The sequence below is a fragment of the Sorangium sp. So ce296 genome (assembly GCF_051529605.1).
In the GTDB taxonomy this organism is placed as follows: Bacteria; Myxococcota_A; Polyangia; order Polyangiales; family Polyangiaceae; genus Sorangium; species Sorangium cellulosum_D.
The window spans coordinates 14,305,297-14,420,639 of the sequence record NZ_CP150325.1; the positions used below are offsets into that span (position 1 = coordinate 14,305,297).

Sequence of the window (115,343 nt, forward strand, 5' to 3'; positions counted from 1 at the left end):
GCCGTCGCCGATCCGGAGCGCGTCGACGAAGAGCGGGGCGTCGTCGGCCTGGAAGTAGCACCAGTCGTAGCCGTTCGAGAGGATCGGACGGCCGTCGTCCGGGTGCCGCGCGATCCACGCCCTGAGCCCGCGCTCGAGCGCGGGGTGGTCGACGCGGGCGCCGTCGTGCCAGAAGCGGCCCTCGCGGTCGAGCCGGATCGAGCTCTCGCGGGACGTCCCTGGGGGCGGCGCGAACCGGAAGAAATCAGGATGGTCGCCGGGCTTCATGGGTCACCTCGCAGGAGAGATGCGGCCCGGCGCGGCGCCGCGCAAGCCGCGCGCGCCGGGGAGTACTATAGCGAGCCCATGCGATCCCAGACGGACGAGGCCACGGCCGACGAGCACCTGCGCGCGACGCGGGCGTACTACGACGAGTTCTCCGCGCGCTACGAGGACCGGCGCGGGGGCCGCGACGTCGGGGGCTACCACGATCTCGTCGACGCGCTCGAGGTCGACTTCGTGCGGCGCTTCGGCGAGGGCCGCGACGTGCTCGAGGTCGGGTGCGGCACCGGGCTCCTGCTCGCGCGGATCGGCGCGTTCGCGCGCTCCGCGCGCGGGGTCGACCTCTCGCCCGGCATGCTCGAGCGCGCCCGCGAGCGCGGCCTCGACGTCGTCGAGGGGAGCGCGACCGCCCTGCCCTTCGCCGACGAGAGCTTCGACGTCGCCTGCTCGTTCAAGGTGCTCGCCCACGTCGAGGACGTGCGCCGCGCGCTGTCGGAGATGGCGCGCGTGGTGCGGCCCGGCGGGCACGTGATCGCGGAGTTCTACAACCCTTACAGCCTGCGCGGGCTCGTGAAGAAGCTCGGCCCGGCGGGCGCCATCAGCGACCAGACCCGCGAGAGCGCCGTCTACACGCGCTTCGACGCGCCGCGCGCCGCCGCCGCCCTGATGCCGGAGGGCGTGCGCGTCGTCGCCTCGCGGGGCGTGCGCATCGTGACCCCGTTCGCGGCCGCGATGCGCGTGCCGGGCCTCGGCCGGCTCCTGCGCCGGGCGGAGTGGGCGCTGTGCGACACGAGGCTCGCGGAGCTCGGCGGGTTCTGGATCGCCGCCGCGCAGAAGGCGTGAGCCGCGCCGCCGGCCCCGGTCAGAACCGGCCGAGGAGCCCCGCGTAGAGGCCGCCGGGGAGCGCGGAGATCGTCGGCGCCGCGGAGAAGCCCGGGGGCGGGGGCGGCACGCGGCGCGTGCGGAAGGAGACCCGCTCCGGGATGAACGTGATCTGCGCGTGGGCGATCCCCGCCGCGATGAGCGTCGCGAACGTCCCGAAGGCCACGCGGTTGACCGCGGCCGCGGTCTCGATCCGGCTGTTCAGCGCGTCGATGTCGACGGCCTGCGCGGGGGTGCCCGGCGCCCTGGGCCGCGGCGTGACGTCGACGTTCGTGTAGCTCGACAGCGCCAGGGCCGACACGATCGACGTGCCGCCGGCGACCGCCTGGCCGACCAGGAAGAACCAGCCGAGCCCCTCGTCGCCGTTCTGGAACTGCCCCACCCCGAACGGCAGCATCGCGATCCAGCGGGAGTTCCGCTCCACGACCCGCTCGCTCCCGGCGAGCCGGTGGAGCTCGGCGATCCAGCGGCGCTCGTCGTCGCGGCCCCGCTCGATCCGCAGCCGCTCCGCGCGCTGCGCCTCCGCCTTCTGCCGGGTCATCTCCTCGATGCGCGCCCGGCTGCGCGCCCGGACCGCCGTGAACCGGTCGATGACCTCGGGCTGGAACACCGCCGGGTTCGGCGAGTACACCGGGTTGTCGAGGAGGATCTGCTCGATGTAGGCGTCGGCCTCGCTCGTGCGCCGCAGCGCCACGAGCGCCGCGGCGGCGAGGCCGCGCGCCCGCTCGACCAGCGCGGGATCCGAGATCCGGCACGGCTTGCCTTCGACGTCGGTCGCGCCGCGCTCGCAGGGCGGGCTCGCGGGGTCGAGCATCGCCGCGAAGCGGCTCACGGCCTCCTCGTAGTGCCCGGCGTCGAAGCGCGTCTTGGCGAGCTCGAACTGCTGCATGTCGTCGGCGGCCGCCGGGCCCGCGCAGAGGAGCGCGAGGGCGCCCGCCGCGGCCGCGGCGAGGCGCCGCGGCGCGAGCAGAACACGGCCGCTCCCGACCGATGGGAAGCGAGCGCCGGGAGATTTCCCGCCTGGAGTTCGCGCAGCCATGCGGAGGGGTGCGCCGTGATGTAGCGGAGTTTGGGCGGGGATGCTGAGATTTCCGGCGCCGACGCCGCAATGAAGGCGTCGCCGTCAGCCGGACGGCCAGGAAACGGTGTTCGACTCGCCGGCCACGAGCGTGACGTTGCCGACGAGCGGCGCCGCCTCGGGCGTCGGGGGCGTGAAGATGCAGCGCCCGCTCCAGAACACGTCGTTCAGGGTCACGGTCTGCGGGGCGCCCGCGAAGCCGATCAGGCCGATCTGCGGGCACTGGTACTGCGCGCTCGGCGGCGCGCCGCTCAGGACGACCGTGCTGGGCAGGATCTCCAGCTTGTGGACGATCCGCTGCGGCGCGGTGACCCCGGGCTTGGGCGCGACGACCGAGATGACGCCCGAGTACGGCTTGCAGCACCGCGAGTTGGGCACGCTGATGTCGACGCTGTGCGCGCCGATCTTGAGCGGCGTGACCTTGTTCGCGCCGAACCAGTTGATCTCGACCCCGTCGAGCACCAGCTTGGCGCCGCTCGGGACGATCTGGAAGACGACGTCGCGGACCGCCGGCGCCTCGGCCGGGGATGCGGCCGCCGACGCGACGGGCGGCGGGTGAAACCGCGGGCGGGGCCGCGGCGCGATCGCGCCCTCCGCGGCGCCCGGCGAGACCTCCGCGGCGCGCGGCGCGCCCTCCGTGGCGCGCGCCGCGACCGCGCGCAGGTTCGGCGGCGGGACCAGGGCCTCGATCGGCCCCGGCCGCGGCGGATCGCCCGCGAGGGGCGCGTCCCCCGCCGGAGGTGCCCCCTCCGGCGATGGAGCATCGCGCAGCGCGCGCGCCACGCCGAACGCGGCGACGCCGAGCCCCACCGACGCGAGCGCCACGAGCAGCGCGCGCCGCGCGAGCTGCCTCCGGCTGCGGCTCGCGTTCAGCTTCGCGATCCGCTTGAGGATGGTGAGGTCGTTCGGCGCGAGGGCGAGGGCCCGGTTGTAATCGGCGGCCGCGCCCGGCACGTCGCCGCGCTTGCGGCCGGCCTCCGCACGCGCCACGAGGCGCGGGACGAGCCGCGCGGCGTGCCGCTCGGCGTAGCCCGCGGGGTCGGCGAAGTAGGCGGCGAGCTCGGCGCGCGGCTCCGCGACGCCGAGCTCGCCGAGCTCGGCCCGGATCAGCTCGGCGAGCGCGCGGGGGCTCGCCGTGCGGCCCGCGATGTCATGCGAGAGGGCGCCCGCGATGATCCGGCTCCAGCGCGCGCCCACGGCGGGCCGCTCGCGCTCGGCCTCCGGGTAGACCCCCTCGATCACCCTGCGGAGCACCTGCGCCGGGTTCTTGCCCTCGAACGGCAGGTGCCCGACGAGGCACTCGTAGAAGAGCACGCCGAGCGCGAAGACGTCGGTGCGCGCGTCGACCTCGCCCCCCTCGATCTGCTCCGGCGCCATGTGCGCCGGCGAGCCGAGCACCTGCCCGGTCGACGTGACGCCCTGGGCGTCGAGGATCTTGGCGATGCCGAAGTCGGTCAGCTTGATGACCACGCTCGCGCCGTCCCAGCTGCCGCCCAGGCGGTCGGACGGCAGCTCGACGAGCACGTTCTCCGGCTTCACGTCGCGGTGGATGATCCCCGACGCGTGCGCGTGCTCCAGGGCGTCGCACAGCTCGAGCACCACGGCGGCGCCGATCTCGGCCGGCATGTCGCGGTGGGCGTTCAGGATCTTGCGCAGCGTGGAGCCGCGGAGCAGCTCGACCACGAGGTAGCGCTCGCGATCCTGCTCGCTGGAGACGTCGTACACCTCGACGATGCCGGGGTGGCGCAGCTTCGCCGCCGCGCGCGCCTCGGCGACGAAGCGGGCGCCGACCTCGGCGTTCTCGCGGAGGTGCTTGTGGATGATCTTGACGGCGACCTCGCGGCGGAGCCGCGGGTCGCGGGCGCGGTAGACCGTGGCCATCCCGCCGTGGCCGAGCTCCTCGATCAGCTCGTATTTCTCGAGCTTCGGGAGGCCTTCTGCGCCCGCGTGTCTGGAGAGGGATTCCTGCTCGCCCGTCGAGCCCCTATCGCGGGCGAGCAGGCTCATTCAACGACCTTCACCCGAATCGCGTTGGTCGACCCCGAGACGCCGACCGGAGCGCCGTAGATGGTGACGAGCTTGTCGCCGGGCGAGACGAGGCCGTTCGCGAGCAGCTGCCCGGTGGCGCGCTCGATCATCTCGTCCGAGTTGCGGAGCGCGTCGACGGGGAACGGCACCACGCCCCAGAGCAGCGCGAGCCGCCGGCGCGTCGTGTCGTTCGGCGAGAAGGCGACGATCGGCACCACGGGGCGCGCCTTCGACGCGTACCGCGCGGTGAGGCCGCTCTCGGTGAACGCGATGATGAGCTTCGCGCCGATGTCCTTCGCGATGTCGCACGCCGCGCGCGCGGTCGCCTCCGCGACGTTCGCGCGCTGGCCGGGCTGCTCGCTCGAGAGGTAGCGGTAGAACGAGCTCTGCTCGGCCTCGGTGACGATGCGGGCCATCATCCGCACGACGAGCGGCGGGTGCGCGCCGGTCGCGGTCTCCTGCGAGAGCATGACCGCGTCGGTGCCGTCGAAGACGGCGGTCGCCACGTCGCTCGCCTCGGCGCGCGTCGGGCGCGTCGCGGTCACCATCGACTGGAGCATCTCGGTCGCGACGATGACCGGCTTCTGGTGCACGCGGGCGAGGCCGAGGATCTCGCGCTGGATGATCGGCACCCGCTCCGGGTTGAACTCCACGCCGAGATCGCCGCGCGCGACCATGACCCCGTCCGAGGCGAGGATGATCGACTCGAGGTTGTCGATGGCGCCTGGCGTCTCGATCTTGGAGACGATCGGCGTCGGGCGGCCCCAGGCCTCGCAGATGTCGCGGACGTGCCGGACCTCGTCCGCGTTGCGCACGAACGAGAGGGCGACGTAGTCGACCCCCTGCGCGAGGCCGAAGCTCAGGTCCGCCTTGTCCTTCTCGGTGAGGGCGGAGATGCGCACACGCCTGGCCGGCAGGTGCACGCCCACGCGATCGCGCAGGCGTCCGCCCTGCGTCACGCCGGCGTGGACGCGATCGCCCTCGACCTTGGTGACGGTGACCACCACGCGGCCGTCGTCGATGAGGACGACGTCGCCCGGCTGCAGGTCGGAGGCGAGGCCCTCGTAGAGGATCGGGATCTCGCCGGGCGTGGCGACGGGGCTGTCCCGGTTCGCCTCGACCAAGGTAACGGAAGCCCCGTCAGCGACCTCGAAGGTGTTGCCGGGGAAGCGACCGGCTCGGATCTTCGGGCCGCAGAGATCCTGCAGGATCGCCACAGGCTTTCCGCAGGCCTCCGCAGCCGCGCGGACCGTGGCAATTGCCTTGCCATGATCCTCATGCGAGCCGTGAGAGAAGTTGAGTCGAGCGACATCCATACCGGCGCGGATGAGCTGCTCCAGCGTCGTTTGAGAGTCACACGAAGGGCCAATGGTACAGACGATTTTCGCTCTGCGTACGAGCACGGGCGGAGCATGCCACGAGCAGGGGTCGCGACACTACCCTGATTGTGAAGGAGCCATGCGGACTTCACCGGATTCCAACAAAGCCGCTGGGTGGACGAGCCCGGACGCGGCGCGCGCGTCGGCGCAGCGGCCGAGCGCGCAGGCCCGCCGCGGCAGCGCGCTCCACGCCGCGGACGCCACGCGAGGCCGCGGAACGCTGAAAATCAGGCGATCTCTGTGAGGGGCGTGAGCGACGGGGAGGTCGGCGCGCGCCGCAGCGCGGCATGACCTCCCCCCGGGATCTCGTGGCTAGGAGCGGCGCTCGCGGCGCTCGCGCGGCGGCGGCCCGCCGCGATCGCGCTCCATGCCGGGCCGCGGGCCGCGGTCGCGGTCGCCGCCACGCCCGCCGCCCGGGCCGTCGCGCCGCGGCGGCGGGCCGGCGTCGCGCGCCTGCGCCATCCGCTCGCGCGCCCGATCGCCCTCCTCGCCCTCCGGCAGCGGGAGCAGCTCGCGCCGGCTCAGCCGGATCTTCCCGTCGCGATCGACGCTCAGCACCTTCACGTCGACCGAGTCGCCCTCCTTGAGGACGTCCTCGACGCGCTCGACGCGCGTGTGGGCCATCTCCGAGATGTGCAGCAGGCCGTCGGTGTTCGGGAGGATCTCGATGAACGCGCCGAAGTCGGTGATGCGCTTGACCGTCCCCTTGTAGGTCGCGCCGACCTCGGGCTCGGCGGTGAGCCCCTTGATGATGTCGAGCGCCCGCTTCACCGCGTCGGAGTCCGACGACGCGACGTTCACCGTGCCGTCGTCCTCGACGTCGATCGCGACGCCGGTCTGGTCGACGATGCCCTTGATGGTCTTGCCGCCGGGGCCGATGATGAGCCGGATCTGGTCGGGCTTCACGCGCACCGTGGTGATCCGCGGCGCGTACTGGCTGAGCTCGGGCCGCGTGGTCGGCAGCGTCTCCAGCATCTTGTTCAGGATGTGGAGCCGCCCCTCGCGCGCCTGATCCAGCGCCTGCATCAGGATCTGCCGGCTCAGGCCGGCGATCTTGATGTCCATCTGGATCGCGGTCACGCCGCGCGCCGTGCCGCAGACCTTGAAGTCCATGTCGCCGAGGTGATCCTCGTCGCCGAGGATGTCCGAGAGCACCGCGTAGCGCTGGCCCTCCATGATGAGCCCCATCGCGATGCCGGCGACGGGCGACTTGATCGGCACGCCCGCGTCCATGAGCGAGAGGCACCCGCCGCAGACCGCCGCCATCGACGACGAGCCGTTCGACTCGAGCGTCTCCGACACGATCCGGATCGTGTAGGGGAACTGATCCGGCGGCGGGATCATCCGGGAGAGCGCGCGCTCGGCGAGCGCGCCGTGGCCGATCTCGCGACGGCCGGGGCCGCGCAGCGGCTTCGTCTCGCCGGTCGAGAAGGGCGGGAAGTTGTAGTGGAGGTAGAAGCGCTTCCACGTCTCGCCCATCAGGCCGTCGATCTTCTGCTCGTCGGTCGAGGTGCCGAGCGTCGTCGTGACGATCGCCTGCGTCTCGCCGCGCTGGAACAGGGCGCTGCCGTGCACGCGCGGGAGCAGGCCCACCTCGCACATGATCGGCCGGATGCTCTTGCCGTCGCGGCCGTCGATGCGCCGGCCCTCCTCGATGACGTACGTGCGGACGACGTGCGCCTTGCGCTCCTCGAACTCGGCCTTCACGAGCCCCTGGAGGGGCAGGAACTTCTCGGCGCCGAGCTCGGCCCCGAGGGTCTCGGTCAGCTTCTTCTTGAGCGTGCTGTAGCCGTCGTAGCGCGCCTTCTTGTCGGTCACCCGCGTCGCCGCCTTGAGGTCCCCGTCGACGATCTGGGCGACGCGCTGCTTGACGTCGTCCGGCAGCGCCGGCGCGACGAACTCGCGCTTCGGCTTGCCCACCGCGGCGCGCATCTTCTCGATGAGGTCGATGACCGGCTGCGCCGTCTCGTGCGCGAACATCAGCGCGTCGATGATCTCGGCCTCGGTCGCCTCCGCGGCGCCGCCCTCGACCATCACGATCGCGTCGCGCGAGCAGGCGACGACGAGGTCGATGTCGCACCGCTCGATGTCGGCGACCGTCGGGTACGCGACGAACTCGCCCTCGAGGCGGCCCACGCGCACGCCGACGACCGGCCCGTGCCAGGGGATGTCCGAGATGTGCAGCGCGGCGCTCGCGCCCGTCAGCGCGAGGACGTCGGCCTTGTTCTGCTTGTCGCTGGAGAGGACCGTCGCGATGATCTGCGTGTCCCGCTTGAAGCCCTCGGGGAAGAGCGGGCGGAGCGGGCGGTCCATGAGGCGGCTCGAGAGGATCTCCTCCTCGCGCTGGCGCGCCTCGCGTTTGAAGAACCCGCCGGGGATCTTGCCGGCGGCGTACGTCTTCTCGACGAACTCGCAGGTGAGGGGGAAGAAGTCGAGGCCCGGCCGCTCGTCCTGCGAGACGGCGGTCACGAGCACCATGGTATCGCCGTAGGTGACGAGCACGGCCCCGTGGGCCTGCTTCGCCAGGCGGCCGGTCTCGAGGGTGAGGGCGCGGCCGCCCACCATGACGGATTCACGAACGAACATCAGGATTTCAGCTCTCTCTCGCGCGATCGCGAGGGCCGCTGCGTGCGGCGCTACGCCGAGCGCGAGGGGCTGCTCTTCTTCCTCGATTCCTGCGCAGGAGCCGCGCTGCTGCGCACGAAGCGAAGACGAAGACGCGCGGAGCCCGCGCTCGGGAACGGTGAGGCCGAGCGGCCCGCCGTCCCGTGGTCAATGAATGTGCTCCTTAAAGCGTTCGCTCCGCCCTCGCCAGCGCAAAACGCATGCGTTCAGGGGTGCGTGCCGCAAAACCCCCCGAACGGAAGGGTCGGAACGCCGGCCGGTGCCGGGTGGAACGCGCGGGTGGAGGATGGGACGGCAGCGAGCTGCGGCCGGCAAGCGGAGGGGCCCGACCGGTCGAGGCCGGCGGCAAGCGGGCAGACCAGACCGGCCGAGGCCGGCGCTCGCACCTGCCCCGACACCGCGGGCCGAGGGCAGACGGACGCCGCGCGGGCGCGCGGCGCCTCGGGAGCGCGCCGGCGAGACCGGCGCAATCTGCCCTGAAATCCGCTACTTGCGGAGGTTGAGGCGGCCGATGAGGCTGCGGTAGCGCTCGATGTCGATGCGCTTCAGGTAGTCGAGCTGACGGCGGCGCTGGCTCACCAGCTTCAGGAGGCCCCGGCGGGAGTGGTGGTCCTTCTGGTGGGTGCGGAAGTGCTCCTGCAGCTGGTTGATCCGCTCGCTGAGGAGCGCGATCTGGACCTCGGGCGACCCGGTGTCGCCCTCGTGGATCGCGTACTTCTGGATGATGTCCGTCTTCTGAATCGAGTGCAGCATGGCTGGCTCTCCATGGCCTCTCCGGTGCGCTGCCGAGCGCCCGGGCCGGCGCGTCTTCACGACGCCGGCGACTGGCCAAGCGACGCCTGAAGGCGAGCCCCGCGCCCGGAGCGGCGGGAGCCCGCGAAATTCAGGCCAGTGAGCAGAGGAGCGCGCGAGTATACGCAGGCGCGCCGGTCCGTCAACGCGCCCGTCAACGCGGTCGACGTGGCCCGCGCGATTTGTCACCCCCAGAACGGCCGATTGGCTACCCTCGGTCAGCGATGCCCGGCACCCTCCGGCCCCCCGAAGACGCTCCCCGACTGCAGTCGGACCCTTCCCGACCGCAGTCGGACCCGCGCGGCTCCCGACCGCAGTCGGACGCACGCGGCTCGCAATCGGACCTGCATATCGCGCACGCGATGACGAGCCTCTCGACCTCCGCCAACGCGCCCCCGAGCTCCGGGAGCGACAACGCGACGCCCAAGGTTTGCCCCACCTGCGGGGTGCGGTACCCGGCCGAGTTCAGGGTGTGCCCGCGCGACGCCGCGACGCTCGACGACTCCGTGGATGACGCGCTCCGCGACGATCTCGTCGGCAAGACGCTCAACGAGACGTACACGGTCATGCGCGTCGTCGGCGAGGGCGGCATGGGGCGCGTCTACGAGGCGCGCCACACCCGGATCTCGAGCAAGCGCTTCGCCATCAAGATGCTGCACCCGGAGTACGCCCGGCAGCCGCAGGTGATCTCGCGCTTCCAGCGCGAGGCCGAGGCCGCGGCCGCGGTGCAGAGCCCGTACGTCGTCACCGTCTTCGACGTCCACCGCACCGCCGAGGGGCGGCCGTTCCTCGTCAACGAGTTCCTCGAAGGCAAGGAGCTCGCCGACTACCTCACGGAGGTCGGCAAGATGAAGATCGGCCCCGCCGTGCGCATCGTCCGGCAGATCTGCAAGGCGCTCGCCGCCGCGCACGCGAAGGGCGTGGTGCACCGCGACATGAAGCCGGAGAACGTGTTCCTCACCGGCGACCTCGCCATGCCCACGGCCAAGGTGATCGACTTCGGCATCTCCAAGGTCGACGACGCGCCCGGCGCCGCGCTCACGCAGACCGGCATGATCATGGGCACGCCGTCGTACATGGCCCCGGAGCAGGCCCGCGGCGAGCGCGTCGATCACCGGGCGGACATCTACGCCGTCGGCGCCATCCTCTACTGCGCCCTCACCGGCAGCCGCCCGTTCGACCGCAACGACCCGACCGCGACCCTGACCGCGGTGCTCACCGAGGACCCGCCGCGCCCGCGCTCGCTCGAGCCGAGCATCCCCGAGCCGCTGGAGATGATCATCCAGCGGGCGATGGCGAAGGAGCCCAGCCACCGCTACCAGACGATGGAAGAGCTCGACGCGGAGCTCGCGCTCTACGACACGAGCGAGCCCGAGCCGCGGGAGCTGAGCTCCCCCGTCGTGCAGCCCGGGCCGCGCACGTCGCTGCCGTCGGCGCCGCGCGCCGCGACGATGCAGCTCCGCCAGGCGCAGCAGGTGAGCATGGCGAGGCCGCTCATCCTGCTGCTCTCGGTGCTCGGCCTCTTCTGGGTCGCCGGCGGCCTGATCACGCTGGTCACCGCGATCATCCGCCTCTCGCGCGGCGGCACCGTGACCGACAACCTGACCGGCCTCGAGGCGGTCCTGCTCGCGTCCGGGATCGGCTTCGCGCTGATCACCCCCGCGCTGATCGGCGCGCGCCACGTGCGCCGCAACGTGTGGAACAACAGCATGAAGTCGGTCGACCTGGCCGACAACATCCGCCGGCCGATCGTCGTCGGGCTGTGCGCCTACGGCTTCGCGTCGCTGCTCGTGCGGGTCGTCGAGGCCGTCGTCCTCCGGCGCGCGGCCGGCGTCGCCTGGCCCATGTGGGACGTCGTGCTGTTCGCGATCGGCGCGGTCGGGGCCGCCGGGGCGTACCTCCTGCTCCGCAGCGAGAGCCGGTAGCCCGGCCGGCGAGCGGCCCGCGCCTAGCCGCGCCGGCCGTCGAGCCAGGCCTGGAGGAGCAGCGCCGCCGCCGCCCCGTCGACCCGCTCCTTGCTCTTCCGCCCCGAGACGCCCCCGTCGCGCAGCCGCCGTGCCGCCTCGACCGTCGTCAGCCGCTCGTCGATGAGCTCCACCTCGACGCCGGTGGCGTCGGCCACCGCCTGCGCGAAGGCCGCGGCCCGCCGCGCGGCGGGCCCCTCGTCCCCGTTCATCTCCAGCGGCAGCCCTACCAGAAACCGCGTGATCCCTTCGTCCCGGGCGAGCGCCGCGAGGGCCTCGAGGAGCGCCTTCCGGTTCCGCCCGTCGAGCAGCGGCCGCGGGTGCGCGTAGAGCCCGAGCTCGTCGGTCACCGCCACGCCCACGCGGGCCTTCCCAAGATCGATCGCCGCAGCGCGGGTCTTTGCCTTCGCCATGCCTCTCGGAGACAGCACATAGCCCCAAGACGGTGAGCCGGCGAGACCCGAGCGCACCGGGAAGCCTCCGACTGGCTTGACCCGCTCGCCAGCTCCGACCATAAGCGCCGCGCGATGGAACTGCGCGCGGTACGGGGGATGAACGACATCCTCCCCGAAGAGGTGGAGCGCTGGCACAAGCTCGAGGGGGCCTTCCGCCTCCACGCGGAGCTCCACGGCTATGCCGAGGTGCGCACGCCGCTGCTCGAGCCGACGGAGCTCTTCCAGCACCAGATGGGCGAGACGACGGACGTGGTCGAGAAGGAGATGTACTCCTTCGAGCGCCACGGCGATCGGCTCACGGTGCGGCCGGAGGGCACGGCCGGCGCCGCGCGCGCGTACGTCGAGCACGCGGTCCACGCCAAGGAGCCGGTCACCCGCTGGTACTACCTCGGGCCGATGTTCCGCGGCGAGCGGCCGGCGAAGGGGCGCTACCGCCAGTTCTACCAGGCCGGCTGCGAGCTCTTCGGCGATCCCGGGCCGCTCTGCGACGCCGAGACGATCGACCTCGTCGCGACGTTCCTGCAGCGCATCGGCATCGGCGACTTCGTCGTCCACGTGAACTCGCTCGGCAGCGCGGGCACGCGCGAGCGCTACCGCGAGGCGCTGCTCGCCCACTTCACGCCGCGCAAGGGCGAGCTCAGCGAGGACTCGCAGCGCCGCCTCGAGAAGAACCCGCTGCGCATCCTCGACTCGAAGGACCCGCGCGACCACGAGGTGTCGCGCGACGCGCCGTCGACGCTCGACCTGCTCGACGACGCCGACCGGGCCCACTGGCAGGGCGTGCTGCGCTGCCTCGACGTGCTCGGCGTGCGCTACGTCGTCGACCGGTCGCTCGTGCGCGGGCTCGACTACTACACGCGCACGCTCTTCGAGGTGAAGGCGACCTCGAGCGATCTCGGCGCCCAGAGCACGCTCGCGGGCGGCGGTCGCTACGACAACATGGTCGCGGGGCTCGGCGGGCCGAGCGTGCCGGCGATCGGCTTCGCGATGGGGATGGAGCGGCTGCTCACGATGATGCCCGACGCCCCCGCGCGCCGGGGGCCCGGCTGCTTCCTCGCCCCGCTCGGCCAGAGCGGCGCGGACCGCGCGCTCCTCCTCGCGAAGGAGCTGCGCGCGCTCGGCGTCTCGGTCGAGCTCGACGGGCGCGGCGGCCGGCTCAAAGCGATGCTCCGGCGCGCGGACGCGCTCGGCGCGCGGCTCTGCGTGATCCTCGGCGACTCGGAGGTCGAGCGCGGCGTCATCCAGATCAAGGATCTCGTGGCGCACCTGCAGGAGGAGATCCCGCTGGAGGGCGCGGCGCGCGTGCTCGCGGATCGGGCCCTCGAGGCGTCGCCCGGCGGCCAGCGGGGAGCGCGTTGACCTCCGAGGCGATGGGAGCGCAGGGCTGCTCGCGGGGGGCGCGCGGCGCTCCGGCGGACGAGATGCGGGGCCGGGCGCGGCGCGCGGGCGCGGCGCTCTCGCTCGCCGCGGCGCTGGCGGCGCTGGCGGCGCCGTCGGTCGCGGCGGCGCAGGTCAGCTTCGGCCAGCCCGGCATGGGGCCGCCCCCCTCGAGCGCGCCGCAGAAGCCGCCGCCCGGCACGCCGGAGACGCACGCGGCGCCGACCTCGGAGGAGAGCCCGATCCAGACCCAGGAGCCGACCCTGCCGGAGGACCCGCTGGCGATCCCGCCGCAGGTCAAGAAGCAGATCGGCACGAACGACCCCGGCGAGTGGGAGGTCGGGCGCGCCGCGGAGATCCAGCGGGACTGGTACGGGCTCTACTACGGCGAGAAGAGCGGCAGCTACCAGTTCCGGACGCTCTTCCCCCTGTGGGCGGAGCGCAAGATGCCCGGCGACCGCGCCACGATGGTGACGCCGCTCTACTACAACCGCCGGAGCAAGGACGTCGACGCCGACGTGCTCTTCCCGTTCTTCTGGAAGCTGCGGGACCAGAACACGTACACGACCATCGTCGGCCCGTTCATGCACCGCGAGCGCGAGGGGCGCCCCGCGGGCCCCGGGCGCAAGGCGGAGCCGGGCCGGCACGACAACTGGCTCGCGCCCCTCTTCTTCGAGGGCAAGAGCGACGACGGGAGCGGCTACTTCCACATCCCTCCCCTGCTCACCTTCACGCACCACACGGCGCGGAGCGGCTTCAACCTGGTCGGCCCCCTCTTCTGCAGCTGGAAGGGCGGCCCCGCGTGCGACGCGCGCTCGGCCGACAAGATCGATCTCGGCCTGGCCCCGCTCTACTTCTACGGTCGCGACGAGAGCAGCGAATACGAGGTCATCCCGCCGCTCTTGCACTACTACCATTACAGCGACATCGGAGACCGCTCGACGAACGTCTGGGGTCCTCTGATGTGGCAGCACTCGCGCAAGGGCGACGTGTTCAACGTCATGCCCTTCTACTGGCACAGCTGGGGCAAGAACTACGATCGCACCACGCTGTTCCCGTTCTTCCATTACGGGTACGAGGGCAACTCGAACCTGCTCGTCACACCGCTCTTCGTGAAGGCGCGCGGCGAGGAGGGAGAGAGCACCTTCGCGACCTGGGGCTACGCCCGCTATCGAGGGCGGACGGAGCTCGACATGATCACGCCGCTCTTCTGGCAATACCGGGATCCGGACATCGATCTGGAGCGGACGTTCCTGCTCCCGTTCTATTACCGGAACACCTCGCCGCGCAGCGACGATCTCGTCCTCTTCCCGTTCTATGGCCGCTTCAAGCGCCACGGGTTGAGCGACACGACGTGGCTCACGCCGCTGGTCCGTCACACGCGGGATCTCACGGGCTGGGAGACGGACATCTACCCGTTCTTCTATTCGGGTCGAAACCGCAGCTCCACGCACCTCGTGGTCGCGCCGTTCCTCTGGGACTTCGCGTCGCCGACGTCGCGCACCACGATCGCCCTGCCGGTCTATTTCCGGTTCGCGGACCAGAACTCGGTGACGCAGGTCGCGCTCAACACCTTCTACCGGGAGCGGCGGGTGCGGACGGGCATGGAGTGGGAGTTCCATTTCTTCCCCGTGTTCTCGTACGGCGAGACGCCGGGCGGGCACTGGTGGAACCTGCTGTACGGGCTCGCCGGGTACACGCGCGAGGGCACGATGTCGAAGATGCGGGCGCTCTACGTCCCGATCCAGCTGAGCGAGTGATCCGGCCGAGCGCCGCGGTCCTGGCGGCCTCGGCCCGCCCGCGCGGTCTCGGCCCGCCCGCGCGGCGGCGGCCGCGCGGCGGTGGACATCGCCGCGGAGGTCGGCAATCGTTGGCGAGGTCGCGATGAGCACCCCCGCCCGCGAAGCGCCCTCCCCCCGCCCCGAGCTCGCGAGCCTCGGCGGCGCGCCGCCGCCCCCGGAGCTCGCCGCCGACCTGCGCCGGCTCCTGGACCTGCCCGAGGGCGCGCGGCAGCGCCTCTGGGAGGCGCTCGGGCCGAGCCTCGGCGAGCCGGTGCCCGCCGCCGTCGAGCGGCTCCTCGACGGGTTCTGCCGCCGGCACGAGGTCGGCTCCGAGGCGCTCGCGCGCGTGCTCAAGGCGTGCCGCTTCCTCGTGCGCGAGGCGAGCAAGCGCGACCTCGACCGCGCCGCGCTCGCGGCCGACCTCGCGGCGCTCGCGCCCGGCGACGGCGCCGAGGAGATCCAGGCGATCCTGCTCGCCGGCTACGACCAGGCCCGGGCGGTCGTGCGGCGGGAGATCGTGCGCGGCGCGCTGCTCGACCACGGCAAGCTGCTCACCGGCGTCGACTGGCGCATCGACTCGATCGCGGCCGCGAGCCGCGGGGCGAGGATCGCGGCGCCCGTCGTCCTGCTCACGCTGAGCTACCAGGAGGGCGACCAGCGCTCCCGGATCACCCTGCAGGCCACCCCCGACCTGCTGCGGGAGCTGCAGCAGGTCTGCGCGCAGATCCTTGGTTGATGCGCCCCGGCCTTCGTCGCCGGCGTCTTCGACCCCCTGGCCCACAGATAGCGAGTCGTCAGGCGCTCGATGAACGCGGCGACCGAGGCGTTCGAAACGGCGATGACGAAGCCGCAGAGGTCATAAGCCACCTCTGCCGCGTGAAGTCGGGCGGGGAACCGAGCCCGGAGGCGCGGGATAGCCAATGATGGCTATGATGCCAATGACGCCAATGACGCCAATCATGCCAGACAGCGAGCCTCGCGCGCGTGACAGTCCCGTCACTTGACTTCCGACACTCGGCGTGAGATCTCGGCGCATGCGTCTTCGATCCGCGATAGGGCTCCTGTCCCTCCTCGTCGCCTGTGCGGATAACGGTTCGACGCCGCGCGATCCGTCCGGCGCGGCGGCCGGCGGCGCTGGGGGCGATGGCGCCGGGAGCGGCGCTTCCGGCGGCGGAGGGGTCGAGAGTGGACCCACGGAGCGGTGGTGGGGGAAGCTCGCGCTGGGAGACAGAGCCGACGGCTGGTTCGTGCTGGCGGCCGAGGGGAGCCTCGACGGCTCCGCGCAGCGGTTCGACGCCACGCTGTGGTGGGGCCTCACGCGGCAGGACGTGGAGATGGAGCGGTTGGAAGACGGATGGCTGCTCCTCGGGCAAGGCATGGTCGATGGGTGTCGGCTGTGGCTGCACCTCGTCCGGACCGGCGATGCGTTCGACGTGCGCGACGGCGGGACGTGCCCCACGCGCCCGGACGGCTCCCTCGGCGTGCTGCGCCGCTCCAGGGCGCGCCGCGTCCACGCCGACATCGATCACGTCGATCCGCTCGGCTTCGACCTGACGGGGCGCCGCTTCGCGTACGCCGCGGAGGGCGGGATCCACCTGTGGGACAGCGAGGCGGGGCGCCTCCTCGAGCTCGGGCCGGGCATGGCGGCCGCGGAGACGCAGGCCCCGCCGCGCCGCACGGGGGTCGTGTTCTCGCCGGACGGGCGGCGGGCCGCGTTCCTGCGCGGGCAGGACGGGTGCGCGTCCACGGAGCTCGTCGCGGTCGACGTGCTGACGGGGGAGGCGGAGGCGATCGCGTCCAGGGTGCCATGCCACGCCGCCTTCGTGCGCTTCTCGCCCGACGGGAGCCGCGCGGCGTACTTCGCGGACGCGGGCGGCGAGCTGCGCCAGCTGCACGTCTTCAGCTTCGCCGAGGGCAGCGCGGCCGTGCTCGGCGAGGACCTCGCCCTGGACTCGCTGGACATGCGCGTGTTCTGGGGCCCCGACGGGCGGTATCTCCTCCACGCGCTGAGGACGAGCGAGATCCTCCTCGGACCACCGGACGATCCCGTCGAGCTCACGCCGATCGCCCTGTTCGACGCGGCCGCAGGCGAGACCCGGGGGCTCGGCGAGGGCCGCGAGCTCAGGGCGTCTCCGGACGGGCGTCACGCCGCGTTCATCGATGCCGACGACCGCGTCGTCCTCGTCGACCTCGCCGCGGGGACCGACGAGGAGCTCGACACCGCGTACAATGACCCTGCGCTCGACGCCGATCGCGCCGGAATCACGTTCAGCGGCGACGGGACGAAGCTCGGGTTCGTCGACGGCGAGGGTGCGCTCCGCCTGCACGATCTCGAGCGCGGAGAGGCCGAGACGCTGGCGGCGGGCGTGGGGTGCTTTCGTCACGAGCTGCCCGGCGCCCCGTCGGCCGTGCGCGCGCTGCACTTCTCCAGCGACGGCTCCGCGGTGCTGTTCGTACCGCGCGGCATCACGACGTGCACGGAGCGGCCGCAGCTGACCGGCGTCCGCTGGCGCGAGCTCGCGACCGCTCGCGAGCTCGACCTCGAGGATGAGGTCGACGAGATCTTCCGCTTCGGACCGCGCGGAGAGATCGCCTATGAGAACTGGCCGGCAGGGCTCAAGGCGTGGTCGCCCGAGCACGGCGGCAGCCTCGTGGCCGCGCAGGAGGACATCCCCTCGAACACGACCGCGGAGTTCACCAGCGATGGGAAGTTCCTGGTGTTCACCCCGGTCGACTTCGACGATCTGCTCGGCGTCTACGCCTGGAACCTCACCGACGACACGCTCGCCGCGTTGAAGCTCGGCCGGCCAGCGGCCGATGCGTTCGTGCTGGAGCCCGAGCAAGGGATCGTGATCGTGCCCGGGGCGCCGTGGGTGCGATACCACCTCGGCGCCGGCGGGGAGGGCGAACCCCTCCTCGACGGGAGCGACTCCCTCCTGCGCAGCGAGAGCAGCGCGACGCTCGCGATCGCGGGCCGGCGCGGCGGCGAGGAGGGCATCTTCGCGCTTCGTGTGGGCGACGGCGACGCCCTCCCGGCGCTCATCGAGGCGGGGCGCATCGTCTCGGTGTCCGACAGCCACGTCTACTTCGTGGCCCCGGACGGCCTGTGCGTGGCCCCCCTGTAGAACGCCGCCGGTATCCAGATCGCTGTTGGGAGCGCACGGTCATGGTCATGGCGAGCTGCGGCGTACGGAGCGCCCCGGGCGCGCCCGGACGGCGTCTGGAGCAGGGCGCGCCGCCCCCCCTCACCCGCCCCGCGTCTTCTCCGCCTTCTGCCGCCGCACCATCTCCGCGATCCAGATCGGCGCGAACGGCGGCGTGCAACCCGGCGACGCCGGGTAGTCCTTGAGCACCTCGAGCCGCTCGCCGATGGCCACCGCGCGGGCGCGCAACCCGGGGTTGTGGATGCCGATCTCGGCGAGGCAGTGGTTCATCGACCACTGCTTCGGGCCCGGCGCCGTCTTCATCTCCGCCTCGATCTGGTCGAGCAGCGCGGGGAGATCGAGCCCGGCAGGGCTCTTCACGACGCGGTCCGTCGTCAGGCTCCAGCCGGCGCGCCCGACCAGCGCGCTCGCGGAGTCCTTCCAGCGGACGCGCAGCGCCTCGGCGTGGCGCGACGCCTTCACCACGTTGACGATGAACCAGTCGAGCAGCTTGGGGTAGCCGATCTCCCGGACCATCGCGTCCAGCTCGTCCGCCGAGAGGGCCTTCGGCTTGAACACGAGCGTCGCCAGCAGGCGGGCGTCGGGATCGCCCGTGCGCCACAGCTCGCCGGCCAGGGCGTTGTCCGCCTTCAGCCGCTTCGCGAGCGCGCGGAGCTGGGTGAGGTTCACGCCGTGGGCGTCTCCGGCGCGGGCGTTGACCTCGCGCATCTTCTCGTTGCCCAGCGCGGCGAGGTCCCGCATGACGTCGGCGAGCTTCATGGATTCGACCGCGACCTCGTGCTCTCCCGCTCCTCGGCCCGGTTCGCCGTGACGACCTCGGCGATCGCGCTCAGCGCGTCCTCGGCGGAGAACGGCTTCTCCAGGAGCGGCCGGCCCGACGAGGCGAGGAACCGCTCCACGTCGGCGCCGAAGCCCACGCCGGTCATGAAGATGAACCCCTGCGCGAGCGCCGGATCGCTCTCGCGGATCCGCGTGTAGAAGACGTCGCCCGACATGCCGGGCATCCGCAGATCGCAGAGCACCACGTCGAACCGCTGGCCGCCGGCGAGCATCCCCATCGCCGCGTCCGCGCTCGGCGCGAGCGCCACCTGGTGCACCCGGCCGAGCTGCTCGGACAGCGCGCGCGCCAGCGACGCCTCGTCCTCGACCACCAGCACCCGCGCCCGCTTCGACACGAGCCGCGGCACCGGCGCGACGCTCGGCGTCGCCTCCTCCGCGCGCCCCGCCGCCGGCAGCGAGATGACGAAGCGCGCCCCACCCGCCGGGTCGCTCCCGGGCACCGGGCTCTCCGCCGTGATCTGCCCGCCGGCGCGCTCGATGATCTCGCGGCTGATCGACAGGCCGAGCCCCGTGCCGACCTCGGGCCCCTTGGTCGTGAAGAACGGCGTCCAGATGCGCGGCAGGTTCTCCTCCGCGATGCCGCCGCCGGTGTCGGTCACCACGATCTCGACCGTGTCCCCGTCGCTCCGCGTCTCGACCGTCACCGTCTGATCGCGCGCCTCGGTCTTCGAGCTCGGCTTCGGGATCGCCTGGGCCGCGTTGACGAGCAGGTTCACGATGACCTGCCCGAGCCGGCCGTCCTCCATCAGGATCGGCGGCACCTCCGACAGGTTCTTCACGATCTGCGCCCGCTCGATGATCTGGCCGCGCGTCAGGCTCAGCGCCGACTCCACGGTCCGGTTCGCGTCCGTCAGCGTGCGCCGCGACCCCTCCGGCTGCGGCGGGCTCGCGAACAGCTTGAGGTCGCGGACGATGTCGACGATGCGCTTGATCGAGTCGCGCAGCTCCCGCAAGAGCTCCGACGCGCTCGAGGCGGCCGCGCCCTCCATGCGCACGTTCGGGCCGCGCAGCAGGCGGTCGAGCATGTCCAGGCCGAGCAGGATGAACGCCGCGGGGTTGTTGATCTCGTGCGCCACGCCGGCCGCCAGCGTGCCGAGCGTCGACAGCCGGTCGACCTGGATGAGCCGCGTGCGCGCCGCGTGCTCGGTGCTGACGTCCGCGAGCACGCCCTCGATCGCCACCACGCGGCCGCGATCCGAGACCAGCGGGTACACCGTGCCGCGCGCGGTGATCGCGTCGCCGCCCCGCCGCCTGAGGCGCGCCTCGTACGACGCCGAGGGGGCGCCGAGCTTGGCCCGCGCCACCGCGTCCTCGAAGCACATCACGCCCTCCGGGTCGGCGTGGGCCTCGCCGAGGAAGCCCGGCGTCCTCAGCGCCTCGGCCACCGGCACCCCGAGGAGCCGCTCGGCGTGGCGGTTCAGGAACGAGAGCTCGCCGGTCTCGGGATCGAGCCGGAAGATGATGAGCGGCGCGTTGTCGAGGAGGTTCCGGTGCTGCTCCTCGAGCTCGCGGATCCTGAGCAGCCGCTCGGCGGCCTCGCGCTCGCCGGCGACGACGCGCAGCGAGCGATCCAGGCCGGCGCCGAGCGCGCCGGCGAGCTCTTCCAGGAGCTCCACCGGCGCGGCGGCCGCCGCCGCGGCGTCCGCGTAGCCGAGCACGAGCGCCGCCACCACGGGGCCGCCGCCGCCGGAGCTGCTGGCGCGCGGCGCGCCCTCGGCGCCGGGCGGCGCGGCCCGCACCGGGAAGGCGACGTACGCGAGGCACCCCTCGGTCGGCCCCAGCCCGTCGAGCGCGTCCCCCGCGCGGGTGTCGTCGCAGGAGAACGCCTTGCCCTCGCCGAACACCCGCCGGAAGAGCGCCGCCGGCGCGGGGAGCAGCGCGCCGAACGGCGCGGCGGCGAGCGTATCGGCGCGGATGACCGCGTGCGCGCGGAGCGCGCCCTCGGGCTCCGGGAACAGCACCGCGAAGAGCTGGAACGCGGCGAACCGGCCGACGGCGTCGGCGAGCTCCTCGAACGGCCTCGGCAGGAGGAGGTTCGAGTGGCGGGCCACGACGGTGAGGACAGCGTTCAGCGCGACGAGGCGGCGGTACCTCTCGCTCGCAGGCGCATCGTGCATCGCCACGACATCTCACCACGTCGGCGCGCGGGGACGAGAGGCATTCTTCACTTTTGTCCGTCCGGCCTGTCGGATGGGGTCGCCGGGGCCGCGGGCCGGGGCGCGGCGCGGTCGCACCGCTCGAGCAGCCGGAGGGCGGCGTCCCGGCGCTCCTGGCTCACGGCGGGCCCGGCGCCGGCCGCCCCCTCGTGGGCGGCGTACTGGGCGAACATCCGGCGCGCGGTCTCGGCGTCGCCGACGCCGCACGCCGCCACGAGGCGCAGCCGCTCGGCCTCGATCCAGACCCGCTGGAGGGGCAGGTGGGCCCCGAGCGCCCGGTCCAGGCGATCGGCCGCCTCGTCGAAGCGGCCGTCGTTCAGGTACTGGCGGCCGAGGAGGTAGCTCGGCAGGCCGTCGCCGGGCGCCTGCGCGGCCCAGGCGCCGAGCAGCTCGGCCGCCCGGAACCGGTCCGGCGCGCCGCCGCGGGTCCCGACCAGGAGCTCGACCACGGCCGCGCGGGCCCGCTCGTCGTGGGCGGCGGCGATCTTGACGTCGAGCGTCCGCAGCCGGTCCTCGTCGACGAGGCGGCCGGCGACCTCCTGGTACCACGCGACCGCGCGCTCGCGGTCGCCGGCCGAGAGCGCCACGTCGCCGAGCCGCTCCGCCGCGCGGTCGCGCAGGTGGCGCGGCACCGACGCGTCCCCGGCGATGACCTCCAGCTCGCGCACCCCCTCGGCCCGGCTGCCGGGCGCGTCGCTCGCGAGCCGCGTCTCGGCGACGGCGACGCGCGTCGCGGGGCTCTGGTCGAGCGCGAGGACGCGCCGGTACTCGGCGATGGCGCCCTCGTTGTCGCCGCGCGCGCGCAGCTGCTCCGCCTTCTGCGCGCACGCGTCGACCACGTGCGGGCAGCGCCGCTCGAACACGGCGGGCCGATCGAAGCGGGCCTTCGCCTGCGCCCTGGCCGCGTCCGGGAGCGACAGCGCGTCGAGCTCGGCGTGCCACGCGCGCTCCATCTCGGCCCACGAGGCGCCGGTGAGCTCGGGCAGCGGCTTGCCGCCGTACCAGGCGCGGACCGCGGCGGGCCCGTACGTCGCGCGCACGTGGCCGACGAAGGCGCCGCTCACGGTGTAGGCGGTCGACGAGTTCTCGGCGAGGAACCCGAGCGCGAAGAGGCGCGCCAGCGGCGGCAGGATCCCGAGATCTTTCATGGCCTTGGCCCACTCGCGCGGGCTCAGGTCCTCGCCCTCCCTGGGCGAGCCGGCGACGGCGATCCCCTCGATGAGGCCCGGGTCGGGGAGCCAGCCGCCGAGCCGCCCGGCGATCTCGAACGGGCCGCGGGCGAAGGCGCCGGCGAGCACGTGCATGATCTCGTGCCCGAGGGTCGGGTGCGGGTAGCCGGCGGCCTGCAGGTACACCTCGCGGCGCCACGGCTTCGCCACGTAGGTGCGCGACGCGCCCATGAGCGCGCCCTTCTGCGCCGCGCTCTCGAACAGGTAGGCGCGGACGCGGAGCGGCGCGCCGCCGTGCTCTGCGGGCGCGCCGAGCCAGCGCTCGCCGGCCGCGATGTGGGCGTCGCACTCGCGCACGAAGCGCTGGACGTCGGCCTCGCGCATGCCGCGCGGGTAGACGACCTCGCAGCGCTCGCCTTGCGAGAGCGCGCCGAGCTCGGCCGCGATGGTCTCGGAGGTCTGGAAGTGGCCGAGGCGTGCGCCTTCGAGGAGGTTCGCGGCGCTGAGGGCGGCGCACGCCGCGCCGAGCAGGAGCAGCCCGGGGCGGCCTCGCAGCTGGAACGACAGCCGGCCGCCCGCGTCGTGGACGAGGTGGTGGGCGAGCGCGGACGCGGCGACGAGGGTGGCGAGCGTCCCGGCGCGGTAGGTGAGCAGCCCGGAGGCGTCGACGACGGTATCGTAGAGGGTGCCGCTGAAGAAGCCGACGAAGGGGTCGTAGGCGAAGACGATCGGGCTCGTGTAGAAGCGGACGGCGCTCACGCCGATCGAGGCGAGCGGGGCGGCGAGCGCGGCGAGGACGGCGATGAGCCGGCGCCGCCACGCGGGGGGCGCGGGCGGCAGGGGCGCGGCGTCGTCGCGCCGGATGCCGGCGGCGAGCTCGCCCGCGACCGCGCCCCAGGCGCCGCCGAGGGCCGCGCCGAGGCCGGGCCCGAGGGCGAAGTGCGCGGAGCCGCCGAGCACGTCGCAGAAGCCCGCGCGGAGGCCGTGCGCCAGGGTGGTGGCGTACGCGACGACCGCGAGCAGGGCGCCGTTCGCGACGCCGCGGCGGAAGGCGTCGAGCGGCAGGGGCCGGTGGGCGGCGACGTCGAGGGCGGTCGCGATCGCGGCGGCGCTCGGCACGAGCACGCCTGCGGCGAGCGCGCTCTCGTAGCCGGGGCCGTCGAAGAGGGGCAGGAGGCCGACGAGCGCCATCGCGATCGCGACGAGCGCTGCGGCGAGCCTGGTAGCTGGTGAACGCAGCAGCGAGGGCATGGGCGCGGGTGGCTCCAGGGCTGCTTTCGTAGTCGCGCCTGCCCGCAGAGGCGACCCTCATTTCGCGCTGCGGAGAGCGTCCAGGGCCGCGCGCAGCACCGCGGCGTCGGCGCGGTCCTTGTCGCGCATGCCTTCTTTGGTCTTCAGCAACCCTTCGAGCCCGAGGACCCGTAGCCGGACACCGTCGATGAAGCGCTCCTCGACGTAAGGCTCCAGCTCGGCCCATCCGTGGCCGCAGGCCGAAGGCATCACGTCGATGGTGAACTCATCGTTGACCCGGATGGCGTACGGACCTTCGCGTTCGAAGACATCCTCCTCGCCGACGAGCTCGCGCGTCGCGCCGTCGGGCAGCCGGGCAAGCGCCGCGATCCAGCGCTTCGCGTTCTCGGTGGACGGGTCGACGAGGATGTCGACGTCTTCGGAGAACCTGACGAACCCGTGCGCGGCGATCGCATAGCCACCGATCAGCGCCCAGCGTACGCCTGCTTCATCGAGGTAGCGGGCAAGCAGCTTGACGTCGTCCCACGTGGCCGGGCGCGTATATTCAGCCACGGCGCGCGCGCTCGATCATGGCATCGACGGTCCAGCGCAGCCTGTCGGCCTCCATCTCGGCGTGGCTGCGGTAGACGAAGATCCCCTTGGGGGCCCGTGTTCGATAGCGCGCCATGGTGGCGAGGGCGTCGCGCGATTCGAGCGGCGGGGGCTCGCCGAGCGGCGGCGCGGTGCGCCGACCCACGACGCGGAGAAAGATTTCACCAGTACGCTCGTCGCGGTCCATCGCCCTCGTGTAGCACGCCTCTCGGGCCAGCCGGATGGTCCCAGGCCGTCGCGGCGCTCCGTCCTTCCTTCTTTTCTGCTCTACTCGCGCTCCCGCGCCATGTCCCCTCCCCCCGCCGGCCTCTCTCGCCACCCCGATTTCCTGCGCCTCTGGGCCGCGCAGGCGGTGAGCGCGCTGGGCAGCCGCGTCAGCCGGACGGCGCTGCCGGTGATCGCGATCGTGAGCCTCGGCGCCGACGCGGCCGGCGTCGCGGCGCTCTCGGCGATGTCGACCGCCCCGGGCGTGCTCGTGGGGCTCTTCGCGGGCGGGCTCGTCGACCGCTCGCGCAAGCGGCCGCTGCTCATCGGCGCGGATCTCGCGCGCGCCGCGCTGATCCTCTCGGTGCCGATCGCGGCCTGGGCCGGCGCGCTGACCCTCGTCCATCTCTCCGCGGTGGCCGCGCTGGTCGGCGTGGCCACCTCCCTGTTCCAGATCGCCGACAACGCGTACTTGCCGGCGCTGGTCGGGCAGGATCGCCTGGTCGAGGCGAACGCCCGGCTGGAGGGGACCGAGGCCGCCGCGGAGATCGCCGGCCCCGGCGCCGCGGGCATCCTGATCCAGGTGCTCACCGCGCCGGTGACGATGGTGGCGGACGCGCTCTCGTATCTCGGGTCGGCGGCGCTGCTCTGGCGCATCCGGGCGGTCGAGGCGCCGGCCGCCCCCGGGGGCGACGCGGCCGAGGGGGGCGCCTCGCTGTTCGAGGATCTCCGGGTGGGGCTGCGCCACGGCCTCGGCCACCCCGTGGTTGGCGCGACGTTCCTGGCCATGGGCGCGCAGGCGCTCTTCAGCGGCGGGGTCTTCTCCGCGCTGTACATGCTCTATCTCCTGGAGGGCCTGCGGCTGGATCCCGCCGCGGTCGGGCTGATCATCAGCGCGGGCGGCGTCGGCGCGCTGGGCGGCAGCGTCGTCGCGGGGTGGCTGGGCCGCCGCCTCGGCCCCGGGCCGGCGATGATCCTCAGCCTCGCGGTGGGTCAGGCCGGCGCCGTGCTCATCCCGCTCGCCGCGCACCTCGGGCGGCTCGCGGTCCCTGCCCTCGTGCTGCACCAGCTCCTCGGGGACGCTTTCCTCGTGGCGTTCATGATCCACGCGGTGAGCGCCCGGCAATCGATGCTGCCGCTCCACGTGCTCGGCCGGGTCAACGCCACGCTCCACGTGCTCACCGGCGCGCTCTTGCCGGCGGGCACGCTCGCGGCCGGCTGGCTCGCGGGTCGGATCGGCGTCGAGTCGGCGGTGTGGTGCGGCGTCGTCGCGGGCCTCGCCGCGCCGCTGCTGCTGCTGCGGCCCGCGGTGTGGCGGCTGCGGGCGGCCTGAGGGCGCAGCCGCGTCGCACGGATGGAGAATTCAACGCAAAGGCGCAAAGGCGCAAAGGCGCAAAAAAAGCAAGATAGAGGCAGGTCATTCTTCATTCTCGCAATCCCCTGACCACGCGATGGATGCCCTGCCTCACCTCCCCGAAGTCCCTCGCGACTCAGGCGAAGGCAAGCGCCTCTCCGTCACCTGTTTCGAGTAGCCCGACGCCTCCAAGGGTGCGATGCACCTCGATCGCCGCAACGACGACCTTGGCTCTCTCACCCTCGATTCCTCTCTCTGCCTTTTTGCGCCTTTGCGCCTTTGCGCCTTTGCGCCTTTGCGCCTTTGCGCCTTTGCGCCTTTGCGCCTTTGCGCCTTTGCGCCTTTGCGCCTTTGCGCCTTTGCGCCTTTGCGCCTTTGCGCCTTTGCGCCTTTGCGCCTTTGCGCCTTTGCGCCTTTGCGCCTTTGCGCCTTTGCGCCTTTGCGTTAAAATCCGAGATTCTCGACGACGTCAGCTGGAGGCAGGACGTCAAAGAAGAGAGAGAGAGGAGCGTTCTCTCCCTCTTGGTGTCCTCAGCGCCTTGGCGGCTCAAACCCTCGTCGTAGGCCCCCGTCACACCGCATCTTCCGCTCGGGCGCGGGGCCCCGTGCTGGCGAGGCCGAGGTGGATCCTTCTCGCGATGCGACCCATGGCGCGGCGCTGCGCCCGTGCCGTCGGGACGTGCGGCCGGGATCCCGGGACCGCGAACCCTTGTTCAATCACGCAAACCATTGCGGAAGGGAGCAACCGGTTGCGGAGCCCCTCTGCAACTGACGCCGCGAGGGGTCCCATGGTCCGCAGAGTATCTGTGCACCCGATCAGGGGATCCTGCGCTGCCGGAGCGGTATCCCGAGCCACCTCGCAAGGGCTCGTGTCCACGTGGACCGACCGCCTCGGGTAGAGCGGACGGCTCGGTCGCGCCCGGAGGAGGCGAGCGATCGCACCCTGGACAGCGAGCGCCTCCGGGATGGGCTTGAAGAGCGTCGGTGCCGGTCTGGAGACCGGGGCGGCGGGGTCTGGACACCGCCGCAGCCGGTCCGGAGAGCGCGGAGCGAGGTCTGCGCACATCTCGAGACCCCCTCGGCCGTTCTCGAGACCCCCCTCGGCCGTTCCCGAGACCCCCTCGGCCGCTCTCGAGACCCCCTCCTCCGGCTCCCCGGACCGGCTTTCCGCTGGCGCCGCGCCTTCCCGCCGCCCTCCCCGGCGCCTGGCGGGCACGGCGGCGCCCGGCGCCGCGTCAGCCGAGCAGCGGCTCCGCGCCCGCGACCTCGCCCTCCGCGCCGTCGTCGTCCCCGTCGAGCGGCGGCTCCTCCTCGACCACCTCCCCGGCGGCGGCCGCCGCGCGCTTCATCACCGTGAGGCCGAGCTGGATCTGCGCCTTGACCGAGAAGACCTGCCGGAGCGTCGTCGCCCAGTCGTTGAACCAGTCGCGCAGGCCCTCGAGCGCCTCCCGCTGCTCCTTCCGGGCCCGCTCCAGCTCCGCCGCCGGCACCCGGGGCGGCTGCCCCTGCGCGCCGGCGCCGGCCTCCAGCCGCGCGAGCTGGTCGCGCACCTGCTGCATCCTCGCCTCCGTCAGCCCGCGCGCCGTGAGCGTCTTGTGGACCTTCTTCGCGTCGCCGTCGCTGTTCCTGGCGAGCCCCTCCACCCGGCGCAGGAACGTCCCGACCGACATGATCACCGCCGGCCCGAGCGGCTGCTGCTCCAGGTTCTTGAAGAACGCGGCCTCGAACCCGGCGCGCCGCTCGCGCGGCACCACGCGGCGGATGATCGCCCGCGCGCGCGGAAACCACGTGTTCTCGAAGGTGTCGACCTCCTGGAGCAGCCGCATCCGCTCCGCCCCCTCCACCACCCCGCCGCTCGAGGCCTCCACGAACAGGTGCTCCAGCGGGCGCTGCTCGCCCGAGGCGAGCTTGAACAGCCGCCACCCCTCGCGGTGCTCCTCGGCCGTGTAGCCCTCGCGACGGGCCCGCTCCACGAACGGCGCGGCCTGGACATTGACCAGGAGCTTGAGGGCGCGACCCAGGAGATCCTGCTCGGCCGCGGTGAGCACCAGCGGCAAGGACGCCTCGGACGGCTCCGAGGCCGCGCCCCGCGCCCCCGGCTGCTTGGGGGCGCTGGCGGACTTCGCTTTCGGCATGTCGTTCTCCTCTCGCTGGCGCAACCGGGGAAGGACCGAAGCGCTCAGCGGCCGGCGCGGACTGCAAGCCGCGCGCCAGCGGGCGTGGACTGTCGCCGCGCGTCCGCTAAGTTACGCCGCGCCCGACCCTCCCACGATACCCTCTTTCCGCCCACCCGCGGGCGAGGAGCCCGATGAAACCGACGTTCGGCACCGATCTGACGACCGGCAGCATCCCCAGACACATCGTGACGTTCTCGCTCCCGATGCTCCTCGGGGGCTTCCTCCAGACGACCTACAGCTTCATCAACGCCATCTGGGTCGGCCAGTACCTGGGCACCGTCGCCCTCGCGGCCGTCACCGTGAGCTTCCCGGTCGTGTTCACGATCTTCGGCGTCGGGATGGGGATGACCCTGGCGACGAACATCCTCGTCTCGCAGAGCTTCGGCGCCAGGCGGTTCGACGAGCTGAAGCGCGTGGTGGACGGCTCCACCGTGCTCATCTACGGCCTCGGCGTCCTCTTGACCGTCATCGGCGAGATCTTTACGCCCGCGATCCTCCGCGCGATGGACACGCCGGCCGAGGTGCTCGAGCCGGCCGCGCACTACCTCCGCGTCTACCTGCTCTCGCTGCCGTTCAGCTTCGGCATGTTCGCGCTGCGGAGCATGCTGCAGGGGACGGGGGACTCGAAGACTCCCCTCTATTTTCAGCTCGGCTCCGTCCTGCTCACGACGGTGCTCGATCCTCTCCTCATCTTCGGGAAGCTGGGGCTGCCGGCGCTCGGCCTGAACGGGACGGCCTGGGCCACGATCGTCTCTCAGGTCCTCGCGCTCGTCGCGCTCAACGCATATCTCCACGTGAAGAGGTCGCCGATCTCGCCGAGGTGGCCCCGCTTCGGCCAGCTCGGCCCGACGATCCGGCGGACGCTCCGCATCGGCGTGCCGGCGGCCGTGCAGCAGTCGGTGGTGTCGCTCGGCATGGTGGTGGTGACGGGGATCGTGAACGGGTTCGGAGAGGTCGCGACCGCGGCGTTCGGCGCGGCCTCGCGCATCGACCAGATCGCGTTCCTGCCCGCGATCAACATGGGAATGGCGATATCGACGCTCGCCGGGCAGAACCTCGGCGCGGGGCACCACGGGCGCGTGCGCGAGATCTTCCTGTGGGGCTGCGCCTTCAGCGCCGCGATCACGCTCGCGTGCTCGGCGGCGGCCATCGTCTTCCCCGAGGCGCTCCTCCGCGTGTTCATCGCCGATCCGGTCGTCATCGATCTCGGCGTCTCGTACCTGCACATCGTGGGCGCGTCGTACGTGCTCTTCGGCCTCTCCTTCGTGAGCAACGGCATCATCAACGGCGCCGGCGCCACCCTGGTCACGACCGCGATCTCGCTGCTCGGCCTCTGGGTGGTCCGCGCCCCGCTCGCGTACTTCCTCTCCCGCGAGATGCGCAGCGTGAAGGGGGTCTGGTACGCCATCGCGGTGAGCTTCGTCGTGTCGCTCGCCGCCAGCCTGGCCTACTACGCCTCGGGGCGCTGGAAGCGGGTCGTCGTCCACCCCGCCCCCCCGGCGGACGCGGCGAGGCAAGCCGACCCCGCGAAGGCGTTCGCGAACGAGGCCGGCGAGGCGTGAGCCGCCGGCTGCGCAGCCCGTTCGCCCGGTGACGCGCAGGGCCCGCCGCCGGCGCAGGCCGGCGGCGCGCGGTGATCGGGAACCGGAGGCGCGCTCGTTCCGACCCATGCCGGAGGACCGCTCCGGTCCGCGAGGAGAACCGATGCAGCGCTCGTACGACACTTCCCTCGAGGGCCCGGCCTCGCGACGGCGACGGCGCATCCCCGCCACGCTGGATCCCGGCCGCACGCTGCTGGTCTCGTGCTTCGACGCGGCGCTCCCCCTCGAGCGGATGGGGCTCTCGGCTCGCGGAGTGTCGTGCGCGCAGGTGCGGTCGCCGGCGCACCTCGTGGCGCCCTGGAGCGACAAGGTCGCGAGCGAGAACGCGCCGCTCCTGCTCTCGCTCTCCATGCGGGAGACGCACGACGTCGTGATCTGCGGCCACGTCCAGTGCGCGGCGCTCGAGGTGCTCCTCGACGAGGAGCGCGATCGAGGGGCCTTCGGGCTCATGGCGCAGGTGCCCGCGGCGCGGGCGACGATGGACCTCGTGCGGCACAACTACGGCGGGCTCGACAGGGAGTCGCTCCGCGAGGTGATGGCGCAGGAGAACGTGCTGACACAGCTGGATCACCTGCTCACCTATCCGCCCCTGTCGCGGGGCGACGGGCCGCGCGTGCACGCGTGGCTCTACGACGAGCGCGACGCGTCCCTCTGGGGCTACTCGTTCGAAGAGTCGCAGTTCGCGCACCAGATCTCGCTCCGGTGAGGTGACGAGGCGCGGGGGGACGCGCGCCCTCCGCGTCCGTTCGCAAGGACCGGCGCTCCGGCGAGGCGGTGCCCCGTCGGGCGCTGCTTGCCTGAGCGTGCGCCCGCAGGCAGGCTGGGGCCATGGGCCAGCCCGCCGAGAAGCCCCGCCGCGCCACGTACGCCGACCTGGAGGCCGCGCCGCCGAACAAGGTGGCAGAGCTGATCCGCGGCGTGCTGCACGTCTTCCCGCGGCCGGCACCGCGGCATGCGCGCGCCGCGTCGAGCCTGGGCATCGAGATCGGCGGTCCCTTCGACCACGGCAGGAACGGCCCAGGCGGATGGTGGATCCTGGACGAGCCCGAGCTGCACTTCCCCGATCCGGAATCGCCGGGCGACGTGGACGCGGTCGTGCCGGACATCGCCGGCTGGCGCCGGGAGCGCATGCCCGAGCTCCCCGATACACCCTACTTCTCGCTCGCTCCGGACTGGATCTGCGAGGTCCTGAGCCCCTCGACAGAGCAGCACGATCGCAAGGAGAAGATGCCCCTCTACGCGCACGAGGGCGTGCAGCACGCGTGGCTGGTCGATCCCATCCAGCGGACCCAGGAGGTCTTCTCGCTCGGCCCGGGCCGCGGCTGGGTCCCGATCGCCACCCACCGCGACGCCGCGCGCGTCCGCGCCGCGCCGTTCGAGGCGATCGAGCTGGAGCTCGCCGTGCTCTGGGCGACGTAGCGCTCCTCAGGCGGGCGCGGGCGCGGGCGCCCCGGCGCCGGGATCCCCGTCGAGCGCGACGGCGCCCTCCCCCTCGCCGCCCTCGCCGCCGTCCAGCCCCGGGAGCCGCGCCGAGAGCAGCCTCAGGAGCTCCTGCGTCGAGAGCTTGCCCGCGGCGTCCTTGCCGCCGAGGACCTGGGCCGCGAGCGAGCGCTTCTGCTCGTGCAGCGACAGCATCTGCTCCTCGATCGTCCCGAGCGCCACCAGGCGGTAGATGGTGACCGGCCGGCGCTGGCCCAGCCGGTGCGCGCGATCCGAGGCCTGATCCTCGACCGCGGGGTTCCACCAGGGGTCGAGGTGGATCACGTTGGTGGCCGCCGTGAGGTTGATGCCGAACCCGCCCGCCTTGAGCGAGATCAGGAAGAGCGGCGCCGCCCCCTCCTGGAACTCGCGCACCCGCTCGCCCCGCGCCCGCCGCGGCGTCTCGCCGTCGAGGTAGACGTACGCGACGCCGCGCGCGTCGAGCGCCTCGCGCACCAGCGCGAGGTGCGAGGTGAACTGGCTGAAGACGAGGGCGCGCTGCCCCTCCGCCCGCAGCTCCTCGACGAGCTCGAGGAAGCGCGCGAGCTTGGACGAGGCGAGCGCCGAGCGCTCGTCGTAGAGCCGCGGGTGCGAGGCGAGCAGCCGCAGCCGCGTGAGCGCCGCGAGCACCTCGACGCGCCGCTGCTGCTCCCGACGGACCGACCGGCGCGTCTCGAGATCGGACAGCGCCGCGAGCCGCGCGTCCTCGTACAGCTGCCACTCGGCGCCCGAGAGGACGACCGGCACGCGCACCTCGGTGCGCGCCGGGAGCTCGGCCTCCACCTGCGCCTTGGTCCGCCGCAGGAGGAAGGGGGCGAGCACGCGCGCGAGCGCGGGCGCCGCAGCAGGATCGCCGTGCCGCTCGATCGGCGCGGCGTAACGATCGCGGAACGAGTCCCAGCTGCCCAGGAGGCCGGGAAAGACGATCGTGAACAGGCTCCAGAGCTCGCCGAGGTGGTTCTCGAGCGGCGTGCCGGAGAGCGCGATCGTGAAGTCCGCCTGGAGCGCCCGCGCGGCGCGCGCGCGCAGGGTGGTCGCGTTCTTCAGGCTCTGGGCCTCGTCGAAGACGACCGTGGCGAAGCGCCGGGCCGAGAGGCGCGCGGCGTCGCGCACGAGCAGGCCGTAGCTGAGCACCAGCACGTCGCCCGGGCCGAGCCACGCGAGCGCGCCGTCACGATCGGCCTCGTCCGCGTAGAGCGTGAGGCGCAGCGAGGGCGCGAAGCGCTGCGCCTCGTCCCGCCAGTTGAAGGCCACCGACGTCGGGGCGAGGACGAGGGCCGGCCCGCGCTCGGCGCGCTCGAGCAGGACGGCCAGCGCCTGCACGGTCTTGCCGAGGCCCATGTCGTCGGCGAGCACGCCCCCGGCCCCCCAGGCCGCGAGCCGCACGAGCCAGCGGTACCCGTCGACCTGGTACGGGCGGAGCTCGGTCCCGAGCGCCGGGGGGACGGCCGGGCGAAGCTCGCCGGCGGCCGCGACGCGCTCGGCGAGCCGCCGGTAGGCGCCGTCCCCATCGAGCTCGGCGCCGGCCCGCTCGATCTCCCACAGCACCCCGGCGGCCGAGGGGCCCACCGCGAGGCCGTACCGGGTCTCGTGGACGTGGTCCGACAGGCGCTCGAGGTGGGCGCGCAGCGCCTCGCCCAGCTCCACGTAGGTCTGCGCCTCGACCTGCACGTAACGCTCGCCGCGCCGCGCCGCATCGAGCAGCCGCGCGAGCTCCACGCGCTCGCCCCCGACGCTCAGGCCGCCGAGGACGCCGAACCACTCGCGCCGCCGCTCGAGGACGATCTTGAGCGCCTGGGGGCCGCGGCTCGCCACGGCGCGGAGCGGCGCGCCCACCCACTCGAGCTCCGGCGGCGGGTCGCGCGCCGCGCAGGCCGCGAGCAGGTCGAGCGCGCCGTGCGCGCTGGCAAAGCGGTAGTGGAAGCGGCGATCCTCGATCGGCTCGGCCCCGGCGAGCGGGAGCTCGGCCGCGAGCGCGGCGGCGAAGCCCTCTTCCTGGGCGAGGTCGCGCACCGCGTGCAGCGCCTTCTCCCCGCGCCGCACGTGCACGTCGCGGGCGCCCGCGCCCGGCGCGAGGGCCGGGCCATCGGCGAGCGGCCGGATGCGCAGCTCCACCTCGACCGCGCCGCGGGGCTGGGCCGTGAGGCGCAGCACCGGGAGCAGCGCGGGCGGGACCGACTCGCCCATCACGCTGCGCGGCATGGCGACGGGCACGCGCTGCGCCCACCGCGCGAGCGCGGCGAGCAGGGCGGCGTGGCTCTCGGGCGGGAAGACGTTGCCCTCGCGCAGGAGCACGTCGAGGAGCGACCGGACCTCGGCCTTGACGTCGAGCAGCGTGAGCCGGCGCGCGCCCTGGTCCCAGTCCCAGAGGAACAGCACCTCCTCGGGCCGGGCGCGGCGGACGCGATCGAGCAGCGGAGGGGGCAGCGCGGTGCCCTCGACGCCGGCGCTCACCCGCACGGCGCCGTGGCGCTCCTCGGCCACGAGGCCCACCGGCGTGCGCTCGATGCGCACCGCGACGTCGGGCGCCTCGCCGAGGACGAGGCGCGGGTGGCCGATGAGCGCGTCGAGCAGCGCCCGCGAGGCGAACGCGTCGCCGTCGGGCAGGAGCGCCGCGACGCGGGCGTCGTCGGCGGAGAGCTTGGCGCCGTGCTCGAGGAGGAGGCGCTTCTTGCCGATCCGCGCGCCGGCGCCGCGCTGGCCCTTCTTGCCCACGCGGTGGATCCAGGGGGCGACCGCGACGCCGGCGCCCTCGACGACGTCGAGCCGGAAGATGAGCTCGACGCCGGCGCGCGCGCCGGGGCCCTCGTCGAACGCGCGGTCGAGCGCCAGCAAGGTGCGCTCCCAGGGGGGGCGCCCGAGCTCGTCGAGCGCCTGGAAGAAGGCCTCGCCCGGGGGCTGGCGGAGCCAGAGCAGCGCCGCGTCGATGGCCGCGAGCACGTGCACGCAGTCGGCCGCGCCGCAGCCGCACTCGGCGCGGGGCGCGCCGGGGGCGAGGGTCAGCCGCGCCTCGGGGCGGACGAAGCCGGCGCCCACGCGCTGCGATTCGTAGGGCAGCGGGTCGTCGAGCCGGAAGCCGGGCAGCGCCGCGTCGAAGCGCAGCAGGGCGGCCCGGAGCGCCCGCTCGGGGCGCGGGGCGACGGCGTCGGGGATGCGGGCGCGCAGGGCGCAGAGGAGGGCGTGCGCCGGCTGGGCCCGCGGCTCGTCGGGCGCCCGGAGCAGCGCGGGGACGGCGGCGCGCGCGGCAGCGGCGGCGGCGCGCTCGTCCTCGAGGAAGCCGAGGACGGCGGGCGGCAGCGCGTCGCGGAGGCGCGAGGGCGGCAGCCACTCGAGCGAGCGCGCGAGCTCGTCGTCGCTCGCGAGGTCGATGAGGCGCCGCCGCGCGCCGAGGATCCGCAGCTCGGGCCAGAGGGCGGGATCGACGCGCGGGGCCACCGCCTCGAGGTTCAGCCGGGCGACGTGCGCGATGGCGTGGCGCGCGAGCCAGGACAGGAGCGCCGCCCGCGTCGCGAACGGCGCCTCCGGCGCTCCGGGGGTGACGGGCTGGGGGTCGCCTGGCATGGTCGGGCCGCGCAACGTGATGGGTGCGCGGGCCCGGTTCAAGGGGTTATGGCGCGCCGGCCGGCGCCCTCAGCGCTTGAGCCAGTGGCCGTACGGCGGCGGGAGGACGCGGCTCGGCTGCTCCACGCCCAGCTTCTTCGCTGCGTGGTAGGCCCAGTGCGGGTCGTCGAGCAGGGCGTGGGCCAGCACGATGAGGTCCGCCTGGCCCTCCTTCAGGGCCGCCTCGGCCTGCTCCGGCTCGTTGATGAACCACCCCGCCGCGACCGGCAGGCCCGCCTCCTTGCGGAGGCGTCCGGCGTACGGGAGCAGGAAGCCGGGGCCCCAGGGGATCTTGGAGACATCGGGGACCACGAACCCGTGGCTCGCGTCGAGCAGATCGAGACCGGACGCCTTGAGCCGCTTCGTCAGCTCGATCGACTCCTCGATCGTGACCCCGCCGTCCACCCAGTCGGTGATCGAGAGCCGGACGGTGAGCGGCAGGCGCTCCGGCCAGGCGCTCCGCACCGCCTCGAACGTCTCGGTCAGGAAGCGGATCCGGTTCTCGAACGTCCCGCCGTACTCGTCGGTGCGCGCGTTCGAGAGCGGCGAGTAGAAGCTGTGCGCCAGGTAGCCGTGCGCGAAGTGCAGCTCGAGCCACTCGTAGCCTGCCTCGAGGGCCCGACGCGCGGCGGCGACGAAGGCGCCCTTCACGCGGTCGATGTCTGCCTTCGACATCTCCCTGGGCACCTGGGGGAGGTACGCGCCGAACGGCTTCGCCGAGGGCGCCAGCGTCTCCCAGGCGCCTTCTTCTTTCGTGAGGTGGTCGTCGCCCTCCCACGGCCGGTTGGCGCTCGCCTTCCTCCCCGCGTGCGCGAGCTGGATGCCCGGCACCGCGCCCTGCTCCTTGACGAACGCGACGATCCGCCTGAGCGGCTCGATCTGACCGTCTTCCCACAGCCCGGCGTCTCGCGGGCTGATACGGCCCTCCGGGGACACCGCCGTGGCTTCGGCGATGGCGAGGCCGACTCCACCTCTCGCCATCGAGCCCAGATGCACAAGGTGCCAGTCGGTCGCATGGCCGTTCACGGAGGAATACTGGCACATGGGGGAGACGACGACGCGGTTGCGCAGCGTGACGTCCTTCAAGCGAAAGGGCTCGAACAAGCTCACCACAGAGGACCTCCTTGCAAGAGGCGCGCAGCGTTGCAGCCAGGACGCTCGCGCGCAAGCGGAGGCGTCCTCCGGCCGTGGCGCCGTCGCCTCCGTGCGCGGCGCGCGAGCCGACTGTCTCACCGTTGGCACACGTGAGACACTTCGAGACACCCGTGAGACAGAGCGGCCGCGAGTCCCCCCCGGCGGCAGGCCGCGATTTGCGCGTTCGCTGTGCCAGATCTCGCTGGCACGGAGGCTGCTCAAGGCGGAGACAGGCGGAGACAGGCGCGACGATGGAGCGCCGCTCCCCGAAGGACGCGCCTCGGGGAGCAGAGACAGAAGCCCTGAAGGTGGCCTGGGCGGCGGCGTCAGGGGTGTCCTCCCCTGGCGGCGCCTGCGCGCCAGGCTGCCGCGCGACCGCCGATCCGGCGGTCGCATGAGGGATCGAACAAGCACGACGCGGAGGTTCTGATGCGCCACACAGGATTGGCTTTCTTGCTCATGGTGATTGGACTCGTCGGCTGCAAGGCGGAGGGCGACGGCGACGTCGGGGAGTCGCAGGATCCGCAAACGAAGCAGGAGTGCGGCGGCTTCCTCGGGACCAGCTGTCCCGATGGGCTCGAGTGCGTCGACGACCCGACCGACGACTGCGACCCCGAGCACGGCGGCGCCGACTGCATCGGTGTCTGCGTCGAGCCGAAGCCCGTGATGTGCGGCGGCTTCGCGGGCTTCCCCTGCCCCGACGGGCTCGAGTGCGTCGACGACCCGACCGACGACTGCGACCCCGAGCACGGCGGCGCCGACTGCGCCGGCGTCTGCGTCGAGCCGAAGCCCGCCATGTGCGGCGGCTTCGCGGGCCTCCCCTGCCCCGACGGGCTCGAGTGCGTCGACGACCCGAGCGACGACTGCGACCCGGAGCACGGCGGCGCCGACTGCGCCGGCGTCTGCGTCGAGCCGAAGCCCGCCATGTGCGGCGGCTTCGCGGGCCTCCCCTGCCCCGACGGGCTCGAGTGCGTCGACGACCCGACCGACGACTGCGACCCCGAGCGCGGCGGCGCCGACTGCGCCGGCGTCTGCGTCGAGCCGAAGCCCATCATGTGCGGCGGCATCGCGGGCTTCCCCTGCCCCGACGGGCTCGAGTGCGTCGACGACCCGAGCGACGACTGCGATACGGCCACCGGCAGCGCCGACTGCGCCGGCATCTGCGTGGCGCGTTGATCCGACGCGCGCCCGCGGTCGCGCCGCTGCCGCCCTGACACGGCACGAAGGTCGAGGGCCTCGCCGCGCTGCCCGTGTACAGATGTCCTCGCCGACGCCCTCGGCGCCTGCCTGAGCGGCGGTGGCCGGATTTGAACATGAAGGCGGGAAGGCGGGAAGAACAGATCAATGATCTTCCCGCCTTCATGTGAATCGCTCCGGGGCCAATTGGGCCACCACCGCCTGAGCGGCGGAGCGAGCTAGACCCGCTCCTCCCAGTCGATCCGGTACGCGTACGCGCGCTGCTGAGCGGCCGCGCCGATCCGCAGGAACAGCGGCAGCGCCCGGTCGCGGAGCCACTCCGCCACCGGCCCGGAGACGGCCTTGCGGCTGCCGTTCCGGCGCGCCTGCCGGACGATCGCCTCGACGCGCGGCCGCCGGAGGCGCTCGAACGCCGCGAACGCCTGCTCCGGGTCGGGCTCGTCCCGGAGACACCTCGCGAGGAGCATCCCGTCCTCCATGGCGAGCGAGGCGCCCTGGCCGGCGTGCGGGGTCGCCGCGTGCGCCGCGTCCCCGATCAGGCAAACCCGGCCGGCGTGCCAGCGCGGCATCGTCAGGATGTCGTGCAGCGACCACGGCCCGAGGACCTCCGGGGTCGCGCGCACCACGTCCGCGATCCAGCCCGGATCGCCCTGGTGCAGCGCGAGGATGCGCTCGCGGAGCGACTCCGGCGGCGCGGCGTCGCCATGCGCCGGAGCGGGCTCCCCGCTGTTGTGGAACCACCACACCTCGCCGCCGGGCGCCGCGAACGCGCCGAAGAACGCGCGCCGGCCGAACACCATCACATTCCATCCAGGCTCGATCGGCGCGTCGGCGCAACGCGCGAAGCCGCCGAAGTCGATGAGCCCGGTGTAGCGCGGCTCGGGCGCGCCGGGCAGCGCCCGCGCCCGCGTGCGCGAGCGGAACCCGTCGCACCCGAGGAGCACGTCGCCGCGCGCCTCGCCGCCGCCGCTGAAGCGCGCGACGACCTCGCGCGGATCCGAGGCGTCCACGTCCTCGAGCCGCGCGCCGTACCGGATCGCGACGCCGCGCCTGGCCGCCTCCTCCGCGAGCGCGCCGTGCAGCGCCCCGCGCCGGATCATGACGAGCGCCGCGCCGAAGCGGCGCGGCGCCTCCCGCTGATCGATCACCCCGACGCGCCGGCCGCGCGCGTTCTCGAACCGGAGGCCCGCGCACGGCGCGCCGAGCGCCTCCACCGCGCCCGCGAGGCCGAGCTCCGAGAGCACGTTCATCCCGTTCGGAGCGATGCCCAGGAAGGCGCCCTCCTGCTCCGCAGGCGCCTCGCGCGCCTCGAAGATCGCCACCTCCACGCCGATGCGCCGCAGGAACATCCCGAGCACCGGGCCCGCGATGCCTCCGCCGATCACGATCGCCCGCCGCACGCCTCGCTTGGTCATCTCGGTCATCTCGCCACCTCCACCTGCCCGCCGGTCGCGCCGCGCGGGCTCGATGTCCGGGCCAGCATGCGTGTGACAGGCATTCATTGCCAGTGATGGTTCGTGATGCTAATCGTCACGATTGGTGAACTTACCGGCGCTCGATCTCAACCTCCTGCTCGTCCTCCACGCGGTGCTCGAGGAGCGGAGCGCGGCGCGCGCGGCGCGGCGGCTCCACGTCACACCGTCGGCCGTGAGCAACTCGCTCGCGCGGCTGCGCGCGCAGCTCGGCGACCCGCTCGTCGTTCGGAGCGGCCGCGGTCTGGTCGCGACGCCCCGCGCGCAGCAGATGATTCCGCGGCTCCGGGCGGCGTTCGGCGAGCTCGCCGGCGCGATCGAGGGCGAGCGCGCGTTCGACCCGAAGACGACCTCGCGCGCGTTCGCGATCGCGTGCTCCGACCTGGATCAGATATGCAGCCTGCCGGCCATCGCGCGGGCGTTCGCGGCGGAGATGCCGCGCGCGGTCCTCCGCGTCGCGAGCGTCGACCACCTCGAGGCGGCCGGGGGGCTCGCCGGCGGCGACATCGACGCGGCGATCGCGCCTGCTCACCCGCTCCCGCCCGGCCACCACGCCGCGGACCTCTACGAGCAGGACAGCGTCTTCGTGGTCCGCCGCGGCCACCCGTGCGCCCGCGGCCCGATGACGCGCGAGGTGTTCAATGCGATGCGCCACATCGACATCCACGTCGCGCTCGGGCGAGGCGGCATCGGCAACCGGGCCGCCCGAGAGCAGCTCGCGGCGCACGGGCTCCACCGCGAGATCGCCATGACGGTCCCGAGCTTCTCCGCCGCCGCGGTCGCCGCCGCGAATACCGATCTCATCGCCGGGATGCCTCGCCGCCTGGCCGAGGCGCTCGCCCGCCTCGCCCCGCTCGCGATCGTCGAGCCGCCGATGCCGGGGTTCTCGTTGAGGCTCCAGCTCGTCTGGCACGAGAGGACCCACGAGGACGCGGGCGCGCGCTGCTTCCGAGAGCTCGTCATCTCCGCCTTGCGCGAAGCCACGCCTCCCTACGCGCGCCCGCGCACCCAGGCCGGGCGCTCGCACAAGGGGGGAGCCTCCCGCGCCAGGCGCGAGCAGGAACGTGCGAAGACGGGGAGGCGGGTCAACCCCGCTTCCTGACTTCACACCTTCTGCGATCCGTTCGACTGACGGCAGGCACCGAGGGGGCCGGGCTGCTCGTCGGAGCGCAGACACCGACGTCGAGCGCCATCGTAGGCCTCTGTGAGCGCAAGTCGGCAATTAGCGCTCCGTGGGAGGCGCGCTGTCCGGCATTCCCTGAGTCCCAACTTCGCGGTACGCTCCGGGCATGCCCCGGTCCCTGGCCCCAGCGCGTCGCCCGAGAGGAGCACCGACGTGTCTGAGACACAGAGGCGGCACGGAGGTGCTCGATCGTGTTCCAGCCATCCTCGTTCGATCCCCAGCCCGATTCCCAGAGAAGAGACGGCGCGCGCGCCGCGGCAGCGCTCGCTGATCGACCCGCAGACTCCCGCCCTGCCTCCTCGCGCCGCGCCGGGCGGCTGCGAGGCCGCCTCGTCGGCGGGCGTTACCGGCTCGAGCACCCGCTCGGGCGCGGCGCCATGGGCGAGGTCTGGCGCGCGCACGACAGCGTCCGGCGCGCCGATGTCGCGCTGAAGTTCCTCGTGGTCGCGCGGAGCGGCCGGAACCTCGACGCGATCGAGCGGTTCCGCCTGGAGGCGCGGGTCGCGGCGCGGCTCGGCCAGAAGACCGGCGGCGTCGTCGCCGTGCACGACGCCGGGGAAGACCCGGCGGCAGGCCCGTACCTCGTCATGGACTACGTGCGCGGCAGGTCGCTGCGGCAGCTGCTGGACGAGCGGGGAAAGGTGCCGGCCGTCGAGCTCGCGGCGCTCTTGCGGCAGCTCGGAGAGGCGCTGTCGGTGGCGCACGGGCTCGGCATCGTGCACCGGGACATCAAGCCGTCGAACATCCTGCTCGTCGAGGGGAGCGACGGACACCTCCGCACCAAGATCACCGATTTCGGGATCGCCAAGTGGGTCGGCCAGGATCGGCCGACCGACTTCCGCCGCCGGACCGCGGACGGGGTGGTGCTCGGCACGCCCGCGTACCTGAGCCCGGAGCACACGTGCGACGGACAGGCGGGCCCGCAGCTCGACCTGTGGTCGCTCGCGGTCGTCGCGCACGAGGCGCTGACCGGCCAGCAGCCGTTCCCGGGCCGCAACCTGGCCGCCGTGCTCGCCGCCATCCTCGTCGGCGCGCGCCCCCCGGTGACCACGCTGTGCCCGGAGGCGCCGCCCGCGCTGGAGGCGTGGTTCGCGCGGGCGTTCGCGATCGCCCCGTCGGAGCGGTTCCCCAGCGTCGAGGCGATGATCGCCGCCTTCGCGGCCGCGGCCGGCGCGCCCGCGACGTCGCGGGCGCGGCCGAGGCGCGGGCGCCTCGCGGCGGCCGGAGCGGCCGCGGCGGTCGGGGCGGCGCTCGCCGGGGCGCTCCTGTGGGAAGGGACGGGGGTCGCCGGAGCGCGCGGCAGCGTGGAGGAGGCGCTCCGCGCCGCCGGGCGGGCGGTCCACGCGGCGCAAGCCGCGACGGCGCGCCTCCTGGAACGGCGGGGGGCGGATCCCTGACGGCGCGCGCCGCTGCCTCGTCGACCCGCCGCCGGCTCAACCGAGGAGCGGCCGAAACTCGTCCGGCAGGACGCCTCTGTCGGCGGCGCGCCGGAGCGCGTCGCGGCAGACCGCGCACGCCGGGGCGTGCTCGCGGTAGCTGTCGGTGAGGCCGTCGATGCGGAAGATGCCGGCGGCCGCGGCCTCCGTGTCCGGATGCACGTGGAACTGCACGGGCACGCCGAGCGCGTAGAGCGGATCGCCGTCGCGCCGCAGCGCGTACAGCGAGAACGCCGTGTCGTCGCGCGGCCGCCACCCGTCGATGGAGTAGAGACAGGGCGCCTCCCCCGCGGCATCCGCGTGCCGGCGAAGAAAGCACACGTCGCCCGCGTACGAGACGAGCGCGTCGAGGTCGGTCGCCACCGCGACGGGGATCGGGCGCTCGAGCCACCGCTCGAAGGCGAGCCACACGGCCGCGAGGACCTTCGGGTCGGAAGCGGCGTGCTCGTCCACCACGAACGCGACGTCGGGGTCGCTCGCCTCCGAGGGCCCGCGCACGCCGTAGATCGACGCCAGGGCCGAGAGCGCGATCTCGGCGTCGAGCGGTGCGCCGGCGCGCTCCCCGTCGCACGCGGACGCGAAGGCCGCGGCGTCGACCTGGGTCGCGAGCCCGGCGCGGCGCAGGCTCGCGAGCGCGTCCTCGGGGCGCAGGGGGGTCGTCATGGGCTCACGTCGTCCGGCCAGGTCATCCGCCGATGCCGCCGCGGGATCTCGGCTCACGCCCCCTGGGCACCTCGCGCCATGGTGCACGATCCCGGCGCGGAAAGACAGCGCCGGCCGGTCCGGCGCCCGCCGGAGGCCGAAGCCCCCGGCAGGCGCGCCGGCCGCCGGCCTCTCACCAGATCAGCTCTCGGCAGTGGACATCCAGCCTCCGAATCTGCCCCGAGCCCGTGTCGTACCCGACATCCACCCCGGTCACCACCTCCTGGGGCGGGCAGCTCAGGGTCTGGAGCGCCCCGGCGTACCCGATCGCCCAGGGGGAGTAGGAAGGCGCGGCGACGTCGAGGGCCATCCCGGTCGCGTCCTTGTGAGCGTAGATGAAGCGCACGTCCTTCACGTGGGAGATGGGGTTCACCCTGAGCTGCAGTCCGATGGGATAGGAGTCGTTCGCCGGGACCCGGGTCCAGAGCATGCCGGGGCGGTAGCTCGGCGCGGAGAAGATGTTGGTGTTCACGTACGTGCCGGTCCACGGAAGGGCTGGATCCAGGAGATTGAACTCGCGGCACCAGCCAACCATGTTGGCGATGAAGTCGGCGGGATCGGCGATGACCTCCTGGTTCACGCCAAAGTCGGCCAACATGAATCTATCGCCATAAAGGAGGTTGCAGTGAAGGGACGCGACCGAGAGGTTGGCGACGATGCCCGAGCTCCAGCTCGTCGTCGACGCGGAGCTGCTGACTGTCCAGGTCTCCGAGAGCGGCGGGGCGTCGAGCGCGAGCTCGGGGCCTGCCGCGTCGACGGCGCATCCGGCAGCGGACAGGGCAAAAAGCGCGAATGCAAAGCGGACCATACGCATGGCGATGTCTCCTCAGCGTTCGTGTTGTCGAGGCAGAGGCGGCCGGCCGCCCGGCGGGCCAGGATGGCCCGGTCGCGGCGGCGCCTCGCGGCGGCCCGCCATCGCAAGCGCCTTGCCAGCGCGCGGGGACGCGACGCCGCGGTATCCGCCGAAGGCCATCAGGCAGCCGCCGCGAGCCCCGTGGATGGCCCTGAATGCCGAAAACCTGCAAGACGACGCGCGCACGAGACCCGCGCGCCCCTCGCCGCGCTGCGGAACGACAGCGCCGCGCAGGCGCCCCGCCTGCCGCACGCCGGCTGTCCCCTGTCACATCGCCGCTGTCACATCGTCCCCTGTCACACCCCCTGTGGCAGGGGACGATGTGACAGGGGGACGATGTGACAGCCAGCTCCCGCGCGAGGCCGCGGCGCGCTGGACGACACCGCGCTGCGCGACGCCGCTCCGGGCGACGGCGACGCCGATCAGAGCGACACCCGGCGCAGCCCGCCGCCCGCGGCCGGAAGGGGCGGGCGCTCGCGCGCCTCGGCGAGCCCCCCGGCGAACGCGTCGGTCACGAACACGCCCGCCCCGGTCGGCCCCGGCGCCCAGCGGCGCAGCCCCTCCGGCGCGGCCGCGTGCAGCAGGAGGCGCGGGAGGACCTCGGGGCTCGCGCCGGCCCGCGCGCCGAGCGCCGCCCAGAGCTCGAGGACCCAACCGAGCGCCCGATCCGGCGCGCGCTCGTACGGCGCGGGCAGCGTCGCGAGCAGCGCATCCGCGCTCTCGACCACGAGCGTCGCCCCGATCCGCAAGAGCGCCGCCCGCGCGGCCTGGAGCAGGCGCTCCACGTCGGCGAGCGCGTCGTCGCCGGCGTCGTCCGGCGCGGCCAGCCGGGCCTCGACGAGCAGCGCGGCGCTCGGGCCGTCGACGCCGCCGGACGCGGCCGCGGAGCCCCCGAGGCCCGGCGCGGCGACCGCCCCGCGCAGGGCCGCGAGCAGCTCGGAGACGCTCGCGTACCGGTCCGCCGGCTCCTTCGCGAGGCAGCGGCGCACCACGGCGTCGAACGCGGCCGACACCGGCGCGCGCTCGCTCGGGCGGGGCGGCGGCGCGCGCAGGTGCATCTCCTCGGTCTCGACCGCATCGGCGCCCTGGAACGGCAGCTCGGCCGTCACGAGCTGGTACGCGAGCAGGCCGACGGCATAGATGTCCGTGCGCGCGTCCACCGCGCCGCCGAGGATCTGCTCCGGCGCCATCGTGAGCGGCGTGCCGAGGATCACGCTGCTGCTCCGCTCGCCCCGCGCGCCGGGCGCCGGGTGGAGGAGCTTGGCGATGCCGAAATCGACGAGCTTGACGCCGCGCGCGCCGCCCCCGCCGACGGCAGGGCGGATCATGACGTTCTGGGCCTTCACGTCGCGGTGCACGACGCCGATCGCGTGCGCGGCCACGAGCGCGCCGCAGACCTCCTCGAGCAGCGCGACCGCCTCGGCCGGGGAGAGGGCGCCCCGCGCGCGCAGCTCGGCCGCGAGGGTCCGGCCGTCGACCCACTCCATCGCGATGTACGGCCGGCCGTCGTCGAGCGCGCCGACGCCGCGGACCTCGACGATCGACGGGTGCCTGAGCCGCGCGAGCACCTCGGCCTCCTGCTGGAAGCGCCGGAGCATCGCCGGCAAGAGCGACAGCTCCCGGTGGAGCACCTTCAGCGCGACCGCCGCGCCGCCCCCGATCGGCCAGGCGCGGTGCACGACGCCGAAGCCGCCCGCGAGGCGCACCTCGTCGAGCAGGTAGCCCCCGACCACCGCGCCCGCGGGGAGCGCGCCGCCGGCGACGGTCGTCTGCAGCTCCTCCGGACGGCCGGAGATGACGGCGGTCGCTTCGGGTTCAAGGGCGAGCTCGGCAGGCGTCAGCACGGCAACCTACCCCAGTATACTCGCGCCCCATGCGCTGCCCCGAGTGCCATCGCCGCCTCCCCGCGCGGGCCGGTGCCGCGTGCCCGGGGCATCCGCTGGCGAGGCCGCCGACGCGCGCCGCCGCCGAGGCGGTCGATCCGGAGCCGCCCCCGCAGGTCCCCGGGTTCCGCGTCGAACAGATGCTCGGGCAGGGCGGGTTCGCGCGCGTCTACGCGGCGACGCGCGAGGGCGACGGCCGCGCGGTGGCGCTCAAGGTGGCGCGGCTGCAGGACGACGGCCGGATCGCGCGCGAGGCCGCGGCGCTCGCCCGCCTCGCGCCGCCGGCGGCGCCCGCGCTGCTCGGCCGCGGCCGCGCCGCCGACCTGCGCCCGTTCCTCGCGCTGGAGCGGCTCGCGGGCAGCTCGCTCGCGTCGCGCCTCGCGGACCTGCCGGGCGCGGGCGCGATGCCGCCCGACGAGGCGGCCGGGCTCGCGCGCGCGATCGCGGCGGCCCTCGACGCGGTGCACGACGCGGGCCTCGTGCACCGCGATCTCAAGCCCGAGAACGTGTGGCTGCGGCCCGGGGGCGAGGTCGCGCTGATCGACTTCGGCCTCGCGGCGCCGGCGCGCGGCGCGGACGACGCCGAGGGCGCGGAGGGCGCGCTCGGCCCGGACCTGACGCGCACCGGCGCGATCCTCGGGACGGCGACGTACATGGCGCCGGAGCAGTGCCTCGGCGCAGGCGGCGTGGGCCCGCGGGCGGACGTCTATGCCCTCGGCGCGGTGATCTTCGAGCTGCTCACCGGCCGGCCGCCGTTCGTGGGCGAGGCGGCGGAGGTGCGGCAGGCCCACGTGGCGCGCCGGCCGGCTCCGCCCTCGTCGTTCGCGCGGCTCCCGCCGGCCGCCGACGAGGCCGTCCTCCGCTGCCTTGTGAAAGACCCCGAGGCCCGCCCGGCCCGCGCGGGCGACGTTGCCCGCGCGCTCGCGGCGGCGCTGGAGGCGCGCGCGGCGCCGCACGGCGGGCGCGCGGCGCCGTCCGGCGCGCTGGCCGAGAGCGCCGGCGCGCCGGACGAGAGCGCCGGCGCGCAAGCGCGCTCCCCCGGCCAGCGCCGGCCCGTGGCGCTGCTCGCCCTGCGCACGCGCGAGCGCGCCGGCGCGCTCGCCGCCGACGTCGCGCGCGCGGAAGGCGGCCTCCTGGCGCGCTTTCGCGGGGAGCACACGGTGCTCGCCTTCCCCGCCGCCGCGGACCCCGGCGAGGGGGTGCGCGCGGCGGTGCGCGCGGCCGCGCGCCTCGCCGCCGCCGGCCTGGCGACGCCGCCCCTCGTCGTCCACCTGGCGCCGCTCCGGGTGCGCGAAGGCACGCACGGCACCACGCTCGCGGGCGCCGCGCTGGAGGCCGCCGAGGCGTGGAGCGCCGAGGCGCATCGGGCCCGCCCGGAGGGCGCGGGCGCCGCGGCGCCGGCGCTGCTCACGGCCGAAGCGCAGGGCGCGCTCGCGGAGGGCCCGCGCGACGCGCCCGCCGACGGTCACGACCCACCCGCAGGCCCGAGCGACGCGCCCCCCGGCGAGCCCGCCGAGACCGCCCTGCGCGGCCGCGACGCCGCGCTCGCCGCGGCCCTCGCCGCCGCGACCGAGGCGCTCGCCGGCGGCGGGCCGGCGCTCGTCACCGTGCTCGGCGCGGAGGGACACGGCAAGACCCGCTTCCTCGGCGCGCTCGCGGCCGCGCTCCGCCAGGGCGGCGCGATCGTGCACGCCGCCGCCGCGCCGGGGCCGGAGGCGGCCGAGCGCGGCGCGACCCTCGCCGCGCTCCTCCGGGCGGCCCTCGGCCTCCCGGAGGGCGGCGCGCTCGACGCGACCGTCGGCGCGGCGCTCGCCCGCCGCCTGGGCGCGCCGGAGGCCGCCCGCGCGTGGCCGGCCGTTGGGCTCGCCTTCGGGCGGCTCGACGGCCGGGATCCCGCGGCCGCGCCCCTGCTGGAGGCGGCGGGCGCGCGCCGCCACGCCGAGGCCCGGGCGCTCGCGGCCGCCCTCGCCGCCGCCGCGCCGCTCGCGCTGCTGCTCGACGACGCCGACCGCGCGGACGCGGCCGCGCTCGACGCGCTCGAGCTGGCCACCGCGGAGGGCAGCCCGGCGCGCCTCGCGATCGTGCTCGCGGCCCGGCCCACGATCGCGTCGCTCCGCCCGGGGCTGGGCGAGCGCGCCGCCCGCCGCCTCGCGCTCGAGCTCGGGCCCCTCGACGCCGAGGCCGCGGGCGCGGTGCTCCAGGATCGCCTGCGGCCGGTGGAGTTCGTCCCGCGCGCCGTGCTCGATCACCTGCGCGCGCTCTCGCGCGGCGTCCCGCGCGATCTCGTGGAGGTCGCCTGCGCCCTGCGCGTCGGCGGCGCGATCCGGCGCGCCCGGGGCGGCGAGGGCTGGACCCTCGCGCCGGACGAGCTGCTCTCGCTCTCCGCCGCGCCGCTCGGCGAGCTCCTGGCCGCGCGCGCGATCGCGGCGCTGCCGCCGCCGCTCGTGGACCTGCTCGAGCGCGCGGCGGTCCTCGGCGACGACCTCTCCCCGGCCGAGCTCGAGGCCGCCCTCGACGCCCCGGGCGCGCCCCCGCCGGCCGGCGCGCTGGACCCGGGCGTCGGCCTCGCGCGCCTCGCGCGGGCCGGCGTGCTCGTCGCGCTGCCGACGTCGCCGCCGCGGTACGCCTTCCGGCACCCGCTCCTGCGCGAGGCCGTCGAGGCGCGCATCCCGCCCGCCCGCCGCCGCGCGCTGCACGCCGCCGTCCTCCGGCGCCTCGCCGGCGCGCCGCCCGCCGCGGGGTCGCGCGCCCGGATCGCCCGCCACGCCGCGGCCGCCGGCGAGGCGGCCGCCGCGGCGGCGGCGCACGCCGCGCTCGCGGCGGAGGCGCTCGCCCGGCACGACGTCGTCGAGGCCGAGCAGCGCTTCACCGCGGCCCTGCGCCTCTTCGACGGCGGCGACGCCGCGGCCCGCGGCCGGGCGCTCGCGGGCCGCGGCCGGGCGCGCTACCGCCTGCAGCGCTTCGGCGAGTCGCTCGCCGATCTGCGCGCCGCGCGGGCGCTCGCCGAGGCCGCCGGCGACCGCGGCCGCGCGGCCGAGCTCCTGCTCGAGGAGGCGACCGCGCTCGACTGGCTCGAGGACTTCCCCGCCTCGGCGGCGGCGGCGGCGCGCGCGGCGCAGCTCTGCGCGGGCCTCGGGGACGCGCGCCTCGACGCGCGCTGCCTGCTCGCGAGCGGCCGCTCGGACTGCCGCGGCCAGCGCGTCGACGACGGGATCCCCAAGCTGGAGCGGGCCGCCCGCGGCGCGCTCGCCCTCGGCGACCACGAGGCGCACGTCATCGCGCGGCTCTTGCTCGTCGGCGCGCTCTCGGTGGCCGGCCGCCTCGACGAGGCCGAGCGCCACGGCGAGGCCGTCACCCGGGCCTGCCTGCGCGCCGGCGACGTCTTCCACCTCTGCACGGCGTACATCAACCGGCTCTTCATGTCGGTGAAGCGGCGCGACGAAGGCCGCGCGCTCGAGGACCAGCGGGAGGCGGTCCGCCTCGCGCGCGAGCTCGGCCACGCCCAGCTCGAGCGCATGGCCACGCTGAACCTGTCCGAGCTGCGCTACTGGATGGGCGCGCTGGACGAGGCCCTCCCCCTCGCGCGCCGGTGCCTCGACCTCCAGCGGCGCTACGTCAACCAGCGCCCTTCGCCGGACGACGCCCTGCTCCTCGCCCGCATCCAGCTCGCCCGCGGCGAGCACGAGGAGGCGGCCCGGCACCTGGCCGAGGCCCGCGCGAGCCTCCCCGAAGCCGAGCTCACCCCCTGTGCCCGGACGCTGGCATGCCTGGTGCAACAGACCCTGGACGACCGGGCAGCCGGTCGGTTCGACGCAGCGGCGTGGCGCGCGCTCGTGGAGGAGGCGCGGCGCACCGCGATCCTTCATGAGCACGCCGAGGCGTTGCACGGCGCGGTCCTCTCGGCCCTCCGGGCGGGCGCCGCCGGCGAGGCGCGCGTGTTCCTGGAGGAGGCGAGGTCGATCTCGGCGGGGTTCTGGGAGCGGCGGTTCGACGAGCTCGAGCGCGCGCTCCTCGCGCTGAGGGCGAACGTCGGCGCGTGAACCGGTCAGCCGGCTTGCCCGAGCGCAGAAAGGAACCTGACCGCGTGAAGATCTACCGGACTCCTGGGTTGTTCGTGTTCTGTCTCGGGCTCTCGATCGCCGGCGCCGGCGCGGGCTGCGTCGTCGGCGACGGCGCAGCCTCCTTCGACGCGCCGCCGGTCTCGGTGCGGGCGGCCGGCACCGGGTCGTCCACCACCGGGCCGGCCACCACCGGGCCGGCCGGCGATCTGTTGGGGACGTGGGTGGACGCGGTGCAGGGCGTGTACGGCAACGGCCTCTCCGCCGCGGCGCTCACCCGCAACGCGCTGATCACGAACATCCGGGCCAACCCGGTCATGGTGAGCGTCCCGCTCGCGACCGAGAGCTACGCCGACGAGGGCGGCGAGCCCGAGCTCCGCTTCCAGCTGCGCCACGAGCCCACGCGCGAGGTGATGCGCTATCTCGTCTCCTGCGCCCTGGAGGAGGGACAGAGCGTCTCGTACACCGACACGTCGACGGGCGAGGAATACACGTTTCCCGGCGAGATCGGGATATGCCCCCAGTGGGCCGAGGGCGGGATCGGGGCGAAGTGCCGGCAGCTCCTCACGGCGTGCATGCTGTCGCGGGTGAACGCCCTGGGCCGCCATGTGACCCTCTCGATGCGAGGCCAGGCGTTTCAGGAGGATCGGCCAAAGCTCCTCACGCCGGCGCCGTCCGTGCGCGTGGTGACCGTCACGGAGGACGGCGACCCCATCCCGAGCTTCGCGCGGTGCACGACAGAGACATCCGGCGCGTCGCGCGATTGCGGCTGGACGCCCGGGCACATCGGGACCTGCACCCCGGGCTCGTACGTGTACATCGGCGTCGGCGGCGAGCCCCTGGGCGACTGCGAGGCCGACCCGTCGAGCGCCGCGGGGCTGCCCCAGGGCGACACGGTGGTCCGCGTCTGCAGCGGCATCCGCGGCTGCGACAACGGCTCACCCGATCATATCGAGCCGAGCGAGGTGCGCTGCAGCGGCCGCAGCGAGCCGGCGCTCCATTTCCGCTGCCCTGTCAGCGGCCATTTCAGCGTCATGAACGGCCCGCGGACGAGCGGCGGCGGCGGCGCCCCGGGGCTGGGGAAGGTCCTGGGCCCGGCGCTCCAGAATCACAAGCGCTTCAGCGTCACGAGCCACGTGCAGCCGCTCCCACCGCCGCCGCCCGGCGCCGTCTCCATCATCGAGGCGTCGTTCAAGCCCGCGGAGTACCCCGCGCCGGAGGCGCGCGTCTTCCGCTGGCGCGAGGGCGCGTTCTACGGGAGCTTCTGGGGGAACAAACCGCTCCACCACCGGCTCGAGGAGGGGATGAACGAGGTGACGGAAGACGGCGAGTTCCATGGCGCTCCTGGCTCCGGGGAGTCCATCTTTCGACACGCCTTCGCCTGCACGGGCGAATACTGGACCGAGCAAGCTGCCTACGTGGAGGCCCGCCTCTGCGCCGGCGCCGGGGAGGACAAGGACTGCGTCGCGACCTCGGTCGGCGCCTGCGGCGATGCGCATTCCTTCACCGACTGTCCGCCGCTCGACCAGTGCTCCGTCGCCGACGGGGGGCGCGTGGAGGGCGACGGCGATTTCCAGCAGTGCAAGGGCCTCCTCGGGGCCATCTGGCGCCATCCGATCACGGTCTATCTCAACCACCCGTCGGACGTCATCCGGGCATCCCCGTTTGCGCGGATGGTCTCCGGCGCGCTGTACGTCGACGCGCCGCTCTGTCCTGATCCGGAGGACGCCCCGTGACGCGCTCAGCCGTCCCGGTAGTCCGCGGGCTCGATGCCGTAGCGCGCGATCCAGCGGTGGATCTGCGTCCGCCCCTTGCCCATCGCCCTCGCCACCGCGCTGATGTTGCCCCGGTGCTCGCGGAGGAGGCGGATCAGCGCCTCGCGCCGCGCCCCGTCCTCCGCGGCGGGCCGCGGCCGCTCGCTCGGCGGGGCCTCGGGCCTCGAGGCCTCGGGCGGGAGGCTGCTGCGCGAGACGACGACGGGCGGCGGCAGGTGATCGAGCTCCACCCTGCCGCTGCCCGCGAGCACGATCGCGGTCGCCAGGCACTTCTCCAGCTCCCGGACGTTGAGCCGCCACTCGCGCAGGAGGAGCACGCGCGCCGCCTCGCAGCTCAGGGAGATCTCCCCGGCCCGGTCCGGGGCGGCGCGGCGGAGCAGGGCGGCGATCAGCAGGCCGAGGTCCTCCCGGCGCTTTCGCAGGGGCGGCAGCTCGAGCACGAAGCCCGACAGGCGCGCGAAGAGATCGCCGCGGAAATCGCCGCGCTCCACCATCACCGGGAGGTCGCGGTGCGTGGCCACGACCACGCGCAGGTCGACCTTCACCGGGCGCGTCGCGCCGACGGCGACGACCTCCGACTCCTGGAGCACGCGCAGGAACGCGGTCTGCGACGCCGCGGGCAGGTCGCCGATCTCGTCGAGGAAGAGCGTGCCCCTGTCGGCGGCGCGGATGAGGCCCGGCCGGTCCTCGGCGGCGCCCGAGAAGGCGCCCTTCTTGTGGCCGAACAGCTCGGACTCGATGAGGCTCGCGGGCAGCGCGCCGCAGTTGATGGCGACGAACGGGCCGGGCCGGCCCGAGAGCGCGTGGACGGCGCGCGAGACGACCTCCTTGCCGGTGCCGCTCTCGCCCTGCAGGACGACCGGGATGTTCGCCGGCGCGACGGCCCGGAGCGCGGCGAAGCGCTCGGCCAGCGCGGGCGCGAAGGTGGCGAGCCCGAACGGCTGATCCGGCGCCGACGCCGCCTCGCAGAGCGCCTCGCCGGGCGCGGCGACCTCGCGGAACAGAAAGAACGTATGCCCGAGCTCGATCAGGTCCCCTTCGGAGAGGAGCGCGCTCCGCTGCGGCACGCCGTTCACGAAGGTGCCGTTCGTCGAGCCGAGATCCTCCAGGCGCAGCCGGCCGCCCTCGCGCGTGATCCGCGCGTGCCGCGACGACACCCAGCCGTCCTCGAGGCGCACGTCGAGCAGCGCCCGCTCCCCCTCGGTCCGCCGGTCGATCGAGCGCACCGGGCCCCGCCCGAACCGCACCTCGTCGACCCCGTCGACCGGGAGCCGCGCGGGCGCGTCCAGCGGCCGCTGGCACTGCAGGACGAGGAACAGGAACGGCCGCGGCTCGGCGCCCGAGCCGGCGCGCCGCTGGGTGCGGACCAGCGTGGTCGGCTCGTCGCGCGCCGCGCTCATGCGGCCTGCCCCGGGGAGGGCGCGGCCGGAGGAGGCGCCGGGAGTTCGACGTGAGCCTGCATGCTGCAGGCCCACGATCTACCACGCCCCGGCCGGCGGCGGCCGACGACGTGATCGCCGCCGCCGCGCGCCGTCATGCCGGCCTCGCGGCGACACGGCGGCTCGGCGCGATCAGCGGTAGGGCCCATGCGGGCCGGGCGCCGCGAGCGCGGCGACGATGGCGATGGCGCGCTCGATCCGGTCGCGCCCCGTCTCGAGCTCGCCGAACACCACCGTGACGGCGGCCTCGTCGCCCAGGATCGCCGCCGGGCGCAGCGCGACGATCTCGCGCTGCAGCTCGTCGCCGAGGCGCCGCGCCAGCCGGTCCGGCGCGTCGGCCTGCACCTCGTAAGCGATGGGAAAGGGCTCGTCGCCGCGCGGGCGTGGCGCCCCCTTCGCCGCGGCGCGCCTGGCCCGGCGCCTCGCGGCGAACCGCTCCGAGGGGGACGCGGCGCGGGCGGCGCGCACCTGGGTGCCGAACGGGCCCTTCTTCCCGTCCCGCCCGAACTCGACGGTCACGCGCCGGCCGCGGTGCTCGAGCTCGATGGTCACCTCGCCCTCGGACGAGATGGAGCCGGCGCCGGGCGAGAGGCGCCCGCCGAGCTCGTGCGCCAGCGCCCGCAGCTCCTTCGTCAGCGCCCGCCCGCGGCCGGCGAGGAGCGCGGCGGCGCGGATGGCGCTCGCGAGCTTCTCGGCGTCGTCCTCCAGCCCGGCGCGGACGGCGGTGAGCCGGTGCGACTCGAGCGTGACCTGGTAGTCCGTGGCCGCGCGGAGCGCCGCGCGCAGCTCCGGGGTGAGCCACCAGCGCGCGAGCGTCGCGCTGCTCGCCTTCACGACGAAGGCGCCGTCCTCTGCCCGATCGCCCACGTCCACGCGCCTCGCCCGGAAGGCCCCGCCGCTTGCGCCGCCGAGCCGCTGCTCGTTGACGCGGAGCCTGAGGCCCGACGGGTTCCGCGCGGTGCTCGTGATGCGCGTGCGGTAGCGCACGGCGAGCACGTCGTCGTGATCGATGTCGTGGTCGACGAGCAGCGCGACGTTCTCGAGCACGACGGAGATCTGCATCCGCGGGTCGCCCAACTGGCTCGGGCCCGACCTGAACTGCCCCCCGACGAGGGCCGCGGCGCGCTGCCAGATGGGCCGGGCGAGCCGCCAGCGGACCTCGGCTGCCCGCCTCGCCTCCCCTCGCGCCCCCGCGAAGCACCTCGCGAGCCCCGCGATTCCCGAGATGATCATCAGGAAGAAGACGGGCTCCATCCCCGGACATCCTATCCTCCCGGGCGGGCGCGCGCCCCTGCGTGCGCGTCGCTCAGCCGCGCGAGCGCCCCCGCGGCATCAGGAGGCCGCTGGGGTCCCCCTCGCCGACCACCCCCGCCTCGTGCATCGAGCGCAGCGTGGCGACGATCTCCGGCGGGACGACCGGTCCGCCCGGCCCGTAGTACGGCGGCAGCGGCCGCAGCGGCTCCGGGAGGATCTCGGCGACCTGCGCGCCGATGGCCGCGCGCGACGCCGCGTGCCCCTCGCGCTCGGCCGCCTCGCGCAGCGCCCGCGCGAAATCCGCCGCGGTCGGCCAGCGCGCGTCGCGATCGCGCTCGACCGCCCGCGCCACGGCGGCCGTGACCGCCGGCCCCACGCCCTCGCGCTCGCTCGAGAGCGGCGGCACCTCGCGCTCCAGCACGGCGTGCAGGATCGACAGCATGCTGCTGCCGATGAACAGCCGCCTGCCCGCCAGCACCTCCCACGCCACGACCCCGAGGGAGAACACGTCCGAGCGCCGATCCAGCGGCCGCGCGTGCGCCTGCTCGGGCGAGAGGTAGCTCAGCTTCCCCTTCACCGTCCCGGTCTTCGTCCGCGTCGTGCGGCGCAGGGCGTACGCGAGCCCGAGATCGCAGATGGACGCCCGCCCGTCCACGCCGACGAGGACGTTCGACGGCGAGATGTCCCGGTGGATCACCTGGAGCAGCTCCCCCGAGCTGTCGCGCGCCTCGTGCGCCGCGTGCAGCCCTTCGGCCGCCTGCGCGATGAGCTCGAGCGCGTCGCCGATCTCGATCATCTCCGGCGGCCGCGTGAGGTGCTTCAGGGTCACCCCCACCACGAGCTCCATCACGAGGTAGGGCGCGCCCCCCTCGTCGAGACCGCAATCGAGGATCGGCACGAAATTCGGGCTCGCGATGCGCGACGCGATGCCCGCCTCGTCGAAGAGCATCGCCGCGTACCCCGATTCGGACCGCAGATCGGCGCGGATTCGCTTCACCGCGACGAGCGGCTCGCGCGGGGCAGCCGCGCCGCCCGGTCCCTCGCCGCCCGGTCCCTCGCCGCCCGGGCCCGCCGCGCGGGCGCGACGGGCGATGAAGACCTCGGCCATGCCGCCCACGGCCAGCTGCAGCAGCAGCTCGTAGGGACCGACAGTGCCCAGACCAGACGACTCCATGCTCGATACTCTGGACGGCCAGGTATCACGTCAATGGAAATCCATCAACCCGGCCATTTTACGTTACGCGCCGCCGTCGCGTGACGCGTTGTCGAGCGTTGCGCGTTTTTCTCTGCTTCTCTGCGTCCCTGGTTCCCTGGTTCCCTGCTTCCCTGCCGCCCTCACGCCGGGCCGCGGGCGAGCGCCTCGCCGGCTTCGCGCTCGGGCTCGCCGCCCAGCTCGACGTGCTCGGCAAGGACCCGCTCGTCGGTCTCGCCCACCGAGCGCAGCCACCGCGCGGCCGCGCGGTGGCCGGCGGCGCGATCGCCGTCGGTGAGCATCCCGTAGGCGGCGTCGCGCACGAGGGCGTGGCGGAACGTGAGCTCCTCGTGCCCCGGGTAGCGCGACACGCCCCGCCGGGCGACGAGTTCCTCCGAGAGCAGGCCCTTCAACCAGCGATCGAGCGCCTCGGCCGACGTGCCGGCGCCGAGCAGCTGCCGCACCCCGTCGGGCCAGAAGCTCCCGCCGAACAGGCTCGCCGCGCGCAGCGTGCGCCTCGCCTCGGCCGGCAGCGCCTCGATCCGCGTGTGCATCAGCGCCACCACCGTGGGCGGCAGGTCGCTCCGGCCCTCGGCCCGCGCGCGCATCAGCTCCTCGAGGAAGAACGGGTGGCCGTCCGCGTGCTCGACCAGCCGCGCCACCTCGGACGGCGCGAGCTCGTCGCCGAACACGCTGCGGACGAGCCGCTCGGCCGCCCGCGGGCTCAGCGCGCCGAGCTTGATGTGCTGCACGCCGCGCGCCGCCCACAGCCCGGGGAACGTCTCCATCACGCTGTGGCGCGCGAAGCCGAGCACGAGCAGCGGGCGATCCGCGAGCGAGAGGAGCGCCTCGTCCAGCACCGACACCGAGGCGTGATCGCTCCAGTGCATGTCCTCGAGCACCGCCACCACCGGCCCCTCGGCGCACCGCGCGGCGAGCCAGTCGAGCACGGCGCGGCGCGCCTGCTCGCCCAGGAAGACCGCGTCCCCCCGCGCGCCGTCGAGCTCGGGATCCGGATCGTCGAACGGCGTGCCCGCGATCTCGCCGAGGAAGAACGCGATGCGCCGCGCCTCCGCGGCCGGCACGGCGCGCGCCACGTGCTCGCGGATCTTGCCGCGCCGCGCCTCGATCGCCTCGCCGGGCAGGCAGCCCGCGGCCGCGAGGACGATCTCGCCCAGCATGCCGAACGGCGCCCCCGCGCCGATCGGGTCGCCGCGGGCCACGTAGACCGACGCGCGCGCGTCGGCCTCGCGCACCGCGCGGACGAGCTCGCAGCGCAGGCGCGTCTTGCCGATGCCCGCCTCGCCGAGCACCAGCGCGGCGCGCGCCACGGGCTCGTCGGCGCTCTGCTCGTAGAGGCCGCGCAGCATCGCGAGCTCGCGGTCGCGCCCGACGAACGCGGTGACGCGCCCGAGGAGCGTGCGCTCCGGCTCCGTGCCGTCGCGCTCGCCCTTCAGCAGGAACGAGGGGCCGTCGCCGATCACCTCGAAGCGCGGGGCCGCGAGCCCCGCCGTGACCTCGTCGATGCGCACGTCGGCCCCGGCCTCGCGCAGCCGGGCGACCGCGCGGTCGATCACGTCGCCCGCGGGCAGGCGCTCGCCCACCTGCGCCCGGCCGGTGGCGAGCGCGACCGGGCGCCCGGGCAGGCGCGCCTTCATCGCGAGGGCGCACTGCGCGGCGCGCGCCGCGAGGTCGAAGGCGACCATCGTGCCCGAGCCGCCGCGGCCGGTGAACGCCTCGTCGGTCTGCGAGGACAGGAGCACCATCCGCGTGCCGCCCGCGAGCCGCACCCGATCGCCGCCGAACGCCTCGGCGACGTCCGCGACGACGCGCTCGACGCCGCGATCGCTCGCCGGCTCGGGGTCCGCAGCGCCCAGGTCGACGAGGACGACGCTGATGAGCCGCCGCTCGTCGCCCGTGACCGACGCCGGCGCGCCGTCCCCGCCCTCGCCGGGCGCGTGCGCGAGGAGGGTGCGCGTCTCCGCGAGCGCGGCCGCGGCCGCGCGGCCGTCCGCGGGGCGGGCGGACGGGTCCTTCGCCAGGAGGCGCGCGACGAGCTCGTCGATGGCCGGCGGCACGTCGGGGCGCCGTTCGGCGAGGCGCGGCGCCTCCTCGAGGAGGATGCGGCACATCTCGGCGAGCGGGTCGTCGGCCGCGAAGGGGCGCTGCCCGGCGAGGCTCTCGAAGAGCAGCACCCCGAGCGCGAAGACGTCGGCGCGCGCGTCGACCTCGGCGTCGCCGCGCGCCTGCTCGGGCGCGACGTAGCCGAGCGAGCCGACGAGCGAGCTGGCCTCCGTGACGAGGGTGGTCGACGCCGCCGCCCGCGCGACGCCGAAGTCGAGCAGGACGACGCCGTCGACCCTGCCGTCGCGGAGGAGCACGTTGCTCGGCTTGAGGTCGCGGTGGGTGATCCCGAGCGCGTGCACGGCGGCGAGCGCGTCGGCGATCTGGTGCGCGACGAGCAGCGCGTCGGCGACGGGGAGCGGCCCCTCGCCGAGGCGCGCGTCGAGCGTGACGCCGTCGAGCCACTCCATCGCGAGCCACAGGGCGCCGTCGTCGCTCGTGCCGTGGGCGATGTGCTGGACGATGAGCGGGTGCTGCACGGCCTCGAGCAGGCGCGCCTCGCGCCGGAAGCGGGCCGCGAGCTCCGGGGGCGCGACCTTGAGCGCCACGGCCCGGCCGGTGAGCTGGTCGGTCGCCCGGTAGACCGTGCCCATCCCGCCGGCGCCGGCAAGGCGGTGCACCTCGAACCGGCCTGCGACCAGCGTGCCCTCGCGCATATGGCGAGAGCTTATCCGAGAGCACCTGCCACGTCCGCGGCCTACGCGCTCGGTGGTGACGGTTCGGGGTGTTTGTTGTACGCTGTGCGCGTAGACGCCCGGAGGACCGCGCTTCGCGCACAGGACGCCTTCTCGGGTCGGCGGCTCGGCGGATTGGAGAGGCACCCCCCGATGAACCCCGGACAGCAGGTGACGAGCACGCTCAGGCTGGCGCGGGAGCTCGGCAAGGGGGCGATGGGGAGCGTGTGGGTGGCCGATCACCTCGCGCTCGGGACGCAGGTGGCGGTGAAGTTCATGTCGCCGGCCTACGCGGACCAGAGCGGCTTCGTCGAGCGCTTCCGGCGGGAGGCGATGGCGGCCGCGCAGATCAAGAGCCCGCACGTCGCGCAGGTCTTCGATCACGGGGTCACGCCGGACGGCGTGCCGTACATCGTGATGGAGCTGCTCGAGGGAGAGGACCTGAAGAGCCGCATGCAGCGGCTGGGCGCGCTGCCGCCGGTCGAGGTCGCGGCGATCGTGGCGCAGACGGCGAAGGCGCTCGGGCGGGCGCACCAGCTCGGGATCGTCCACCGCGACGTCAAGCCGGACAACATCTTCCTGCTCGACGTCGAGGGCGAGCTGTTCGTGAAGGTGGTCGATTTCGGGGTGGCGAAGCGGGTCCAGGGCGCGCCGCAGGGCGATCTCGGCATGACGTCGACCGGGAGCATGCTCGGCACGCCGCTCTACATGAGCCCCGAGCAGCTGCTCAGCGCGAAGCACGTCGACTTCCGCGCGGATCTCTGGGGTCTCGCGGTGGTCGCCTACCACGCGCTCACCGGGCAGGTGCCGTTCCGGGGCGAGACGCTGGGCGCGCTGTCGGTCGTGCTCCACACCGGGATCTTCGCGCCGCCGAGCGCGATCCGGCCGGAGCTCTCGCCGGCGATCGACGCCTGGATGAAGCGGGCGCTGGCGCTCGATCCGGCGGCGCGCTTCGCGTCGGCGCGGCAGATGGCGGAGGCGCTGGAGCACGCGGTCCTCGGCCTCGCGCGCACGCCGTTCACGAGCGAGCCGTCGTCCAGCGGGGACCGGGCGAGCCACGGGGGCGCGCCCGGGAGCGGGTCGCAGCCGGTGCTGTTCGGGGCGCCGGCGCCGGTGCCGCCTCCGCCGGGCGCGCGGCTCTCGACGACCGGCACGCCGTCGTCGGCGCCGGGCGCGCGGCTGTCGAGCACGGGCACGCCGGGGCGGACGCTCGCCGGCATGGCGACCTCGGGGATGGACGGGCCCCGCAAATGGGCGCCGGCCATCCTGGCGGGGGCGCTCGCCGCGGGGGCGGCCCTGTCGGTGGTCGTGTTCCTGGTGGCGAGGCCGTCGTCCAGCGTGGAGGAGTCTTCGCCCTCGGCCGACCCGGCGCCCCGGCAGGCGGCGTCGGGCGCAGCGCAGCCGGCTGGGCCCGCTGCGCAGGGGGGCGCCGTGGCGCCGGGGCAGATCGCGCCGGCGGACCCCGCGGCGGAGGCCGCGGTCGAGCCCGCGAAGGCGGACACGGCCGAGGCCGCGGCGGGCGCTCAGGCGGCCCAGCCGGCCGCGGCGGGCGCTCGGCCGGCCGCGGCGGGCGCCGAGTCGTCCCAGCCGGGCGCGGCAGGACCCCGGACCGGCGCGACCGCGGCCGGGAAGCCGGGCGCGACCGCAGCGCCGCGCGGCGCCGCGGACGGCCGCGGCCGGGCCGCGACCGCGGGCCGCCCGGCGGCGACGAAGCCGCCACCCGCGCCGCTCGAGGACACGATCGGCTTCTGAGGCGACCTCCGCGCTGCCGCGCTCCAGCCGCCCCAGGCGTTCCACGAACGCCGGCGCGTGCGGCCGGACCGGCCGGACGAGACCTCCTGTCACGGCCTTCTCGCGCCGTTCGCTTTCAAAGTTGGAATACCGCGCAATGCAGGCGAAAGTTGCCATCAGAAGGCGAGGCACGGCGGGCCCAGTGCGACATCCCGCCTCGCTCGGCCAGGGTCCAGGGGCGGCAAATATCGAAGCAATCGCACGGCTGCGTGAGAATTCCGAATTGGCATGGTCCGTGCGGTATCCGTCGCGGGGGCCCGGAGCGGGGACGCGCTCACGCGAAGGAGGTCTCTCATGGCGAAGCTCGTAATTGGCCTGGTGCAGACGCGCGACGAGGCGGAAGCCGCGGCGGAACGCATCATCGACTGCGGCTACACGCGACAGGACGTCAGCCTGCTGATGACCGACGCCACGCGCCACAGGTGCTTCAGGGTTCCGGACGGAACCCCGCCGGCGCACACGTTCGGCGCCGCCATCGCCATGAGCGCCGTGGTTCCCGACCTCGGATTTGTGGTGGCGGGCCCGCTCGCCGCCGTGGTGGCGACCGCGGTCGGCGCCGGGATCACCGGCGGACTGCGCGAGATCCTCATCTCCGCAGGCGTCCCGAAGCAATGGGCGGAACGCTACGAAAAGGGCGTCAAGCAGGGCGGGATCCTCGTGAGCGTATTCGCCCACGGCGAACGCGACGTGGGCGTGCTCCACATGGTCCTTGACGACCCCAGCATGTACCCGGTCCGCCCCGCCATCACCGGGCGCCAGGCGTACGACACCTATCTCTGATCGGCGCGAGCACACGCACCGAGGCGCCCCACGCCGCAGGCGCGGGGCGCGGCGACCCTCACCATCGTTTCAATAGAAATTCGCGTGGCAAAGCGCCCCACCCCAGGGAAGCGGGCTCAGGCGCACGACCTATCCATCGAATGGAAACGCGCGTCGCGAAGCGCCTCAGCGGAGGTGGTGAGTCGGCGACGACATCGTTCTCCCACCGTCCTGTTCGACCGTTCAATGCCGGACGCCCGGCCGCCCACGCGTCGGCTCAGCCCCCGAGCGACCTGAGGCGCGCGCGCAGCATCAGCGCCCCGATGAGGTCTTCCTCCGCGTCGCTCCGGCGCGACCAGCCCAGCGCGAGGTAACGCAGGAGCTCGCCGAACGTCGGACCGGCGGGCGCCGCGCTCGTGCCGCCGCGGACGACCCAGAGCGCCTCGCCGTCGGCGCCGAGCGCGAGGATCGCCCGCTGGGCCGCGCCGCCGCCGAGCGCCGAGCCCGAGAGCCGCGCGATCGGGTAGAGCTGCCGCGCCGCCGCCGCGCCCCAGCCGGCCTCGCGCTCGTGGCCGCGGAGCTCGTCCTCGTGCAGGAAGCGCAGCGTGCCCTCGACGGCGCCGATCGCGAGCTCCCGGTAGAGATCCTCCGGATCCGCCGGATCGGCCCAGTCGTAGGCGCGCGCGAACGCCGCGTACGTCGCCGGCGGGGCGACGCCGCGGACGGGCGGCGGGGGCTCCGCCTTCGCGCCGCGGCCGTCCTCGCGCCGGAGCACCCGGTTGAGCCGCTTCACCTCCGCGGCGATCGACCCCGGCCCCGGCTCGACGAGGTGCACGGCGACCCGGCGCTCGGGCGCGAAGAGGCCGCCCATGAGCGCGCCGAGCACCGGCGCCCCCAGCTCGGCCGCGAGGAACGTGGAGCCGCGGTGCGGCCGGATCGCGCGATCCGTCGCGTCGCGCTCCTCCTGGGCGGTCGCGGTCTCCGGCAGGTCGACATCGACGGCGACGAGGTCGCTCCGGTCGGGCGTCTCCACGCCGGCCTCGAGGCCGTCCTCCCCTTCCCGCACGAAGTGGCGGACGAACCCGCTCGCCTCGAAGCGCCAGCCGTCGTCGTGGACGACCTCCTCCGAGAACACGAGCGCGAAGATCGTCGCGCCCGCGTGGCCGAGCCCTTCGGCCGCGTCGAGCACGGCGACGGGCGGGGAGAGCTCGTCCTCGAAGAGCTCGGCGAGGTGGTCGAGCTCGTCGCCGCCGCCCGCGGGCTCGCCGCTCGCGTAGAACGCGGCGGCGTAGCCGGGCACGCCCGGGAGCGGCGCGACGAACAGGCGCGGCGAGGCGACGTCCCAGCCGCCGAGCGCCACGGCAAAGCCCTGGGACAGCGCGCGGTCCGGGATCTCGGCGGGTCGAAAGAGGAGCGCAGCGAACGTGGTGGCCATGGGGCGCCCAGGGTAGCCCATCGGCCGCCCGTGGCCGGTGTCCGGCGCGCGCTGCGCGCCTTCGGGGCCGCCGCCCGCTCGAGCGCTCCGGGGCGCGGGCCGGCGCGGGCACGGTCCCCGGGGAGACGCCGAGTCCCCCCGATCGGGCGCCTGCCGGGAGATCACGAAGAAGCTCCGGAGCGAGGAGCCGCCGCCGCGCGCGCCCGCCGGCGGGTCTCCCGCGCGGCCTCGCGGCCTTGGACGCGGCGCGGCGCATCGGGTAGAGGACCGCCATGCTCGGCTCCGCCACCCTGTCCGTCGGTGCGATCGCCCCTGACTTCACCCTGCAGTCGCAGAAGCGAGAGGCGGTGAAGCTCTCGGATTTCCGGGGCAAGAAGGCCGTCGTCCTCTTTTTCTACCCCAAGGACGACACCCCGATATGCACCGCGGAGTCGTGCGCTTTCCGCGATCGTTACGACGCGTTCGCGGAGGCCGGCGCCGAGGTCATCGGGGTGAGCGCCGACTCGGAGGGATCCCACGAGCAGTTCGCGCAGAAGCACCGCCTGCCCATGACGCTGCTCAGCGACCCCGGCGGGCAGATCGCGGCGCGCTATGGCGTCAAGCCGCTCTTGGGGCTCCTCCCGGGCCGCGTGACGTTCGTCATCGATCGCGAGGGGGTCGTTCGACATGTCTTTTCTTCCCAGCTCCGCGCGGCGAGGCACGTCGAGGAGGCGCTCGCCGTCGTGAAGCGGATCGAGGCCTCCGGCCGCGGTTGATGGGCGCCGGGGGCGGCGCGCGAACTCCCCCCTTCGTCCGTCGTTGACGCCCTGGAGAGGGGCGTTATGGACCTCCACGGCGGGGCCATCGCACGCCTCGGCCGGGGGAGGCGACGATGGATCATCACTCGTGGACGACAGCGACGCTGGCGGCCGACGCGACCGGTGTCGCCCGGCCGGGGACCGCGGCGGGCGCGCTCTCGCTGCGCCGGGTCGTGCTCTCGACCGGCGGCGTCGGCTATTTCGAGTACGAGGCGCGCGTGCGCGGCGACGCCGAGCTCCGGCTCGAGGTGCGGCTCGATCAGGTCGACGATGTCCTGAAGAGCATCGTCGTCTATGACGATCGCGGCGTGACCGGGAACATCACGCTTCCCGGGAGGGAGCCGCTGCGCGACCTGTTCCGCGAGCTCCCGTTCGACGAGGGAGCGCTGGAGTCCGAGGCCGCCCTGCTGAACGCCCTGCGCGGCGCCGAGGTGCGGACCCGCGGGCCCGAGGGGATCGTCTCCGGGCGGATCGTCGCGGTCACGGCGGCGCAGGTGGCGCTGCCGGGCGGCGGCTCGGAGAACCGGCACTGGCTCGCGCTGATGTCACGCGGCGCGCTGAGGCAGGTCGTCCTGGAGGAGCTCGAGAGCGTGGAGCTCGCCGAGGAGCGGCTGCGGCAGCAGGTCAGCGCGGCGCTGCTCGGGCTCTCGAGCCGGCGCCAGCGCAACCGCCGCGAGCTCGTCGTGCGCACGGCCGGAGAGGGCGAGCGGGTGGTCCGGGTGGCCTACGTCATCGAGGTGCCGCTCTGGAAGACCTCGTATCGGCTCACCGTGCCAGAGGACGCGCAGGCCAAGACCGGCGCGCTCTCCGGGTGGGCCATCGTGGAGAACCAGAGCGGCGGCGACTGGGAGAACGTGGATTTCACCCTGGTGTCGGGCAACCCGGTGACGTTCCGCCAGGCGCTCTACGAGATCTACTACGTGTCCCGCCCGGAGGTGCCCGTCGACGTCGCCGAGCGCGTGTTGCCGCGGCTCGACGATGGCGCCGCGGCGCTCGCGGCCAGGGCGGCGCGGCACGCGGGCTATCAAGGCCTCGCGGGCCCCGCCGGGGCCCCCGCGCCCGCCGAGAAGGGCGTGGTCGAGGAGAAGGCCCAGGATCGCGCGCCGGAGCGCAAGGAGGCGGCGACGCAGGTCGTGTTCCACTTCCCGGCGCCCCTCACGATCGCGAGCGGGCAGACGGCGCTCCTCCCGATCGTCGATCGCGAGATCCCGGCGGAGCGCGTGGGGCTCTACCAGCGGGAGGCGAGCGCGCATCGGCCGCTCGCCTCGGTGCGGCTGCGGAACGACGGCGACACGAGCCTGCCGCCCGGCGCGATGACGGTCTACGAGCGCTCCGCCGGGGGGGTCGTCACCTACGTGGGCGACGCCCGGCTCGCGGCGCTGCCGCCGGGCGAGTCGCGGCTCGTGAGCTTCGCCGTGGACCTGAAGGTGCGCATCGACCGCGAGGAGCGGGCCGAGGAGGCGATCTCCCGCGCGAGGATCCAGGGCGGCGTGCTGGAGCTCGTCCGGACCGCCCGCAAGGTGACGGTCTACACGATCGTGGGCGCCGCGCGCGAGCCGCGCGTCGTGCTCATCGAGCACCCGCGCCTCGCCGGCTGGGAGCTCGCCGAGCCCAAGGAGGGCGTCGAGACGACGCGCGACCGTTACCGCATCCGGCGGGAGGTGGCCGCGGGCGAGACGGCGCGGCTCACGGTCGCGCTGGAGCACCCGGTCTCGCACACGATCGCGCTCACGAGCCTCACCAGCGAGCAGATCGAGGTGTACCTGTCCTCGCGCGAGATCCCCGAGGCGCTGCGCGCCGTGTTCGCGCGGATCGCGGAGCTCAGGGCGGCGGTCGAAGCCCAGCGGCGCGCGCTCTCGGCGCTGGAGGCCGAGCTCGCGGCGCTGCGCGGCGAGCAGGAGCGCGTGCGCGAGAACCTCAAGGTCGTGCCCGCGGGGAGCGCGCTCCAGGAGCGCTACCTCAGGGCGCTGAGCGAGCAGGAAGACCGGATCGCCGCGGTATCGGCGAAGCTCCCGGGCGCGCGGGAGGCGGTGGCCAGCGCGGAGCGGGCGCTCGCCGACTACGTGCGCGGCCTGTCGCTCGCGCCCTAGGGCTGCCCGGCCGCGGGCCCGACGAAGCGCGGCCCGCGCTGCTCCCGGGCGCGATGACGATCTCCCTCCCGTCGCGCAGCGACATGACGAGCTCGCCCTCGAGGACGAGCTGCTCGTCACAGGCACCGCACAAATTTCGGCCCACCCCCAACGAGCGGTGAGTAACTGCACGATGACGGGCGCGATGACCGGCGCGATGACCGGCGCGATGACGGGCGCAGACGACGGCATGACGCCATCCAATCGCGCGATGTTCCGTCTCCACGACAGATGTACTGCACAGCAGCACGGAGAGCACGAGCTCCATCTTGATTCCCGTATAGCCGCCGCGCGCGCTTCAGGATAGAACAGAGGGTCTTAAGGAGTCATCGACATGAAGAGAAGCGTGAATGCAATGCTCTCCCTGTCCGCTGCCGCCGCTCTGCTCTGCCTCGGCGCGCCCGCCGACGCGACGACGGCCGTCCTGCTCTCGCGCGAGGAGCTCGTGCGCAAGTCAGCGACCGTCGCGCGCGTGACCGTCGGCAAGTCCTACACGACGGAGTCCGACGACGGGAGATCGATCGTGACCCGCACCGAGCTCACGGTCATTCAGCCGCTCAAGGGCGGCGCGAACAACGGCGGTCCGAAGGTGATCGTGCTGGAGCAGATCGGCGGCACCTACAAAGGCAAGACGCAGCGCGTGCTCGGCGACGCCAGCCTCTCGCAGGGCGAGGACGCGGTGGTCTTCCTGCGCCCCGGCGACAAGGGGCGATGGCACTTCACGGCGCTCGCGATGTCCGTCTATCACGTGGACATGAAGGGCCTGGCGCGGCGCAGCCTCGAGGGGCTGCACCTCGTCCGGCGGAACGGCGGCGCGCTGGTGCCCACGCAGGCGCCCGCCGAGGAGGTCGAGCCCGTCGAGAGCCTCATGACGGACGTGGTCCGCCTCGCGGGAGTGAAGTGAGGTGAGGCGCCGCGTCGCCCTCGCCGCCGCCTTCGGCGCCCTCTCGTCCCTCGCCGCCGCTGGCGAGGCCGCCGCGTGGACGCCGCTCGACCCCAGCACCCCCCGCTGGGGCCAGCTGCCCGTCGGCTACTACATCAACCAGTCGACGATCCCGGGCCCGATCGCCGGCATCGCCGTCTCCCGGATCCAGGCCGGGTTCGAGGCGTGGTCGAGCGTGGGGTGTACGGAGTGGGGGGTCACCCTCCTCGGCGACACCAACGATCGTTACGACCACAGAGACGGCAAGAGCGTGTTCCACTGGATCAGCGACTCCTGGCCGGCATCGCTCGGCGACGTCAACTCGGTCATCGGCGTCACGACGCCGGCCTGGGGTTTCGGCAACGCCATCGTGGACGCCGACATGGTCTTCAACAACGTCGGGTTCTGCTGGAACGACACCGGCAACGACGGATGTGTCGACACGCAGTCGATCGCCACGCACGAAGAGGGACACTTCCTCGGCCTCGGCCACTCCGACGCGCGGGGCGCGACGATGACCGCGTACTACGTCGCAGGCGCGTCGATCCGCTCCCTCGAGGACGACGACATCGATGGCGTGTGCGCCCTGTACCCCATCGGCGGGACCGCGGCCGCGAGCTCCGCGAGCGCCACGAGCGGCGGCGGCAGCGAGTGCAACAGCTGCTCCAACGACTCGCTCACGGGCGTGTGCAGGGCGCGGTACGACGCGTGCGGCGCGTCGCGCCCGTGCCGGGAATTCGCCGGCTGTTACTCCGAGTGCGTGGACGACGCGTGCGCGCAGCGCTGCGTGGACGACCATGCGGAGGGCGCCAGCATCTACGTCCGTATCATCGAGTGCATCTGCGGCGAGTGCTCGGCGGAGTGCTCCACCGAGTGCGCCGGCGTCGACGGGGGCGACGGCGGTGGCGGCGGCGAAGGCGGCGGCGACGGCGGCGCGAGCGCGAGCAGCACGTCGACCTCCTCGGCCGGCGGCGCATCGACCACGAGCGCGACGGCGAGCTCGTCGGTCGCCTCGAGCAGCGCCTCGGGCAGCGGCGTGGGCGGCGGAGGCTCGTCGCCCGACGACACGCCGACGGGCGACGACGGGGAGTCCGGCGGCGACTCCGGGTGCTCGTGCTCGACGAACGGCCGCTCGGCCGATCTCGGGGGGGTCATGCTCCTCGGCGTGCTCGGCGCGCTGGCCTCGCGACGGCGCCGGCGCTGAGCGCTCGCCCGCGGGCATTCCGGGGGACCGCCGGCCGCCGCCCCGGCGCGGGCACCGGCCGCCCGGCGGGCCCCGGCCCGGCGCGCGGCGCGCGTCGATGATCGTCCCGACGCGACGCCGCCGCTCGCGCCGCCCGAGGACCGCAGACCGACCGTGGACGCGGCGACACGGCCGCGGCCACCCAACCCCGCAAAACTGACGTAGGGCGCGCACGTCGCGCGCAAGACGGTGTGCCGAGATGGCCGCGCGCTGGCCGGCCATCCCGGCCGTCCGGGCGGCCATCCGGGCCGTCCTGGCGGCCACACCGCGGGTCGACGACGGGCCGCGCAGCCGCGTGGCCCGCGATACGCCGGGCACGGCAGTAGGCCGGGATTTTGCAATCTCTCCACCCGGCTCCCGAGGCTCGCGGGACGAACAAGGCGAGCTCGGTACAAGTCTTGGCCCACGCATGTGCGCCGATGTAGGCAAACGTGGGAAGAGGTCATTGTGCGAACCCAGGGCATCACGGTACTACTGACACTGCTTGGCGTTGCGGCCTCTGGCTGCAGCAGTCACCCGGACACCGAGGGAAGGGACGCTCGAAACGGCGAGATTCGCGAGCTTTCCGGGGCCGGGGGGATGTCCGAACCCCCGCAGTCCGAGCTTCCACTGTCCGAACCCCCGCAGTCCGAACCCCCGCTGGTCGCGTCCCCGGAGATGGAGAGCGACGGGCCGCTCGACGGGCCCACGACGGACGAGATCCCGGCGATCGAGGCGCCGGTCACCCTGCCCGGAAGGACCGAGGGCTGCCCCGGCGGTATGGTGCGGGTGGAAGGCGAGTATTGCCCCGCGGTGGTGCAAGAATGCCTCGAATACCACCCCGAGTGGACGAAGCGCCACGGCGAGCCGGGCGTGGCCGCCCGGTGCCTGCGTTTCCGCGAGCCGTCGCGGTGCGTCGCGAAGAAGAACGAGAGCCTCTCGTTCTGCATGGACCGGTACGAGTACCCGAACGTCCCGGGCGAGCTGCCGCGCACCCTGACCTCGTGGGAGCAGGCCGCCGATCTCTGCGAGGCGCAGGGCAAGCGGCTGTGCACCGAGGCCGAGTTCAACTTCGCCTGCGAGGGCCCCGAGGCGCTGCCTTACGTCTACGGCTACGAGCGGAACGCCGAGACGTGCAATCAGGACCGGGAGTACCGCTTTCCGGACCACTCGCAGCGGCTGCTCCACCACGAGGCCTGCATGCAGAACGAGCGATGCGCCGCCGAGCTGGCGCGCCTGGACGGCCGCGAGCCGGCCGGCTCGCGCGCGGAGTGCGCCTCGTGGGCAGGCGTCTTCGATCTGAACGGCAACGTCAACGAGTGGGTGGTGCGCACCGACCAGAAGGCCCCCTACCGCAGCGGCCTCAAGGGCGGGTGGTGGGGTCCGATCCGGAGCCAGTGCCGCCCGATGACGACCTTTCACAAGGAAGACGACTACGGCTACGAGGTCGGCTTCCGCTGCTGCGCCGACGTGGAGTCGCAGGCGACGTAGGGCCCAGCGGGTCCGTGGCGCCGATCTCGGCATCCTGACCGCAGACGCGAGCGACCGTGCGCGGGCCCGGCAGGACCTGCGGGCGCCGGCGCGCGAGGAGGGCGCGCCGGCGCCTAGAGGCGCGGGCGCTCGCCGGCCCTGCGGCCCGCTGAGGTGTGCAGGCCGCAGGGCTGATGCTCGAAGATCTCTGCCGCCCCTCTCGCGGACCGGCCTCGTGGCGTGATAGAGCTGCCCGCCGGGGGAAGCTCTATCACGGCGAGGCGCGCACGCGCCTTGCACAGGGCGCCCCGCGAGCGGCGCGCACGTCGCCAGGAGGCTTGAGATGGACGAGAGAGTTCAGCGATACATGGACATGGGGGTCGCGCTCGGGGTGAGCGTCGGCACGAAGATCGTGGGCGCGATCCTGGTCTGGGTCATCGGCCGGATGATCATCCGGGCGGTCCTCTCGGTCATGCAGCGCAGCTCCGCGCTGAAGAAGCTCGACACCACGCTGGCGCATTATCTGGAGTCGGCGGTGTCCGTGCTGCTGAACATCCTGCTCGTCATCGCGGTGCTCAGCGTCTTCGGCGTCGAGACGACCACCTTCGCCAGCCTGCTCGCCGCGGTCGGCATCGCCATCGGCATGGCGTGGTCCGGGCTCCTCTCGAACCTCGCGGCGGGCATCTTCATGATCCTCCTGCGCCCCTTCAAGACCGGCGATGTCGTGACGGCCGGGGGCGTGACGGGCGCAGTCCACTCGATCGGGCTCTTCGCGACCGCCCTGGATACGGGGGACAACGTCCGCACCATCGTGGGCAACGCCAAGATCTTCAGCGAGACGATCCAGAACTTCAGCGCGAACCCGTTCCGCCGCGTCGATTGCACGGCGCAGCTCGCGCATGGCGCGGATCACGAGGCGGCGATCGCCCGGCTGAAGGCGCGCCTCGTGCTCATCCCCAACGTGGTCCAGGAGCCCGCGCCGGTCGTCGAGATCCTGGAGTTCAACCTCGCCGGGCCCGTGCTGGCCGTCCGGCCCTTCTGCAACAGCAGCTCTTACGGTGACGTCTTCTTCGCCACCAACAAGGTCATCCGCGAGGAGCTCGGCAAGCTGGCGCTGCCTGTCCCGAGCCAGCACGTGCAGATCAACCAGCTCGCGGCCGCGCCTCCCCGCGGCGCGGGCGCCGAGGCGCACCCGACGGCCTGACGCGCCGCCGACCGGTCGCGCGCGGCGGCCCGCGCGCGACGGGCCTTGAGCCCAAGGGGCAGATCGAGGAGCTCGACGCGGAGGGGATCAAGCTGATGAACCGGACGCAGCTCATCCTTCATCAGCGGAGCAAGATGCCGTCCTGACACGGAGTCGCTGTGCGCGCCTCGAAGGGCCCTCGCTCTTCCCGTCGATGTTGCTCGCGCTCGCCTCGGTGAGTAAGAGGCGAGGGATGAGGGACTGGGAAGCGCTCTTCGCGAAGAAGCTCGAGCAGACCGATCTCGGCAAGGATCCGGCCCACGATCTGGCGCATTTCACGCGCGTGGTCGCCACGGCCAAGGCCCTCGCGGCGGACGAAGGGGCCAGGCTGGAGGTCGTCGTCCCCGCGGCCTGGCTGCACGACCTCGTGAACGTCCCCAAGAACGATCCCAGGCGCTCCCAGGCCTCGCGGCTGTCCGCCGAGGAGGCGCTGCGCTTCCTCCGGAGCGTCGCGTACCCCGAGGCCTTCCTCGCGGACATCGCCCACGCCATCGAGGCCCACAGCTACAGCGCGGGCATCGAGCCGAGGACCCTCGAGGCCAGGGTCGTCCAGGACGCGGACCGGCTCGACGGGCTGGGGGCCATCGGGATCGCCCGCTGCTTCGCCGTGGGCGGGCTGCTCGGGGTGCGGTTCTACGATCCCCAGGATCCGTTCGCCGAGCGGCGGCCGTGGAACGACCGCGAGAACGCGATCGACCACTTCCATGTGAAGCTGTTCAAGACCGCCGAGAGCCTGAGGACGGCCGCCGGGCGTCGCGAGGGGGCGCGACGGGCGGAGTTCATGAGGCAGTACCTCGCCCACCTCGCGGTCGAGATCGGCGCCGAGGCGCCCTGAGCTCAGCCCGCGCCGGCGACGGTCACCGCGGCCGCCACGGCGACCGGGATCGTGAAGTTGTCGTCCATCCGCGACGAGAACAGCTCGGTGGCCGCCCCGGCCAGGCCGGCGACGGCCGCCAGGAGGAGCCGCGAGGAAAACGACGCGGGGCCGAGCGCCCACATCACCGCGAGGGAGCTCAGCGCGCCGGCCGCGAAGAACGCGAGCGTCCCCTCCAGCGAGCGGCCGTCGCGCAGCCGCGTGCGGCCGAAGCGCCGGCCGATGAGCGCCGCCGCGGGGTCGGCCACCGCGAGCACCACCACGGCGAGCGACTGGCTCAGCCGCGTCCCGAACAGCGCCAGCAAGAGCAGCGCCGTCATGTACCAGGTCGACGAGTTCACCCGGTAACGCTCGTGCGGGTGCGCCACGAGCCGGAACATCCGCATCAGCCGATCGTTGACCCGCTCGCTCACCCGGCGCGCGATCTCCATCGACCACGCCGCCGCCGCGAACGCGCCGCTCACGGCCACGAGCCAGCCGCGCTCGGGCAGGAGCTGGATCAGCCCGAGCACCGCCAGCCCCGAGCCCACGTGCCACAGGCTGCGCGCATGGTTCGTCGGCCGGACGCTCGGCGGCGCCGCGACGACCCCACGCAGCGTCAGCAGCAACGACTCGTAGGCAGGCTGGACCTCGCGCTGGAACGCGATCCACGCCGCCTTGGGCGAGGGCGTCCCGGACGGGGTCGCGCGCTCGACCGCCGCGAGCAGCGCGCGGAGGCGGTCGCGGAGCCGATCGAGCGCGCCCCCGGTGTCGTCGCGCTCGGCGGCCACGACGAGCTCCCGGAGCCGCAACACCACCCGATCGACCCGGGCGCGCACCTCGGGCTCGTCCCGGAAGACGAAGACCGCGGGATCGACCTGACGCAGAAGAGCGCAGAGCTCTTCGGAGACGAGCTTGGTCTCGACGTGCAAGGCGTGGATCACGTTGGCTTTTATGAGAATAGTCTCCGCGGCCCGCGCGGCATGTCAGCGCTTTGTCATACCGCAGGGGCGTACGTGGGCTGGCTCGCCGCGCGCGCGCCGCTGAGGCGCGCCGCGGCGCGCATGACCGCGTAACCGCCTTCACGCTCGAGTCCTTGCTGCACGAGCCCGTGGCTACGCGGCCGACGCCGCACGAGCCCGTGTCGCGCGGCCGACGCATGAGCCCGCGCAGCGACGACGCACCGCATGATCGGGGGCCTCCTGAGCCATCGCTCCCCGGCTCCTCACCCGGCCCGACGCCGGCGAAGGCGGCGGGCGCGACAGCCCTCGCTCCTGCCCAGGTCGGTCGAGCACGACACGCGCGCGGCCGATGCGCCCCGCGACGCGGGAAGGATCCCAACAGCGTAATTCATGGATTCATGGATTCATGGAGTGGAGCGCGACGGTATCCTCTTTATTCCATGTCGGGTTCGGAGCCGCCGGACTCACGCCCTGACAGGCGCCGCGGTGAGATCGCATGAGAGGCGCCTTACGACGCCGGACAGGGCGCGAGCGGTCGCGCTTCCCCTGCACGCACGCTGCGGCTAGGGTGCCCCGCGTCGCGGATTCGACGGGTGGGCGCGAGGCGCCCGGGACGCAGCGCGCGGCCGTCGCGCGCGTGGCCAACAGGCGTCGTTCCCTCGGAATCGGAGAATCGAGGAACATGAAGGTTTCAGTTCGGTACACCGCGCTGTCGTTCGCGCTGCTCGCCGGTCCCCTCGCCCACGCGCGGGAGCGCCCGAATCACGATGCCTATTTCAGGGAGCCGCCGGCGCTGCCCCCCGGCGTGGCGCGCGTCGCCAGCGACGACGCGCCGGGCGCCGTCGTCGCGTCGACCGACCCGCAGCGCGGCGTGCCGACGTTCGTGTGGGCGACCTCGCCGGAGCACCGCCCGCCGGCCGCCACCCACAGCACGGCCGAGGCCGCCGCCCGGTGGTACGCGCAGCGGTACGCGCGCCTCTACCACCTGCCGCAGGCCGCGCTCGACACGGCCGTGGTGCGCCACGTCCACGACACCGGGCGCGGCGGTATCCTCGTGACGCTGGGCCAGGACGTCGACGGGATCCCGGTCTTCCGCAGCGAGCTCAAGGTGCTCATGAAGCGCGACCTCACGCTCGTCGCCCTCGGCGGCAACCTGCACGCGTCGGCCGTCGCGCTGCCGCCCGGCGCCGGCTCCCTCCGGCCCGGCTCGAAGCGCAGCCGCGCGTTCGCCGGCGCGCCGGCCCAGGCGGTCGTCCGCGCCGTGCGCGACGCGCACCGCATCGACATCAAGACGGCCGACCTCCGCGACCTCGGCGAGGCGAAGGGCGGATATCGGCTCTTCGACCTCGCGGACACCGCGCACGCGCGCCAGCGCGCCGGGAGCCTGCGCTTCGCGCAGCCGGCGCGGGTCAGGAAGGTGCTGTTTCCGCTGCCCGACCGGCTCGTGCCCGGCTACTTCGTCGAGCTCGTCTCGGGCGACGCCGAGCGCACGAGCTCCGACGCGACAGCGTGGGTGTTCGGGGCCAGCGACGGGCGGTATCTCTACCGGGAAAACCTCTCCCACGCCGCGACCTTCGATTACCGGGTCTGGGCCGAGGACGACGACAAGCACACCCCGCTCGGCGGGCCCCTCGCGGACATGTCGCCGCACCCGACCGGGCGGCCCGACGGCCATCTCCCGCGGTTCATCGCGCCGAGCCTCATCTCCATCGAGGGCTTCAACACGAACCCGGACGGCCGGGCCGACCCGTGGCTGCCGGCCGACGCGACCTCGACCCGCGGCAACAACGTCGACGCCTACGCGGATCACAACGCGCCCGACGGGTTCTCCAGCGGCGATATGCGCGCGGAGCTCTCGGGGCCGGGCGCGTTCGACTACACCTACGATCTGCGCGCCGAGCCGCTCGCCGCGCCCGAGCAGGTCATGGCGGCCGTCACCCAGGTCTTCTACGTCACGAACTGGCTCCACGACTGGTATTACGACTCCGGCTTCACCGAGGCCGCGGGCAACGCCCAGCGCGACAACCTCGGCAGGGGCGGCCTCGACGGGGACCCGTTCCTCGCCGAGGCGCAGGACGACGCGACCGGCGGCAGCCGCGACAACGCGAACATGGACGCGACGTACGACGGCGCGTCGCCGCGGATGCAGATGTACCTGTGGACCGGGCCGGACCTGCGGTCGCTCAGCGTCACGCCGCAGAACGCCAATTACGCGTCGAACACCGCCATGTTCGGCCCCCAGCGCTACGAGGTGACCGGCGAGCTCGCCCTCGGCGAGGACGACGTCGCGCCCCGGGGCGACGCGTGCGGGCCGATCACGAGCGACGTGGCCGGCAAGGTCGCCCTCGTCGACCGCGGCGGGTGCGCCTTCGCAGACAAGGCGCGCAACGCGCAGGAGGCCGGCGCGGTCGGCGTCATCATCGCCAACAACCGCGAGAGCGACGGTGCCCCGCGGCTCGCCGGCGACGACCCCGAGGTGACGACGCCCGCCCAGAGCGTCTCGCTGGAGGACGGCAGCGCGCTCAAGGCGGCGCTCGCCGGGGCGCAGGCGCCGCTCAGGGTCACGATGACCCGAGAGCCCAGCGTGGAGCGCGACGGGACGATCGACAACACCATCGTTGCGCACGAGTGGGGCCATTACATCCACCTCCGTCAGGTCGCGTGCAGCACCCAGATGTGCGGCGCGCAGAGCGAGGGGTGGGGGGATTTCATCGCGCTGCACATGGCGCTGCGCGAGGGCGACGACCTCGACGGCGCTTACCCGCTCTCGAGCTACGGGAGCGCGGCGCTCGGCGACAGCTACTTCGGCATCCGCCGCGCGCCCTACTCCGTCGATTTCGCCAAGAACGGGCTGACGTTCCGCCACATCTCGGACGACGAGCGCCTCCCCGACCACCCGCTCAACGTCTCGGCTCCGCAGAACTCCGAGGTGCACAACGCCGGAGAGGTCTGGGCGGCCATGATGTTCGAGGCCTATGTCGCGCTGATCCGGCACGGCGGCGGCCTGACCCCGCCGCGCGCGTTCGAGCAGACCCGGCGGCGGATGAGCGATTACGTGGTGGCCGGCATGAAGCTCGCCCCCGCCAACCCGACCTACACCGAGCAGCGCGACGCGGTGCTGGCCGCCGCGCTCGCCAGCGATCAGGGCGACTTCCGCGCGATGGCGGAGGCGTTCGCCCGGCGCGGGGCCGGCACGTGCGCCGTGTCGCCGCGCGTCGACGCGCAGGGCCTCTCCGGCGTGGTCGAGAGCTTCAAGGTCCAGCCCGAGATCGCGCTGGTCCGCGCGGAGCTCGACGACAGCGCCGGCTCCTGCGACCAAGACGGGCTGCTCGACGCGGAGGAGTCCGGCACGGTCACGATCGAGATCGTCAATCGCGGCGCGGCGCCCCTGACCGGCGCGGTGGCGTCGATCGAGGGGCCGGGCGGCGGGGTGACCTTCCCGGACGGCGCGCGCGTGTCGTTCGGCGACATCGCGCCGTTCGCGACCGGGACCGCGGCCGTGCCGGTGAAGCTCGACCGGAACATGAAGCCCGCCGAGGACCTGAAGCTCAACCTGACGCTGAAGAGCGCCGAGGCGTGCACGCCGACCCGGGTCGAGGCCCTGGTGCGCCGCGTGAACTACGATGAGGTCCCCGGGTCGTCGGCGGTCGACGGCGTGGAGACGCAGAGCACGACGTGGACCGTCGAGGGGCTCTCCGGCGAGCTCGTGTGGTCGCGCGCCGAGGGGACCGCGCCGAACCGCGTGTGGCGCGGCGTCGATCTCGGGACGCTGTCCGACGCGGCGCTGGTGTCGCCGCCCCTGGAGGTCAGCGAGACCGAGCGCTTCGCGCTGACGTTCGCGCACCGGCACCAGTTCGAGGCGAGCGACGGCACGTTCTGGGACGGCGCGGTGATCGAGATCAGCGCCGACGGCGGCGAGACGTGGGTCGACGTCGCGAAGACCGCGGATCCGGGCTACGGCGGGAGGATCACGAGCGAGTCGGGCAATCCGCTGGCCAGGCGGAGGGCGTTCGTCGGCGAGAGCCCGTCGTGGCCCGAGCTCGACAGGGTGTCGGTCGATCTGGGGACCGCGTTCGCCGGGAAGACGGTGCGGGTGCGGTTCCGGGTCGGCACCGACGAGGCCGCGGGCGACACCGGCTGGGAGCTCGACGATGTCGGGTTTGCCGGCGTGAAGAACAAGCCGTTCGCGACGCTCATCGAGGACACGGCCTCTTGCCAGCGAGGGCCGGCGGCCGACGCCGGGGCGGATCAGGCGGTCGCGGTCGGAGAGCTGGTGACGCTCGACGCGTCGGGGAGCTCGGATCCCGAAGAGGACGAGCTGACGTTCTCCTGGACGCAGACGGCGGGGCCGGCGGTCGAGCTCCTGGGCGACGGCGCGCGGGCGACCTTCGTGGCGCCCGAGGTGGCCGCGGCGACGACGCTCGCGTTCGAGGTGAAGGTCAGCGACGGGATCCTGGAGGCGGCCGACCAGGTGAGCGTGGTGGTCGATCCGGCGAGGGAGCCGGCGCCGCCGGAGGAGGGGTGCGGGTGCGCGATCCCGGGGGGAGCGCCGCGCGCTCCGCTGGGCGCGCTCGGGGCGGCGGCCGCCGTCGCGGCGCTCGCGGCGCGGCGGCGGCGCGGCGCGGGGCGGTGATCCCCGCGCGGGCCGCGCTCCGGCGCTGGGCCCGAGCGCGGCGTCGGTGTTGATGAGGTCGCTCGGAGGCCGATTCCCACGCATGCGCGCACCACGGCGGGCGACAGCCCATTGACGCCCGCCGCGCGCTCCACCACGGTGTCCGGCCGTCATGAGCATCACCGACCCCCCGCCCGCCCTGCCCCCCATGTCCGCCGGTCAGGCGCTGGAGCGGCTGATCGAGGGCAACCGGCGCTTCGTCGACAACATCCGCAGCGAGCACGCTGTGCTGGGCCAGCGAGAGCGGGCCGCGCTCGCGGAAGGGCAGCGGCCGTTCGCCATCATCCTCTCCTGCTCGGACTCGCGGGTGCCGTCCGAGCTCATCTTCGACCAGGGCCTCGGCGACCTGTTCGTCATCCGGGTGGCGGGCAACGTGGTGGCGCCTTCGCTGGTCGGCAGCGTGGAGTTCGCCGCCGCCGCCTTCGGGACGCGCCTCGCGGTGGTGATGGGCCACTCGCGCTGCGGCGCCATCAAGGCCACGCTGGGCGAGCTGCTCCAGGAGGAGAGCGGCGTCCTCACCGACAACATCCGCGATATCGTCGAGCGCTGCCGCGCCCCGGTGCAGACGGTGGTGAGCGCCGCCGGCCGCCACGCTCCCAGGGACCTCCTCATGCGCGAGGCGATCCGCGCCAACGTGCGCAACTCGTGCGATCACCTCCGACACGGCAGCCGCCTGCTCGAGCGGCTGTGCGCCGAGGAGGGCATGCGGATCGTCGGCGCCGAGTACGCCCTGGAGACCGGCGAGGTGACGTTCCTCGATCGCGTGTGACGCTCGATGACGCTCGAGAGTCCAGCGCGGGCGAGCGGCGACGTCCGGCCGAGCCCGCCTCCCGGCCCGAGCCGCCGTGTCAGGATCGCCCGAGCGGCGCTCAGATGTTGATGCTCTGCGGGATCTGCGACGGCAGGAGGACGAGGTACGGGACGCGCTGGAGGTTGCGCTTGCCGATGGTCGCCTCGATCTCCATCAGCTCGCGCTGGAACGCCTGGAGGGGCTCGCGGACCCGCGCGTCGGTGAAATACGTCCCCGGGATGTTCCGGTCGTAGTCGCCGAGCCGCGAGTAGTAGACGCCGCCGAGGAGCATCATCACGTTCAACTGGAGCAGCGCCTGCTGCAGGGGCGGCAGGTGCTGGAAGATCTCCGAGGACGGCAGGCCCGCGGTGATGCTCGGCGCCGGGGCGTAGGCGGCGAGCGGGAGCGCCGGGGTGAAGCTCATGAGGGAGCTTTGCGGGAAGTTCACGGCCGCGTGCTGGGCGCTGGCGGTGAAGATCACGTGCGTCAAGAGGTCCGCCAGGTAAGCGACGGTGCGGATCGCCCCGTCCTCGCCGATGTCTTTCAGGCCGCATCCCGAAGGGGAGGACAGCTCGGCGATCCAGTTTTGCAGCTCGTAGTCGCCCAGCGCGGCTGCGTCGCTCGTGTAATAGATCGCGAGGTATCGCGACACCCACGTATGGATCGCGCCCCAGAGCAGCATCGCGTCGTCGCGGTAGGGGTAGCTCGGCAGGGTGCTCGGGTCGTCGACGCCGCGGTGCGCGAGCGCCACCGGGAGGAACTGCTGATTGACGTTGTAGCTCACCACGGCGTCGACCGCGAGCTGGGTGGACGACGCGATCGTCCCGGCGAGCAGGTTGTCCACCGGGCCTCCCGGGGCGATGAGATCGGCCTCGGCGGCGTTGTTGATCGCCAGGGTGCCCTGGAAATGCGGCGTGAGCAGGACGTTGACCGGGTGCTCGGGGGCGAGCTGCCGCGGGGTGGCCATCGCGAACGCCTCCAAGACGAGGTGGGTCTGCCCGAGGTGCGAGATCAATTCATGGAAGTTCCCGTCGGCGACCTGCACGTGCAGCTTCGCCACCTCCCACGCCACGCCGTCCGAAGGGGTGAAGATCGGGCTCGCCGCGCCCGGCGTCTGCGCGCACTGGATGGCCACCGGGCGGAGGAGGCGGCTCGGCGCGCCCGCGGCGGGCACCGCGAAGAGCGCGAGCGGCGCCTCGACGTATTTCTGCTGATCCGGCGCGGTCCCGGGCACGAGCTGCGAGAGCACCTCGTAGTCGGCCAGGTAGAGGCGCCCCTCCTTGCCCGCGCTCGCCAGGGAGTCGCCCTCGCCCATCACCGAGCGATACTGTGCGTCGGTCACGGGGAAGCTCGCGCCGGGCGACGCGACGCGCTTGAGGACGAGCGGGTTCGGCCCCGCCACCCGCATCCAGGCGAAGATCGAGTCGTCCTGGTAGGCGCTCGCGATCTCGGGCAGGCGGAACGTCTGAAACTCCGAGACGTAGTCGTACACGCTGGTCGCCTGCCCGTACATCCCGACCAGATCGAGCAGGAGCTTCCCCGCCGCGCTCAGCAGCGTATCCAGCAGCGATTTGATGAGATCGCCCACCTTCTTGGTGGGATAGTTCGTCGCGCCGAGGGCGCTCTCCAGGGCGCGGTTCTCAACCGTCGTGACGAACTTCTGCGCGAACCCCTCGACCAGCGCGGCCGCCGGCGCTCGCGGCGGCGGCGCGGGGGCGCGCTCGGGCTCGCCATGGAGCGGCGTCAGCGTCAGGGTGAGCTCCCGATGGCGTTGCTTGAGATCGTGGAGGACGCCCTGGACCCTGGCGCTCGTCGCGTCGTCCAGCGGGGCGCCCTTCGGGCTGCGAAGCGAGCCGTCGGAGCCCACCAGCTTGGACGCCTTGGCCACCACGTTGCCGACGAGATCGAGGATGACGAGCGCCGCCGATCCCACCAGGATGGGGGCAAACCCCTGTCCGTTCGGAACGCTCTGGGCCACCCCGAGGGGCGATAGACGGGTGTCGTGGTTGTAGACGTACGTCTGCTGGGCCCGAGCGAGCTCGCTCTTGCGCTGCTGCTGCTCCGCGGGAGAGTCGTTTTGAGGCAGGGACGGGTTACTCATGACACCCTCGATGTTGGAGGAACTGCAAGGAGCACCACGCTACGCCGGGTCCACACGACTGACAATCCGGCGCGTGGCCTGATCTGCAGATCGGCAGTCGAGAGATGCCGGGCGCGCACCTCGCGCTCACGCCCACACGAAACGAGAATCGACCACAGCGCCGCGGAGGACATGAAGGCAGTCCCGTGACATCGCTGCGTCGTCTGGCGGCGAGGAGCCGAGCCCGAGCAGCGCGCCCGGCCGGCCCGGGGCGCGAGCCAGCCCGTGAGCGAAGGAGGGCGGCGCCGTCGGTCGATCCCATCGAGCCGTCCGGCGCCCGCGACGCGGTCGACGGCGCGCCACGGCGGCCTCCGGATCGACGGCGAGCGGCTGGCGCCGGCGCTGCCGCCCCGAGGCCGGCGCGGGGCGCCCGTCGGCCCGGGAAGCGCGCCGCCGCGGTCCGGCGACCGCTGACAGCGGCGAGTTCGAGCTTGGTTGTCGTCGCCGCGGCGATCGCGAGCTCGGGTGTCGTCGCCGCGGCGAGTTCGGGCTTGGCGGCGGACAAGCGGTGGTGGAGAGTAGCCGCCCGCGACGCCCTCGGAGGAGAGCCAACGAGTCTCCACGGGCGCGGCCGCGAGACCACCTCCTGACCTAGAGAATTGCGATGCGAACATCACGAATGAGACCCAAGGCGCCGTGGCGCGCGCCCGCGGCAGCGGCCCTCGCCGCGGCGGCCCTCGCCGCCATCGACCCGGCCGTGGCCCACGCCCACTTCGCCCTGCTCGAGCCCGCTTGCTACTCGGAGCAGAGCGACCTCGGCGACCCGCAGAAGAGCGCGCCCTGCGGCCAGGCGGACCCCGGGAACCCGATCGCGCTGACCGGCGAGGTGACCACGTATGTCCAGGGTCAGACGATCAAACTGAGGATCGACGAGACGATATTCCACCCGGGCCATTACCGCGTGTCGATCGCGGAGAACGCGGAGTCCCTCCCCCCGGATCCGGAGGTGACCCCCGGCGCCACGCCGTGCGGCTCCACCGTCATCGAGACCGATCCGCAGCTCCCCCTCGTGGCGGACGGGCTGCTCGTCCACACGTCGGCGTTCACGGGCGAGCAGACCGTCGAGATCAAGCTCCCCGACGATCTGACCTGCGAGAACTGCACGCTGCAGGTCAGCGAGTTCATGTCGAACCACGGGATCAACAACCCGGGCGGCTGCTTCTATCACCACTGCGCGACCGTCACGATCCTCCCGCGCGAGGGTGAGCCCACCGGGTCCGGCGGCGCAGGCGGCGAGTCCGGCGAGGGCGGCGCTGCTGCATCGAGCAGCGTGAGCAGCGGCGGCTCCGGCGACGGCGGCAGCGCCGCGTCCTCCGGCGGCAGCACCGGCGACGGCGGCGCCGGCGCGAGCGGCGACGGCGGCAGCGCCGGCGCGGACGCGTCCGACGCCTCTTCGTCGGGTTGCGGCTGCCGCGTCGGCGCCGCAGAAGACCCGACGATCGCCACCGTCGCAGGCCTGATCGCGCTCGGGCTCCTGCGCTGGCGCCGCCGCCGCTGAGCACATCGGCGGGTGGTGGCCGGATTTGAACATGAAGGCGGGAAGCGGGAAGAAAGATTCATGATCTTCCCGCCTTCCCGCCTTCATGTGGCTTCGTCGTGATTGGCTCGCGGCCGCGCCTGTGCCAGAGGTGCGATATGGCCCTGCGCGCCCTCCGCCCCTTCGCCGTCGTTTCCCTGCTCGTGGCCGCGTGCGCCCGCGAAACGCCGCCTCCCGCCGCCGCGCCGGCTCCCCCGCCCTCGCCGGCGCCCCCGCCGGCCGCGAGCGCGAAGGCGGCGCCGCCCGCCGCGCCCGCGGCCCCCCCGCGCACCCCGGCGTGGGTCCAGCGCAGCAACGAGCACGCGCAGGTGCTCCTCGACGTGCTGGCGCGGTTCTCGCCGGAGCACGCCGGCGCGGCGGGGATCGAGCGCGCGGACGGGGAGATCACCGATCTCTCGCCGGGGGTCGACGCGCGGGAGCGCGCGGCCTACCGCGCGGCCATCGTCGAGCTCCAGAAGCGGCGAGAGGCCGAGAGGGACCCGGCGGTCGCCGAAGATCTGCAGATCCTGCTGGACGCCGGAGACCGCGCGGTGCGCGGCTCGGAGCTCGACGAGAAGCACCGGGTCTCGTACGTGCACGTGACGGGGCTCGTGTTCACGGGCATCTCGGTCCTGCTCGACGACCGGAACCCGCCGGCGCGGCGGGCCATGGCCCTCACGCGGCTCCGGCGCTACGCAGGCCTGGAGGGGGGCCACGCGCCCATCGCCGAGCAGGCCAGGGCCAGGCTCGCCCAGGACCTCGGGAAACCCGGCTTGCTCGCCCCGTCCAGGATGGAGATCGAGCGACACCTCGCCACGAACGCCCGCGTGCGAGAGGGCATCGGCGAGCTCTTCCGGAAATACGCGATCAGCGGCCACGAGGAGCCGCTCGCCGCGCTGAACCGCCAGCTCGAGGCATACGACGCCGCGCTGCGCGCCGACGTGCTCCCCCGGGCGCGGGTCGGCTTCGCCCTGCCGCCGCCGCTCTATACGTTCGCGCTCGAGTCGTATGGCGTCGATCTCCCGCCCGCCGAGCTCGCGTCCCTGGCCCACGCCGCCTTCGACGATCTGAAGGCGCAGATGCAGAAGCTCTCGGTGTCGGTCGCCGCCGCGCGCAAGCTGCCGAGCGCGGATTACCGCGACGTGATCCGCGCCCTGAAGCAGGAGCAGCTGGTGGGCGAGGCGATCTTGCCGCATTACAAGGAGCGGCTCGCCCAGATCGAGGCCATTATCCGGAAAGAGCGCCTCGTCACCCTGCCCGAGCGGCCGGCGCGCATCCGGCTCGGCACCGCCGCGGAGAGCGCCGAGACGCCCGCGCCGCACATGCGGCCGCCGCGGCTGCTCGACAACCAGGGCGAACAAGGGGAGTTCGTGCTGCCGCTGAGCCTCCCGGCGCCGCCCGGCGCCGCGGACGGGCTGCGGAAGGTCGACGATTTCACCCACGCCGCGGCCTCGTGGACGCTCACCGCCCACGAGGCGCGCCCCGGGCACGAGCTCCAGTTCGCCTCGCTGGTCGAGCGGGGCGTCTCGATCGCCCGGGCGATGTTCGCAGACAACAGCGCCAACGTGGAGGGGTGGGGCCTCTACGCCGAGGCCATCGTGCTCCCGTTCATGCCGCCCGAGGGTCAGCTCGTCTCGCTGCAATACCGCCTGCTGCGGGCCGCGCGCGCCTTCCTGGACCCGGAGCTCCAGGCCGGGAAGATCACGCCCGCGGCCGCGCGCGCCTTCCTGGAGAAGGACGTGGTGCTGTCGGCGCCGTTCGCGCAGTCCGAGGTGGAGCGCTACACGTTCCGCGCGCCGGGGCAGGCCACGTCGTATTTCTACGGGTTCACCCGGCTGATGGAGCTCCGGGCAGAGGTCGAGTCCAGGATGGGCCCTCGCTTCGACGCGCAGCGATTCCACGATTTCGTGCTCGCCCAGGGGATCCTGCCGCCGAAGCTGCTGCGCAAGGCGGTGATCGAGCGGTTCGTGGGGGCTCAGCCGGCGCTCTGAGCGAGGGCGAGGCGAGCGCCGGGGGCGAGAGAGCGCGGCCTCGATCTCGCCGGGGAGCCCCTTGCGGCGCGCCTCGGCGGCTCCAGCTGTCGAGGAGGGGACGGCAGCGGCGGAGGGGACGCATGGAAGCGAGCGAGAAGGCGGCGGTGAAGCGACAGCCGGAAGCGCCCGAGGGCGCCGCGGCCGGCCCCGAGCCGACGGAGACGGAGGAGGAGGCGCGCGGGGAGCGGATTCCGGAGACGCCGGTCGACCGCGGGGGCGCGCTCTCGCCGCGCGAGGCGCCGGACGCGCCGGTCGAGCCCGAGGACGAGGCGTCGGACGAGTCGTTCCCGGCGAGCGATCCGCCGGCCTGGACGCCGGGCCATTCCGGCTGAGCGCGGGGCTCGGCGGCGCGCTCGTTCGCGGCCGTAGCGCCGCGACCTCGAAGGGCGCGTGACCGGCGATGGGAAGGGCGCGTGACCGGCGATGGGAAGGGCGCGTGACCGGCGATGGGGCGCATGACCGGCTGCGCGCTCGTCACGCGTCGGGAACGCCCCCTTCGAGCCACCTGCGCGCGCTCTCGGTGGTGAGCTTGAAGTCGGCGGGCACCCGCGACCGCGACACGACCTCCCCCGCGGCGTCGTGCACGGTGAGGATCGCGTGGGGGTCGTCCTCGTCGGGCACCACGTCGAGGTCCACCCGCACCCGCGCGCCGCCCTCGACCGCCACCGTCACGTTCCGGTGGAGCTGCGCCCGGCGCTGCTGGACGTGCCGCGCCAGCACCTCGTTCGCCGTCTTCACGAGGGTGGCGAACGCGCTCGCGTCGAGCGGCTTCGGGTTCTTCTTGTCGCGCCCCATGGTCCACGGCCCCACCAGCGAGGGCTCGCTCTGGCCGTCGCAGGTCATCTCGACGGCCCACCCGTCGTCGTCCTCGTTCTTGATGACCCGCGCCGTCCACCCCTGGCCCCTCCACAGCTTCGGGTCCTGGTCCTCGGGGCGAACGGGGCGCGCCTGCCCCACCTCGTCGTGCGTCTCGTCGGTCGCGTCGTGCGTCGTGGCCATCGGCGCCCCGATGTACCCGCTCTGCGGACGCCGCGTCCACCCCGTCGGCGCGCCTCGGTCATTTCCTGTCAGCCGCCGGAGACCCTCGAGATCCCTGTGGAGCCCCGACAAGCTGGCCCGGGGCAGCCGAGCTGCGACACTCCCCCCATGCTCCTCCCCCGGCGCCCCTTCCTCGCCCTCTGCGCCGCCGCCCTCGCCCCGCGCGCCGCCCTCGCCGACCCGGCCGGCCTCCCGTCCGCCGCGCCGCCGCCTCCGGCGCCCTCCGCCCCGCCGGCCTTCGACGTCCGCGACCTCCAGGTCCCCGGCGATCGCGCCCTCGGCCGGCGGTTCACGCTGCTCGTCCCGAGGCACCTCGCCCCGGGCGAGCGCGCGCCGCTGCTCGTGCTCCTCCACGGCCTCGGCGAGACCGGCGACGAGCGCCTCGGCGCCTTCGCGTGGCTCGAGCGCTACGGCCTCGGGTCCGCCTACGAGCGGCTCCGCCGCCCGCCGCTCGGCCGCACGTCGCGCCGCAAGGACTGGACCGACGCGCGGCTCGCCGAGGTCAACGCCGCCCTCGCGGCGCGGCCGTTCCGGGGCCTGGCGATCGCGTGCCCGTACACGCCCAACGTCCACAAGGCCCCGAACCCCTCCGCGGCGCTCGACGGCTACGCGCGCTGGCTCGCGGAGGTGGTCCTGCCCCGCGCCCGCGCCGAGGCGCCCGTGTTCGACGACGCGGCCCGCACCTCGCTCGACGGCTGCTCCCTCGGCGGCTTCGTCGGGATCGAGGTCTTCCTCCGCAGACCCGAGCTCTTCGGCGCCTGGGGCGGCGTGCAGTCGGCCATCAGCGCCCACCGCGCCCCCGCCTACGCCGACCGGCTCGCCAGGGCCGTCGCCGCGGCCGGCCCGCGCGATCTCCACCTGCTCACCAGCAAGGGCGACCCGTTCCACGACGCGAACGCCGCCCTCGCCGCGCAGCTCGCGAAGCGCTCGATCCCCCACGCGCTCCGCGTCCTGCCGGGCCCGCACGACCAGCCGTGGCTCCGCGAGGCCGGCACGATCGAGATGCTCCTCTTCCACGACCGCCGCCCGCGCTGAAATGACCTCCCGAGCCCCACACGCCCCGTGCCCCCGTGGGACACGCACCAGAGAGCAACCCATATTGCCTGGATGGAGCGTCAACCGAACCATCCAACCGAGCTCCGCGATGGACAGGCGAGCTCGGGTGTCGACGGTCTGGACGAGATCCTGAGAGGCGGTTTCCCGCGCGGAGAGGTGCACCTCGTCCAGGGCGGCTCCGGGACCGGCAAGACCACGCTCGTGCTGCAATTCCTGCTCGCCGGCGAGAGGGCCGGCGAGAGCGGCCTGTACATCACGCTCGCCCAGACCAAGAGAGGACTCGAGGCGATCGCCCGCTCGCACGGGTGGTCGCTGGAGGGCTTGGCCGTGCACGACCTGTCGCTGGGCGATATCGCCGATCAGCTCGCCCCGGAGCAGACGGTCCTGCACACGGCCGAGGTCGAGCTGGGCGAGCTCACCCGGCGGCTGCGCCAGGCGGTCGAGGACGCCCGGCCTCGCCGCGTCGTGCTCGACTCGATCGGCGTGCTCGGCCTGCTGGCGGGCAGCAGGTCGCGGCTCCACCGAGAGATGGTGGCGCTCCGGCAGTTCCTGGCCGGGTACGGGTGCACGGCGCTGTTCGTCGGCGAAGGGCCGCTGGAGCCGGAGCTGGACAGCCACGGCAGCACCGAGTTCTACAGCCTGACCGGCGGCGTGATTCACCTGGAGCAGCGGGTGCCGGACTACGGCGAGGTCCGCCGGCGCCTCCGGGTGCTCAAGGTGCGCAGCGTCCCGTTCCAGGGCGGATACCATGATTTCCGGATCCAGACAGGCGGGATCGTGGTCTATCCGCGCCTCGGGATGCGCCACTCCGAGGAGTACGACGAGTTCCGGCAGATTCGAAGCGGCCTCGGGCCGCTCGACGACCTGCTCGGGGGCGGGCTGGAGCACGGCACCACCTGCCTGTTCATCGGTCCGGCCGGCTCCGGAAAGAGCACGCTCGCCGCGGTCTACGCCGAGGCGGCCGCCCGGGCGGGCGTGGGGGGCGCCATCTTCCTCCTCGAGGAGCGCCCGGAGACGTTCAAGGCGCGGTCGACGAACGTGGGGCTCGACCTCCAGTCCTACCTGGACAGCGGCCGGCTGACGATCGAGCACGTCAGGACGGCCGATATCACCCCGGGCGAGTTCGCGCACAAGCTCCGCGCGGCCGTGGAAGACCGCAAGGCCAGGCTCATCGTGATCGACAGCCTCATGGCGTACTTCAACGCGATGGCGGACACGTCGATGCTCCCGGTGCAGATATACGAGCTGCTCAATTTCCTGAACCGCAGCGGGGTGCTCACGATCCTGGTCACGTCCCATGAGTGGTTGATGGGCATCGGGTCCAGACAGCCGGTGGACGTCAGCTATCTGTCGGACTCGATCATCGTCCTGCAAATGTTCGAGTCCGACGGGCGCATCCGCCGGTGCCTGGCGGCCGTCAAAAAGCGCCAGGGCGAGCACGACACGACGATCCGGGAGCTCAGCATCAGCCCCGGAGGCGTGCATGTCGGGGAGGAGCCGCTGAGGCACCTGCACAGCATCCTCAGCGGGAATCCGGTGCCTACCGACCGGGCTCGGCGCCGCGACGGCGGCGGGCGCCAGGCGCCCGGCGAGGAGGACGGGGGCGGCGGGTGACGGCGGCGCCGCGACCTGCGGCGAGCGCGTCCTCGTGCTGGCGCCGGTCGGGCGGGACACCCCGCTGCTCTGCCAGGTCCTCGGCCGGGCCGGGATCGAGGCCGCCCGGTGCGGCCGCGTGGACGAGCTCGCGAGAGGCCTGCTGGACGGCGCCGGCGCCGCGTTGCTGACCGAGGAGGCGCTCTCGCCGATGGCCGTGTCGGCCCTGCTCGCGGCGCTGACCGCGCAGCCCTCGTGGTCGGATCTGCCCGTCCTGCTGCTGGCCGGCGCGGAGCCGCTCGCGCCCCGCAGCGCGCAGGCCGTCGCGGCGCTGCGCTCGGCCGGCAACGTGACGGTCCTGGAGCGGCCGGTCCGGGAGCTGACCCTGGTGACGGCCGTCCAGGCGGCGCTCCGCGCGCGCCGGCGGCAGCTCGAGGTCCGCGACCTTGTCGAGCGCGAGCGGGCCGCGCGGCAGGCCGCGGAGACGGCGCGGCAGCAGGTGGAGGACGCGTCGCGGGTCAAGGACGAGTTCCTCGCGAACGTGTCCCACGAGCTCCGCACCCCGCTGAACGCGATCTTGCTGTGGACCCGCCAGCTCACCAGCAATCCGGCGAGCGCGCAGGACGTGGCGCGCGGGCTCCTCGCGATCGAGCGCAGCGCCCACGCGCAGTCGCGGCTCGTCGAGGACCTGCTCGACCTGGCGCGGATGGCCTCGGGCAAGCTCCGGCTGAGCTTGCAGGACGTGGATCTGGCGCAGGTCGCCGAGGCGGCCGTCGAGGTGGTCCGCCCCGCGGCGGAGGCCAGGCGCATCCAGCTCGACGCGGCGCTCGCTGCCGGGCTCGGCCGGGCGCGCGTCGATCCCGAGCGGATGCAGCAGGTGCTCTGGAACCTGCTGAGCAATGCCGTCAAGTTCACCCCGCCGGGCGGGCGGGTGCGGCTCTCGGCGCGGCGCGACGGCGGCGAGGTCCGCATCGAGGTCGCCGACACGGGCCGCGGCATCCGCCCCGAGCTCTTGCCGCACGTCTTCGAACGCTTCCGGCAGGACGACGCGGCGACGCAGCGCCGGCAGGGGGGGCTCGGGCTCGGGCTGGCCATCTGCCGCCAGCTCGTCGAGCTGCACGGCGGCACGCTGTCCGCGGACAGCCGCGGGGAGGGGCTCGGCGCGGTGTTCACGGTGGCGCTCCCCCTGGCCGACGCCGTGCCCCGCGACGCCGGATCCCGCGCCGCCCGGCCGGCCGCGGCGCCTCCGCGGCGGCCTGCCGCGGCGGCTCTGCGACGGCCTGCCGCAGCGGCTCCGCGGGAGGCGGCCGCCGCGCCGGCCGAGGTCGGACCAGCCGCGTCCGCGCGGCCGCTGGAGGGGGTCCGGGTGCTCCTGGTCGAGGACGACGGCGACACGCGGGAGGTGCTGGTCTGCACGCTGGAGGCGCAGGGGGCCGAGGTGACGGCCGTCGGGTCGCCTCAGGCGGCGCTGGACGCGCTGGAGCCGGCGGCGAGCCCCGCGGAGAGGCCGCAGGTGCTGCTGAGCGACCTGGGCATGCCGGGGATGGACGGCTACGAGCTGCTCCGCCGGCTGAGGGCGCTGGAGGGCGAGCGGGGCGACCGGCCGCTTCCGGCCGCGTTGCTCACGGCGTACGCCCGCCACGATGACCGGGCGCGGGCGCTCTCGGCGGGGTTCGCCGCGTACCTCGCCAAGCCGATCGAGCCGGAGCGGCTCATCGTGGTCATCGAGCAGCTCGCCCGACAGCGCGGCTGAGGGCGGGCCGAGCGGATGGCCGCGCGCGGCTGCCGGCAGGCGGGGAGCCGAGGCGCGCTCCCGCGGTCGGGCGCCTCGTGGATCAGGGGTGCAAATCGCAGTCCTCGACGCACTCATCCCGTATGCATGTCAGCAGCCCGTCAAAACAGGCCTCGCTCAGGAGGGGAGCACGTTCGGTGCAAGAGTCCCCCGCAGAGAAGAGAAGCGTCTCGAGCTTGAACCTGTCCTCGTCCGAGGTGCAGACGGATTCGTACAGCCTGCACCCGATCGCGCATTCGTAGCAACGACCCCCGAAGCTGACGTGGGAGCAGATGTTGTCCGGCGTGATGGGCGACTCGGCCGGAAACGGGGTCTCGATCTGGCGCCCGTCGACCGCGGCGAACACCAGCCGCGCCGGCTCCTGCTCGGCGCTCTTGCCGAAGCCCATCTCGCAGCGCAAGGAGCCAGAGGACGGCAGATTCACCGCCGGGCACGGATTCGTGATCCATCGGAAGGGCACCCAGCCGAGCGAGAACCCATCGGAGCTCGTCACGGAGAAGCTCTCCGGCGTCACCGGGAGCGGCGACGTATCCTGATTCCTGAGGACCAACGAGACCCGCAGCGCCGATTCGTCCTGGTGCCATTCGACGATCTCGAGCGCCAGGATCTCGCCCTCCGGCGCGGTCGTCCCGCTGGAGGTGGTCGTGCCGCCGCCCCCCACGCCAGACGCCGTCGTCCCGCCGCCCGCGCCAGACGTTGTCGTCCCGCCGCCCGCGCCAGACGCCGTCGTCCCGCCGCCCGCGCCAGACGCCGTCGTCCCGCCGCCCGCGCCAGACGCCGTCGTCCCGCCGCCCGCGCCAGACGCCGTCGTCCCGCCGCTCCCGTCGTCGCGCGCGTCGTCCGACGACCCGCCACAGGCGGCGGCGAGCAGGGCGAGCGCGGCGATTGTCCTTCGATGAGCGAGTCTGTTCATGTGACCCTCCAAGGCCTGCCCCGATCAAGGGCCGCGACCGCCTGTTATAGCGCCGACCGCTCCCGGCAGAAGCCGTCGAGCCGCTCTCCGACGCGCCCCTGCCAGCGGGTCGCGCACGCGCCGGGTCGCGCACGCGCGCGCAGCCTTACTCGAGCAGCCCCGCCTCCCGCAGGAACGCCCGCTCGACCGCGGCGTAGTCGACCTCCACGTCGAACCGCGCGAGCACCGAGTAAAACCCGAACTGGAGCCGGTTCAAGAACACCATGCCCGGCGGCAGCTGCACGAACCCGCTGTCCTTCACCAGGATCTGCTCCTTGATCGCCTTCACGCCCTCCACCAGGCTCGTCACGTAAGCCCGCGTGACGCGGAACGGCGCGCGGAACAGCGGCTCGAAGCACCGCCGCGTGTACGCGAGCGACATCTCCTCGAACCGCCCGCCGCGCGTCCCCAGGATCAGCGCCGCGTGCCGCGCGAACGCCGCCTCGTCCTTCCGCAGCGCCGCGAGGTGCATCCCGCGCCCGTGCTCGAGCCGCGCGCCGTCGAGCGGCTCCACGCAGCCGAAATCGAGGAACGTGACCCGCCCGTCCGCGTGAAAGAGGTAGTTGCCCGGGTGCGGATCCGCGTTGAACATCCCGCCGACGAGGTTGCCCTTGAAGACGAAGCGCCAGAGCGCCTCGGCATGGGCGCGCCGGGTGCGCTCGTCGCGCGCCGCGGCCTCCTCCAGGGTCGCGCCGCGCGCGAGCTCGGCCGTGAGCACGCGGCGCGACGAGCGAGACGCGATGACCTCGGGGATGTGAATCGTCGGATCGCCCCGGTGAACGCCCGCGAAATACCGCTGTCGCTCCGCCTCGAGGGCGTAGTCGAGCTCCTCGAGGAACCGCGCCCGGACCTCCTCGAGCACGCGCCTCGAGTCGAGCGCCTTGGGCGCCACCGCGCCCACCATCGCCCGGATCATGCCGGCGTTCTCCAGGTCGCTCGCGAGCGCCCGGTCGATCCCCGGGTGCTGGACCTTCACGGCGACCTCGCGCCCGTCCGCGAGCGCCGCGCGGTGCACCTGGCCGATGGAAGCGCTCGCGAACGGCGCGTCGTCCCACGCCGCGAAGAGCTCGTCGACCCGGGCCCCGAGGTCCTCCTCGACCACCGCGCGGACGGCCGCGGGCGAGGACGCCGGCGCGGCGGCGCGGAGGGAGCGCAGCGCGGCCTCGTACGCCTCGCGCTGCGGCTCGGGGATGAAGCCGTCGACGTAGCTCGCCATCTGGCCGACCTTCGCGGCGAGCCCGCGCATCGTGCCCAGCACCTCGGCGACGTGCGCCGCGGCGTCCGCGGACGCGTCGCCCCGCCGCGCGAGGAGGTGCGCCGCCCCCGCGCGGGCGCCGAGGCCCGCGAGGCGGACGAAGCGGTTCAGCCGGCCCTCGGGGAGCTTCTTCTCGGTCGTCATCGGCCCGGCCGGCGCGTATAGCATGCCCCGCATGAAGACCAACGCGGCGCGCATCCTCGACAGCCTCGGCGTCCCGTACGAGCTGCGCACCTACGAGGTCGATCCGAGCGACCTGACCGCGAGCACCGTGGCCAGGAAGATCGGCCTGCCGCCGGAGCAGGTGTGGAAGACGCTGGTGGCGCGCGGCGACCGCCACGGCGTCTGCTTCGCGGTGGTGCCGGGCAACGCCCAGCTCGACCTCAAGGCGATCGCGCGGCTCACCGGAGACCGGAAGGTCGACACCGTGCCCCTCAAGGAGGTCCAGCCGCTCACGGGCTACGTCCGCGGCGGGGTCACCGCGCTCGGCGCGAAAAAGGCCTATCCCGTCTACGCGGACGAGACGATCGAACTCTTCGATGTCGTCTCCATCTCGGCCGGCGTGCGGGGCACCCAGATCCTCATCGCCCCCGGCGACTACCTGCGCGCGACGAAGGCCGCGGTCGGCCCCATCGTCGCCGCCCCCGGCGGCGACGCAGATTGACGCCCCCGGCGGCGACGCAGATTGACGGCGCGCGCCGCCGGATCGCGGTATGCTGGGAGCGCTCGGCTGCGGGCCGAGCCCGGGGCGGCGACGAGGGATATGACCAGAGCGGCCTGCGACGTGCGCGACCCGAGCGAGCTGACGACCGCCGAGCTGCGGCAGCTGTGCCAGGGCAGCCATCCGTGGGAGCTCGGGCTCGGGGCGGTCCAGCTTGTCGCGTCGGCCGCGGCGGGGGGCGCCGTGCTCGCCGCGGCGGCCGCCTGCATCCCCGGGCTGGTCCAGTGCATCAGCGTGGGCCCGGCGTTCGCGGCGGGGCTCGCGGTGTGGGAGTCGCTCGGGGCGGCCAGATCGTGGCTCCCGGGCGCGGCGTACCGCGAGGAGCTCGCGTTCCGCGCGTGGCACGCGGGGCTCTTCCCCTGGGCGCAGCCCCACGCGCAGCGGCGCTGGGCGAGGCGCGCGATGGCGCGCCGGCCGGCGCCGGACTGGCTCCTCGTCCTCGAAGGCATCGCGCCGGCCGGCGGCGGGCGCCGCTGGGTCAAGGTCGAGCTCTCGCTCTCGCCGTCCTCCGACGGCCCGTTCCGCTCGCAGGCCAGCGGGCACGCGCTGCTCCACCCGGGCGGCGGCGGCGCGGCCGAGCCGCGCGAGCGGCGCCTCGCGCCCGAGGAGCTCGACGATCTCGGACGCGCGCTCGCCGAGCTCCCCGACGGGCTCTCGCTCGCCCCCCTCGCCTGGCCCCGGAGCTCCGCGGCGTTCAGCGGCCACTGCGAGCTGCTCATCGCCAGGAGGGCGCCGTTCGCCGTGGACCAGCTGACGTGCGCGTTCCCGCTGCGCGAGGCGGGCGCGCTGCCGCCCTCGCTGTCCCTGCTGCACCGCCTCGCGGAGATGGCGTGGGGCGAGGGCGGCCCCGCGCGGGCGGAGCGGTGATGGCGCGGAGCGCGGCGCCGCGCCGCGACCCATCTCCCCGGCTCGGCGACCGACCTCCGGAGCGCCGCGCGGCTCGAGAGGGCGAGCGCTGTTGACGTGTCTCGCACGTGTCTCGCGCGTGTCTCGCCAGCGCGCCGGCGGCGCGCCCGTCCACGGGAGACGTCGTTGCCGCACCAGGGTCGCTTCGCTAGGCTGCACTGCGATTGATCGGCCAGACGATTGACCGCAAATACAAGCTCGTGCGCCTCCTCGGCGAGGGGGGGATGGGCTCCGTGTACGAGGCGGAGCACACGACCACGCAGCTGCGCGTCGCGATCAAGGTCCTGAGCACGCGCCACCTCCTGCCCGGCAGCGAGGGGGTGAAGCGCCTTCGCCGCGAGGCGCGGGCGGCGAGCGCGATCGACAGCGAGCACATCGTGCAGGTGCTCGACGCGGGCACCGACGCGGAGACGGACACCTCGTACATCGCGATGGAGCGCCTCCACGGGAAGGATCTCCAGCAGCGCATCGACGCGGTCGGGCCCCTCCCGCCCGACGTGGTGCTGCGCATCGGCGCCCAGGCGCTCGCGGGCCTGCACAAGGCGCACGAGGCGCGCATCGTCCACCGCGACATCAAGCCGGCGAACCTCTTCCTGGCGAGGCGCCCGGACGGGTCGCTCACGGTCAAGATCCTCGATTTCGGCATCGCCAAGATCCTGGCCGATCCGCTGGCCGTGGCGCACACGACGGGGCTGACGCACACCGGCAGCGTGCTCGGCTCGCCGCTGTACATGTCGCCCGAGCAGGTGCAGAACGGCCGCGACGTCGATCACCGCACCGACCTCTGGTCGCTCGCCAGCGCCCTCTACTGCGCCCTCGCCGGCCACGCCCCGTACCAGCAGGTCGGCACGCTCGGGAAGCTCGTCTACACGATCTGCAGCACGCCGCCGCTGCCGCTCCACGAGATCGCCCCGTGGGTCCCGGTCGAGGTCGCGGCGGTCCTCCACGGCGCGCTCGCGCTGGATCCTTCGGCGCGCTACCCGAGCGCCGCGGCCATGCTGGCGGCGATGCGCCCGCTGCTCGCGGGCGGCACCGCGCTCGACCCGTCGATGATGAAGGCCGAGCACCGCGCGAGCGAGCCCGCGTCGAGCGCTCCGTCCCTCGCGCTGGCGTGTCCGGGCGGCGAGCTGCTCGGCAGCTCGGTCGAGGCGGCCGCGCCGGCCCCGGGGGGCGAGACCACGGCGTCGCTCGACATGACCTCTGCCGCGGAGGGCGACGCGGGCGCGGCCGTCGCGGAGGGCGATCCGATGACCACGGTCGCCGTGCCGCTGCCCCTCACGGCGGTGGTGGTCAAATTTGAACATGAAGGCGGGAAGGCGGGAAGAAAACATTAATGATCTTCCCGCCTTCCCGCCTTCATGGGGACTCTCCCTGGGCAAGGTCGACCCCTGCCCGGCGCCGGCCCTCGCCCCGCCGCGCCCCCTCATCCCGCTGACAGCCCGGCGCGCGCGCCGCGCGGCGCCGCGCGCATCAGGCGCAGGCCGCCGAGCACGAGCAAGCCCCCGGACGCGAGGAAGGCGAGATCCCAACCCAGCTGACCTGGGCCTGGACGGACGTGGTGAATCTGGAGGAGGTGATGATCGATCACGCCCTCGACCAGGTTGAACAGCCCCCAGCCCACGGCGGCGGCGCCGGGGAGGATCCGCCCCGGCAGCAGGGCGCCGCCGCTGCGCAGCGCGCCCCAGAGCTTGCTGACTCCTGCCACGGTGAGACCGAATGCGACAGCGCTGAACAGGCCATCTGCGAAGATGTTCCTCCGCACGTCGTCGATGGTCGCGCCCGGATGGCAGCTGAAGCAGATCAGGTGGTGCCACTGCAGGAGCTGATGGAACAGGATTCCATCGATCAGCCCGCCCGCCCCCAACCCGATGAGCACACCGGCCGTCTTCACGGCGCGCAATGTCCTCGTGGGAGTGTCGAGATCGAGCGGGCGCGCCGTGCTCATGGGGTCCTCCTGGGCGCAGCACCATGCGAGGGCCAAACCACGGGCGCGCGGACGAGGTCGGGTCGGCCGGGCCAGCGGGACGGTACGGGCGCGTCCGCGCGGCCGCGGGAGCCCGGGTCGATCGCGCTCGGGGCGGTGTCCTGGCCACGTGGACTGGCTGACGCGGAGCTGGCACGGAGTTGGCACCCGCCGCGGATCCTAGGTTTCGAAGAAATCGTCGAAAGGTGTCAGATGGAGAATCGAATGAACCCGGAACGCGCCGCAGGAACGCCGGAGCCGGAGCACCAGGGTCCCAAGCCGGTCCCTTACACCTACCATGATGGTCGCGAGGACTATCTCCATGTAGGCCGACAAGGGGGCACGGAGGCCGACCAGCCCGCGGCGCTGGTCCCCCCCTCCGAGGGGATGTCTCCCCGTATCGAGACAACCGCACTTCCGCCGGAGGCGAGCGCCCTGCCGCCCGAGACGGCTGTGCCGGCCGAGGCGGCGTCTCCGCCTGCTCGGGCGAGCGCTCTGCCCCCCGAGGCGACGGCCCTGCCCCCCGAGGCGACGGCCCTGCCCCCCGAGGCGCCACGCGCGGCGGCGCAGCGCCCTCAGCAGGGGGCCCGCATGAGCGAGATCGTCACGCGCGGGCTGCGGACCGGCGCCGCGCTGACGGCGGCGACGATGTGCACGATGATGGCAGCGTCGACCCTCAAGCGCGGGTCGCCCTGGGCCTCCATGAACGCCATGGCCACGGCCGTCGGGCTCGGGGGGCGCCGCGCGAGCGACCGGTTCGATCCGGTCGTCACGCCCGCCGGCGTCGCGGTGCTCGCCGGGGGCCTGCTCGCCTGGGGCATCGGCTACGAGAAGGCGCTCGACGCGACCGGGAAGCGCAGCGGCCCGCTCACGGGCGCGCTGTCGGCGCTCGGCGGCTTCCTGTTCGACGAGCTGATCTTGCCCGACCGGCTCATGAAGAACTTCCGCGACAAGATGGGTGTGCTCGGCACCCTCAGCAAATACGTCGCCCTGGGCGTCGCGAGCGCCGCGGCCCCGCGCTGAGCGCGCGAGGCGCCGGCGCGCTCGCCCCTGGTCCGGCCGGGCGAAGGACCCGAGCCCCGCGGTCGCGCCGGCCCCTTGTTACCCCTGCCCGGCGGCCCTGCGCTCCTCGGCGCTCCGCTCCTCGTGCTGCGGCAGCGCGCCCGCCACCGGCCGCGCCTCGTCGGCCGCGTCGCCGTCCTGCGCCGGCGGCTCCTCCGGCGGGGCCGCGGCGCCCGCGGGCGCGGGGCTGGGGTCCCGCGGCTCGAGCGAGCCCGCAGGGCCGCCGCGCCCGGACTCCTCGTAAGGACCGCCGCCGAGCGTGCCCGGCGCGCGGAGCTCGGCATCCTTGGGATGCGGCCCGTCGAGCCGGAAGATCCCCTTCGACTGATCGACCTCGTCGACGCGCCCCTTGCCCTGCGCCTGCGGCTCGGGCCGCTCCTCGTCATCGCGCCCCATGGTTCCCCTCCATCGCCGCGCGCCGTGCATCCCCCGCACACGCGCGCTCCGACCCGCTGCGTGCACGCGAGGTGCCGGCACGCGCCGGCGATCGGCCGCTCACGCCGGCCGCGCCGAGCGGGGCCATCCCCATGAGCATCATCGCGTAGACCGGCGATCGGGCGGGGCGGCCGCGCAGGAGCGCGGCTCAGCCCCCGCCCGCGTAGCCCGCGGGCCACGCGGCCGGCACGAGGCCGCCGTCGACGATGACGTCCTGGCCCGTGACGAACGAGGCCTTGTCGCTGAGGAGGAACGCGACCGCCGCGGCCACCTCTGCCGGCTTGCCGACGCGGTTCATGGCGTGGAGCGACGAGGCGAAGGCGCGCCCCTGGGGATCGTCGAGGCGCCAGCCCGCCGTGGCCATCTCCGACTCGATGATACCGGGGCTCACCGTGTTGATACGGATGCCCTTCTGCGCGACCTCGACCGCGGCGCCGCGCGAGAGCGCGACGAGGCCGGCCTTGGACGCGGCGTAGGCCGAGAGCCCGGGAAAGGAGCGCGACGCGGCCACCGAGGCGCAGTTGACGATGGAGCCCCCACCCCCCGCGAGCATGGCCTTGATCTGGTACTTCATGCACCAGAAGACGCCGCGGAGGTTCGTGTCCAGGAACTGGTCGTAGTCCTCGTTGCTCATCTCGACGAACGGCGCCAGAAAGCCGACCCCGGCGTTGTTGAAGCTGCCGTCGAGGCGGCCATACGTGGAGACCGCGGCGTCCACGAGCGCCTCGATGTCGCGCTCGACGCGCATGTCGGCGGTGACCCAGGTGATCTCCCCGCCGCGGTCCTTGACGGCGGCCACGAGCTCGCGCCCCTGCGCCTCGCGCCGCGCGCTCGCGACGACCTTCGCGCCCTCGGCCGCGAGCGCGGCGGCCGTCTCCCTGCCGATGCCCGCGCTCGCGCCCGTGACGATGACGACCTTGTCTTTCAAAGCTCCCATGCCGCACATCCTCTCGCGAAGGTGATCGACGCCGCCGTGATCGGCTCCGGCGCTCGCCATGCCGAGATAAAAGAAGAACAACCACCCTCGCGCGCCTCGGGCGCCGCCGTGCGCGCAGAGCGGGCCGCGACGATGCCAAGGACGCGGCGAAAAGGGAAGCAGTTCCAGCGTCCTGCGCGATGTCCAGCGGTGCGCGACGCGCGGCGCGCGCGGATGTGGGGCGCGCAACCTCTGCTTTGGGGCTCGTCTCCCCGGCGAACGACGGGTAGGGTCCGGCCGTCCTGAAGGAGGGACGACGATGAGAGCGATGTGGCGGCCTATCGCGGGGCTCGGGCTGTTGATGGCGGGGGCGGCGCGCGGATCGGACAGCTGCTTCGTACGCGCCACGCGGATCGTGACGCCGCGGGGCTTCCGGCGCATCGAGGATCTCGACGTGGGGGACGAGGTCTTCAGCCTGAGCCTCGAGCGGCGCGCGCCGGTGGTGCGCAGGGTGGCGCGGGTGCTCCGCGCGCGGGCCACCGAGGTCCTCCACGTCGCCGCGGGGGAGCTGGTCGTCGCCGGCGTGACGGCCGAGCACCCCTTCTACGACGCCGCGCGCGGCGCGTGGGTCGACGCGGGCGCGCTGCGCGAAGGGACTCGGCTCCTGGCCTGGCTCGGCTCGGCGGACGTCCGCGAGCTCTCCGTGACGGCGCACCGCCCCGCGCCGTCGGCCGGCAAGGTGGATGTTTTCAACCTGACGATCGATGGCCCGGAGCGGAATTACTTTGCTGAGGGCCTGCTGGTCCACAACAAATCGTGATCGGACTGCGATCTGGATGGGTGACCAAGCGCTGGACTACCGCGACGACCTTCCGTCGGTGCATCCTTGAGCAGAGGAGGTGTGCGGCGACGGCCTGGACAACAACGGTGATGGCATCACGTGCGGCGATGGGCCGGAGGGCGCAGTCGGCTCAGGCGGCACCGGCGCCTGAGCGCTCCTGGCGTCTCGGCGGCTCGCGCTCCTTCGGTGATGCGACGTTCCCTCCGTCCGTCGCTCCAGGTGCGTTGCGCCCCATCGAGCGGGCGCAATCGCCGATCCGCCCCGCGAGCCCTGGCGGACACACACCTGACCGTGCGTGACCCACACCACATGACGCGTCGCACCTCGCGCGCGCCGAGCCGCTGCGCGGAGCGCGCCCGGCGGGGGCGGAGTTGGGCTATAGGCCTGCGCCCATGAACCGACCTCGCCTCGTCGCCGGCGCGCTCTTCCTGGCCGGCCACCTCTTCGCGCTCGGTTGCAGCGCCCCCAAGCCGGAGCCAGAGATCGCCTCCTCGGCCCACCAGAGCGGCTACGCCGAGCGTTACCCGGCCGAGCTCCAGGCCACGGCCACGTCGTTCAGCGAGCGCGAGGACCTCGCGAAGCGCGCCACGGGCCAGTTCCAGGGCTACCCGGGCGAGCTCAAGAAGCCGGACTGGAAGGTGGCCGTCGAGGTCGTCGAGCAGGCGGACGCGGCGGGCAAGAGCTACGACTACGTCGAGCGCCTGCGCGTCGTGAACGGCGCCATGGAGTTCTTCAACGAGAACCAGGAGGAGCTCACCCGCAAGGTGAGCGGCGCCGCGCAGTACGTCGTCAAGCAGAAGGGGTGCGACGCCGACGTCACCGGCGCCACCGCGCACGCGCTCGAGGAGGGCGTCGCGCGCCAGCTCGAGAAGTACGTCCGCGATCGCAACGAGGCGCACCGCACCATCGAGCGCCACCGCGCCTCGCTCGGCAAGGAGAACGCCGCGGCGCTCGAGCGGCAGGCCGACGCCGTGAGCTTCGCGAGCTACACCGTCCACGTCGACATGGTCGAGCACAAGCTCCGGCTCCGCCGGATGCTCGAGGAGATCGAGGCGATCAAGGCGTCGATCGACGAGGCCGTGGCCGCGGAGCGCGCGTTCCAGTCGTCGGGCCGGCGCACCGACGAGGAGAAGAAGGCGTCGGACGAGCGCATCGAGGAGCTCGGGCGCAGCAAGGCGATGCTCGACTCGTCCGCGACCCAGGTGAAGGAGATCGACGCGACGATGGAGGAGCGCATCGCCGCGGCCCAGAAGGGCTACCGCGAGGCGCTGGACCGCCTCATCGCCACGCTCCGCAAGAACGCCGGCCTGCCCGAGGCGCCCCCGCGCGAGGGCTGATCGCGCGCCGCCGCCCCGCCCGAGAGGCGGCGCTGCGGGGCAGTGCTCAAAATTGAGCATGAGGCGGGAAGGCGGGAAGAAAGATCAATGTTCTTCCCGCCTTCCCGCCTTCATGTGAACTCTCTCCGGGCAAATTTGAGCACGACCCGCGGCGGTGGCCGATCCGCTACTTCCGGCGGCCCGCGCCGGGCTGCGCGCGCTTGCGCGCCTTGGCGGGCGCGGCGGCGCCGGCCGCGCGCGGGGCGGCCTTCGCCTCGCGCCCAGCGGCGCCGGCCGCGCGCGGGGCGGCCTTCGCCTCGCTCCCCTCCGGCCGCACCAGCATCGCCTGGATGGCCCGGATCTGCGCGGCGATCGAGACGAACCGCGAGCGCTGCGCGCCCCCCGCCTGCGCCCCCTCGACCGCGCCGTCGGGCAGCGTCGGGAGCTCGTCCAGGAGCGCGCGGTAGGTCGCCGTCGCCTCGGCCCCGAGCGCGCGCTCGATCCGATCGAGCTTGCCGCGCGAGCGCCACGGCTTGCCCGCGTCGGCGTCCGCCGCGAGCCCGGCGGCCACGCGCTCGATCTCCCGGGCCGCCTGCCCGTCGGGCTGGTCGGCGACCAGCCTGGCCAGCGCCTTCCGGAGCGCGCCGGCGGCGAAGAGCACCACCTCGTGGTGCAGGAGGTGCCACCCGGCCATGAACATCTTCACCGCGTCGTGCTCGGTCATCGCCGACGCGAGCTCGTCCGCGCCCGGCTTCTTGCGCCCCGCGCGCTCTCCGAGGAGGCGCTCGAGCCCGAGGCTGCAGGTGCAGAGCACGGCCTCGGCCGCCTCGAACGGCCGGAACGCGCGGCCGTCGTGGCTGCACCCGGAGATGAGGACGTTCACGAGGTAGCTCAGCTCCAGGAGCCGCTTCCCGTAGAGCTCCGCGTCGCGCGCCATCGCCTCGCGGATCGCCGACGTGAACAGGAGGTCTTCCCCCTCGCGCGGCGCGCCGGCCGTGAGGAGCCGCGCCTCCGCCGCGGGCGGCACGATGTCCGCCTCGCGCAGCACCTCGAGGAAGCTCTGGAGGTCCTCCGCGGCCGGCGCGCCCTTCTCCGCGCCGGAGACCGGCCGCCGGGCCGCCGCGGCCGGGGGCCGCGCCTTCGCCGCCGCCGCACGGAAATGCGCGCGCGTGACGGCATCGTACGTCCGGGCCCCGAGGATCTCGTCGAGCGGCGTGACCCGCGCCAGGTTGAGGAAGCTCACGGCCGCGGACGGAGCGACGAACCCCTCTTGCTCGCGCCGGTCCTCCCGGTCCGCGGCGACGTCGGACTCCAGCATCTCCTCGGAGGTGAGGACGTCGTAGAGCCCGCCGGACTCCTCGATGACCTCGGTGGAGATGGCGCAGCACCGCTCGAGCAGCGCCCGCAGGAGCGCGTGGTGCTCCCTGTCGAGCTCGACAAGGACCTGGAGGATGGGATCCCAGCTCCGGTGGTCCTTGGCGATGACGCGGAACTCCTCGAACTCTTGATACAGGCAGCTCTCGAGCGCCTTCTCCACGAGATCGTCGTCGTCCGAGCGCTCCGAGCTCGACATCTGCACGGTGAGCCCGTCGATGTCGATCACGAGGACGTGCTTGCACAGCGCCAGCGTGACGAGATCCTCGTCGAGCTCGGCGATCTTCCGCGCCGCGAACGCCTCGCCGGCCTCGAGCATCACCTCGAGCCACAGGGCGAACCGATCCGCGTCGAACGCCTCATCCTTGCCCGGGCGCTCGCTGCGCCACAGGTCCTCGTCGAAGATCCCCTTGAGCTGCTCGGTCGTCGCGAGCGCGACGATCTCCCCCGCGTCCTCCAGGCCGATGTGGTGGATCAGCCGGGTGAGGACCGGCGCCTCGAGCCCCTGCACGAGCCGCACGAGATCCGGCTGCTCGAGGAGCTTCGCCACCAGGTGGCGAGGACGCGTCGACTTGGCGAGCGCATTCGTCATATCGAATCTCACCTCCCTCGCGGTGCTCCACGAGGAGCACGCGAACCTTTGCCTACCCCACCCACCGCTCCGCCATCGCGAGCGTCTTCTGGTTGTCCGGCACGGTGAGGAACCGCTCCCGCCACACCGGATCGCTGATCTTCCCCGCCCTCTCCAGGAGCCTCTCCCGCGCCGCCGCGATCACCGCCGCGCAGTCCGCCTCCATCCCGTTCGCCTCCAGCGCCTCGGCGTAGACGAGGCGCACCGCGGACTCCCCCTCCTCGATCGCCCCGATCCCCTCCAGCATCGAGAACGCCTCCCCCGCCGCCGAGAGCCCCTCGTCGTACCTCCCGAGGCCGAGGAGCGCCCGCGCCCGCGCCGCCACGGCCGCCGCGCGCAGCGGCGGAGCGCTTTGCAAGATCTCCGCCGCCGTCCTCGCCTCCCGCTCCGCGGCCTCGTAATCCCGGGCGAGCAGCGCGATCCGCGCGAGGTACGTCCGCGCGCTCCCCTCCTGGCGCGGATCCCCGAGCCGCTGCGACAGCGCGATCGCCTCCCGCGCGGTCCGCTGCGCCTCCTCGATGCGCCCCCGGTAGCCGAGCACGTGCCCCAGGTTGCTCAGCGTCGCCGCGGCCAGCTCGTGCAGCCCCATCCGCTCCGCGGCCGCGAGGGCGCTGCGCAGCACCTCCTCCGCGCCCGCGAAATCGCCGAGCTCCGCGTGCATGTAGCCCACGTTCATGCGGACCGCGCAGGCGTTGCCGCGATCGCCCGCCCGCTCGAACGCCGCGAGCGCCGACGACAGGCCCCCCAGGCAGGCGCCGGGGTCGCCGTTCACGAGCGCCCGGATCGACCGCACCTCGTGCAGCCGCGCCTCCACCTCGACCTCCCGCTCCGCGAGGTCGGTCCCGTCGCCCTCGACCGCCTCGATCAGCGCGTCCGCGAACGCGTAGCGCCCCCCGAACACGAGCAGGAGCGCGCCCTCGACGAGGCACATGTGCTTCTCCACGAGCGCGCCCTCCGCCTCCGCCTCGGCGGCCTGCGCCACGCCCATCCAGCGCTCCACCCGCTCGAAGCCGCCGAGCTTGCCCGCGGCGACCGCCACCTGCTTGATCGCCGAGAACCACGGCGCCGAGCCGGCCGGCAGCCGCTCCACCGCCTCGACGCCGCGCTGCTCCGCGAGCGCGAGCTCCCCGCGCCAGACGTGCGCCTCGGCCTCCACGAGGCGCAGCGCGCCCAGCGTCTGCGCCGTCGGGCCGCACGCGACCCCGCGCTCGGCGCGCTCGACGGCGGCGGCGAGGTCCTGCGCCCGGAGCGCCTGCTCGGCCGCGCGGCAGTAGGCCGCCGCCGCCCGCGACAGCTCGCCGCCGCGCTCGAAGTGCTCGCCGAGCGCCATCGCGTCCGCCGCGCCCGCGCGCGAGAGCCACTCGCCCGCCAGCCGGTGCCCGAGCCGCCGATCGCCCTCGGTCAGCATCCCGTAGGCCGCCTCCCGGACGATCGCGTGCTGGAAGCTGTACTCGACCTCGCCGGGGAGGCTCCCCTCGCCGCGCCGCGCGATGACCTCGCGCTGCTCCAGCTCGACGAGCTTCGGCGCCACCTGCGCCCCGCCCACGAGCGCCGAGACGCCGCCCTGCCAGAACGTCTGCCCGAAGATGCTCGCCGCCCGCAGCACGCGCCGCGCCTCGATGTCGAGCGCCTCGATGCGCGCCTGCACCATCGCCAGCACCGTCTCGGGCAGGTCGGCGCCCTTGCCGTCGGCGACCGCGCGGAGCTGCTCCTCCAGGTAGAACGCGTTGCCGTCGGCGCGGTCGACGATCATCGTGAGCAGCTCCGGCGCGACGTCCTCGCCGAGCACCTGGCGCACGAGCCGCTCGCTCGCGCGGCGCGGCAGCCCCGAGAGCTGCACCTCGTGCACGCCGCGCCCCGCCCAGAGCTTCGGGAAGAGCTCGCGCACCTCGGGCCGGCCGAGCGCGAGCACCATCAGCCGCTGGTCGCCGAGGTTGCGCAGCGCCGAGTCGACCAGCATCACGCTCGGCAGGTCGCCCCAGTGCAGGTCCTCGAGCACGAGCAGCACCGGCCGCGCCGAGCACTCGGCGCGCAGGAGGTCCTCCCAGGCGAGGCGGATCTGGTCGCTCATCAGCACGGGGTTCCGCCGCGCCGCCATGAGCTGCACGCTGTCGCCGTCGGGGAACGGCACGCCCATGAGCTCCCCGAGGAACGCCGCGGTGCGCGGGGACTCGCCCCGGCCGTGCCGCGCGACGCGCGCGCGGATCTTGTGCTGCCGCGCCTCGATCGGCTCGCCGTCGAACAGGCCGATCGTGCGCCGGAGCGCCGACGCGAGCAGGGCGAAGGCCGAGCCGGCGCCCATGGGGTCGCCGCGCCCGATCCACACTTCCATCTCCTCGCCGCGGTCGCGGAGGCGGCGGAGCAGCTCGGTGCGGAGGCGGGATTTGCCGGCGCCCGCGGGCGCGGTCACGAGCACGGCGCTCGGCGTCGACTCGTCGACGCAGTGCGCGAACGCGGCCTCGAGCAGGGCGAGCTCGCGGTCGCGCCCGACGCACGGCGTCGGCCTGCCGAGCAGCGGCGGCGTCGTGGCGAGCGCCTCGCGCTCGCCGTGCAGGCGGAGGCCGCCCTTGTCGCGGGTGATGTCGAACCGGGAGCCGAGCAGCCCCGCGGTCACCTCGTCCATGCGGACGGCGTCCGCGCCGGCCGGGGCGTGGGCCGGCGGCAGGAGGTGGACGGCGCGGTCGATGAGCTCGCCGACCGGCAGCCGCGAGGAGATCTCGGCGCGGCCGGTCACGAGCGCGACGGGCACGCAGCCGAGCAGCGCGTTGAGGGCGAGCGCGCAGCGCGCGGCCTGGGCCGCGAGGTCGGTCGGCGCCCCGCTGGCGGAGAGCACGATGAGCGGGGAGCGCGACTCCAGGATCTCGAGCTCGCCCTGGTAGCGCTCGGCCACGGCGATGAGCGCCTTGCTGCGCTCCAGGTCCTCCTCCTGGGAGCGCGTCGCCTCGGCGTCGCCGGTCACGTCGCGGGCGAGCACGAGGCACATCATCTTGCGCTCGTTCGTGGTGATCTCGCTGCCGCGCAGGGTGTTCGACGGGCGGCTGCTCACGGCGCCGGCGCCGAGGTCGTCGAGCTCGAGGAGCTCGGCCGCGACCGCGTCGCCGTCCTTGGGCCGCTCGTTCGGCGGCTTCGCGAGCATGCGCGCGACGAGGTCGTCGAGCGCCTCGGGGATGTCGCCGCGGAGCTCGCGGAGCCGCGGCGGGTCCTCGAGGATGACCTTGATGAGCACCGAGAGCCCGTCGGCGCCCTGGAACGCCGAGCGCCCGGTGAGGCACTTGAAGAGCACGCAGCCGAGCGAGAACACGTCGGCGCGGGCGTCGATGTTCGGCTCGCTGCGGGCCTGCTCGGGCGCCATGTAGCCCGGGGTGCCGAGCATCGTGCCCGGCATGGTGAGGTGCCGGTCGATGGCGCCGAGGCGCACCACGCCGAAGTCGATGAGGGTGACCCCCTCGACGACGCCGCCCACGAGGAGCAGGTTGCTCGGCTTGAGGTCGCGGTGGACGATGCCGGCGCGGTGGACGACGCCGAGCGTCGAGGCGACCCTGGAGGCGAGCGCGAGGGTCTCGCGGACGGAGAGCGACCGCCTGGCGAGGCGCTCGGTCAGCGTCTCGCCGGCGAGCCACTCCATGGCGAGGTAGGGCTGCCCCGTGTCGGTCGCGCCGTGCGCGACGTAGCGCACGATGCCCGGGTGCCGCAGCGCGGTGAGCGCCTCGAGCGCCTCGGCCTCGCGCGCGAACCGGATCGCCTCCTGGAGCCCGCGGCGCTGCAGGACCTTGAGCGCCACCGGCTCGTTCGCGGCCAGATCGATGGCGCGGTAGACGTCACCCATCCCGCCGGAGCTGGCGAGGCCCTCGAGCCGGAAGCGACGGTCGATGACGTCTCCCACGCGCATCTCGGCTCCCCGTGTTACCTGAGATCTCGCATGAGCTTGCTTACAACGTGAGTAGACGAACTCGGCGCCGATCGCCAGCGAGTCCGCCCGGAGCGGCCGGGCACGGCGACACGCCGGCGGCTTCGACCGCAGACACTGTAATGTAGCAAACGCGACCCGCCCGGGCACGGGCGGCGCGCGCCGTGCCGTGCGGGGTGGTGCGCCCGCGCGCGGGTCCCGGGAGGCGGGCGCTCCCCCGGAGACGCCCTCGCTCCCGCGGGCTCGTCCGGCGCGCGCGCGGCCCTGTCATCGCCCTGGCGGGACGGCGCGCCGGAGGGCTGACCGGGCATTTTCACCACAGCGGGGCAAAACGTCCTATCGGCGCGGCGCGCGTCACGGCGGAGCATCGCTTTCGTGATGGTGGCCTGGACTCGAATGCATGGCATGCAGTGTGCTGGGCTGAAGCGCATGAAGACGAAGCTGTCCAAGAAGCAAAAGAGGAAGCTCAACAAGCTCGGTCGGAAGGTCCTCAAGCCGGTCGCTGCGGTGACGAGCCTCGCGGCGGCGTTCGCGGCCGGGCTCTATGGCGGCAGGGCCAAAGGCTACCTGACCAGCGCGGGCACGACCGTGACCCGCAGGGTGAAGGGCTGGGCGAGCTCGCTGGGTGTCCCCCGGCTGGCCAATGGCGTTGCGGAGAGGGCTCATCCGGAGGTTGAGCTCGCGCAGTCGTCATGAAGAAGAAGACGCGACGAGCCCTGCGGAGGGCGGTGAAGGCGGTGTCTGCGGCGGCGGCGGCCATCGTGGTGGAGACGATCGGCGCCGCCGCGGGGAGCCTGCTGAAGGACGCGCTGAAGGGGCGGCGGCGCGCCCGCTGAGGCGTCCTGGCGCGGGCGTGCACGAGCGTCTCGCGCCTGGCGCTCTCCTGGGGTAGGTTCCGCCGTCGATGGACACCCGAACTTACTTTCAGGGCAAGAGCGTCCTCGTGACCGGCGGCTCGAGCGGCATCGGCCTGTCGTTCGCGCGGCTCGTGGCGGGCTACGGCGCGGCGGTGACGCTCGTCGCGCGCCGCCGGGCCCTCCTCGACGAGGCGGCGGTGGGCATCCGGCGGGAGCACCCGTCGGCGCGGGTCGACGTCCTGGAGCTCGACGTCAGCCGGTCGGAGGACGTCGCGCGGGCCGTGGAGTCGCTGCTCGCCGAGCGCCCGATCGATCACCTCGTGAACAACGCGGGCGCCGTGATGCCGGGGCGGTTCCTCGAGCTGCCGGTCGAGGAGTTCCGCGGCATGATGGACGTGAACTTCTTCGGCGCCGTCCACCTGTGCAAGGCGGTGCTGCCGGCGATGGTGGCGCGCGGGAGCGGCCATGTGCTCAACGTCTCGTCGCTGGCGGGCGTGATCGGCATCTACGGCTACACGCCGTACGCCGCGAGCAAGTTCGCGCTGATCGGCTTCTCGCAGGCGCTGCGCGCGGAGATGTGGCCGCACGGCGTCCGGGTGAGCGTGTGCATGCCGCCCGACACCGACACGCCGCAGCTCGCGTTCGAGAACCGGTACAAGCCCGCGGAGACCAAGGCCATCGCGGGCAACGTGAAGACGCTGGAGCCGGACGCGGTGGCGCGCAGCATGGCCGACGGCATGGCGCGCGGGCGGTTCGAGATCTACCCCGACGTCGGCTCGCGCGTGAGCGCGATCGCGCAGGGGGTGATCCCGGGCGTGGTCCGCTGGGTCTGCGACAGCGCGCAGCGGAAGGCCGGCCCGGCCGCCGGCTGAGCGCTCCCGGCCGCCGGCGCGGGGCTCGGCCGCGGCCGCTCCCTTCGACACTCCTTTCGTCCACGCATCGGGTGCGCGGCGAAGCGCATCGCCTGCGTCCCGGGCTCTTCCGGCGCCGCGCCGAGCGCGACCGCGCGCGGCGCGGCGAGAGGCACGCTCGTTGCGACTCGGTCGCGAGCCAACAAGGACATGTCACGGGAGGAAGCCATGGAATCGAATCCTTCGAGCACATCGGCCGCGACCAGGCCGTTCAACGTTCTGGCGGCGGTGGATCTCTCGCCGGCGAGCCGGGGCGTGCTCCTCCGGGCGCTGTGGCTGGCGAACGCGGAGGAGACCGGCGGCGAGGTGCACGTCGTGGCGGTGGCGGACAGCGGCCGGGAGATGCTGGGCTTGCAGGGCCTCGCCAAGACCTCGAGCGCGGCGGACGCCGCGGCCCGGCTCCAGGAGCTCGCGACGAGCGTCGCCAACGAGTTCGCCGTGCCGCCGCGCCCCCCGCACGTCGAGCGCGTGGTCACGCACCTGCTCACGGGCGATCCGGCCCGGGAGATCGTCTGGCTCGCGGCGCACGTCGACGCGGATCTCATCGTGATGGGGACGCACGGGCGCACCGGCGTGAAGCGCGTGCTGCTCGGCTCGGTCGCCGAGCGCGTGGTGCGGACCGCGGGGTGTCCCGTGTGCGTGGTCCGGGACAAGCACCACGACGACGCGTGGCGCATTCCGGAGATCGAGCCGCCGTGCCCCGACTGCCTCGCGGAGCGCAACCGGACCGGCGGAGCGAGCCTGTGGTGCGCGCGCCACCAGGGGCATGTCCACGCCCACGTCTACTCGGGCGCCGAGACGACGAGGACGGTGCGCCGCGCGGTGAGGCCCTGGGGGTTCTCGACCTGACGTTGCGTGCCGCGCGCAGAGACTGTGTGAAAAGCGTCGACGAGGCCGGCGTTCCGGCGGGCTCGCGTGCGATGGCATCGGGTACGTGCCGGCCGCCCGCCGAGCGAGCGCTGCGGCGCCGACCGGCACCCGCCAGCTACGTCGCCAGCTACGTAATGAGCGGACCTCTACACCACGAAGCGCGGCCGACCGACGTCACATTCATGCCGATCGCCCGGGCAATGCTGAGATAAACGTCGTTGTGATTGCGCCCGCCGGCGTCGAGCAGGCGCCCGGTCTTCCAAGCGCCTCCACAGCTGCCGGCGACCACGAAAGGTGCGTGCTGGGGAGGGTGGTCGGTCTCGGCGAAGTTCTGGGCGGAGCCCAGCTGGCTGCTGCCGTTCTGGGTCGAAAGGACCGCTGCGGTGTTGTCGAGCAGCGAGAACTGGCCGTCGGAGAAGCTCTTCAGCTTCTCGATGAAATAGCGAAACTCTTGCGCGAAATATGCCTGGAGGCGAATGATCTGCTGTCCCGGAGCGCGGTCCGGATCGCCGTGCGAGACGGAGTGCCAGGCCGAGATATCGATGTCACCGAACTTGATGGCTTCGTTGTTTTCGCCACCGCCCCACATCATGGATGCCACGCGAGTGACGTTGCAGGCGAAAGCCATCGCCATGATATCGAGATACAGCCGGCTGTGCTCCGGCATATCGTTCATCATGGTGTCCTTGCTCAGCAGCGGCGCCGCGAGCTTCGAGCACGAGTTCGAAGGCATGTCTGTGGGGATGCTGCCGCCGACATCGCGTTCGAGCGTGCGCAGCGACTCGAGGTAGAAGTCCATCTTGGTGGCTTCCTCCGGCCCGAGACGCCCGCGGAAGGACTGGACGTCCTCCTTGATGAAGTCGAGCACGCTCTGGCGGCGGAGCAGCGCCTGCTCGGCGGCGCTCGGCGTGTTCATGGGCGTGCCGTTGCCCGGCGCGGGAGCACCCCCGCTGATGCGGTCGGCGACGCGCTGATACGCAGCCAGCGGGTTTTTCACGCTGGGGATGAACCTGCCATCGACCTGAGACAGTCCGGGGATGACGCCGCCGTCGCCGGACGTCTGTCCGACCGCGATCTCCAGCGATGCCAGCGGGGTCGTGTCCTTGAGGAACTTGGCGAACTCCTGATCGATGCTGGTCGGCGCGCCGAGGCCGAACACCGAAAACGACGCCGAGCGGTGCGCGTTACCGGGGTCGCGCGCGAGCGTCAGGTTCTTGAACACCAGGATGTCGTTGCGCACCGCTTCGAGCGGCGCCATGTGCGGCTTGAGGACGAAGTCCTTTTCGCCTCCGGTCGGCTCCGATTGATACTGAGAGCCATTCGCGTAGCCGAACATGGCGACGCGCGTGATTCGCGGAGCGGTCTGGGCGTAGACGTTGTCGAACAGCCCAGAACAGAAAACGGTTCCGTAGCCGAGGCCACGGAGCATCGTACGCCGGGAAAACTTTACGTTGCGCATGGCGAGCTCCTAGTTCTTCCGGTCGATGAAGCTTGGCGATGCGATCACGCTCAGCACCAGCTGATCGATCGCGTTCTGTGAGCGCGCAAAATCGTCCACGACGCGCTCCTTCTCACAGGCGTCGAGCTCCGGCAAATCGTAACCTGAAGCGTAGGCGGCGAACTGCTGGGCGAAGCAGCCGTAGACATCCGGCTTTTGCGCCAGCTCGTCCACCAGCTCCACGAAGTTGGAAAATACGATTCCGGGTTCCTTATTCCCCTCGCTCGGCAGCGGCAGACTGCCGCTCGCATCGATCTCCTGCCCATGCTCCGTCGTCCTGAAGCGACCGATGGGATCGTAGCTTTCGAGCGCGAACCCGATGCCATCGAACAGCTTGTGACAGACGGCGCAGGCCGGGCTCGCATGAATGCCGAGTCTTTGCCGACCCGTGGCGTTCGGCTCGGCAAACTTGCCAGGATTCGGAACACCGCCGGGCGGCAGCGGCACGCGGTGGCACAGGATCTCTGCGCGGACGTAGGCGCCACGCCCAACGAGGGCCGTATCTTGGGCGTGCGCGTGGCCCCAGAGAAACGGCAGCGACGTCAAGATGCCTCGGCGTTCCGCCGGATTGAGCTCGCGACGCACCATGGCGTCGCCGGTCACCCCGCTCAAACCGTAGAGCGGGGCGGTGCGCTCGTTCACGAACGCGTACGTGCTCGTGAACAGCGAGTCGAAGCGACGATCCGCCCCCGCGTCGAACAGCACGCTGTCCGTGAACAGGCGCAGCTCTTCTTTCAAATCGGCGTTGAGCTCGGGCGTCGCCATCGGAAAGAGGTCGGCGTCTTTCACCGCGTTCGGGAGATTCTCGAGCTCCAGCCACTGCTCGAAGAAGTGGCTCATGGCCGGCGACGCCTTGTCGCGCGCCTCGAACAGGCGCTTGGCCTGGTCCAAGAGCACCGTACGGTCGCGCAGCTTCCCTTGATCTGCGAGCGCGGCGAGCTCGGCGTCCGGCGCGCTATCCCAGAGCATGTACGAGAGCGCCGAAGCGATCTCGTGATCCGCCAGCGGTGTCACCGCTCCGGTGTCCTTCACCGTGCCGAGCTCGGTGCGGTGCAGGCTGCTCGGCGACATGAACAGCGCCTGCACGACGCTCGTGACGCCTCCGGCAGGACCTGCGCCCTGCGCGGCCGTCTTGGCGAAGAGCGCGCTGAAGTCGGCGACCTCCGTCGCCGAGAGCGGGCGGCGCCAGAGCTTTCGCCCCGTTGTGGCGATGAAACCCTCCAGGCAACTGCCAGGCGCCAAGGTGGCGGCGTCGCACGCGATGCCGAACTTGTCGGGGTTCTGCAGCGCGTGCGCCCCGAGCTCTTCGCCGAGCGCGAAGTACACCTCCGCGAGGAGCGGCGCGATACGCAGCTGTGAGGCCTGGTTGGCGAAGCCGTCGAGCCGGGCCTCGCTCGGCAAGTTCGAAAGCGCCGCGGGCTCGATGCCGAACTCGTCGCGCAAGGTGTTGGCGAGCTGGCTCCTGGTCAACCGCCAGATGCGCGGCTTGGCCAGCGCAGGGGTTGCGCCGCACTCGGCCGCCGAATCCGTCGCCGGATCCGTCGAGTCCAGGGGGCTACCACCCAAGACGCCCGTGCACCCGCTGGCCACGACGACCGCGAGCGGCGCCGCAAGGCGAAGCGAACGGCCCTTGAATGAACGAAGGACACCGATAAGCTCTGCGACCGGCATGGCACGCTCTCGCTGGGCTAGAGAAAACTGACCATGGTAATAAATCAAAACGCGATCCGGACTTCAAGCTCCTCGTGGTGGCCGCCCCATCTTACAGCCATGAGCGACATATAAAGCCTTACGCGATCCGCCCAGCCTCCCGGAAAAACCTGCGCGCTCGCAAGCGCGGCGAGCTGGTCGTCATCGAGTCCGGTCCCGACGACGACCCCATCCCGCATGCGCGCCTGCGGCGCGACACCGTCCAGCTCTGGAGGCTTGAGATCGCCACTCATACCGGGCGCTGGGAGCCGACGGGCATCCGCGCGCCCCTCAAGGACATCCTCGACGTCCTGGTGCACGACTTCCCCTGGGTGCTGACGCCTGTCGTCTGATCGGGAAGGCTTGGCAAGACCTCTCGCGGAACCAGGTACGAACTTAGGCGACGCGGTACTAGTTCAACAACATCCACGCATCGACGACGGGTCCGCGGGCGGGAGGCGCTTGGCCTCGCTCGGCTCGAGGAGGTCGTCGCGCGTGAGCGCCGGGTGGACGGCGCCGGGCTGCGTCGAAAGGTCGCCGCAGAGCAGCGTCGCGGCTATGCCATGCTCGATCCCACCATCGCATCTTATCTCCGGCGAGAGGCGCAGCGACGCCCCGTGGCCGATCAGGCTGGCGTTCGGAGAGGTCGTGGACGTGACGGTCGCACGCCGGGGGCGATCGGCCGGTCGACCTCGGTCGATCGCCAGCTCGGAAGCCCGCGCGTGCAGGCCTATCTGGCTCGTCGGCGGGTCTCGCGCGTCATGAGCCTCGCACAGGCAGGGCTCGACCCCGTGGGCGACCTTCCGATCGAGGAGTGACGCGCGCAGCGCCTCCCCGGCGTCAGCGCCTCAGCGGCGGCCGCTTCCGAGCGAACCCTTGCGGGAAGCTCCTTAAGCGCTCCGGCGGGCGCTTGACGCGAACTGCTGCCCATGCCCCCCTCCGGGCGACGGAGGTTCGCGATGGCGCCGGTTCCGCAACGTGCTGTGCGTGCGTTGATCCCGCTCTTGATGCTCGTGAGCTGCGTGCTCGCGCAGGCGGGGTGCTCGTGCAGCCCCGAGCTCCCGCCGGTTCGTCCTCGCGGCATCATCGCCTGCCGGACGCGCGACCCGGGCGCTCCGCCGAGGGCCGGCCGTGCGCCGGGGGTGACGACCGTCTCCGCGGGCGCGATGGCCGGGACGTTCTCGGTCACGAGCAGCGGAGAGGCCGTGTACGTGATGCCTTTGACCGCCGTCCCGGGGCGGGCGGGCGTGGCGCCGCGGCTCGCGCTCCAGTACGACAGCAGCGCCGGCGAGGGCGTCCTCGGGGCGGGGTTCTCCATTGCCGGGTTGTCGGCGATCACGCGGTGTCCGAAGAGCCTGGCGCAGGACGGGGAGATCCGGGGCGTCCGATACGACGCCGAGGATGCGCTCTGCCTCGACGACAAGCGGCTTGTCCCGGTGGCACGAGCAGCAGGGACGATCGAGTACCGGACATTCCCCGACACGATGGTCAAGGTGGTCGGGCACTACGCCGCGGAAGGGGATGCGCCGGCGGAGGCGCTCTTCTTCGAGGCGATGATGCCGTCCGGGCTCGTCATCGAGTACGGCAAGAGCGACAGCGGCAAGCCGCTCGCGCTCGGTGGCGCCGCGCGCGCGTGGCTCGCGACCAAGGCGCGCGACGGCCGCGGCAACGCCATGACGTATGAGTACTGCTCTGCGGACGCCGAGGAGGGCTTCACCGCGGAGTACGCGATCGACGAGATCCGCTACACGAGCTTCGAGGGCGAGCCGGCGCTCGCGCCGTCGCGAGCGGTGCGGTTCGTGTACGAGACGAAGCAGCCGGCCGAGGTCCGCACGCGCAACGCAGGCGGCATGGCGCTCCAGCGGTCGCTGCGGCTCGACGAGATCCAGATGCTCGGCGCGGACGACGCGCTGGTGCGGCGATACGGGTTCACGTACGAGGCCAGCGAGGCGACGAAACGCATGCTCCTGACCGAGGTCGAGGAGTGCGCGGGCGACGGGGTGTGCAAGCCGCCGACGCGGTTTCAGTACAGCCGCGGCGAGGCGGGGTTTCGGAGGGTCGCGACGGACATCGCGGCGCCGACCTCCGGAAGGCGAGCCCGATGCTGTTCGACATCGACGGCGACGGGCTCGACGATCTCGTGGTTCCGGACGTGGTCGCCGGGCTCAGCACGCCAGAGAACCCCATCACCGGCTGGCTCGCCGCGCGCAATCGCGGGGCGAGCGGCTCCGCGGCCCCCTTTGCGCCCGCGACCCTGGCCCTCCTCGAGGACTGGGCCGTGAGCGCCGATCCACGCGGGTCCTCGGATCCCGAGCTCCTTCAGCCGGAGCTCGGGACGGCCCTGGATTTCAACCAGGATGGCCGGACGGACGTCTTCCTTCACGATGTCCATGACACCGGCAATACCTGGCTTGTCCTCCTGACCCGGCCGGACCTGACGTTCGAGGTCCACGACACGGGCATCCGGAGGCCCTTTCCGCTCGGCGTCCGTCCCGCGCCGCCCGGATTGCGCCTGCCCGAGGGCGCCGTGCACCTCGCCGATGTGGACGGCGACGGCGTGCCCGACCTGATCCAGTGCGACGACCACAGCCGCGCGCTGACCCAGAACCCGCTCGAGGCGACGTGGACCGTCCACCGCTGGAAGCCGGAGCGCGACGGGACGCCGGCGGGGTTCGACGTCACCGGGGAGTCGCTGGAGCCGCTCAACGGGTTTCCATGCGACATGGAGCTCCAGACGCTCGACCTCGATGCCGACGGCAAGGTCGATCTGGTCGTGGCGACCGTGCTGACGTTCAGCGATGGCACGATGCTCCCCGCGCCGACGTACGGGGCGCTCACCCGGCGGCACGACGGGGGCTGGGAGGTGTTCGACACCGAGCTGCCTCAGCCGCCACCCGGCGGCCGCACCATGTTCCTCGACGTGAACGGCGACGGCTTGCCCGACGCGGTGCAGTCGGGCTTCAGCCACGGCGGGCTCCGCACGACCCTCAACACGGGGCCGACCTTCGGTGCGCCGGCGATCGACAGCCTCGGCCCGGCGGGCGTCCTCGAGAGCCTCGGCGCGCTGGACACGTTCTTCCGGCTGGCGGCGCCCCTGGACTACGACGGCGATGGCTTGCAGGATCTGCTCATGCCGGTGCCGCCGGGCATGCTGCCGGGCTCATCGCTCGCGCTGCCCTCCTGGGCGATCCTCCAGGCCACCGGCGCGCGCGACGGGCCGACGTTCGCGCTGGTCGACCCGGAGATCCCGTTCGAGGCGGCGGTCGGGGAGGCCGTCACGCTGGCCGAGCCGCACGGGCCGCGCATCGGGGATCTCAACGGAGACGGGGCGCAAGACGTGGTTTTGCCGCTCGGGGGCGTGTTCAACGTCTTCCAGAACCTCGCGGCCGATCGGGATCTCCTCGTCGCGGTCTCGGACGGGATGAACGCGCACGAGCCGAGCGAGGCGGGCTTCGTGCCGAACGTGAGCGTCTCGTATGGCCACCTCACCGACGCCTCCATCACGAATGGCACCGCCGCGGGAGCTCCGGCGCGGGAGAGCATGCTCTACGTGTCGCGGGACGACGCGGCGAACGCTTGCGATTATCCGCGCCGGTGCGCGGTGGGGCCGCGGCGGGTCGTCCGCGGCTACGCGCTCAACAACGGCGCGGACCGGCCGCGGCGCTTCGAGGTGCGCTATCGCGACGGGCGCTACCACCGGCTCGGGCGGGGGTTTCTCGGGTTCGGGGAGCGCGTCGTCGTCGAGGTCGACACCGGCGCCGCGACGGCCGAGCGGTACGACAACGTCACGTTCGACGAGGAGCTCGAGGTCTTTCCGTTCACGGGGCAGGTGAAGCAAGAGTGGCGCTGGGCTCCGGGGTTGCCAGACCAGCCCACGCCGGAGCAGATCGAGCTCTCGTTCCTCGATGTGACGCGGGAGATGGTGCCCACGAACGACGGCGCGACCTACTTCACGCTCCCGACCGAGCGCCGGTTCCGGCGAGCGCAGGGCGTGTATCCGCCCGAGGGCGGCGAGGCGCCTACGGTGGAGGCGTACATCGAGCAGGTCGCGTCGGGCGGCGAGCCCGGGGGCGGGGTGGCGATCCTGCGCGACACGTCGACGAAGGTGACGGACTTCGATGCGTTCGGCAACGTGCGCGCCGAGGAGGTCTCGACCCGCGGCGTCGACCAGACGCTGGAGACGACGCGCACCTTCAAGAACGACACCGATCGGTGGGTGCTCGGTCAGCTCCAGACCGAGAAAGAATGCAGCGCGGCCGCGGGCCTCTCGCAGTGCCGCCTGCTCGGGCGCACGACCACGATCTACGGCGAGATCGAGACCGAGTCGATCGACAGCGACGATGGCATCCCGGACACGAAGCTCGATGTCGCGATTGCGCGGGACGACTTCGGCAACGTCACCGGGGTGACGGCGGACGATGCCTTCGACCATCACCGGGCGTGGAGCACGACGTACGACGCCGAGGGGCTCTTCCCCGAGACGCACGTCAACCCGGCCGGGCACACCACGCGCGTGGCGTTCGACGAGGGTCTCGGCGTGCTGGTCGAGCGGGTCGATCCGAACGGGCTCGTGACCGAGTGGAGGCACGACGGCTTCGGCCGCCTCGGGCTCGAGATACGGCCCGACGGCACGCAGACGGCGATCGCGCTGTCGCGCACCAAGGACGGCGGCCCGGACCGGGACGCCTGGCGGGTGGTGCAGCGGACCACGACAACCGGCGGCGCCGACGATACGGTCGAAGTCGACAGCCTCGGCCGCCCGATCCGGTGGTTCTGGTACGGACCTTCCGTGGAAGGCGCCACGGGCGAGCCGCGGCGCTTGATGCAAGAGATCGCGTACGACGCACGCGGCGAGCGCATCGCGCGGCGCTCGGTGCCGGTGACCGAGGGCACGCCGGACGACGACCTCCTCTACGACGTCTACGCGCACGACGCGGTAGGCCGCGAGGTGCGGCACACCACGCCGTGGGGCGCGGTCGTGGAGACCGAGTACGACGGCCTGCGGGCAGAGGTCACCGATGCGCTCGGTCAGGTGACCGTGGTCGAGCACGATCCGCTGGGACGACCGGTGACGGTCACCGACGCGGCCATGGGGGTCACGCGGTACAAGCATGGCCCGTTCGGCGCGCTGTCCACGGTCACCGATCCGGGCGGTGCGATCACGCGCACCACGCGCGACGCGCTCGGGCGCGTGCGGCAGCTCGACCATCCCGATCGGGGCACGACCGTCTTCACCAACGACGGCTTCGGCGAGCTGGTCTCGTCGGTCGACGCACTCGGGCGGGAGGCGACGTTTAGCTACGACGGCCTCGGGCGCACCACCTCGCGCGTGGACGAGGACGGCGCCGAGCGGCTCACGACCACCTGGACCTGGGACACCGCGCTGCACGGGATCGGCAAGCTCCACGTGCTGGAGAGCCCCGACGGGGACAAGACGTACGGCTACACCGAGCACGGCAAGCTCGAGACGGTGGCGCTCCGCGTCGCTGGAGAGCACGCGGCGCTGGAGAGCAGGCTCGGCTACGACGAGCTCGGCCGCGTCGAGACGCTCACCTACCCGACCCCGGCCGGCGCGGCGCCGTTCGTGGTGGCCCACGACCACGACGCGCACGGCCACGTGCTCGCCGTGCGCGACAGCGCGGCGCGCTCTGCCTACTGGCGGCTGACCGACGTGGACGGCGCCGGCCGTTACCGCGAGGAGGCGTTCGGCAACGGCGCCGTCACCGAGCGGAGCTACTACGCGGACAAGCAGCGGCTGAAGGGCGTCGTCACCCGCAGCGGCGCGACCGCGGTGCAGGACCTCGGCTACGGCTATGACGACCGGCTCAGCCTCACGCGGCGCACCGACGCGCTGCAGCCGCAGCACCGGAACGAGCGATTTCGCTATGACCCGCTCGAGCGGCTGACGTGCGCGTACTTCAGCGACGTCGAGAGCGACACGGCGCCGTGCGCGCTCCGCTACGACCACGATCCGAACGGAAACCTCACCTTCGCGCCCGACGCCGGCACGCTCTCGTACGACGAGCCGCTGCACCCGCACGCCGTCACCGGCGCGGGCGCGGACAGCTTCGGGTACGACGCCGTGGGCAACCAGATCGCGCGCCCGGGCGGGGTGCGGGTGAGCTACACGCCGTTCGACCTGCCGAGGGCGATCACACAGGGCGCGAGGACCGTCTCGTTCGGGTACGACGGCGACCAGCAGCGGATCCGCAAGACCACGCCGGACGAGGAGACGATCTACTTCGGCGACCTGGTCGAGCGGGTCACCGACCCAGCGACCGGGCGGGCCGAGCACCGGTATTACGTGCGCTCGCCGGAGCGGGTGGTGGCGATCGTGACCCGCGGCGGGCAAGAGCCGGGCACCCGGTATGTGCACGTCGATCACCTCGGCTCGGTCGATGCGCTCACCGACGAGGACGGCGACGTGATCGAGCGGCGGAGC

General features: G+C 73.5%; 79 protein-coding genes and 1 pseudogene (2 of these 80 only partly in view). 44 read left to right on the forward strand and 36 right to left on the reverse strand.

Translation table 11 applies throughout. The features are described 5' to 3' along the window. Positions 1–267, reverse strand: partial view of a hypothetical protein gene (locus WME98_RS52800; protein WP_437949120.1) — the 5' portion only. It extends 243 nt beyond the left edge of the window; 267 of the gene's 510 nt are visible here — the first part of the coding sequence; it begins with the start codon at positions 265–267; its stop codon lies beyond the left edge, outside the window. A gap of 78 nt (positions 268–345) precedes the next feature. On the opposite strand from WME98_RS52800, the gene WME98_RS52805 reads away from it, so the two are divergent. Beyond that, positions 346–1,104, forward strand: a complete 759-nt coding sequence (locus WME98_RS52805; protein ID WP_437331392.1) for a class I SAM-dependent methyltransferase — start codon at positions 346–348, stop codon at positions 1,102–1,104. A 19-nt stretch (positions 1,105–1,123) separates the two neighbouring features. On the opposite strand, the gene WME98_RS52810 is transcribed toward WME98_RS52805, so the two are convergent. The 5 genes from WME98_RS52810 to rpsO all read right to left on the reverse strand — a co-directional run bounded on the left by WME98_RS52810 (position 1,124) and on the right by rpsO (position 9,006). Beyond that, the gene (locus WME98_RS52810) at positions 1,124–2,182 is read right to left on the reverse strand and encodes a hypothetical protein (protein ID WP_437949121.1); all 1,059 of its coding nucleotides are present in this window, start codon (positions 2,180–2,182) and stop codon (positions 1,124–1,126) included. Positions 2,183–2,266: 84 nt separating this feature from the next. Next, positions 2,267–4,228 carry a protein kinase domain-containing protein gene (locus WME98_RS52815; protein ID WP_437949122.1) on the reverse strand — a complete coding sequence of 654 codons (1,962 nt, stop codon included), beginning with the start codon at positions 4,226–4,228 and terminating at the stop codon, positions 2,267–2,269. After that, the gene (gene pyk, locus WME98_RS52820; RefSeq protein WP_063823676.1) at positions 4,225–5,652 is read right to left on the reverse strand and encodes a pyruvate kinase; all 1,428 of its coding nucleotides are present in this window, start codon (positions 5,650–5,652) and stop codon (positions 4,225–4,227) included. Before pyk ends, WME98_RS52815 begins: the two co-directional genes overlap by 4 nt. A gap of 288 nt (positions 5,653–5,940) precedes the next feature. Beyond that, positions 5,941–8,214, reverse strand: coding sequence for a polyribonucleotide nucleotidyltransferase (gene pnp, locus WME98_RS52825; protein WP_437949123.1), 2,274 nt, complete (start codon positions 8,212–8,214; stop codon positions 5,941–5,943). Positions 8,215–8,739: 525 nt separating this feature from the next. Beyond that, on the reverse strand, positions 8,740–9,006 hold the full coding sequence (gene rpsO / locus WME98_RS52830; RefSeq protein ID WP_020737447.1) for a 30S ribosomal protein S15: 267 nt from the start codon (positions 9,004–9,006) through the stop codon (positions 8,740–8,742). Between the two features lie 401 nt (positions 9,007–9,407). Between rpsO and WME98_RS52835 the strand changes: the two genes are divergently transcribed. Then, a complete protein-coding gene (locus WME98_RS52835) occupies positions 9,408–10,970 on the forward strand; it encodes a serine/threonine-protein kinase (RefSeq protein WP_049949644.1) in 1,563 nt (520 codons plus the stop codon). 23 nt (positions 10,971–10,993) lie between these two features. On the opposite strand, the gene ruvX is transcribed toward WME98_RS52835, so the two are convergent. Then, the gene (gene ruvX / locus WME98_RS52840; protein WP_129577105.1) at positions 10,994–11,422 is read right to left on the reverse strand and encodes a Holliday junction resolvase RuvX; all 429 of its coding nucleotides are present in this window, start codon (positions 11,420–11,422) and stop codon (positions 10,994–10,996) included. Between the two features lie 138 nt (positions 11,423–11,560). Between ruvX and hisS the strand changes: the two genes are divergently transcribed. The 4 genes from hisS (at position 11,561) to WME98_RS52860 (ending at position 17,747) form a co-directional block, all read left to right on the forward strand. Continuing rightward, on the forward strand, positions 11,561–12,823 hold the full coding sequence (gene hisS / locus WME98_RS52845) for a histidine--tRNA ligase (protein WP_437949124.1): 1,263 nt from the start codon (positions 11,561–11,563) through the stop codon (positions 12,821–12,823). An 11-nt stretch (positions 12,824–12,834) separates the two neighbouring features. Beyond that, complete coding sequence (locus tag WME98_RS52850) at positions 12,835–14,601, forward strand: hypothetical protein (RefSeq protein ID WP_437949125.1); 1,767 nt, start codon at positions 12,835–12,837, stop codon at positions 14,599–14,601. A gap of 124 nt (positions 14,602–14,725) precedes the next feature. Next, positions 14,726–15,358, forward strand: coding sequence for a COMM domain-containing protein (locus WME98_RS52855; RefSeq protein WP_437949126.1), 633 nt, complete (start codon positions 14,726–14,728; stop codon positions 15,356–15,358). Between the two features lie 298 nt (positions 15,359–15,656). Further along, positions 15,657–17,747 (forward strand): hypothetical protein, encoded by a 2,091-nt coding sequence (locus tag WME98_RS52860; RefSeq protein WP_437949127.1) that lies wholly within the window; start codon positions 15,657–15,659, stop codon positions 17,745–17,747. 120 nt (positions 17,748–17,867) lie between these two features. On the opposite strand, the gene WME98_RS52865 is transcribed toward WME98_RS52860, so the two are convergent. From WME98_RS52865 to WME98_RS52885, 5 genes are read right to left on the reverse strand one after another with little or no spacing between them, the layout of a single operon-like run. Then, positions 17,868–18,545, reverse strand: a complete 678-nt coding sequence (locus WME98_RS52865) for a DNA alkylation repair protein (protein WP_437949128.1) — start codon at positions 18,543–18,545, stop codon at positions 17,868–17,870. Then, positions 18,542–20,743 carry a hybrid sensor histidine kinase/response regulator gene (locus WME98_RS52870; protein WP_437949129.1) on the reverse strand — a complete coding sequence of 734 codons (2,202 nt, stop codon included), beginning with the start codon at positions 20,741–20,743 and terminating at the stop codon, positions 18,542–18,544. The genes WME98_RS52865 and WME98_RS52870 overlap by 4 nt, the downstream gene beginning before the upstream one ends. 47 nt (positions 20,744–20,790) lie before the next feature. Next, entirely contained in the window at positions 20,791–23,202 is a 2,412-nt protein-coding gene (locus tag WME98_RS52875) for a hypothetical protein (protein ID WP_437949130.1), read from the reverse strand. Between the two features lie 57 nt (positions 23,203–23,259). Further along, positions 23,260–23,754, reverse strand: coding sequence for a nucleotidyl transferase AbiEii/AbiGii toxin family protein (locus tag WME98_RS52880; RefSeq protein WP_437604807.1), 495 nt, complete (start codon positions 23,752–23,754; stop codon positions 23,260–23,262). After that, complete coding sequence (locus WME98_RS52885; RefSeq protein WP_437949131.1) at positions 23,747–23,980, reverse strand: hypothetical protein; 234 nt, start codon at positions 23,978–23,980, stop codon at positions 23,747–23,749. Before WME98_RS52885 ends, WME98_RS52880 begins: the two co-directional genes overlap by 8 nt. A gap of 99 nt (positions 23,981–24,079) precedes the next feature. On the opposite strand from WME98_RS52885, the gene WME98_RS52890 reads away from it, so the two are divergent. Further along, positions 24,080–25,330: an MFS transporter gene (locus tag WME98_RS52890; RefSeq protein WP_437949132.1), complete on the forward strand. Its 1,251-nt coding sequence runs from the start codon at positions 24,080–24,082 to the stop codon at positions 25,328–25,330. A 1,256-nt stretch (positions 25,331–26,586) separates the two neighbouring features. Here the strand turns inward: WME98_RS52890 and WME98_RS52895 are convergent. Further along, positions 26,587–27,486, reverse strand: coding sequence for a hypothetical protein (locus tag WME98_RS52895; RefSeq protein WP_437949133.1), 900 nt, complete (start codon positions 27,484–27,486; stop codon positions 26,587–26,589). Positions 27,487–27,659: 173 nt separating this feature from the next. Between WME98_RS52895 and WME98_RS52900 the strand changes: the two genes are divergently transcribed. The 3 genes from WME98_RS52900 to WME98_RS52910 all read left to right on the forward strand — a co-directional run bounded on the left by WME98_RS52900 (position 27,660) and on the right by WME98_RS52910 (position 30,548). Next, on the forward strand, positions 27,660–29,090 hold the full coding sequence (locus tag WME98_RS52900; protein WP_437949134.1) for an MATE family efflux transporter: 1,431 nt from the start codon (positions 27,660–27,662) through the stop codon (positions 29,088–29,090). A gap of 142 nt (positions 29,091–29,232) precedes the next feature. Beyond that, positions 29,233–29,835: a carbonic anhydrase gene (locus WME98_RS52905; RefSeq protein WP_061629225.1), complete on the forward strand. Its 603-nt coding sequence runs from the start codon at positions 29,233–29,235 to the stop codon at positions 29,833–29,835. 122 nt (positions 29,836–29,957) lie between these two features. After that, positions 29,958–30,548 carry a Uma2 family endonuclease gene (locus WME98_RS52910; RefSeq protein ID WP_437949135.1) on the forward strand — a complete coding sequence of 197 codons (591 nt, stop codon included), beginning with the start codon at positions 29,958–29,960 and terminating at the stop codon, positions 30,546–30,548. Positions 30,549–30,554: 6 nt separating this feature from the next. Here the strand turns inward: WME98_RS52910 and WME98_RS52915 are convergent, their stop codons facing one another. Further along, entirely contained in the window at positions 30,555–34,169 is a 3,615-nt protein-coding gene (locus WME98_RS52915) for an SNF2-related protein (RefSeq protein WP_437949136.1), read from the reverse strand. 69 nt (positions 34,170–34,238) lie between these two features. After that, positions 34,239–35,321, reverse strand: a complete 1,083-nt coding sequence (locus WME98_RS52920; RefSeq protein WP_061626606.1) for an NADH:flavin oxidoreductase/NADH oxidase — start codon at positions 35,319–35,321, stop codon at positions 34,239–34,241. Positions 35,322–35,801: 480 nt separating this feature from the next. On the opposite strand from WME98_RS52920, the gene WME98_RS52925 reads away from it, so the two are divergent. After that, entirely contained in the window at positions 35,802–36,518 is a 717-nt protein-coding gene (locus WME98_RS52925) for a hypothetical protein (RefSeq protein ID WP_437949137.1), read from the forward strand. A gap of 239 nt (positions 36,519–36,757) precedes the next feature. Here WME98_RS52925 and WME98_RS52930 read toward each other — a convergent pair whose 3' ends face one another. After that, on the reverse strand, positions 36,758–37,954 hold the full coding sequence (locus WME98_RS52930) for an FAD-dependent oxidoreductase (protein ID WP_437949138.1): 1,197 nt from the start codon (positions 37,952–37,954) through the stop codon (positions 36,758–36,760). Between the two features lie 124 nt (positions 37,955–38,078). Here WME98_RS52930 and WME98_RS52935 point away from each other — a divergent pair, with 124 nt between their 5' ends. Further along, positions 38,079–39,113 carry a LysR substrate-binding domain-containing protein gene (locus WME98_RS52935; protein ID WP_437949139.1) on the forward strand — a complete coding sequence of 345 codons (1,035 nt, stop codon included), beginning with the start codon at positions 38,079–38,081 and terminating at the stop codon, positions 39,111–39,113. Positions 39,114–39,571: 458 nt separating this feature from the next. Further along, positions 39,572–40,591: a serine/threonine-protein kinase gene (locus WME98_RS52940; protein ID WP_437949140.1), complete on the forward strand. Its 1,020-nt coding sequence runs from the start codon at positions 39,572–39,574 to the stop codon at positions 40,589–40,591. 36 nt (positions 40,592–40,627) lie between these two features. On the opposite strand, the gene WME98_RS52945 is transcribed toward WME98_RS52940, so the two are convergent. The 3 genes from WME98_RS52945 to WME98_RS52955 all read right to left on the reverse strand — a co-directional run bounded on the left by WME98_RS52945 (position 40,628) and on the right by WME98_RS52955 (position 44,029). Continuing rightward, complete coding sequence (locus tag WME98_RS52945; protein ID WP_437949141.1) at positions 40,628–41,293, reverse strand: hypothetical protein; 666 nt, start codon at positions 41,291–41,293, stop codon at positions 40,628–40,630. A gap of 172 nt (positions 41,294–41,465) precedes the next feature. Then, entirely contained in the window at positions 41,466–42,146 is a 681-nt protein-coding gene (locus WME98_RS52950) for a hypothetical protein (RefSeq protein ID WP_437949142.1), read from the reverse strand. Between the two features lie 461 nt (positions 42,147–42,607). Then, positions 42,608–44,029 carry a serine/threonine-protein kinase gene (locus WME98_RS52955; protein ID WP_437949143.1) on the reverse strand — a complete coding sequence of 474 codons (1,422 nt, stop codon included), beginning with the start codon at positions 44,027–44,029 and terminating at the stop codon, positions 42,608–42,610. Between the two features lie 29 nt (positions 44,030–44,058). Between WME98_RS52955 and WME98_RS52960 the strand changes: the two genes are divergently transcribed. After that, positions 44,059–48,108: a protein kinase domain-containing protein gene (locus tag WME98_RS52960; RefSeq protein ID WP_437949144.1), complete on the forward strand. Its 4,050-nt coding sequence runs from the start codon at positions 44,059–44,061 to the stop codon at positions 48,106–48,108. A 44-nt stretch (positions 48,109–48,152) separates the two neighbouring features. After that, positions 48,153–49,862 (forward strand): hypothetical protein, encoded by a 1,710-nt coding sequence (locus WME98_RS52965; protein ID WP_437949145.1) that lies wholly within the window; start codon positions 48,153–48,155, stop codon positions 49,860–49,862. Between the two features lie 5 nt (positions 49,863–49,867). On the opposite strand, the gene WME98_RS52970 is transcribed toward WME98_RS52965, so the two are convergent. From WME98_RS52970 to WME98_RS52985, 4 genes are all read right to left on the reverse strand, one after another. Continuing rightward, positions 49,868–51,301: a sigma 54-interacting transcriptional regulator gene (locus WME98_RS52970; RefSeq protein ID WP_437949146.1), complete on the reverse strand. Its 1,434-nt coding sequence runs from the start codon at positions 51,299–51,301 to the stop codon at positions 49,868–49,870. Positions 51,302–51,472: 171 nt separating this feature from the next. After that, the gene (locus WME98_RS52975) at positions 51,473–52,594 is read right to left on the reverse strand and encodes a hypothetical protein (protein WP_437949147.1); all 1,122 of its coding nucleotides are present in this window, start codon (positions 52,592–52,594) and stop codon (positions 51,473–51,475) included. 52 nt (positions 52,595–52,646) lie between these two features. Further along, a complete protein-coding gene (locus tag WME98_RS52980) occupies positions 52,647–53,768 on the reverse strand; it encodes a serine/threonine-protein kinase (protein ID WP_437949148.1) in 1,122 nt (373 codons plus the stop codon). 161 nt (positions 53,769–53,929) lie between these two features. Beyond that, complete coding sequence (locus tag WME98_RS52985; protein WP_437949149.1) at positions 53,930–56,566, reverse strand: protein kinase domain-containing protein; 2,637 nt, start codon at positions 56,564–56,566, stop codon at positions 53,930–53,932. Positions 56,567–56,737: 171 nt separating this feature from the next. Here WME98_RS52985 and WME98_RS52990 point away from each other — a divergent pair, with 171 nt between their 5' ends. Together WME98_RS52990 and WME98_RS52995 are read left to right on the forward strand one after the other, a co-directional pair. Continuing rightward, positions 56,738–58,336: a serine/threonine-protein kinase gene (locus WME98_RS52990; RefSeq protein ID WP_437949150.1), complete on the forward strand. Its 1,599-nt coding sequence runs from the start codon at positions 56,738–56,740 to the stop codon at positions 58,334–58,336. 333 nt (positions 58,337–58,669) lie between these two features. After that, positions 58,670–59,155, forward strand: a complete 486-nt coding sequence (locus WME98_RS52995; protein ID WP_437949151.1) for a hypothetical protein — start codon at positions 58,670–58,672, stop codon at positions 59,153–59,155. A gap of 256 nt (positions 59,156–59,411) precedes the next feature. Here WME98_RS52995 and WME98_RS53000 read toward each other — a convergent pair whose 3' ends face one another. Further along, a complete protein-coding gene (locus WME98_RS53000) occupies positions 59,412–60,569 on the reverse strand; it encodes a hypothetical protein (RefSeq protein WP_437949152.1) in 1,158 nt (385 codons plus the stop codon). Between the two features lie 272 nt (positions 60,570–60,841). Between WME98_RS53000 and WME98_RS53005 the strand changes: the two genes are divergently transcribed. The 7 genes from WME98_RS53005 (at position 60,842) to WME98_RS53035 (ending at position 69,187) form a co-directional block, all read left to right on the forward strand. Then, positions 60,842–61,324 carry a peroxiredoxin gene (locus WME98_RS53005; protein WP_061624854.1) on the forward strand — a complete coding sequence of 161 codons (483 nt, stop codon included), beginning with the start codon at positions 60,842–60,844 and terminating at the stop codon, positions 61,322–61,324. A 116-nt stretch (positions 61,325–61,440) separates the two neighbouring features. Further along, positions 61,441–63,456, forward strand: coding sequence for a DUF4139 domain-containing protein (locus WME98_RS53010; RefSeq protein ID WP_437949153.1), 2,016 nt, complete (start codon positions 61,441–61,443; stop codon positions 63,454–63,456). Positions 63,457–63,829: 373 nt separating this feature from the next. After that, a complete protein-coding gene (locus WME98_RS53015; RefSeq protein WP_437949154.1) occupies positions 63,830–64,399 on the forward strand; it encodes a hypothetical protein in 570 nt (189 codons plus the stop codon). Between the two features lies 1 nt (position 64,400). Next, positions 64,401–65,621 carry a matrixin family metalloprotease gene (locus WME98_RS53020; protein WP_437949155.1) on the forward strand — a complete coding sequence of 407 codons (1,221 nt, stop codon included), beginning with the start codon at positions 64,401–64,403 and terminating at the stop codon, positions 65,619–65,621. Between the two features lie 696 nt (positions 65,622–66,317). Next, positions 66,318–67,130, forward strand: coding sequence for an SUMF1/EgtB/PvdO family nonheme iron enzyme (locus WME98_RS53025; protein ID WP_437949156.1), 813 nt, complete (start codon positions 66,318–66,320; stop codon positions 67,128–67,130). Positions 67,131–67,452: 322 nt separating this feature from the next. Next, positions 67,453–68,313, forward strand: a complete 861-nt coding sequence (locus tag WME98_RS53030; protein WP_437949157.1) for a mechanosensitive ion channel family protein — start codon at positions 67,453–67,455, stop codon at positions 68,311–68,313. Between the two features lie 232 nt (positions 68,314–68,545). After that, complete coding sequence (locus tag WME98_RS53035; protein WP_437949158.1) at positions 68,546–69,187, forward strand: HD domain-containing protein; 642 nt, start codon at positions 68,546–68,548, stop codon at positions 69,185–69,187. Positions 69,188–69,189: 2 nt separating this feature from the next. Here WME98_RS53035 and WME98_RS53040 read toward each other — a convergent pair whose 3' ends face one another. Continuing rightward, complete coding sequence (locus WME98_RS53040; RefSeq protein WP_437949159.1) at positions 69,190–70,149, reverse strand: diacylglycerol/polyprenol kinase family protein; 960 nt, start codon at positions 70,147–70,149, stop codon at positions 69,190–69,192. Positions 70,150–70,849: 700 nt separating this feature from the next. Here WME98_RS53040 and WME98_RS53045 point away from each other — a divergent pair. Together WME98_RS53045 and WME98_RS53050 are read left to right on the forward strand one after the other, a co-directional pair. Continuing rightward, entirely contained in the window at positions 70,850–74,800 is a 3,951-nt protein-coding gene (locus tag WME98_RS53045) for a M36 family metallopeptidase (protein ID WP_437949160.1), read from the forward strand. A gap of 151 nt (positions 74,801–74,951) precedes the next feature. Then, positions 74,952–75,608, forward strand: a complete 657-nt coding sequence (locus tag WME98_RS53050; protein WP_437949161.1) for a carbonic anhydrase — start codon at positions 74,952–74,954, stop codon at positions 75,606–75,608. 100 nt (positions 75,609–75,708) lie between these two features. On the opposite strand, the gene WME98_RS53055 is transcribed toward WME98_RS53050, so the two are convergent. Continuing rightward, positions 75,709–77,730: a lipoxygenase family protein gene (locus WME98_RS53055; protein WP_437949162.1), complete on the reverse strand. Its 2,022-nt coding sequence runs from the start codon at positions 77,728–77,730 to the stop codon at positions 75,709–75,711. 658 nt (positions 77,731–78,388) lie between these two features. Between WME98_RS53055 and WME98_RS53060 the strand changes: the two genes are divergently transcribed. The 3 genes from WME98_RS53060 (at position 78,389) to WME98_RS53070 (ending at position 81,650) form a co-directional block, all read left to right on the forward strand. Beyond that, on the forward strand, positions 78,389–79,267 hold the full coding sequence (locus WME98_RS53060; RefSeq protein ID WP_437949163.1) for an SCE4755 family polysaccharide monooxygenase-like protein: 879 nt from the start codon (positions 78,389–78,391) through the stop codon (positions 79,265–79,267). Between the two features lie 137 nt (positions 79,268–79,404). Next, the gene (locus tag WME98_RS53065) at positions 79,405–81,276 is read left to right on the forward strand and encodes a DUF885 domain-containing protein (protein WP_437949164.1); all 1,872 of its coding nucleotides are present in this window, start codon (positions 79,405–79,407) and stop codon (positions 81,274–81,276) included. A gap of 122 nt (positions 81,277–81,398) precedes the next feature. Then, positions 81,399–81,650 (forward strand): hypothetical protein, encoded by a 252-nt coding sequence (locus WME98_RS53070; protein WP_437949165.1) that lies wholly within the window; start codon positions 81,399–81,401, stop codon positions 81,648–81,650. A 142-nt stretch (positions 81,651–81,792) separates the two neighbouring features. Here the strand turns inward: WME98_RS53070 and WME98_RS53075 are convergent, their stop codons facing one another. Beyond that, positions 81,793–82,317, reverse strand: coding sequence for a hypothetical protein (locus WME98_RS53075; RefSeq protein WP_437949166.1), 525 nt, complete (start codon positions 82,315–82,317; stop codon positions 81,793–81,795). A gap of 147 nt (positions 82,318–82,464) precedes the next feature. Between WME98_RS53075 and WME98_RS53080 the strand changes: the two genes are divergently transcribed. From WME98_RS53080 to WME98_RS53090, 3 genes are all read left to right on the forward strand, one after another. After that, positions 82,465–83,391 (forward strand): hypothetical protein, encoded by a 927-nt coding sequence (locus WME98_RS53080; protein ID WP_437949167.1) that lies wholly within the window; start codon positions 82,465–82,467, stop codon positions 83,389–83,391. A 72-nt stretch (positions 83,392–83,463) separates the two neighbouring features. After that, positions 83,464–85,026 carry an ATPase domain-containing protein gene (locus WME98_RS53085; protein WP_437949168.1) on the forward strand — a complete coding sequence of 521 codons (1,563 nt, stop codon included), beginning with the start codon at positions 83,464–83,466 and terminating at the stop codon, positions 85,024–85,026. Positions 85,027–85,060: 34 nt separating this feature from the next. Continuing rightward, the gene (locus tag WME98_RS53090; RefSeq protein ID WP_437949169.1) at positions 85,061–86,758 is read left to right on the forward strand and encodes an ATP-binding protein; all 1,698 of its coding nucleotides are present in this window, start codon (positions 85,061–85,063) and stop codon (positions 86,756–86,758) included. A gap of 82 nt (positions 86,759–86,840) precedes the next feature. Here the strand turns inward: WME98_RS53090 and WME98_RS53095 are convergent, their stop codons facing one another. Continuing rightward, the gene (locus tag WME98_RS53095) at positions 86,841–87,710 is read right to left on the reverse strand and encodes a hypothetical protein (RefSeq protein WP_437949170.1); all 870 of its coding nucleotides are present in this window, start codon (positions 87,708–87,710) and stop codon (positions 86,841–86,843) included. Positions 87,711–87,855: 145 nt separating this feature from the next. Further along, positions 87,856–89,202, reverse strand: coding sequence for an ABC1 kinase family protein (locus WME98_RS53100; protein WP_437949171.1), 1,347 nt, complete (start codon positions 89,200–89,202; stop codon positions 87,856–87,858). On the opposite strand from WME98_RS53100, the gene ybaK reads away from it, so the two are divergent. The 3 genes from ybaK (at position 89,180) to WME98_RS53115 (ending at position 91,965) form a co-directional block, all read left to right on the forward strand. Then, positions 89,180–89,668: a Cys-tRNA(Pro) deacylase gene (gene ybaK, locus WME98_RS53105; protein WP_437949172.1), complete on the forward strand. Its 489-nt coding sequence runs from the start codon at positions 89,180–89,182 to the stop codon at positions 89,666–89,668. The two genes, WME98_RS53100 and ybaK, sit on opposite strands and share 23 nt — an antisense overlap. 99 nt (positions 89,669–89,767) lie before the next feature. Beyond that, positions 89,768–90,592, forward strand: coding sequence for a hypothetical protein (locus tag WME98_RS53110; RefSeq protein ID WP_437949173.1), 825 nt, complete (start codon positions 89,768–89,770; stop codon positions 90,590–90,592). A 203-nt stretch (positions 90,593–90,795) separates the two neighbouring features. Then, complete coding sequence (locus WME98_RS53115) at positions 90,796–91,965, forward strand: serine/threonine-protein kinase (RefSeq protein ID WP_437949174.1); 1,170 nt, start codon at positions 90,796–90,798, stop codon at positions 91,963–91,965. An 89-nt stretch (positions 91,966–92,054) separates the two neighbouring features. On the opposite strand, the gene WME98_RS53120 is transcribed toward WME98_RS53115, so the two are convergent. Then, a complete protein-coding gene (locus WME98_RS53120) occupies positions 92,055–92,576 on the reverse strand; it encodes a DUF2243 domain-containing protein (protein ID WP_437949175.1) in 522 nt (173 codons plus the stop codon). 243 nt (positions 92,577–92,819) lie between these two features. On the opposite strand from WME98_RS53120, the gene WME98_RS53125 reads away from it, so the two are divergent. Further along, positions 92,820–93,617 carry a hypothetical protein gene (locus WME98_RS53125; RefSeq protein ID WP_437949176.1) on the forward strand — a complete coding sequence of 266 codons (798 nt, stop codon included), beginning with the start codon at positions 92,820–92,822 and terminating at the stop codon, positions 93,615–93,617. Positions 93,618–93,695: 78 nt separating this feature from the next. On the opposite strand, the gene WME98_RS53130 is transcribed toward WME98_RS53125, so the two are convergent. Then, a complete protein-coding gene (locus tag WME98_RS53130) occupies positions 93,696–94,052 on the reverse strand; it encodes a hypothetical protein (RefSeq protein ID WP_437949177.1) in 357 nt (118 codons plus the stop codon). Positions 94,053–94,239: 187 nt separating this feature from the next. After that, positions 94,240–95,028 (reverse strand): SDR family NAD(P)-dependent oxidoreductase, encoded by a 789-nt coding sequence (locus WME98_RS53135; protein ID WP_437949178.1) that lies wholly within the window; start codon positions 95,026–95,028, stop codon positions 94,240–94,242. 298 nt (positions 95,029–95,326) lie between these two features. On the opposite strand from WME98_RS53135, the gene WME98_RS53140 reads away from it, so the two are divergent. Then, positions 95,327–95,827 (forward strand): polymorphic toxin-type HINT domain-containing protein, encoded by a 501-nt coding sequence (locus WME98_RS53140; RefSeq protein WP_437949179.1) that lies wholly within the window; start codon positions 95,327–95,329, stop codon positions 95,825–95,827. A 413-nt stretch (positions 95,828–96,240) separates the two neighbouring features. After that, entirely contained in the window at positions 96,241–97,185 is a 945-nt protein-coding gene (locus WME98_RS53145) for a hypothetical protein (protein WP_437949180.1), read from the forward strand. A 166-nt stretch (positions 97,186–97,351) separates the two neighbouring features. Here WME98_RS53145 and WME98_RS53150 read toward each other — a convergent pair whose 3' ends face one another. Together WME98_RS53150 and WME98_RS53155 are read right to left on the reverse strand one after the other, a co-directional pair. After that, complete coding sequence (locus WME98_RS53150; RefSeq protein WP_437949181.1) at positions 97,352–99,130, reverse strand: DUF6178 family protein; 1,779 nt, start codon at positions 99,128–99,130, stop codon at positions 97,352–97,354. Between the two features lie 52 nt (positions 99,131–99,182). Next, entirely contained in the window at positions 99,183–103,058 is a 3,876-nt protein-coding gene (locus WME98_RS53155; protein WP_437949182.1) for a serine/threonine-protein kinase, read from the reverse strand. A gap of 447 nt (positions 103,059–103,505) precedes the next feature. Here WME98_RS53155 and WME98_RS53160 point away from each other — a divergent pair, with 447 nt between their 5' ends. The 4 genes from WME98_RS53160 to WME98_RS53175 all read left to right on the forward strand — a co-directional run bounded on the left by WME98_RS53160 (position 103,506) and on the right by WME98_RS53175 (position 105,693). Further along, the gene (locus WME98_RS53160) at positions 103,506–103,772 is read left to right on the forward strand and encodes a hypothetical protein (protein ID WP_437949183.1); all 267 of its coding nucleotides are present in this window, start codon (positions 103,506–103,508) and stop codon (positions 103,770–103,772) included. Continuing rightward, a complete protein-coding gene (locus WME98_RS53165; RefSeq protein WP_437949184.1) occupies positions 103,769–103,912 on the forward strand; it encodes a hypothetical protein in 144 nt (47 codons plus the stop codon). Before WME98_RS53160 ends, WME98_RS53165 begins: the two co-directional genes overlap by 4 nt. A gap of 68 nt (positions 103,913–103,980) precedes the next feature. Then, complete coding sequence (locus WME98_RS53170) at positions 103,981–104,805, forward strand: SDR family oxidoreductase (protein WP_061628221.1); 825 nt, start codon at positions 103,981–103,983, stop codon at positions 104,803–104,805. 207 nt (positions 104,806–105,012) lie between these two features. Then, a complete protein-coding gene (locus WME98_RS53175) occupies positions 105,013–105,693 on the forward strand; it encodes a universal stress protein (RefSeq protein ID WP_437949185.1) in 681 nt (226 codons plus the stop codon). A 148-nt stretch (positions 105,694–105,841) separates the two neighbouring features. On the opposite strand, the gene WME98_RS53180 is transcribed toward WME98_RS53175, so the two are convergent. Next, positions 105,842–107,173, reverse strand: coding sequence for a DUF1552 domain-containing protein (locus WME98_RS53180; RefSeq protein ID WP_148313929.1), 1,332 nt, complete (start codon positions 107,171–107,173; stop codon positions 105,842–105,844). A 9-nt stretch (positions 107,174–107,182) separates the two neighbouring features. Continuing rightward, positions 107,183–108,883, reverse strand: a complete 1,701-nt coding sequence (locus WME98_RS53185) for a DUF1592 domain-containing protein (protein ID WP_437949186.1) — start codon at positions 108,881–108,883, stop codon at positions 107,183–107,185. Positions 108,884–108,957: 74 nt separating this feature from the next. Here WME98_RS53185 and WME98_RS53190 point away from each other — a divergent pair, with 74 nt between their 5' ends. Together WME98_RS53190 and WME98_RS53195 are read left to right on the forward strand one after the other, a co-directional pair. Continuing rightward, on the forward strand, positions 108,958–109,254 hold the full coding sequence (locus WME98_RS53190; RefSeq protein ID WP_437949187.1) for a hypothetical protein: 297 nt from the start codon (positions 108,958–108,960) through the stop codon (positions 109,252–109,254). A 606-nt stretch (positions 109,255–109,860) separates the two neighbouring features. Continuing rightward, a pseudogene (locus WME98_RS53195) lies at positions 109,861–115,343 on the forward strand (RHS repeat-associated core domain-containing protein) (it continues 1,236 nt past the right edge of the window).

Bases quoted from the DNA above. Each gene is read 5' to 3' on its own strand.
- WME98_RS52860 (WP_437949127.1), top strand. From the start codon at position 15,657: ATGCGTCTTCGATCCGCGATAGGGCTCCTGTCCCTCCTCGTCGCCTGT.
- WME98_RS52850 (WP_437949125.1), top strand. From the start codon at position 12,835: ATGGGAGCGCAGGGCTGCTCGCGGGGGGCGCGCGGCGCTCCGGCGGAC.
- WME98_RS53050 (WP_437949161.1), top strand. From the start codon at position 74,952: ATGAGCATCACCGACCCCCCGCCCGCCCTGCCCCCCATGTCCGCCGGT.
- hisS (WP_437949124.1), top strand. From the start codon at position 11,561: ATGAACGACATCCTCCCCGAAGAGGTGGAGCGCTGGCACAAGCTCGAG.
- WME98_RS53025 (WP_437949156.1), top strand. From the start codon at position 66,318: ATGGAGAGCGACGGGCCGCTCGACGGGCCCACGACGGACGAGATCCCG.
- WME98_RS53100 (WP_437949171.1), bottom strand. From the start codon at position 89,202: ATGCGCGCCGCGTTGGTCTTCATGCGGGGCATGCTATACGCGCCGGCC.
- WME98_RS52915 (WP_437949136.1), bottom strand. From the start codon at position 34,169: ATGCCAGGCGACCCCCAGCCCGTCACCCCCGGAGCGCCGGAGGCGCCG.
- WME98_RS52925 (WP_437949137.1), top strand. From the start codon at position 35,802: ATGGTGATTGGACTCGTCGGCTGCAAGGCGGAGGGCGACGGCGACGTC.
- WME98_RS53075 (WP_437949166.1), bottom strand. From the start codon at position 82,317: ATGGCCACGACGCACGACGCGACCGACGAGACGCACGACGAGGTGGGG.
- WME98_RS52970 (WP_437949146.1), bottom strand. From the start codon at position 51,301: ATGAGCGCGGCGCGCGACGAGCCGACCACGCTGGTCCGCACCCAGCGG.
- WME98_RS53155 (WP_437949182.1), bottom strand. From the start codon at position 103,058: ATGCGCGTGGGAGACGTCATCGACCGTCGCTTCCGGCTCGAGGGCCTC.
- WME98_RS52995 (WP_437949151.1), top strand. From the start codon at position 58,670: ATGGCGAAGCTCGTAATTGGCCTGGTGCAGACGCGCGACGAGGCGGAA.
- WME98_RS52990 (WP_437949150.1), top strand. From the start codon at position 56,738: ATGAACCCCGGACAGCAGGTGACGAGCACGCTCAGGCTGGCGCGGGAG.
- WME98_RS53175 (WP_437949185.1), top strand. From the start codon at position 105,013: ATGGAATCGAATCCTTCGAGCACATCGGCCGCGACCAGGCCGTTCAAC.
- WME98_RS53095 (WP_437949170.1), bottom strand. From the start codon at position 87,710: ATGAACAGACTCGCTCATCGAAGGACAATCGCCGCGCTCGCCCTGCTC.
- WME98_RS53030 (WP_437949157.1), top strand. From the start codon at position 67,453: ATGGACGAGAGAGTTCAGCGATACATGGACATGGGGGTCGCGCTCGGG.
- WME98_RS53035 (WP_437949158.1), top strand. From the start codon at position 68,546: ATGAGGGACTGGGAAGCGCTCTTCGCGAAGAAGCTCGAGCAGACCGAT.
- WME98_RS53160 (WP_437949183.1), top strand. From the start codon at position 103,506: ATGAAGACGAAGCTGTCCAAGAAGCAAAAGAGGAAGCTCAACAAGCTC.
- WME98_RS52940 (WP_437949140.1), top strand. From the start codon at position 39,572: ATGGGCGAGGTCTGGCGCGCGCACGACAGCGTCCGGCGCGCCGATGTC.
- WME98_RS53130 (WP_437949177.1), bottom strand. From the start codon at position 94,052: ATGGGGCGCGATGACGAGGAGCGGCCCGAGCCGCAGGCGCAGGGCAAG.
- WME98_RS52985 (WP_437949149.1), bottom strand. From the start codon at position 56,566: ATGCGCGAGGGCACGCTGGTCGCAGGCCGGTTCGAGGTGCACCGCCTT.
- WME98_RS53185 (WP_437949186.1), bottom strand. From the start codon at position 108,883: ATGCCGGTCGCAGAGCTTATCGGTGTCCTTCGTTCATTCAAGGGCCGT.
- WME98_RS53070 (WP_437949165.1), top strand. From the start codon at position 81,399: ATGGAAGCGAGCGAGAAGGCGGCGGTGAAGCGACAGCCGGAAGCGCCC.
- WME98_RS53150 (WP_437949181.1), bottom strand. From the start codon at position 99,130: ATGACGAATGCGCTCGCCAAGTCGACGCGTCCTCGCCACCTGGTGGCG.
- ybaK (WP_437949172.1), top strand. From the start codon at position 89,180: ATGAAGACCAACGCGGCGCGCATCCTCGACAGCCTCGGCGTCCCGTAC.
- WME98_RS52975 (WP_437949147.1), bottom strand. From the start codon at position 52,594: ATGGAGCCCGTCTTCTTCCTGATGATCATCTCGGGAATCGCGGGGCTC.
- WME98_RS53135 (WP_437949178.1), bottom strand. From the start codon at position 95,028: ATGGGAGCTTTGAAAGACAAGGTCGTCATCGTCACGGGCGCGAGCGCG.
- WME98_RS52905 (WP_061629225.1), top strand. From the start codon at position 29,233: ATGCAGCGCTCGTACGACACTTCCCTCGAGGGCCCGGCCTCGCGACGG.
- WME98_RS52865 (WP_437949128.1), bottom strand. From the start codon at position 18,545: ATGAAGCTCGCCGACGTCATGCGGGACCTCGCCGCGCTGGGCAACGAG.
- WME98_RS53140 (WP_437949179.1), top strand. From the start codon at position 95,327: ATGAGAGCGATGTGGCGGCCTATCGCGGGGCTCGGGCTGTTGATGGCG.
- WME98_RS53165 (WP_437949184.1), top strand. From the start codon at position 103,769: ATGAAGAAGAAGACGCGACGAGCCCTGCGGAGGGCGGTGAAGGCGGTG.
- WME98_RS52900 (WP_437949134.1), top strand. From the start codon at position 27,660: ATGAAACCGACGTTCGGCACCGATCTGACGACCGGCAGCATCCCCAGA.
- WME98_RS52895 (WP_437949133.1), bottom strand. From the start codon at position 27,486: ATGCCGAAAGCGAAGTCCGCCAGCGCCCCCAAGCAGCCGGGGGCGCGG.
- WME98_RS52885 (WP_437949131.1), bottom strand. From the start codon at position 23,980: ATGGACCGCGACGAGCGTACTGGTGAAATCTTTCTCCGCGTCGTGGGT.
- WME98_RS53170 (WP_061628221.1), top strand. From the start codon at position 103,981: ATGGACACCCGAACTTACTTTCAGGGCAAGAGCGTCCTCGTGACCGGC.
- WME98_RS53085 (WP_437949168.1), top strand. From the start codon at position 83,464: ATGGAGCGTCAACCGAACCATCCAACCGAGCTCCGCGATGGACAGGCG.
- WME98_RS53000 (WP_437949152.1), bottom strand. From the start codon at position 60,569: ATGGCCACCACGTTCGCTGCGCTCCTCTTTCGACCCGCCGAGATCCCG.
- WME98_RS52960 (WP_437949144.1), top strand. From the start codon at position 44,059: ATGCGCTGCCCCGAGTGCCATCGCCGCCTCCCCGCGCGGGCCGGTGCC.
- WME98_RS53055 (WP_437949162.1), bottom strand. From the start codon at position 77,730: ATGAGTAACCCGTCCCTGCCTCAAAACGACTCTCCCGCGGAGCAGCAG.
- WME98_RS52815 (WP_437949122.1), bottom strand. From the start codon at position 4,228: ATGAGCCTGCTCGCCCGCGATAGGGGCTCGACGGGCGAGCAGGAATCC.
- WME98_RS53010 (WP_437949153.1), top strand. From the start codon at position 61,441: ATGGATCATCACTCGTGGACGACAGCGACGCTGGCGGCCGACGCGACC.
- WME98_RS52810 (WP_437949121.1), bottom strand. From the start codon at position 2,182: ATGGCTGCGCGAACTCCAGGCGGGAAATCTCCCGGCGCTCGCTTCCCA.
- WME98_RS53015 (WP_437949154.1), top strand. From the start codon at position 63,830: ATGAAGAGAAGCGTGAATGCAATGCTCTCCCTGTCCGCTGCCGCCGCT.
- WME98_RS52930 (WP_437949138.1), bottom strand. From the start codon at position 37,954: ATGACCAAGCGAGGCGTGCGGCGGGCGATCGTGATCGGCGGAGGCATC.
- WME98_RS52855 (WP_437949126.1), top strand. From the start codon at position 14,726: ATGAGCACCCCCGCCCGCGAAGCGCCCTCCCCCCGCCCCGAGCTCGCG.
- WME98_RS52870 (WP_437949129.1), bottom strand. From the start codon at position 20,743: ATGCACGATGCGCCTGCGAGCGAGAGGTACCGCCGCCTCGTCGCGCTG.
- WME98_RS52950 (WP_437949142.1), bottom strand. From the start codon at position 42,146: ATGCGTATGGTCCGCTTTGCATTCGCGCTTTTTGCCCTGTCCGCTGCC.
- WME98_RS53110 (WP_437949173.1), top strand. From the start codon at position 89,768: ATGACCAGAGCGGCCTGCGACGTGCGCGACCCGAGCGAGCTGACGACC.
- WME98_RS52980 (WP_437949148.1), bottom strand. From the start codon at position 53,768: ATGGAGTCGTCTGGTCTGGGCACTGTCGGTCCCTACGAGCTGCTGCTG.
- WME98_RS52890 (WP_437949132.1), top strand. From the start codon at position 24,080: ATGTCCCCTCCCCCCGCCGGCCTCTCTCGCCACCCCGATTTCCTGCGC.
- pnp (WP_437949123.1), bottom strand. From the start codon at position 8,214: ATGTTCGTTCGTGAATCCGTCATGGTGGGCGGCCGCGCCCTCACCCTC.
- WME98_RS53045 (WP_437949160.1), top strand. From the start codon at position 70,850: ATGAAGGTTTCAGTTCGGTACACCGCGCTGTCGTTCGCGCTGCTCGCC.
- WME98_RS52805 (WP_437331392.1), top strand. From the start codon at position 346: ATGCGATCCCAGACGGACGAGGCCACGGCCGACGAGCACCTGCGCGCG.
- WME98_RS53065 (WP_437949164.1), top strand. From the start codon at position 79,405: ATGGCCCTGCGCGCCCTCCGCCCCTTCGCCGTCGTTTCCCTGCTCGTG.
- WME98_RS53120 (WP_437949175.1), bottom strand. From the start codon at position 92,576: ATGAGCACGGCGCGCCCGCTCGATCTCGACACTCCCACGAGGACATTG.
- WME98_RS53080 (WP_437949167.1), top strand. From the start codon at position 82,465: ATGCTCCTCCCCCGGCGCCCCTTCCTCGCCCTCTGCGCCGCCGCCCTC.
- WME98_RS52835 (WP_049949644.1), top strand. From the start codon at position 9,408: ATGACGAGCCTCTCGACCTCCGCCAACGCGCCCCCGAGCTCCGGGAGC.
- WME98_RS52945 (WP_437949141.1), bottom strand. From the start codon at position 41,293: ATGACGACCCCCCTGCGCCCCGAGGACGCGCTCGCGAGCCTGCGCCGC.
- WME98_RS53005 (WP_061624854.1), top strand. From the start codon at position 60,842: ATGCTCGGCTCCGCCACCCTGTCCGTCGGTGCGATCGCCCCTGACTTC.
- rpsO (WP_020737447.1), bottom strand. From the start codon at position 9,006: ATGCTGCACTCGATTCAGAAGACGGACATCATCCAGAAGTACGCGATC.
- WME98_RS53145 (WP_437949180.1), top strand. From the start codon at position 96,241: ATGAACCGACCTCGCCTCGTCGCCGGCGCGCTCTTCCTGGCCGGCCAC.
- WME98_RS52875 (WP_437949130.1), bottom strand. From the start codon at position 23,202: ATGCCCTCGCTGCTGCGTTCACCAGCTACCAGGCTCGCCGCAGCGCTC.
- WME98_RS52910 (WP_437949135.1), top strand. From the start codon at position 29,958: ATGGGCCAGCCCGCCGAGAAGCCCCGCCGCGCCACGTACGCCGACCTG.
- ruvX (WP_129577105.1), bottom strand. From the start codon at position 11,422: ATGGCGAAGGCAAAGACCCGCGCTGCGGCGATCGATCTTGGGAAGGCC.
- WME98_RS53180 (WP_148313929.1), bottom strand. From the start codon at position 107,173: ATGCGCAACGTAAAGTTTTCCCGGCGTACGATGCTCCGTGGCCTCGGC.
- WME98_RS53125 (WP_437949176.1), top strand. From the start codon at position 92,820: ATGAACCCGGAACGCGCCGCAGGAACGCCGGAGCCGGAGCACCAGGGT.
- WME98_RS53060 (WP_437949163.1), top strand. From the start codon at position 78,389: ATGAGACCCAAGGCGCCGTGGCGCGCGCCCGCGGCAGCGGCCCTCGCC.